The organism is Paraburkholderia sp. SECH2 (assembly GCF_030464795.1).
Classification (GTDB): domain Bacteria; phylum Pseudomonadota; class Gammaproteobacteria; order Burkholderiales; family Burkholderiaceae; genus Paraburkholderia; species Paraburkholderia aspalathi.
Window position 1 is genome coordinate 55,916 of sequence record NZ_JALPRH010000002.1, and the last position, 112,707, is coordinate 168,622.

The window sequence follows — 112,707 nt, forward strand, 5'->3', positions numbered from 1 at the left end:
AGGTCATTTGCGCATTTATTCATTTGATAAATGAATTTGTTTTTTGTGCCGGATCGCGCTGCAATCCAAGGCTCCGCGTTTTACTCCGCGTGCTACCCGAGTTTTACCTGAGCCTTACCCGTTTCCCATGGTTTCCGGCGTTATAGAACACGCCGGACCGCGCTTTCGAGAGTGTTCGACATGACTGGCTTCAACTGGCAAAACCCCTATCCGACGCCGCGTCTGCCTGTATTCGCGCGCAACATCGTTTCGACTTCGCATCCGCTCGCCGCGCAAGCCGGTCTGCGGATGCTGTGGAAAGGCGGCAATGCCGTCGACGCGGCGATCGCCGCCGCCGCCGCCATCACGGTGGTCGAGCCGGTCTCGTGCGGCCTCGGCGGCGACGCCTTCGCGCTGGTGTGGGACGGCAAGAAGCTGCATGGCCTGAACGCGTCGGGTGTGTCGCCGGCGGCCTGGAACGTTGATTACTTCAAGCGCAAGTACGGCGAGGAAAACGGTCTTGCGAAACAACCCAAGCGCGGTTGGGACGCTGTGACGGTGCCGGGCGTGATCGCCGGCTGGGAAGCGCTGCATCAGAAATTCGGCTCGCTGCCGTTCGCCGATCTGATGGAACCGGCGATCGAGATCGCCGAGCGCGGCCATGCGGTGGCAAGCATCGTCGCCTACAAATGGGCGGCAGCCGTCCCCGAATTGAAGGACCTGCCAGGCTTCGCGCAAACCTTCATGCCGCGCGGCCGCGCGCCGGAAGTCAGCGAACTGGTGCGCTTTCCTGGCCACGCGAAGACGTTGCGCAAGCTCGCCGAACAAGGTCCGCGTGCGTACTACGAAGGCGAGATCGCCGAACAGATCGCGGCGTTTGCGCGTGAAGGCGGCGGCGCGTTGACCCTCGACGATCTGCGCAACTACAAAGCGGACTGGGTCGAGCCGATCGGCAAGGACTATCGCGGCTACACCGTGCATGAAATTCCGCCGAACGGCCAGGGCATCGCGGCGCTTATCGCGCTGGGCATCCTCGAAAAATTCGACGTGAAAGAACTCGCCATCGACAATGTCGAGTCGCAGCATTTGCAGATCGAAGCGATGAAGCTGGCATTTGCCGACGTCTACCGCTACGTCGCCGATCCGCGCTCGATGGACGTCACGCCCGAGCAGATGCTCGACGACGCGTATCTCACGTCGCGCGCCAAGCTGATCGACCACAAGCGCGCCACGCAATTCGACTTCGGCATGCCGAAGGCCGGTGGCACGATCTACATGTCGGTGGCGGACGAGCGCGGCATGATGGTCAGCTTCATCCAGTCGAACTATATGGGCTTCGGCTCGGGCATCGTGGTGCCCAATAGCGGCATTGCGATGCAGAACCGCGGCTGTGGCTTCTCGATGGACCCGAAGTCGCCGAACGTGGTGGAAGGCGGCAAGCGGCCGTTCCATACCATCATCCCGTCGTTCCTGACGCAGCAGGTGGACGGCAAGCAGGAAGCGGTGATGAGCTTTGGTGTGATGGGCGGCGATATGCAGCCGCAAGGCCACCTGCAATCGATCGTGCGGATGCTCGACTACGGTCAGCAACCGCAGGCCGCCTGCGACGCCCCGCGCTGGAAGGTTAACCGCGACTTCACCATCGACATCGAATCGACGCTCGATCCGAAGACTGCCGAGGCATTGCAGAAGCTGGGTCACACGATCAAATCGGTCGACGATCCGTACATGGACTTCGGCTCCGGCCAGTACATCTGGAAGCTCGATCGCAACGATCCGGACCGCGGCTATGTAGCGGCAAGCGACAGCCGTCGCGATGGCCTGGCAGCGGGGTTCTAAATGAACATCCCCGCGTCGCAATCCGCGACTGCATCCCCGCGCTCCACGTCCGCACCGCTTTCCAAAGCGATGGTGCGGCGTATCGTGTTTTCGTCGTCGGTCGGCAACGCGCTCGAGTGGTTCGATTTTCTGGTCTATGGCTACTTCGCGACCATCATCGCGAAAGAGTTCTTCCCGATGCAGGACGAGTGGCTCTCGACGCTGCTCGCCATTGCCACCTTCGGCATCTCGTTCCTGATGCGGCCGCTGGGCGCCATCGTGCTGGGCGTCTACGGCGACCGCAAGGGCCGCAAGGCGGCGCTCACGCTCGCCATCGCGTTGATGATGGTCGGCACCTTCACGATGGCGGTGATGCCGCCGTATGCGTCGATCGGTCTTGCGGCGCCCGTGTTGATCCTGCTCGCACGACTCGTGCAAGGCTTCGCGGTGGGCGGCGAGTTCGGCAGCGCGACGGCCTTCATGGTTGAACACAGCGCTTCACGGCGCGGCTACTACGCGAGTTGGCAGTTCGCGAGCCAGGGTCTGGCCGCGATCACCGCGGCGGCCTTCGGTTCGCTCCTGACCGCGTGGATGCCGCCCGAGCAACTCAATAGTTGGGGCTGGCGCCTTCCGTTCATCTTTGGTCTGCTGGTCGGGCCGGTGGGCTATTACATCCGTTCGCATCTCGACGAGACGCCGGAGTTTCTCGCCTTGCGTAAAGCGCGTGAGTCCGCGAGCAAGCATCAGATTGCATCTGACGCGAAGGACGCGTCGTTCAGCAGCCAGTGGGTGAATCTGCTGCTGGCCGTGGGCATCGTCGCGCAATCCACGGTCGGCGTGTATGTGTTGCAGCTCTACATGCCGATGTACGCGGTCAAGCAGTTGCACATGCCGGCTGCGGCGTCGTTCGGCGTGGTGGTGCTCAATGGCGGCTTGCAGTTCCTGCTGTCGCCCGTGATGGGCGCATTGTCGGACCGCATCGGCCGGATTCGCATCATGCTGACGACGTCGATACTGATGGGCTTGCTGATCTATCCGATGTTCGCTTTGCTGCAGTCGCATCCGACGATTGGCTGGCTGCTGCTGTTGCAAGGCACCGCTGGAATTTTCAAGGCGGCTTATTCCGGACCGATGCCCGCACTGATGTCCGAGATCTTTCCAACGCAGGTGCGCTCGACGGGTCTTTCGATTGGTTACAGCATCGGCGTAACGATTTTCGGTGGCTTTGCACCGACGATTGTTGAGACCTTCATCCACTTGACCGGCGACAAGCTGGCGCCAAGTTACTACGTTCTGGTTGCGGCCGTGCTATCAGGCTTGTCGCTTGTCGTGGTCGCGTGGCGTATGCGGCGCGTCCGGCGTCTGGACGGCGTTCAGCCCGCATGAAGGCGTGACCGACGGCCGTTGTGCTTCGCAGCGAGCCTGCCGCAGTTGACGTGAAACGTCTTTGCAAGTCAAAGCCAGCTCGTCGAGCTGGCTTTTTTTGTGCCTTGCGTGTGCCGTTTGTAATCAACTGAAGCATTCGACTACCGTGAAATTTGAACTGCGGCGGTTCGGCATGGTCTGTGCTGGGTTATCTGCAGAATTGTGAAACACCGGCTAAGATGCAGGATACAAGGGGTTAACTCTAATCAAGGCGCTGTATCTGACCCGGCGGACCGCCCTTGCGATAGTGGGCGGTTTCGAGCGCGCTCCACGAGTCGATACAGTTTTCGGAGCAAAGACACAATGCACACTGAGCTGAACCATGTGATGCCCTGGCGGATCGAGGATATCGACCTTACCCGCATAGATCGTCAGAAGGCCGTCGCTAATGAGGACCTGCTGCTTCTGCTGTGCGCCGCTTCGTTCATCGAAAGCGGTACCGATCTTTACACCAGCAATCTGAGCACGTTCTTCGACGGCGACCCCGAGGTCTCGGCCTGGCTCAACCAGGAATGGGAGCCGGAAGAGATGCAGCACGGCCGGGCGCTCAAGACGTATATCGCCTACGTCTGGCCTGAGTTCGATTGGGACACCGCCTTCCGCAATTTCATGGAGGAGTACTCGCTGACCTGCTCGGTCGAAGACTTCGAAAAGACCCGTGCGCTCGAGATGGTTGCGCGCTGTGTGGTGGAAACGGGTACCGCAACGCTGTATCGCGCGATTGGCGAATGTTCGGACGAGCCCGTGCTCAAGCAGATCACCGACAACATTCGCACTGACGAAGTCCGGCACTACAAGCACTTTTTCAAGTTCTTCAAGAAGTACAACAAGATCGAAGGCAATGGCCGTCTTGCGGTTCTCGGCGCGTTGATGCGGCGTGTGATGGAGATCAAGAACGAGGACTCGGAGATCGCCTTGCGCCATGTCTTCGCGATTCGTTATCCGGAACGCGTGCACGATTCGGCCTATAACCGCGAACGGGCCGCACGCATCAATGCGCTGGTTCGGCGCAATCTGTCGGCGGACATGTGCGTGAAGATGCTGCTTAAGCCGCTCGATCTGCCGGCCAAGATTCAGCCGGGCGTGCATTATCCGCTCGCCAAGATCACGCAGCACGTGTTCTTCCGCTGATGTTTTTCTGCTGAGTGCACGGTGCATGGATGGAGATGAATGGCCCGCTTGTGCGGGCCATTTGCTTTTCGAGGCATGATTGATCCTCGGCAGCCTTCGCGACCTCGGCAATCCGCCACTGACTGGATCGATACCATGAGCGCCTCTCCTTCACCCGACCGTCCGCTCGAACAGAACGTGTTCGACGAATGGCCCGACGCCGTTCGCACGCTGTTCGACGGGTCGTCGCTGGCGAGCAAGACGGGGTTCACCGCGTCGCTGCTCACCGTCGATGCAAACGGCCATGTGCGCACGTCGCTGCTTGGCGTCGGCGAGTTGTACGCGCCGGATTCGCGCTCGCTGTGCATCGCATTGTGGCCGCAGGCTCGGGCGGCACGCGTGATCGCGCAAAACGGCCGGGCCGCGCTTACGTTTGTCTGCGACGAGGCGTTCTATCAGGTGCAGTTGCGTTTGACGCCGTTAGCGGGCGTGACAGGCGACGACAGCGGCCTCGTGTACCTCATCGGCTCGATCGACACAGCGGAGGCGCAGAGCGTGCGTTATGCGCGCCTGACGAGCGGCATCACGTTTGAACTGGAAGGGGAAGGGAAGGCGGTGCTCGATCGATGGGAACGGCAGATCGAGCACCTGAAGCAGGCTGCCGCTGCGGCTAGCCGATAGTCTGCGACTACGGCGAGCGAGCGGCAGTGCTTGAAACTTAACGGCCGCGCTGACCGCTGCGCGTCGGCTGGCCGCCACGCGGCGCGTCGTTGCGCGGCTTTGCGCCACCCAGCAACGCACCCGGATTGCCGCCTTGCGGCTTTGCAGCCTGCGGTTTGCGCGGTGCATGTTGTGCGGCGCTGCCTTCGTGCGCCGCGGCACGCGGCTGACCATCATGGCGCTGACCGTCGCGGCGCGGCTGGCCGCCGTTACCGGCCGGCTTCGCCCCTTGCGGCTTCGGCTGTTGCTGACCATTCGCCGGACGCTGACCCGAACGTTGTGCGGGCTTGGCCGACGACGCGCCATCGCGGCGGCCGCCGTCACGCTGGCCACCGTCGCGTTTCGGCGCACCCTGGCTCTGGCGCGGCTGACGATTGCCACCGCCGCCACCACCACCCTGGCCACGGCGCAGAATCGGCTCCGGCTTCGCAGTCGGATCCGGCTCAAAACCGGCGATCACTTCCTGCGGCACCTGACGCTTGATCAGCTTTTCGATGTCCTTCAGCAGTTGCAGTTCGTCGACGCACACCAGCGAAATCGCTTCGCCCGATGCGCCTGCACGACCCGTTCGGCCGATGCGGTGCACGTAGTCTTCCGGCACGTTCGGCAAATCGTAGTTAACCACGTGCGGCAGCTGATCGATATCGATGCCGCGTGCGGCGATGTCGGTTGCGACCAGTACTTGCAGCGTGGCGTCCTTGAACTCGGCGAGCGCGCGCGTGCGGGCCGACTGGCTCTTGTTGCCGTGAATCGCCAGTGCGCTGATGCCGTCTTTCGTCAGCTGTTCGGCAAGGCGGTTCGCGCCGTGCTTGGTGCGCGCGAACACCAGCACCTGGAACCAGTTGTGTTGCTTGATGAGGTGCGTGAGCAGCTCACGCTTCTTATCGCGGTCGACCGGGTGAATCTTTTGTGCGACGAGTTCAGCCGTCGTATTGCGACGGGCGACTTCGATCAGCGCCGGCGAGTCGAGCAGATTGTCGGCGAGCGTCTTGATCTCGTCCGAGAACGTAGCCGAGAACAGCAGGTTCTGACGCTTCGGCGGCAACTTCGCGAGCACGCGCTTGATGTCATGGATGAAGCCCATGTCCAGCATGCGGTCCGCTTCGTCGAGCACGAGAATCTCGAGATGCGACAGGTCGATGGTCTTCTGCTGCATGTGGTCGAGCAAACGGCCCGGCGTCGCGACGACGATGTCCACGCCGCTGCGCAGCGCGCCGATTTGCGGATTGATGCCGACGCCGCCGAACATCACGGTCGACTTCAGCTTCAGATACTTGCCGTAGGCGCGCACGCTTTCTTCGACTTGTGCGGCCAGCTCACGCGTCGGCGTGAGGATCAGTGCGCGGACAACGCGCTTGCCCGACGCCGTGGTGACAGCGGGCATGGTGTTCAGACGCTGCAGGATCGGCAGCGTGAAGCCGGCGGTCTTGCCGGTGCCGGTCTGCGCGCCAGCCAGCAGGTCGCCGCCGTTGAGCACGGCGGGGATTGCTTGTGTCTGGATCGGAGTCGGGGTGGTGTAGCCGAGTTCGTGTACAGCGCGGACCAGCGGTTCGGACAAGCCGAGGGAATCAAAAGACATAAATGCTCTTTGCAATGCAGTTTCGCGAACGGCACCAGACGGCACCCAATGGACCCAGGCGGGTACCAGCGGTACAGGCACGGCATGAACACGCCTCTATGGCGCGTTCGAGGCCAAAGCCCAGTTCCGGTCGCAGAGAAATCGGCGGCACGCTCACAAGCGTGCCGAATGCTTCAACGCGCTATGAAGACACGTTGACTGGCCTTAAGTTGCATTTCGCCGCCGTGGGATGTCACGCGACGTAGCGCGCAACACTGACGAATTGACACAGACTGCCCGCCAGTACGAACAGGTGCCAGATACCATGTCCGTGCCGGATGCGCTCGTCGTTGATGAAGAAGTAGATGCCGGCGCTATAGATGACCCCGCCGGCCACGAGCCAGGCGGTACCCGCTGCCGGTAAGGCTTGAACCAGCGGGCGGACGGCAACGAGCGCGAGCCATCCCATCAAGACATACAACACCATCGAAACGCTGCGGGTGCGTCGCCCGAGCGTCAGTTCCTGCACGATGCCGAGAGCGGCAAGCCCCCAGCTTACGCCGAATAGCGACCAGCCCCACGGTCCGCGCAAAGTGACCAGCGTGAACGGGGTGTAGCTGCCGGCGATCAACAGATAGATCGCCGAATGGTCGCATTTTTGCAGAACCGCTTTGACACGCGGGTTGCGCACGCTGTGGTAGAGCGTGGAGATAGCATACAGCACGAACAGCATCGCACCGTAGACGCTGAAACTCACCACCTTGTACGCGTCGCCGTCGAGCGCGCCCATTGTCACGAGCGTAGCCAGCCCCGCCACCGACAGCACGGCGCCGACGAGATGGGTAATGCTGTTGAAACGCTCACCGACATGCACGGCTCTTTCCTCCTGCGCGGTTTCATAAGGGTTTATACCCACATGATACCGGTCCTGCAAAAACGAAGGGCGCGGCCGCGTGATTCGCAGGCCGCGCCCCAGGTGCATCTGACGCTGCTTAGTCGAGCGGCGCCGAGCGAAGATCGGACACTTGCTGCGGCGACACAGCCGTACCGTGGTTGCCCCAGGACATACGAATGTACGTCACAACGGCGGCCACTTCCGTGTTCGACAGTGCCTGGGCGAACGGCGGCATGCCATACGGATGCGGGTTGGCGTCCGTGCTCGGCGGATAACCACCGTTCAGCACCATACGGATCGGGTTGACCGCCGACGGCATCTGGATCGACTGGTTGTTCGCGAGCGGCGGGAAGGCCGGCGGCATACCAAGACCGTTTTCCGCGTGGCACTTCGCGCAGTTGTCAGCGTAGATCTTCTGACCTTGCTTCAACAGTTCGCCACCGAACTTTTCCGAGGTTTCGAGCTGCAGCGGTTCCGGTGCTTCGCTCTTCTGCGGAATCGTCTTCAGGTACGTGGCCATCGCGTTGATGTCTTCGTCCGACATGTACTGCAGGCTGTTGTGAACCACTTCAGCCATCGGACCGAACACCGCGCCGCGGTTCGACACACCGGTCTTCAGCAGATCGGCGATGTCTTTGGTCTCCCAGTCGCCGAGGCCGGCTTCCTTGTTCGACGTCAACGACGGTGCATACCAGTTCTGCAGCGGGATCAGGCCGCCGGCAAACGCAGCCGAGCTGACCGGGCCGCCCATGGCGTTGATCGACGTGTGGCACATGCCGCAGTGGCCGAGGCCTTCGATCAGGTACGCACCACGGTTCCATTCGACCGACTTGGTCGGATCAGCCTTGTACTCGCCTTCGCGGAAGAACAGCGTGCGCCAGCCGATCAGCATGTTGCGCTGGTTGAACGGGAATTTCAGTTCGTGCGGACGGCTCGCCACATTGACCGGCGTAACCGAGCGCAGGTACGCGTAGATCGCGTCCGAGTCGGCGCGCGTGACCTTCGTGTAGCTCGTGAACGGGAAGCCCGGGTAAAGCAGGCTGCCGTCTTTCGAGCGGCCCGTGTGCATGGCGCGGTAGAAGTCGTCCTGCGTCCACTTGCCGATACCGTACTGGTCGTCAGGCGTGATGTTCGGCGTGAACATCGTGCCGAACGGCGTCAGCATGGGAAGGCCGCCGGCGAACTGCTTGCCGCCGCGCACCGTGTGGCAGGCGATACAGTCGCCGGCGCGGGCGAGGTACTCGCCCTTCTTGATCAGCGCGGCCTGGTCGGCGGGCGTTGCCGCCATGGCCGTGCCGTTATGCAGGTTGTCGCCGCCCGACCACAGGACGGGAACGAGTGCGGCAGCCGCAACGACGACGACTGCCGAGAGGGCGAACAAAGACTTGCGTTTCATTTGAGTGTCTCTCCCGGTGCCTTATTGCGGTTCGCTGCCGCAGGCAAGCGGAGTCTTCAACGAGCGGGCCGGAGCCGGCACGGGGTTTTGTGGAGCCTTTTGCGTGGAAAGCCAGGCAGCAACGGCGTTCACGTCTTCATCAGTCAGGCGGGTGGCGATGGTGTGCATGCAATCCGGTGCGATGGCGTGGCGCGAGCCCGAACGCCATGCGCCCAATTGCGCGCTGATGTAGTCAGCATGCAGGCCGACCAGACCCGGGATAGCGGGTTCCATGCCGGTCAGCGCCTTGCCGTGGCAAGCCGCGCACGCCGGAATCTGTTTGGATGCGTCGCCGTTCAGGACGATCTGCTGGCCGCGCGCAACGATGCTAGCCGACACGGTCGGCTTGGCCGGTGTGGGGTACGGCGGGCGTTGCTGCGAGAAGTACGTGGCGATTTGATGAAGGTAGTCGTCAGAAAGATACGTGACGAGGTAGTTCATGGGCGGGTACTTGCGGCGCCCTTCGCGGAAGTTCTGCAACTGGTTGTACAGATAGTCGGCCGGCTTGCCCGCCAGACGCGGGAAGTAGTCGTTGTCGGTACCTTGGCCGTGCGAACCGTGGCAAGCCGTGCAGCCTTGCACGCGCGCTTCCATCGTATCGGGGGCCTTCGGTTGAGTCTGCGCTTTCGCAGCGCTATAGACACCCGCGGAGCCGATCAGCAGAAGGGCAAGCAACGGGCGGAAAATGCGTCTTGAAGACACGCGTAACTCCATCAAAATCGGGGACCTGACCGAACTTCGAGCGGCTCGGTGTGAAGGGCAGCCGGCGCTGCGGCGACGCAGCATTCTATCATCGAAGGGTGATGGTGACTATTTGCCACATTAGAGAAGGTTCCGGGTGTCACGGCGATGCGACAGTTTGACGCGCGTCGTTGGCTGGCAAGCGGAGCGGGCGTCCCGATTCTATCCCCGGGATCGCTGACGCATGTTGCGTTCATGCCGGCTTGCATGACAAAGCAGGTTGAACCGACGCGCGCGCCGGCCATCGAAGCGTACACTTCCGGGCGCGCCGGCGTCCGTCCGACGCGGACGACCTTCGGCTCACCGTCTACCGTTTTACTTTCCACGAGCTATCTGCCTTACATGAAGCTATTCAATTTTTCCCGTCCGGCGCTCCATGCGTTGACGTTCGGCGCCGCGGCGCTGGCCATGACGTCCACGGCTTTCGCGCATGCGCATCTGGTGTCGAGCGAGCCTGCGGCAAACGCCGAAGTGGCCGCTGCCACTGAAGTGACGATCCATTTCACCGAGCCGCTCGAACCGGCGTTCAGCCGGATCGAACTGAGCGACGCGAGCGGCAAGCCCGCCGCACCGGCTGCGTCGCAAGTCGACCAAAGTGACGCAAAGGTTATGCACCTGGCGCTGCCGCAACTGACGGCCGGCCGCTACGCGGTGCATTGGATCGCGGTAGCCACGGACGGCCACCGTACGCAAGGCAACTTCGCGTTCATCGTCAAATGAGCATGGACGGACTGTGGATCGGGCAGGTCGCGATGGCCGCGCTCATGAATGTCGCGTTTGCGTTTGCCGTCGGTTCGGCGCTGCTCAGCGCCTGGCTCGCCAACGACGCGCAGAGCAAGATCAACCCCGCACGGCCCGCCTGGTTGCGCGCGCAACGGTCGATGCTGACGGCATCCGTCGTGCTGGTGCTCGCGGACCTGGGCTGGCTGCTGTATCAGGCGGCGTCGATGAGCGGCGTCGCGTTGCCGGCGGCGATTGGCGTGGTGCCGACTGTCTTGACGCAAACCCATGTCGGTTACGGCTGGAGCGTGGCGTTCGCCGGCGCGCTGGTGCTGCTGGGCACGGCCATGGCCAGTCATACGGGTATGCTGCGCAATGCGCTGCTGTGGCTCGCGGTGATCGCGATCGCGGCAGGCAAGGCGTCGCTCGGACATGCGGCCGATGCCGGTCCGGCTTCGGCGGCGATCGGCATGCAGACGCTGCATGTGCTGGTGACGAGCGTCTGGGGCGGACTGGCGATGGCGGCGGGGCTGGCGGTATTGCCCGCGCTCGGCACGTCGACCGCACGCGGGATGCTGATCCGCACGGCGACCCAGGTGTCGAGCGTATCTGTGGTGGCGGTCGGGCTGGTGCTGCTCACCGGGATCTTCAACGCCGTGCGTGGCTCGGGCGGCTCGTTCGAAGCCATCGAGATGAGCACATGGGGCCATGTGCTGACGCTGAAGCTTGCGTTAGTCGCGCTCGCGCTGGTGCTCGGCGGGCTCAATCGTTTCTCGGCGCTGCCGCGCCTGCGCCGCACGGCCTCGACGATGGACGCGCATACCTTCGTCAACGTGCTGTATCTCGAAGCGCTGGCGATGATCGGCGTGTTTGTCGCGGCGGCGGTCTTGTCGCACAGCGTGCCGGCATTTGCCGCGTTGGGCAGTTAAGGCCAAAAAAAGCGCCGCACAGCAAAGGCGTGCGGCGCAATACACACGGTCGCCCGGCGGTGGCCGGCTGATCCGTTACTGCCCTCTAGGCGGTGAACGCGTTGTGCGCCCGTTCCAGCGTCTCTTCCGGAAACATTTCCTGCTGCAGTTCGCCGTCGTTGCCGAACCACTGGCAGATCAACCAGTTGCCCGGCGCGAACAGCACCGGTCCGCTCCAGGTGGCGGTCATCGGACGTCCACCGGATTTGAGCGTCAGGACGTCGCCGGCCCGGTAGGCAGGCTTCGCGGGGCTCGCAGGTTTCTTTCGCAGTCGCATGATGAGCGTCCGTTCGACGAACCCAATCATTCGAGGCCGAGCCGGTGTCCGAGAATCGGCGCGCAGAAGAGCGCGATCGCGCAGCCCGCGGCTTTGCCTTCCAGTTCCGCGCCGGCGGCACGCGAGCCATACATGTGGGTGAGCAGGTCGAAGAGTTGCGGCAGGCAGTACAGCACCGCGGCCGCGATAAAGCATTTTTCGACTACCGAGATGCGCCAGCCGCGTTCATACGCGAGCATCGCGCCGAAGATGCGAAGCACGCCGAACACCACCAGTGCGCCGACGGCGGCCTGTTCGCGGATCAGATAGTCTGGAAGGAATTCGCCCATGAAGTTCCCCGATGCATTTGTCGTTCTGAATGCATTTGAGCAAGGAGCGGGCCATGCGTATGTCTGATGCCGAACAAACGGCTTGAAAGCCTTTGTGGATAAGGCTTTGCGGATAGTGCGGCGGCGCCGGGAAAGTGCCGGAAAGGGCGTATTCAGGCGGCTTCGGTCCGTGGTGTTACGTAACTGAGACGGCGCACGCTACGTCTGCCGTAACGTGCGCGCCGGCCATTACCATTCCGCGACGCTGCCATCCTCATGGCGCCACACCGGATTGCGCCAGCGGTGGCCGACCTTCGCCATCTCGCGCACCTTCTCTTCGTTCACTTCGATGCCGAGGCCCGGGCCTTGCGGGATCGACACAAAGCCGTCTTCGTATTTGAAGACTTCGGGGTTCCTGATGTAGTCGAGCAGGTCGTTGCCCTGGTTGTAGTGAATGCCCAGGCTCTGTTCCTGGATGAACGCGTTGTAGCTCACCGCGTCGATCTGCAGGCAGGTGGCCAAAGCGATCGGGCCGAGCGGGCAGTGCAGCGCGAGCGCGACGTCGTACGCCTCGGCCATCGAGGCGATCTTGCGACATTCGGTAATCCCGCCCGCGTGCGACGCGTCCGGCTGGATGATGTCGACGTAGCCGCCCGACAGGATGTGCTTGAAGTCCCAGCGCGAATACAGACGTTCACCCAAAGCGATCGGCGTGTTGGTCTGGTTGACGATGTCGCGCAAGGCTTCCGCGTTTTCCGACAGCACCGGCTCTTCGATGAAGAGCAGCTTGTACGGGTCGAGTTCTTTGGCCAGCACCTTCGCCATCGGCTTATGCACGCGGCCGTGGAAGTCCACGCCGATGCCGATGTTCGGTCCCACCGCTTCGCGCACGGCGGCGACGTTGTTGATGACGCCTTGCACCTTGTCGAAGGTGTCGATGATCTGCAACTCTTCGGAGCCGTTCATCTTCACGGCCTTGAAGCCGCGTTCGACCACGGCGCGAGCATTGTTTGCGACGTCGCTCGGACGGTCGCCGCCGATCCACGAATACACCTTGATCTTGTCGCGAACCTGGCCGCCGAGCAGCGCGTGAATCGGCACGCCATGATGCTTGCCCTTGATGTCCCACAGCGCCTGGTCGACGCCGGCGATCGCGCTCATGGTGATCGGGCCGCCGCGGTAGAAGCCCGAGCGATACATCACCTGCCAGTGATCTTCGATCAGCAGCGGGTCTTTGCCGATCAGATAGTCGGACAGTTCCTCGACGGCGGCGGCCACCGTATGCGCGCGGCCTTCGACCACCGGCTCGCCCCAGCCGACGATGCCTTCATCCGTCTCGATCTTCAGGAAGCACCAACGCGGCGGGACGATAAAGGTTTCGAGCTTGGTGATTTTCATGATGTGTGTCTCCTTGCGGCTTGGGTGCCTGCGTGTGCGGGCAATTTCGAGGATTCACATGCTACAACAAAAGTGCGATTAAGTACTATTAATAGTACTATTAGCCAAATAGTGGCTGGCGACGACGAGGTCGCAACTGAACGCCGCCGAGCATGCCAACCCGGCAACGGCGCTGCATTCAGAAGTTGGCAAGTGGAGATACCGGATAATCGCGGTCGTTCCGGGCTCAGGTCCAATATCAATAGCGCCGAGAGGCCGCTGGGAGAAAGCTATTCAGCACGATCTGCATGGGCGCGTCGCCCATCTGCTGGCGACCGCGATTCTGCGCGGCGACTACGCGCCCGATTCGATCCTGCCGCGCGAGGCGGAGTTGATGGACACCTTCGGCGTGAGCCGGACAGTGTTGCGCGAAGCGCTGCGTACGCTGACGTCGAAAGGGCTGATCGAATCGCGGCCACGGGTGGGCACGCGGGTGCGGCCGAAACATGCGTGGAATCTGCTCGATGTCGATGTGCTCGACTGGTATTCCCGCGTCGCCGAGCCGATGGCCTTCGCGCTCAAGCTGCAGGAAATGCGCGAGATGATCGAGCCATACGCGGCGGGGCTGGCGGCGGCCTCGCATACGGACGACACCTTCAATGCGCTCGCGGCAGCGCATGCGTCGATGGTCGGGGCGCGTAACGTCGATGAATGGGTGCGCGCCGATCTGCAGTTTCATCTAAGCGTGCTGACGGCCTGCAGCAACGAATTGCTGATTCCGCTCGGCACACTGATCGAGCGCACATTGGAAGCGCAGCTACGCCTGAACGCGAAACGCGCCGACGTGTTCAACGCGTCGCTGGCCGAACACACGGCCGTGTTCGAAGCGATCCGCAACCGTGACGCAACGGCGGCGCGAGAAGCAATGGCAGGATTGCTGGGCGTGACGCGCGGAAGAATCGAAGCGTGAGCTTGACGCGAAAACTCTGCCGCTCCCGCTTGACGCCATCATCATTCTCAATCCATCGCCGCGTGCGCCACTGATGCATCCGGCGCCTGGCGCGCTGGTCGGATCAACAGCAGCAGTGGAATGACCAGTAGCGTCGCCACGAACATCAGCTTGAAGTCATTCAGATACGCGATCATCGACGCCTGCTGCGTAATCGACGCATTCAGCACCGCCAGGTCGTAATTCGAGCCGCTACCGAGCATCGGCTGGATTGCCGGATTGAACGGCGTGACATTCGCTGCGAGGTCGGCATGCGAGACCTGCGTGTTGCGGGTCATCAGCGTCTGCACGATCGAAATGCCAATACTGCTGCCGATATTGCGCATCAGGCTGTACGTCGCCGTGCCGTCCGCGCGCAGTTCGGGCGTGAGCGTGGAGAAGGTCAGCGCGCTCAACGGCACGAACACGAGGCCGAGACCAAAGCCCTGAACCACGCCAGGCCAGACGATGTCCGACTCCGACAGCACGATCGTGTAATGCATCATCTGCCACAGTGCGAACGCGGAGATCAGGAAGCCGGCGAGCAGGAGAAGCCGCGCGTCGATCCGCTTCAATAGCCGTCCGGCGAACAGCATCGCCACCATGGTTCCCGCGCCGCTCGGCGCTGTGACGAGACCCGTGGTCGCCACGGGATAGTTCATCAGGTTTTGCAGCATCGGCGGCAGCAACGCACGCGTCGCATACATCACCGCGCCGATCACGAAGATGAAGAACGTGCCGGTGGCGAAGTTCGGGTCCTTCAGCAATTCGTATTTGAAGAACGATTTCTTGCCGACCGTGGCCGTATGCACGAGGAAGAACGCGAAGCTGATCGCCGCGACCAGCGCCTCGATGACGATCTCATTCGAGCCGAACCAGTCGAGTTGCTCGCCGCGGTCGAGCATCGCCTGCAGCGCGCCGATTGCGAGACCCAGGGTGGCAAAGCCGAACGCGTCGAACTTCGCATCGTGCTTCGGTTCACGCGCGGGCAGGAAGGTCGCCACGCCGAACAGCGCGAACGCACCGATCGGCACGTTGATGAAAAACACCCAGCGCCAGTTGTAGCTATCGGTGAGCCAGCCGCCGAGCGTCGGCCCGAGAATCGGCCCGACCATCACGCCCATGCCCCACACCGCCATCGCCTGGCCCTGCTTTTCGCGCGGATTGATGTCGAGCAGGATCGACTGCGACAGTGGCACCAGCGAGGCCCCGAAAATCCCCTGCAGCAAACGCGATGCGACGATCTGCGTCAGCGTTTCCGACAAGCCGCATAACGCCGAGGCCACCGTAAAGCCGCCGATCGCGAAGATCAGCAGCCGCTTGACGCTCAACCGGTCGGATAGCCAGCCGGTCAGCGGCGTGGCGATCGCGGCCGCGACGATGTACGAAGTCAGCACCCACGTGATCTCATCCTGCGACGCCGACAGCGCGCCTTGCATGTGCGGCAGTGCGACGTTGGCGATGGTGCTGTCGAGCGTCTGGATCAGCGTCGCGAGCATGATCGAGACGGTGATCATCGGCCGATTGAGCGGGGCGGCGCTCGTCGACGCGGAGTCGGTTGACATGGGAGAGCAGGACCTTCGATATAGTAAGCATGCTTATTATATTGGCTGCAAATGCATCCGCCCACCAGGATTTATGCGGAGCCTGAATTACGCCCGCTGCGCTGGTTTTGCGCCCATTCCGACGATGACAAACGAAACCCTTTCGTATAATCGGCGCATGACTACCCAACTCGAAGAGCGCTTCGGCTTTCTGATTTCCGACGTCGGCCGCCTGACAGGCAAGCGTTTCGACGATCTCGCGAAGTCATCGGTCGATCTGACGCGCGCGCAGTGCCGCGTGCTGGCCAATCTCGCCCATTACGGCGACGTCAATCAGGCGCGGCTCGCGGACCTGCTCGAAGTCGCGCCGATTTCGGCGGGGCGTCTGCTGGACCGGATGGAAGAGGGCGGCTGGATCGAGCGCACGGCCAATCCGGAGGATCGCCGCGAACGTCAGGTGCGCATGACACCGAAGGCCGAGCGCACGCTCGGCAAGGCCCGCAAAGTGGGCGATGAAGTTGCGCTCGAAGCGCTGAACGGTTTTACCGACGAAGAAGCGAAGCAGCTTATCGCGCTGCTGCAACGGGTGCGCGGGAATCTCAGCCGACTGGTGGATCGGTGAGCGTGGGGCTTGGCCGTTTTAGTTAGAGCAGGACCGGGCTAAGACATTGCAAAGGAGCTGGCGCAAGCCAGCTCCTTTTTTAGTTGCGGGCGTTAAAGCCGACGACGCGATTGTGCAAAGTCATCCGCCTATTTGGATTCGGGGGCGGCACCTGACGGCTGAACCAGTTCGAAGCATGCAGCCTTCGATTTCGCATCGGGCGACGACGGGTCGAGACATTTGAAGGCGCTCTGATCGCGCTGAACGAAGATCGTATCGGTTGGGCCGGCGTTGCCACGCACGCCGTTCACAACAGCGACGATTTTGTAGCCGTCCTGCAGCAAGGTCGAGAGCGTGAGCGAACTGGCGCGCCACTGACTGTCGGGCGGCGTTTGGGCGTTGGCGGAGAGCGGCGATGCGGCGGCGAGAAGCGTGCTGGATGCGGTGGCCACGGCAAGCGCGGCGGTACGGAACGTCATCAAGAAACCTCCTTGAAGTTGCTGTTTGGGAAAGCCAAAACAAAAAAGCCGCTGACCTTGTGGATCAGCGGCTTCTTCTTGCAACTGGTGGCGAATCAGGGACTCGAACCCCGGACCTGCGGATTATGATTCCGTCGCTCTAACCAACTGAGCTAATTCGCCGAAAGAAGCGAGATTATGAGGATAGGGCCGGAGGCTGTCAACCCCCGGCCCGCAACTTTTTTAAATTGCCCGGGCTGTCCGGCGTTTCAGTCCTTCGCGTAGATGTCCGAGTCCTTGGTTTCCCTCACGAACAGCACGCCGATCACGAGCGTGATGAGCGCGACCACAATCGGATACCACAGCCCCGAGTAGATGTTGCCCTTGGCCGCCACGATCGCGAAGGCGGTCGCCGGCAAGAAGCCGCCGAACCAGCCATTGCCGATGTGATACGGCAGCGACATCGAGGTATAGCGGATGCGCGTCGGGAACATCTCCACCAGCATCGCCGCAATCGGCCCGTAGACCATCGTCACGTAGATCATCATGATCGTCAGGATCACCACGCTCATCGGCCAGTTGATCTGCGATGGATCGGCCTTCGGCGGATAGCCGGCGGTCTTCAGCGTGGTCGCAAGAGTCTTGTCGAACACCTTGCCCTGGTCCTTGGCGTCGGCGGCCTTGCCGTCATACGTGTTGATCACCGTATCGCCGACCTTGATCTCCGCCAGCGAGCCGGCAGGCGCGGCGACGTTCTCGTAGTTCAAGCCGGCTTTCGAGAGCGCGCTCTTGGCGATATCGCAGGAGCTCGTGAACTTCGCCGTGCCGACCGGATTGAACTGGAACGAACACTCATCCGGGTTCGCGATCACGACAATCGGGGACTTCGCCGTGGCCGCTTCCAGCGCCGGGTTCGTGTAGTGACTCAGCGCCTTGAACAGCGGGAAGTACGTGCAGGCAGCAATCAGCAGGCCGGCCATGATGATCGGCTTGCGGCCGATGCGGTCCGACAGCGAGCCGAAGAACAGGAAGAACGGCGTGCCGATCAGGAGCGCGATCGCGATCAGGATGTTGGCCGTCGCGCCGTCGACCTTCAGCGTCTGCGTCAGGAAGAACAGCGTGTAGAACTGACCCGTGTACCAGACCACGGCCTGGCCGGCGGTCAGGCCGATCAGCGCGAGAATCACGATCTTCAGGTTCTTCCATTGACCGAACGCTTCGGACAGTGGCGCCTTCGAGGTTTTGCCTTCGGCCTTGATGCGCTCGAACACCGGCGATTCATGCAGTTGCAGACGAATCCACACCGACACGCCGAGCAGGATGATCGACGCGATGAACGGAATGCGCCAGCCCCATGCGCCGAACGCGTCTTCGCCCATGGCCGTGCGCACGCCGAGAATTACCAGCAGCGAGAGGAACAGGCCGAGCGTGGCGGTCGTCTGGATCCATGCGGTGTAGAAGCCTCGGCGTCCCGCCGGCGCATGTTCCGCGACGTAGGTGGCCGCACCGCCGTACTCGCCGCCGAGTGCGAGGCCTTGCAGCATCCGCATCGCGATGAAGATCACTGGCGACACAATGCCGATCGACGCATAGCCGGGAAGGAAGCCGACCAGGAAGGTCGACAGACCCATGATCACGATCGTGATGAGGAACGTGTATTTGCGCCCGACCATATCGCCGAGGCGGCCGAATACGATCGCGCCGAACGGCCGAACTGCGAAACCTGCGGCGAAGCTGAGGAGCGTGAAGATGAAAGCGGCAGTCGGATTGACGCCGGAGAAGAAGCTCTTGCTGATGAAGATGGCGAGTGAGCCGGCCAGATAGAAGTCGTACCACTCGAAAACCGTACCCAGCGACGACGCGAAGATCACCCGCTTCTCTTCTTTCGTCATTGGCACGTGCGAGATTTGCCCGCCAACGGTAGCCATATGTTGTCTCCAATATTGATATGTGCACGCGGTCCGCCGGCAAAGGCGTTCCCGTGAAACCGATTATTGGAGTGGAAACTTACGGCGTACTGACGTGGAGGGGTGAAATGGCAGTTTCCGGTGTGCGGAGGGAAATCCCATCAAAATTCAGCAACTGGCGGTTAAGTTCTTATAATTTTTGACAAACGTCTCTCAATATGGCGCCGGATCAGCGTGGGTTTTTGCGCTCTTAGGGTAAGTCCCGTGCCCGTTCGAGCACGTGCAAGCTGACACGCACGAGGGTTCCGGCAAGCCGCGGGGAGGTTTGATAGACGTTATCGTCAATGCTCATCTCCCCGCCGTGCATCGTCGTGATCTCGCGGACGATCGCAAGCCCAAGGCCGCTGCCGTCGCCTTCGCGGCCGAGAATCCGATAAAAACGCTCGACTACCCGCGAGCGCTCGGCCACCGGAATGCCGAGCCCGGTGTCTTCTACTTCCAGATGCACGAGTCGCGCGGACGCGTCGTGCCGCACCCGCACGGTGATCCGCCCGCCAGGCGGTGTGTAGCGGATTGCGTTGTCGATCAGATTCGACAGCATTTCCCGCAGCATGACCGGATTGCCGTCGACTTCAACCGGTTTTTCGGGCGCTTCATAACCGAGGTCCATCTGCTTGGCAAGCGCGGCCTGAACCCAGTCGCGCACCGCGCTGCGCGCTACTTCGGTCACCTCGACCGGCGTGAAAATCTGGCCCGACATCCGGTTCTCCGCGCGCGCCAGCGCCAGCAACTGGGTGACGAGGCGCGCCGCGTGCTCGGAGCTGGTGGCGATCTGTTCGAGCGAGCGGTGGACTTCCTCGGAGGCATCCTGGCGCAGCGCAAGCTCGGCCTGGGTGCGCAGACCGGCAAGCGGTGTTTTCATCTGATGCGCGGCGTCGGCGATAAACCGCTTCTGCAATTCCATGTTCTGTTCGAGGCGCGTCAGCAGGTCGTTGAACGACGTCACCAGCGGCTCGATTTCCGGCGGCGCGCGGCGGGCTTCGAGCGGCGACAGATCGTCTGGGCGGCGCGCGCGAATATGCGCCTGCAGGGCGTGCAGCGGCGCGAGTCCACGCGACAGGCCGAACCACACCAGCAGGATCGCCAGCGGCAGGATCACGAACTGCGGCAGGATCACGCCTTTGATGATGTCGTTGGCAAGCTGGCTGCGCTTGTCGAGCGTCTCGGCGACCTGCACCAGCACCGGCTGGGCGCCGGGCGTCTGCGGAAACTCGACGGTCGTATAGGCGACACGGATATCGTTGCCGCGCAGCACGTCGTCGCGGAATTCGACGAGGCCCGGCGGCGGCCGGTCTTCCTCATGCGGCAACGGCATGTCGCGCTCGCCGCCCACCAGTTCGCCGCGCGTGCCGAGCACCTGATAGAACACGCTGTCGACATTGTCGGCGCGCAGAAAGTCGCGGGTGGAGTCGGGCAGCGACAGCTCCGCCACACCGTTGATCGGATGGATCTGGCGGGCGAGCACGTAGGCGTCGGTTTCGAGCGCGCGGTCGAACGGGCCGTTGGCGATCGACTTGGCGACCAGGTAGGTGACCGCGAGGCTCATCGGCCATAGCAACAGGAGCGGCGCCAGCATCCAGTCGAGAATCTCGCCAAACAGCGAGCGTGGGCGCGCTTCGGCGGCGGCTTCGGTCTCGTCGGGCGGGGCGAACGGATTGGCGTAGCGCTCGTCGCGCACCTCGTCGAGGTCCGCCGCGTGCGCCGTGGCGCGATCTGCGCGTGCGGACATGGAGGCCCTCTATTTGAAGTGGTGGCTCGCGGGCATCGCGGCCGAGGAGGGCGAAGCGGGCGGCTCGGATTCGGCGGGCGGATTGGCGCTTGAGCTTACGTTCGCGTTCACGTTCGACGGCAGGGCGGCTTTCTCGAGGCAGTATCCGAGGCCCCGCACAGTAATGATGCGTACGCCGCTCGGCTCGATCTTCTTACGCAGCCGGTGCACGTAGACTTCGATCGCGTTATTGCTGACTTCTTCGCCCCATTCGCACAGATGGTCGACGAGCTGTTCCTTCGACACCAGCCGGCCGATCCGCTGCAGCAGCACTTCGAGCAAACCGAGTTCGCGTGCCGACAGGTCGATCACCTGCTCGTTGACATAGGCGATCCGGCCAACCTGGTCGAACGACAGCGAGCCGTGCCGCACCACCGTCGGGCCGCCGCCCGCGCCGCGCCGGGTCAGGGCGCGCACGCGCGCCTCGAGTTCGTTCAGCGCGAAGGGTTTGGCCATGTAGTCGTCGGCGCCGAGATCGAGGCCTTTGACGCGCTCGTCGACGCTGTCCGCCGCCGTGAGGATGAGCACAGGCACGGTCGAGTTGCGGGCGCGCAGGCGGCGCAGCACCTCGAGCCCGGACATGCGCGGCAGGCCCAGATCGAGGATCAGCAGGTCGAAAGTTTGCATCGACAGGGCGGTGTCGGCCTCGACGCCGTTCTTCACATGATCAACGGCATAGGCCGATTGGCGGAGTGATCGAACCAGACCGTCCGCGAGTATGCTGTCGTCTTCGGCAATCAGAATTCGCATGGTGCGCAAGCCTGGCCTTGCCGGCACCTTGGGGTGTCCCCCCGGCGCACAGCGGTCTCCGAAAATTATTGTGGGTAGTTGGGCAGCGCGACAGTAAAAATGCGCGTTCGCATGAGAATCGCGCTTGCCAAAACTACTGTTTTTTTATACAGTGTCTGAGTTTCGTGTGCTGTCCGTGAAAACTGGGCTGCACATCTGCCTCAGACGCCGTTCATCATAGCAAAGGACGATTCATGGAAGAAAGCAAGAAAGGCTCGGCTGGACTGACTGCTGAAAAGAGCAAGGCACTCGCTGCCGCGCTTGCGCAGATCGAAAAGCAGTTCGGCAAAGGGTCGGTCATGCGGCTCGGCGCAGGTGAGGCGGTCGAAGATATCCAGGTGGTCTCAACGGGATCACTCGGCCTCGATATCGCGCTGGGCGTCGGCGGTTTGCCGCGTGGCCGGGTGGTCGAAATTTATGGTCCGGAGTCGTCCGGTAAAACCACGCTGACGCTGCAAGTCGTCGCCGAAATGCAGAAGCTTGGCGGCACGGCAGCGTTTATCGACGCGGAGCACGCGCTGGATATCCAGTACGCGGGCAAGCTCGGCGTGAACGTCAACGACCTGCTGGTTTCGCAGCCGGACACCGGTGAACAGGCGCTCGAAATCGCTGACGCACTCGTGCGCTCGGGCTCGATCGACATGATCGTGATCGACTCGGTCGCGGCACTCGTGCCGAAGGCCGAAATCGAAGGCGAAATGGGCGACTCGCTGCCGGGTCTGCAAGCGCGTCTGATGTCGCAAGCGCTGCGCAAGCTCACCGGTACGATCAAGCGCACCAACTGCCTCGTGATCTTCATCAACCAGATCCGTATGAAGATCGGTGTGATGTTCGGCAACCCGGAAACCACCACGGGTGGTAACGCGCTGAAGTTTTACGCGTCGGTGCGTCTGGACATTCGCCGGATCGGTTCGATCAAGAAGAACGACGAAGTGATCGGTAACGAAACGCGCGTGAAGGTGGTGAAGAACAAGGTTGCGCCGCCGTTCCGCGAAGCGATTTTCGACATTCTGTATGGCGAGGGCATCTCCCGTCAGGGCGAAGTCATCGACCTCGGCGTGCAGGCCAAGATCGTCGACAAGGCCGGCGCCTGGTACAGCTACAACGGCGAACGTATTGGTCAGGGTAAGGACAACGCGCGTGAATTCCTGCGCGAAAATCCGGACATCGCTCGTGAAATCGAAAACCGCATCCGCGAATCGCTGGGCGTGAACGCCATGGCGGAAGTGGCGACCGGTGCGGCCGCTGAAGTCGCGGGCGAAGAAGAGTAACCAGCACGTGATACGCAAGGGCCGGACGCCGTCCAACGCTGGACACAACGCGGACGGCCCGCGTGACGGTGGCGACGATTCGTTCGAGTCGTCGTCCTCTTCATCGACTTCCCGGTCTACGCGGTCGTTTGGGCGGTCGTCGGGAAAGTCGTCTAGCAATTCCAGCAGTTCGTTCAGTCGTTCATCCGGTTCATCGGTCGGCAAGTCTTCTGGAAGCTCTTTCGGGCGTTCCACCTCACGTTCGCCGCGTGATCCTGCCGGCAACGCTGCCCCCAGACGCTCATACACATCAGATCCCGATCCCTTTGCCGCAGCCGGCGAAGCCGATCCCTTCGAATCATTCGACGCGCACGATCGCGCCGCAGGTCGCCAGCCGCAATCTGATCCATCCGCGCAGGCTGACGCGGACCCGTCCGAAACCACCTATACCCGCTCGCGCCGCACGCTTGGCGAGGCGAAGCCGGAACAGGACGAGGCAAAAAAATCCCAACGTCCGGCCCGTTCGCTAAAAGGACGTGCGCTCGGCTATTTGTCCCGGCGTGAATACAGCCGCTCCGAACTGGCACGCAAGCTGAAGCCGTTCGTCGAGGAAACCGATTCGCTCGATACCTTGCTCGATGCGCTGGAAGCCGAAAACTGGCTGTCCGACTCGCGTTTTGCCGAAAGCCTGATCCATCGGCGCTCGTCGCGCTTGGGCGCGAGCCGGATCGTGGGCGAATTGAAGCAGCATGCGGTCGACCAAACACTGGTCGAAGAAGCCAGTGCGCAACTGCGCGAGACCGAACTGGCGCGCGCCCAAGCCGTTTGGCGGAAAAAATTCGACCGGCTTCCAGAAACTGCCGCCGAGCGGGCCAAGCAGGCGCGCTTTCTGGCATCGCGCGGTTTCTCGGGCGCGACGATTGGCAAAATTCTCAAAGGGTTCGACGAGGAGTGATGCGGCGGCTAGCTGCGTCATCCCGGTTGGCGCACAGCGCGTGCCGCATACCTGTGCGCTTCCCACTTTGAGATAGCGTCTGCCGCGCTCTCCGGCCTGCTGGGCGGCCCTGCGCATTCCGGCCTGTCTCAAATACCCAGTATGCTAAAATTCGTGGGTTTTCCAATCCGGCCTTTCCTTCCCGCATGCCGCTCTCCCCGCCAGTATCCCGTCAGTTGCGCCATCGTCGCGCAATCAGAGCGGAAGCCTATGAGCGAGCCGATGGCCTGTGGGATGTGGAAGCGTGCTTGACCGACGAAAAACCGCGCGATGTGGTGCTTGCGTCGGGCGTCCGGCCCAATGGTCAGCCGATCCATGAACTCTGGCTTCGCATCACCATCGATCGCAAGCTCAACGTCGTCGACGCCGAAGCGTCGTCCGACTGGGTGCCCTATCCAGGGTTGTGCCAGGCCAGCAATCCCGCCTACCGTGCCCTCATCGGGCTCAATCTGTTCCACAACTTCCGTCGCGATGCTGCCCGTTTGCTGGCCGGCACGGCTGGCTGCACGCATCTCACCGAGTTGTGCGCGCTTTTGCCAACCGCCGCAATCCAGGCGTTCGCCGGCGACGTGTGGAACACCAATGAAGACACGCCGGGCGAAGCGGCGAGTTCCGGGACCGAGCAGTCCAGAAGCAAAGACAGCACAGACGAGCATTCCAAAAACAAACCGCCATTCCAGTTGGGACGCTGCCACGCGCTGCGTTTCGACGGCGAGGCGGTGCAACAGTTTTATCCGCGCTGGTATGGCCGCGCTCCGTATACAGCGGATCGCGCGGCTTCGTCAGGCGACGGGGCAGCCCGCCAGACAGGTGAGGGCGGCAACGCGTCCGGCATGAACGACGGCAGCGGAAACGAAGTTCAATCCAACTCTCAGACTGAAGGGAATCACGCATGAAGATTCACGAGTACCAGGGTAAGGAAATCCTGCGGAAATTCGGCGTCGCGGTACCGCGCGGCAAGCCGGTCTTCTCGGTGGATGATGCGGTCAAGGCCGCGGAAGAGCTCGGCGGCCCGGTATGGGTCGTGAAGGCTCAGATCCACGCGGGTGGCCGTGGCAAGGGCGGCGGCGTGAAAGTCGCCAAGTCGCTGGAACAGGTTCGTGAATTCTCGAACCAGATCCTCGGCATGCAGCTCGTCACGCACCAGACCGGTCCGGAAGGCCAGAAGGTGAATCGTCTGCTGATCGAAGAAGGCGCTGACATCAAGAAGGAACTGTATGTCGGCCTCGTGATCGATCGCGTTTCGCAGAAGATCGTCGTGATGGCATCGAGCGAAGGCGGCATGGACGTCGAAGAAGTCGCGGAAAAGACGCCTGAGCTGATCCACAAGATCGCCGTCGATCCGTCGACCGGTCTGAAAGACGCCGAAGCCGACGAGCTCGCAACGAAGATCGGCGTGCCCGCCGCTTCGCTGCCGCAAGCGCGCGCGATCCTGCAAGGCCTGTACAAGGCATTCTGGGAAACCGACGCATCGCTGGCCGAAATCAACCCGCTGATCCTGACCGGCGACGGCAAGGTCATCGCGTTGGACGCGAAATTCAACTTCGATTCGAACGCACTGTTCCGTCATCCGGAAATCGTCGCGTATCGCGATCTGGATGAAGAAGATCCGGCTGAAGTCGAAGCGTCGAAGTTCGACCTCGCCTACATCTCGCTCGACGGCAACATCGGCTGCCTCGTGAACGGCGCTGGCCTCGCAATGGCAACGATGGACACCATCAAGCTGTTCGGCGGCGAACCGGCGAACTTCCTGGACGTGGGCGGTGGCGCCACGACCGAGAAGGTCACGGAAGCGTTCAAGATCATGCTGAAGAACCCGAACCTGACCGCGATTCTGGTCAACATTTTCGGCGGCATCATGCGCTGCGACGTGATCGCGGAAGGCGTGATCGCGGCGTCGAAGGCCGTGTCGCTGAAGGTGCCGCTCGTCGTCCGCATGAAGGGCACGAACGAAGACCTCGGCAAGAAGATGCTCGCTGAATCCGGTCTGCCGATCATCGCGGCTGACAGCATGGAAGAAGCGGCTCAGAAGGTCGTCGCGGCTGCTGCGGGCAAGGCGTAAGCCAAACCCCAAGCGCGTTTACCAGGATTACGAATGGCGGCGCGTGAGTGGCGCAACAGCGACGCGGGCGAGAACATTCCGCTTCGCGGCGCCACCGCATGACGCCAAACGAACAGAGGTCAATACATGTCGATTCTGATTAACAAAGACACCAAGGTCATCACGCAGGGCATTACCGGCAAGACCGGTCAGTTCCATACGCGTGCTTGCCGTGAATATGCAAACGGCCGCGAAGCGTACGTTGCAGGCGTGAACCCGAAGAAGGCCGGCGAAGATTTCGAAGGCATTCCTATCTACGCGAGCGTCGCTGAAGCCAAGGCTGAAACGGGCGCGACCGTGTCGGTGATTTACGTTCCGCCGGCAGGCGCTGCTGCTGCCATCTGGGAAGCCGTCGAAGCCGACCTGGATCTCGCAATCTGTATCACGGAAGGCATTCCTGTCCGTGACATGATCGAGCTCAAGGCACGCATGCGCGCAAAGAACAGCAAGACGCTGCTGCTCGGACCGAACTGCCCGGGCACGATCACACCGGACGAACTGAAGATCGGCATCATGCCGGGTCACATCCACCGCAAGGGCCGCATCGGCGTCGTGTCGCGTTCGGGCACGCTGACGTATGAAGCAGTTGGCCAATTGACGGCAATCGGCCTTGGCCAATCGTCGGCAGTCGGTATCGGCGGCGACCCGATCAACGGTCTGAAGCACATCGACGTGATGAAGATGTTCAACGACGATCCGGAAACGGACGCCGTCATCATGATCGGCGAGATCGGTGGTCCGGACGAAGCGAATGCTGCTGAGTGGATCAAGGACAACATGAAGAAGCCGGTGGTTGGCTTTATCGCTGGTGTTACGGCGCCTCCGGGCAAGCGCATGGGCCACGCCGGCGCGCTGATCTCGGGCGGTGCGGACACGGCCGAAGCCAAGCTGGAAATCATGGACGCATGCGGTATCAAGGTCACGAAGAACCCGTCGGAAATGGCGCGTCTTCTGAAGGCGATGCTGTAAAAACGAAATTTGCGGCTCGTACAGCGCATTTTTTGATACGCTTACGAGATCCTTTCGTAAGCGTGCGATTCTAAAAAGCGGGGGAGTCTAGACTCCTCCGCTTTTTTATTGCCCGCGCGTCCGATTCCTTCTCATTCTTTCACTCATGCTCGAGTTCTTCGCCACGCTCCATTGGGGCGCAGTCATTCAGATCATCGTCATCGACATCCTGCTGGGTGGTGATAATGCCGTCGTGATCGCGCTTGCCTGCCGCAACCTGCCGCCTGCGCAGCGTACGAAAGGCGTGCTGTGGGGCACGGCCGGCGCCATCGTGCTGCGCGTCGCGCTGATTGCGTTTGCCGTGGCGCTGCTCGACGTGCCGTTGCTGAAATTCGCTGGTGGCCTGTTGCTGCTGTGGATCGGCGTGCGTCTGATGGCGCCCGCGCATGATGCCCACGAGAACGTCAAGCCGGCCGACAAGCTGATGTCGGCGATCAAGACCATCATCATCGCGGATGCCGTGATGAGTCTCGACAATGTGATCGCGATTGCCGGCGCGGCCGAGGCGGCCGACCCCGAGCATCGCCTTGCGCTGGTGATTTTCGGGCTGGTGGTGAGTATTCCGCTGATCGTGTGGGGCAGTCAGCTGGTGTTGAAGCTGCTCGACCGGTTTCCGATCGTCATCACGCTCGGCGCCGCGCTTCTCGGCTGGATTGCTGGTGGCCTGATCATCAACGATCCGGCAGGCGACCGTTGGCCGATCCTCGATACGCCGCTGGCCGAGTACGGCATGAGCATCGCCGGTGCGCTGTTCGTCGTGATCCTCGGGTATCTGCTCAAGCGCCGCAACGCGAGTCGCGCGGCGGCTTGACGCTGCTGGGCGAGCTGACCTGAACACCGCGGCGTGAGCGCAGCGTTAGCCATTCGGCTGACTGTGTCGAACGCGCGCTGCTGGCTACGATTGAAACGCCTGTCCCCGATTCGAGGGGCAGGCGTTTTTCGTTTCAGGAGCCTGCCGATGACCGTTACTTTGCCGTATTCCCCTTTTTCCCAGTCCACGCCTTCGTCCCGGAACGCGTTCGAACGAGCGCGCTGGACGGTGCCCCTCGCACGTGCCTGCCGCCGCCTCGGTTCCGGCTTCAGTTTCGGCTTTACGCTGATCGAGCTGATGATCGTGCTGGCAATCGTCGGCGTGATCGCGGCCTACGCGATTCCGGCGTATCAGGACTATCTGGCCCGCAGCCGCGTCGGTGAGGGTCTCTCGCTGGCAGCATCCGCGCGGCTTGCGGTGTCCGAAAACGCTGCGAGCGGCAATGCGTTCGGCGGCGGGTATGCGTCGCCGCCTGCCACCCGCAACGTCGAATCCGTTCACGTCGACGACGATACCGGGCAGATCACCGTCGCCTTCACGACGCGCGTCGCGCCTGCCGGGTCGAACACGCTGACGCTGGTGCCCTCGGTGCCGGACAACGCCGACGCACCCACTGCGCGAATCGCCTTGAGCAAGGGCGCGGTGCAGTCGGGGGCGGTCACCTGGGAATGTTTCGCCGGTGGCAAAACAGCCTCCTCGTTGCCTGCGCCAGGCGCCGGGCCCGCACCAGCCGATACGCCTTCCCTGCCGTCGAATCTTGCACCGCCGGAGTGCCGCGCGTAAGCAATGGGGAGAAAGTTCGGGTGAGTTGTTATCCGAACGTAAAACACTGATTTTCGGGATATTTCAGCCCAGCCGGCGCACAGCAGGAGAATTTTTTTGTATAGTGCGCCGGTTGCTGACGCCCTCCCGGTTACTCGATGCCCACCCCATTTGCGCGCTACCTGTCTCTCATTCTGTTGGCTCTTGCGTTGGTGCTGCCTTATGCAGTCGCCAACCACACGTATCCGATTCCGACCTTCTACGCTGAGTTCACGGCGCTCGCGCTGCATCTGCTGACGGGCGCAGGCGTCGTGCTGCTGGTGTGGACGGCGAGGCCGCGCGTGACGTTTGCGTCGCCGGTGGTCGCGCTGGTGCCGTTGCTGTTCGGATTGGTGCTGGTGGCGCAGTCGGTGCTGTTGCCGGTCTCGCAGCCGTCAATGAACTGGCTCGGCGGCGGTTACCTGCTCGCCGCATTCATGGCGACGCACGCGGGCTACGGTTTCACACGCGTCAAGCTGAACGAAACAGCACTGCGCTGGGCAGCAGGGGCGTTGATCGTCGGTGGTCTGTTTGCGGTGTTTTGCCAGGTGATCCAGCTGTTTCACCTCGAAGTGCGCGTGTCGCCGCTGGTCGTCGCCTACAACGTGACCGTCGAGCGTCGGCCGTTCGGCAATATGGCGCAGGCGAACCACCTTGCCACCTATATCGCATTCGCGATGGCCGGTGCGCTGTTCCTCGTGCAGACGCGCCGCATTGCGGTCAGCATCTGGCTGCTCGTGTCGACGATTTTTGCCATTGGACTCGCGCTGACCGTGTCGCGCGGCCCCTGGCTGCAGATGGGCGTGATCGTGGTGGCGGGTTTCTGGATGGCCTTCGCGCAGATGCGTAACCAGCCGCAGCTCCGCCGTAGCAATCGCGAATGGCTGATCCCGATCGGCTTGGCGGTGCTGTTCTTCGTCATCAATGCCTTGATCCGCTGGGCCAATGTGCACTATCACCTGGAGCTTGGGCAGTCGGCGGCCGAACGTTTCAAGGACGCCGGCCAGATCGCCCCGCGCCTCGCGCTGTGGAAGTACGGCTGGACGATGTTCAAGGCGCATCCGCTGCTGGGCGTCGGCTGGGGCGAGTTTCCGAGCTACCAGTTCGAGTATGTGAAGTCGCTTGGCGGCGTCGAGATCGCCAATAACTCGCACGACATTTTCATCGACCTGCTCGCGAAGACGGGTTTGATCGGTCTTGCGATCGTTCTGTTCGGCCTGATTACGTGGCTGATTCGCGTGGTCCGCGCGCCGCAGAGCGCCGCGCGTGTGTTCGGCGTCGCGCTGATCGGCGTGCTGGTCATGCATGCGCTGGTCGAATATCCACAGCAGTACATGTTCTTCCTGCTGCCGGCGATGTTCGTGTTCGGTTTGCTCGAGACGCGGTCGCTGCGGCTCGTGCCTGGCCGCCTGTCGTTCGGCGCGTTTGCCGTGATCGTGTTCGGCGGGATCGCCGCGCTGTATCCGGTGTATCGCGACTACACGCGTGCCGAGGTGCTGTATTACGGTTCGCGGCCCGCCGAGCAGTATCGTGCGGATCCGTCGTTCCTGTTTCAGGCGTGGGGCGAGTATGGCCTTGCGACGTTGGAGCCGATGAATTCGATGAACCTGCAACACAAGCTCGATATGCACAAGCAGGCGATTGCGCTGCTGCCGGGAGAAACCGTGCTGCGCCGGTATGCGGTGCTGCAGGCACTGAGCGGCGATACGGCGGGGGCGTTCGATACCGTCGAGCGTCTGAAGATTTTTGCTCAGGAGTTGAAGGACTGGCCGTCGCAGTTGGCCTACGTGTATGAGCTGTGCGACGAACAGAAGACGCTGACCGGCTTCAAGGCGGAACTGGTCAAGCGCTATGGCATGCCGGCGGGCGACGTCAATCAGGACGACGACAGCGAGGACGATTGACGTCGCGCTGTCGTTCTGTAGCTTAGTAGCAGTAGAGCGGCGCGATGACGTTGCCCGTCATCAACCCGCCACCCAATCCCCCGATTTCCCGCCGTGCTTTTCCAGCACTTTCACATCGGTGATCGTCATGCCGCGATCCACCGCCTTGCACATGTCGTACACCGTCAGCAGTCCGACCTGCACGGCGGTCAGCGCTTCCATCTCCACACCCGTGCGTCCCAGTGTTTCCACTTGCACCGTGCAATGCACGCCGGGCAACGTTTCATCGAGCTCGAAGTCCACTTTCACGCGGGTCAGCGCGAGCGGGTGACAGAGCGGGATCAGATCGGCGGTGCGCTTCGAGCCTTGAATCGCCGCGATGCGTGCGATCCCGATCACGTCGCCTTTCTTGGCGTTGCCGTCGCGGATCAGCGCGAACGTCTCAGGCAGCATGCGAATCGAGCCGCGCGCAATCGCGATGCGCTTGGTCTCCTGCTTGCCGCCGACGTCCACCATGTGCGCCTGGCCGGCAGCGTCGAAATGAGTGAGTTCAGGCATGGTTGGGCTCCTTCAGAGGGCGCTTATCATAGCAGCGTGATTGGGCGGGGCGAGATGATTACAATCACCGTATGCCCGCTATCTTAGTCCGAGCGGCGGGCGCCGCTTTTCGACTTCGTCATATCGACCTCGCGATGCGCTCGAAACGGTTTCTTGCTGCGTTGTTGTCTGTCGCGCTCGCGGCGCCGCCGGGCGTGTACCCGCAATCGCGCGGCGCATCGAACGCAAACACCAACACGGGCACGACCCTCGCGCTCAACATGCAGTCCGCGGAACCGCCGTTGGAAAGCGGCCCGGTCGAAACTTTCGCCGACCCCATCGTGCCGCCGGACATCGCCCAAGGCGTGTTCGGCGTCTATGGCGGCGCGCAGAGCCGCTTCTCCGGCAACTCAGGCGCGACCACCAACTGGCGCACCCCGATCGTCACCCAGCAATTGCCCGACCTCGGCAACGGCGGCTCCGGCTCGCTGACGCCGCAAGCCGAGCGCAAGCTCGGCGAACGCGTGATGCGCGAGTTGCGCCGCGACCCCGACTATCTCGACGACTGGCTCGTGCGCGACTATCTGAACTCGGTCGCCGCGAAACTCTCGGCGGCGGCGAGCGCGCTCTACATCGGCGGCTATCGTCCGGACTTCGAGCTGTTCGCGGTCCGCGACACGCAAATCAACGCCTTCTCGCTGCCGGGCGGTTTTATCGGCGTGAACACCGGTTTGATCGTCGCGACGCAAACCGAGTCCGAACTCGCCTCCGTGCTCGGCCACGAGATGGGGCACGTCTTGCAGCGGCACATTTCGCGGATGATCACCACCGGCGAGCGCAGCGGCTATGCTGCGCTCGCCGGCCTGTTGTTCGGCATTCTGGCGGGCGTGCTCGCGCACAGCGGCGATCTTGGCAGCGCGATTGCGATCGGCGGCCAGGCCTATGCGGTCGACAACCAATTGCGTTTCTCGCGCTCCGCCGAGCATGAAGCGGACCGCGTCGGCTTTCTGCTGCTGGCCGGCGCCGGCTACGATCCCTATGCGATGACGACGTTTTTCGGTCGCCTCGATCGTGCGGCGATGAGCGACACCGGCATACCGGCTTACGCGCGCACCCACCCGCTGACTGGCGAACGGATCGCCGACATGGAAGACCGTGCACGCCGCGCGCCTTACCGGCAACCGCATCAGACCTCCGAATACGGTTTCGTGCGGGCGCGGGCGCGCTTGCTGCAGGACCGCTCGCGCAGTGAATACGCGGATGAGATTTCGCGCCTGCGCTCCGAAATCGAGGACCGCACCGCGGTGAACGTCGCTGCGAACTGGTACGGGATTGCCTATGGGCAGATGCTGCTCGAGCGTTACGACGACGCGGTGGCGTCGCTGGCTTCGTCGCGGGCAGCATTTGCCGCGGGCGAACGTGGCGAAGGCGAGCCCATGCGCAGTTCGCCGAGCCTCGACGTGCTGACGGCCGACATCGCGCGCCGCGCCGGGCGTAATGACGAGGCGGCACGTCTCGCCGAGTTTGCGCAGAAGCGCTGGCCGCAGTCGAACGCTGCAATCGACATGCATATCCAGACCTTGCTGACCTTGAAGCGATTCGCCGACGCGCAGTCTTTGGCGCTGAAGGAAACGCGAGTACAACCCGATCAGCCTGCCTGGTGGATGTATCTCGCGCAGGCAAGCGCCGGCAGCGGCGATGCGTTGACGCAGCATCGGGCGCTCGCCGAAAAATTCGCGCTCGAGGGGGCGTGGCCGTCGGCCATCCGGCAATTGAAGGAAGCTCGGGATCTGAAGACGATCGGCTACTACGATCTCGCGACCGTCGACGCCCGCTTACATGAAATGGAGAGCCGCTATAAAGAGGAGCGGCTTGACGAGAAGAGTTAGGGGTTGCGGGCTTGTGCTATTTGAGCCGCCGGACTTTCGACAAATCCGAACCGCCCGGCAACCTCACTTCGCTGCACGCCCTGCAAGGGCAACACAAGCCCATTGTTCCAGTGAAACGCGCCGCTCATCGAGTCATCGCCCAAGGCTGCGTGGTCGGAAAAAACCTCGAGGTCATGATCGTGCAAAACCGCGACTCTCGGTGGCGTCGAGCCGTCAACGAACAGAATCCCACCTTCATCGTCCACAAACACGGCCGTCGGCTCGAAAGCCCCGCCGGCCTGGTCCGTCAAGGAGAGCATGCCGGCGGCATCAGCTGACAACCTCACCACCCACGGCGTATAGCCCAACTCGATATACACGCGCTGCGGGCCGTTCTGGAAAAACCACTGCCCGCGTTCGTCGGCGTCGTAATTCCGGTTGATAAACCCGAGCAACGCCTCATGCCGGATCGCCGTGCCTGGCGTACCGCTGGCCTGAGCGGCTTCATCCCGCATGCGCCAGTTGCCGCGTCGGTCCAACATCAACCATCCCGTGCAACTCGGCACGTTCGGCCATTTGGCCAAGGCCTGTTTGACGATGTCATCCATGATCGACGTACTGCTCCAGATAGCCGAGCACGCGCCGCGACAACCAGTCGATGCGGCCCGGGAACGGCCCAGTCATAAAACCCGCGTGGCCGCCATGTTCGGGTTGATCGAGTTCCACCGACGCCGACACCTCATGCTTTGCCGGTAACGCTTCAGCCGGCAAGAACGGGTCATTGCGCGCATTCAGCACCAGAGTCGGCACGGTGATCCCGGACAGCAACGGCCGCGTGGTCGCGCGGCTCCAGTAGTCGTTAGTGTCGCGAAAGCCGTGCAGCGGCGCTGTCACCACGTTGTCGAAGTCGTACATCGTGCGGCTCGCCAGCATCGCATCGCGGTCGAATAGCCCCGGAAACTGCGTCAGCTTCTGCTCGGCCTTCTGCTTCAGCGTCTTCAGGAAGCTGCGCGTGTAGATCATGCCGAAGCCCTGCGACAACGCGCGGCCGCCGGCGTGCACGTCGATCGGAGTCGAAATTGCCGCGGCGGCCGAGAGCACCGGCGACGCGTCTTCACGCCGCTCGCCGAGCCAGCGCAGCAGCACATTGCCGCCGAGCGACACGCCCGCCGCCACGATCGGCCCGCGATGCGTGGCGCGTAAGCGGCGCAGGATCCAGTCGACTTCGTTGCTGTCGGCGAGATGATAGAAGCGCGGCAACCGGTTCAGCGGCCCGCTGCAACTGCGAAAGTGCGGCACCACGCCGTGCCAGCCGTACTCGCGCGCGGCCGCCATCAACGTGGTGGCGTAGTGCGACGTGGAGCTGCCTTCGAGGCCGTGAAACAGCACGAACAACGGCGCGTCGTCTGCGGGAATTCTGGCGGGCGTGGCAGGGGTGAGCGCTGAGGCAGGCTTGCCGTCATGCACGACCCAATCGAGATCGATGAAATCGCCATCCGGCGTGTCCCAGCGTTCGCGCCGGAACGCGATGGCCGGGCGGCGCGCAAACAGCGCCGGGACGATGGTCTGCACATGCCGGTTCGGCAGCCAGAGCGGCGCGCGGTAGAGCAGTTCGACGGTGGCCTCGACAGCCGCCGCCGCGGCGCGTGCTGCGCCGGTAGAGGCGGATTGATCGTGCGCCGTCTCCCAATCCCCTATCGGGGATTCGTTCTGGACGGGTGACTTCCTGCGGGGCGTGCTCATGCCAGCGTCAAAGCAAAAAAGGTAGAACCGGCGAAACAGGCCGAACGAGCGAAATGCGCACGTCAGGCGTCAGTGCAACGACCCTTGGCCATGCCGCATCTTGGTCGCGAACTGACTGGCGGCTTCGTTCGGCATCGGACTCGCGTGAATATGCGCAATTTTCCATTCGCCGCGTTCGTGGACCATCACGTATGTGGTGAACACCATCGCGGGCGCCGCCTTCGGATCGGCCGGGCGGTGTGCTTCGGCAATGGCGTAGACGACGGTGCCGAGACTGTCGTAGACGCGAATATCGAGCGGTTCAATCGAAACGGGCGCGGTTTCGAGCTGGATTTGCAAGCCGGCGCGAATGCTGTCGAGGCCGTGCAGATGGGAGCCGTCGGCGCAGATGCAGCTGACGAATTCCTCATCGATCCACAGGCCCATCAAGCTGTCGATATTCACCTCGGCGATGGCCTGGTAATAGGCGTTCAGCGTATCGGCGGCGGCTTCGAAGATATGGGCAAAACGTGGCATGGCTCGTCAGTCTCTTGTGCGCGGCGCGCGGTTGCGGGGCAGCGGTCAGCGGGACAGTCCGGAGCACCGGACAATCGCTCCTAAGCGCGAGGATGCCCGCGCCGCAAGGCGCGAACATGACGCGACGCGCTCAAGGCGTGCGGTGTTGCGTGCAAGTATCAGCCGAATCAGCCAGGTTCAACGTTGCGCAAGCAACATGCCGCGCAAATCGCCGAACACCTGCTCGGCACTCAACTGCTTCAGGCAGTTCAGATGCCCGAGCGGACACTCGCGCTGAAAACAGGGGCTGCATTCGAGATGAAGCCATTGTACCTTCGCGAGCTCGGACAAGGGCGGCGTGTGGCGCGGATCGGTCGAACCGTACACGGCCACCAGCGGCCGGCGCAGCGCGGCGGCCACGTGCATCAGGCCGGAATCGTTGGTGACGACCGCGTTGGCCCGCGAGATCAGCGCGCAAGCTTCGCTCAGCGCGGTCTGGCCGCACAGGTTGCGCACGTTCGGCGCCTTCTCGGCGATGGCCTGGGCAAGCGGCGCGTCTTTCGGCGAGCCGAGCGCGATGATCTGCGTGTAGGGGAACGACTGGCCGACGATCTGCGCGAGCGCGGCGAAATGCTCGGGCGGCCAGCGCTTGGCCGGACCGTACTCGGCACCCGGGCAGAACACCAGCAGCGGCACGCGGGTATCCAGATTGAAGCGCGCCGAGACCCGTGACGCTTCGTTCAGATCCGCGTCGAGTCGCGGCATCGGCAGGTCGTCGGGGACCTTGGCGCCTTGCGCGTAGGCGAGGGCGGCGTAATGACCGACCATCGGCGGGCGCTCGTCTTTGCGCGGATTCGAGTGACGCACGTTCAGCAGGCCGTAGCGGCTCTCGCCGGTGTAGCCGATGCGCAGCGGAATGCCCGCCATCCACGGAATCAGCGCCGACTTGAGCGAATTCGGCAGCACGTAGGCCGCATCATAGCCGACATCGCGCAAGTCGCTCGCCAGCTGCCAGCGGCGCAGCATCTGCAGCTTGCCGTGCGCGAGGTCGGTTGCGTAGACGTCGCGAATCTCGGGCATGCGTTCGAGCACGGGCGCGACCCACGAGGGCGCGACCGCGTCGATCACGATGCGCGGATGCAATTTCACGAGGCGCGCAAACAGCGGCTGCGCCATCAATGCGTCACCGATCCAGTTCGGTGCGATAACCAACGCGCGACGCATCAGAGTGGGTGTCCGGTGTCGAAACGAAGCGCCGCGCGAACCATGCGCGTGGCGTTCGATTGGGTAAAAAGGGAAAAGCCGCGAGCCTTGCGGCGCGGATCCGGCATGACCGGTCCCGCCGCGGCTGCGGCCTTACTGCGAAGCGCTTGCGTTCAGTGACCCTTGACCACTTCGCCGTCGCGCAGCTTGTAACGCGTGCTGCAGTACGGGCATTTCGCTTCGCCGTGCGTGACGTCGATAAAGACGCGCGGGTGCGCGCTCCAGCGCAGCATGGCCGGATTCGGGCAGTACGCCGGCAGATCTTTTGCGGTCAATTCGACCAGCGGCATTTCTTTGATTTCGCTCATGAGGAGTTTCTCGTTGTATGCAGGGTGCGTGCGTTGCGCTGGTAAAGGCCAGGGGCCTTGGGCCGGCACAGCGTGCGTTAGATTTTGGTGAGCCAGTGCGCGTACTTGTCGCTCTTGCCGTTCACGATATCGAAGAAGCCGGATTGCAGCTTCTCGGTGATCGGACCGCGTGCGCCGGAGCCGATCGTGCGGTTGTCGAGTTCGCGGATCGGCGTGACTTCCGCGGCGGTGCCGGTGAAGAACGCTTCGTCGCAGGTATAGACCTCGTCACGCGTGATGCGCTTTTCGATCACCTGGATGCCCGCGTCGCGCGCCAGCGTGATGATCGTGTCGCGCGTGATGCCGTCGAGGCACGACGACAAATCCGGCGTGTACAGCTTGCCGTTGTTCACGAGGAAGAAGTTCTCGCCGGAGCCTTCCGACACGTAGCCGTCCACGTCCAGCAGCAGCGCTTCGTCGTAACCGTCGGCAATCGCTTCCTGGTTGGCGAGGATCGAGTTCACGTACCAGCCCGAGGCCTTGGCACGGACCATCGACACGTTCACGTGATGGCGCGTGAACGACGAGGTCTTCACGCGGATGCCCTTGGCGATACCGTCTTCGCCGAGGTAAGCGCCCCACGGCCAGGCGGCGATCGCCACGTGGATCGTGTTGCCCTTGGCCGACACGCCGAGCTTTTCCGAGCCGACCCAGATGATCGGGCGCAGGTAGCAGGATTCGAGTTTGTTTTCACGGACCACTTCGCACTGTGCCGCGGCCAGCGTTTCGTGACCGAACGGCACGTCCATCTGGAAGATCTTGGCCGAATTCAGGAGACGCTTGGTATGTTCCTGGAGGCGAAAAATCGCCGTGCCGCCGTCAGCCGTCTTGTAGGCGCGTACGCCTTCGAAAACGCCCATGCCGTAATGCAACGTGTGCGTCAGCACGTGGATCTTGGCGTCGCGCCAATCGATGAGCTTGCCATCCATCCAGATCTTGCCGTCGCGATCGGCCATTGACATGCGATTCTCCAGCGGTGCGGTGAAAGAGCGTTATTTTAGCGTCTTTTGCACAAGGAACGGGCATTTGGCCGCATGCCGGGCGCTATAATTCGGCGCACGCATAATTCATCCGGATGCGCCAGCGGGTGCTTGACGACCTGGCGCCGACCTCCCTTCGTTGCGCCGCCGCCTGGCGCCCGCGTTTCGCCCCATGCTCGCTCGCTTGTCAGATACCGATCGCCGTTCCTTTCGTCAGGGCGCGCGCGACTATTCGCCCACGCTGATGGCGATCTTCTCCTGGGGTCTCGTCACCGGCATCGCCATGAGCAAGTCCGTGCTCACGCTGCCGCAGGCGCTCACCATGTCGCTGCTCTGCTACGCCGGATCGTCGCAACTGGCCGTGCTGCCGTTGCTGGCCGCCAAGCTGCCGATCTGGACCGTGCTGCTCACCGCCGCGATGGTCAATACGCGTTTCGTGATCTTCAGCGCCGGTCTCGCACCGCATTTTTCCTATCTGCCGATGTGGCGCCGCATCGTGCTCGGCTACTTCAACGGCGACGTGATCTATCTGCTGTTCCAGAAGAAGAGCTTCCAGACCGGTTACGTGCCGGGCAAAGAGGCGTACTTCTGGGGCATGGCGGTGTGCAGCTGGTTGTCGTGGCAGGTCTCGTCGATCGTCGGCATTCTGCTGGCGAGCCTGATTCCGGATAACTGGGGCCTCGCGCTGGCAGGCACGCTGGCGCTGCTGCCCATCATGGTGTCGGCGATCGCCACGCGCTCCACGCTGGTCGCGGTCAGCATCGCCGGCCTGGTGTCGCTGCTCGCTTTCGACCTGCCGTACCGGCTCGCGCTGCCGCTCGCGGTGATTGCGGCGATTATCGCGGGCAGCGCCGCCGACCTGATGGTCGAGCGCGCCGACTTGCGCCGCATCCGCAACAGCGCCGGAGATTCCCAATGACATCCTTACAGATCTGGCTGTCCATTATCGGCATGACCTTCGTCACCGCGGTGACACGCGCGATGTTTCTAATCGGCGGCGAGCGCACGGTTTTGCCGGCGCGTGTCCAGCGGATGCTGCGTTATGCGCCGGCCGCGGCGCTTGCCGCCGTCGTGCTGCCCGATGTGCTGGCGACGCCGGAGGGGCTCTCGTTCGCACCCTCGAATCACGAGTTTTACGCGACACTGTCCGGTCTGGCGTGGTTTATGTGGCGGCGCACCATGCTCGGCACGATTGTGGTGGGAATGGCCGTGTTCACGCTCTTGCGCCTCTTCATGTAATTGATTGGAACGAAAATGCTGCGCTGCGACATGTGCGGCGCATTCTTCAAATACGGGACATTCGCCTGGTTGCGGGTCAGAAGGCCGTGTGGATAAGTTAAAATGGGTGTTTCCGGGATAAGCGCGCCGCTGCATGGCGCGACAGCCGCGGCTTTGCCGCCGGCGCCCGACTCAGTGGAGCCGCTGCCGTGCCGAAGCGCTGGAGTTTGCCGCGCTTAAGGTCCAGCGCGTCGTCCGCCACCGCCTTCCCATCAACTCGCACATACACGCCCATGAACAAGGTATTGCGTCTCTCCGATCTGATCGCCGAAGGCAAGCTGTCCGGCAAACGCGTGTTCATCCGCGCCGATCTGAACGTGCCGCAGGACGATCAAGGCAACATCACCGAAGACACCCGCATCCGCGCCTCCGTGCCGGCGATCAAGGCCGCGCTGGACGCAGGCGCCGCCGTTATGGTCACGTCGCACCTGGGCCGCCCGACCGAAGGCGAGTTCAAGCCGGAAGATTCGCTCGCGCCGGTCGCGAAGCGCCTCGCCGAGCTGCTTGGCCGTGACGTGCCGCTGGTCGCCAACTGGGTCGAAAACGGCGTGAACGTCGCGCCGGGCCAGCTCGTGCTGCTGGAAAATTGCCGCGTCAACAAGGGCGAAAAGAAGGATTCCGACGAGCTCGCGCAGAAAATGGCGAAGCTCTGCGACGTCTACGTGAATGACGCATTCGGCACTGCGCACCGCGCCGAAGCCACCACGCACGGCATCGCCAAATACGCGCCGATCGCTTGCGCCGGCCCGCTGCTGGCCGCCGAGCTTGAAGCGCTCGGTAAGGCGCTGGGCGCGCCGAAGCGTCCGCTGGTGGCGATCGTCGCCGGCTCGAAGGTGTCCACCAAGCTGACCATTCTGAAGTCGCTGGCCGACAAGGTCGATCAGTTGATTGTGGGCGGCGGCATCGCCAATACGTTCATGCTGGCGGCGGGCCTCAAGATCGGTAAGTCGCTTGCCGAAGCCGATCTGGTCGCTGAAGCCAAGACGATCATCGACGCAGCGAAAGCCCGCGGCGCCTCGGTGCCGATCCCGACCGACGTGGTGACGGCTAAAGAGTTTTCTCCGACCGCCAAGGCTGAAGTCAAGGCCGTCGCGGACGTGCAAGACGACGACATGATCCTCGACATCGGACCGGAAACCGCCAAGGTGCTCGCCGCACAACTGGAAAAAGCCGGCACGATCGTGTGGAATGGTCCGGTCGGCGTGTTCGAATTCGATCAGTTCGGCAACGGTACGAAGACGCTGGCTGACGCGATCGCCAAATCGTCGGCGTTCTCGATTGCAGGCGGCGGCGATACGCTCGCGGCGATTGCCAAGTACGGCATCCACGACAAGGTCAGCTACATCTCGACGGGCGGCGGCGCCTTCCTCGAGTTCCTCGAGGGCAAGACACTCCCCGCTGTCGCAGTTCTGGAATCGCGGGCTTAACGTGGTGACGCGCTCCCCCTCAGCGAAGTCTGCAAAAGCGCGCGGCGGCAAGCCGCGCAACACCGCAGCAGCAACGGCAGGGGAGCGCGGAGCGCGCTCCGCCGCCACAGCGGCCGTGGCTGAAGCCGCCGCCCCGCAGCAGCAGGAATCCGAGTTGTCCCTCGCGCTCGCGGAGTTGACCACTGCGGGCGAGGCAGCGGAATTGTCCACCGGACAAGCCGCCCACTCGCCCGCAGAACTCCCGGACGACGAGACGACGCTCGCCCCCTCACCGGCGCGCCCCCTGCCGGTATCGAACACCGCTTCACCCCATAAAGCGACGCTGGTTTCAACCGGCGCGCAGCCCCCAGCAGCACCCTTCGGTGCGCAGCCTCCGCATCCGACTCGCAGCGCTCATTCCAGCGATCCCACCCAGACGAGGAGACTCATGCATCGCGCCACCAAGATTGTCGCTACCATCGGACCGGCTTCCAGTACGCCGGAAATCCTGCTGCAAATGATTCAGGCAGGCGCCGACGTGGTGCGGCTCAATTTCTCGCACGGCACGGCCGACGACCACCGCCAGCGCGCCGATTTCGTGCGCGAGGCGGCCCGCCAGGCCGGCCGTGAAGTTGCCATCATGGCTGACCTGCAAGGCCCGAAGATTCGGGTCGGCAAATTCGAAAACGGCAAGACCACGCTGGTTGCCGGCAGCCCGTTCATCCTCGACGCCGAGTGTGAACTCGGCAACGACGATCGCGTCGGCCTCGACTACAAAGACCTGCCGCGCGACCTGAAACCGGGCGACGTGCTGTTGCTCAACGACGGCCTGATCGTGCTCGACGTCGTGCGCGTGCTCGGCAGCGAGATCCACACCACCGTGAAGATCGGCGGCGATCTGTCGAACAACAAGGGCATCAACCGCCAGGGCGGCGGACTGACGGCGCCGGCCCTGACGGCCAAGGACATGGAAGACATCCGCACGGCGATGTCGATCGGTGTGGATTTCGTCGCGGTATCGTTCCCCAAGAACGCCACCGACATGGAAATGGCCCGCCAGCTCGCGAACATCGCGGGTGCGCCCTACGGCATCAAGCCGAAGATGATCGCGAAGATCGAGCGGGCGGAAGCGATTCCGGCACTGCAAGGCATCCTCGACGCGTCGGACGGCATCATGGTTGCGCGCGGCGACTTGGCCGTGGAAGTGGGCAATGCCGCAGTTCCTGCGCTGCAAAAGCGCATGATTCGTATGGCCCGCGAATCGAACAAGTTCGTGATCACCGCGACCCAGATGATGGAATCGATGATCTACGCGCCGGTGCCGACCCGCGCCGAAGTGTCGGACGTCGCCAACGCGGTGCTGGACGGTACGGACGCGGTGATGTTGTCGGCCGAATCCGCAGCGGGCAAGTACCCGGTGCAGACCATCGAGACGATGGCCGCGATCTGCCTTGAAGCCGAAAAGTCGGAGCAGTCGGAGCTGGACAAGGATTTCCTCGACCGCACGTTTACGCGAATCGACCAGTCCATCGCCATGGGTGCGCTGTTCACGGCGTTCCACCTGGGCGCGAAGGCGATTGTCGCGTTGACCGAATCGGGTTCGACCGCGCTATGGATGTCGCGTCACTGGACGCACGTGCCGATTTTCGCGCTCACGCCGCGCGTCGGCAGCGAACGGGCGATGGCGATCTACCGCAACGTTACGTCGCTGCATCTGGACACCAGCACCGACCGCGACACCGCGTTGCAGCAGGCGCTGGAAACAGTGGTCGGCAAGGGCTACGCATCGCGCGGCGACATGGTGGTGCTGACCGTCGGCGAGCCGATGGGTCAGGCAGGCGGTACGAATACGCTGAAGATCGTGCGCGTTGGTGAACCGTATTGATTTGACGCACTGTGTGTATAGCGGAAGTAACTGCTAAAGCACTTACTTCTGCCCTACACAGCAGACTGCTCGATCGGCACAGGCTTGATTGAGCGAAGCAGGCTGTCATGCCCCGCGAGAGGCGGCGCACAGACTTCAATTGCGCGTGCGGTAAAGGTCCGCGGGTGAAGCGCTTTAGGGAATGTGTGAACGGGTATGCAGCTTGCTTCGCGATAAAATCGCCCCAAAAGATGCCGACGGCACAGAATTCGTTTCAATCTAAGGAGTTAAGCATGCCTCTCGTATCAATGCGTCAACTGCTGGACCATGCCGCTGAAAACGGTTATGGCATTCCGGCATTCAACGTGAACAACCTGGAGCAGGTGCAGGCGATCATGTTCGCAGCGGATAAGGTCAACGCCCCGGTCATCATGCAGGCGTCGGCCGGCGCGCGTAAGTACGCGGGCGAGCCGTTCCTGCGCCACCTGATCGAAGCCGCGGTCGAGTCGTATCCGCATATTCCGGTCGTGATGCACCAGGATCACGGCCAGTCGCCGGCGGTCTGTATGGCGGCGATCCGCAGCGGTTTCACCAGCGTGATGATGGACGGTTCGCTCGAAGCCGACGGCAAGACGGTCGCTTCGTACGAATACAATGTCGAAGTCTCGCGCAAGGTGGTTGAAGCGGCGCATTCGATCGGCATCACGGTGGAAGCGGAACTGGGCGTGCTCGGTTCGCTGGAAACCATGAAGGGCGACAAGGAAGACGGCCACGGCGCGGAAGGCACGATGACCCGCGAGCAACTGCTGACCGATCCGGAGCAGGCTGCCGACTTCGTCAAGCTGACGCAATGCGACGCGCTGGCAATCGCGATCGGTACGTCGCACGGCGCGTACAAGTTCAGCAAGAAGCCCACGGGCGACATCCTGTCGATCCAGCGCATCAAGGAAATTCACCAGCGCATTCCGAATACCCACCTGGTGATGCACGGTTCGTCGTCGGTACCGCAGGAGCTGCTCGCGGAAATCCGCGAATTCGGCGGCGACATGAAGGAAACCTACGGCGTGCCGGTCGAAGAAATTCAGGAAGGCATCAAGAACGGCGTGCGCAAGGTCAATATCGACACCGACCTGCGTCTGGCGATCACCGGTGCGATCCGCCGCTACATGGCGACCAATCCGGGCAAGTTCGATCCGCGCGACTACCTGAAGCCGGCGCGTGAAGCCGCGATGAAGATCTGTCTTGAGCGTTTCACGCAATTCGGCTGCGAAGGCCAGGCTGGCAAGATCAAGCCGGTTTCGCTTGATAAAATCGCGGAGAAGTACAAATCGGGCGAGCTCGCGCAAGTCGTCCGCTAAGCTATAAGCAGGCTCTACATCTGGCCGATTGGCCAGGTTGTCGTCCGATCGCCGTTCCCGCATCATCCGGGGAACGGCGTTTCCCTTTTGTTCCGGTCATACTTTTTGCCCCACTTTTAGCGAACCACGACGATGTCTACCCTTTACGAATCCACGCTCCACTCGCTGCCGCTGCTCGGCCGCGGTAAAGTCCGCGACAACTATGCGGTGGGCAACGACCAGTTGCTGATTGTCACGACCGACCGGCTGTCGGCGTTCGACGTCATCATGGGCGAGCCGATTCCGAATAAGGGCCGCGTGCTCAACGAAATGGCGAACTTCTGGTTCGAGAAGCTCAAGCATGTGGTGCCGAATCACCTTACGGGCGTGGCGCCCGAATCCGTGGTGGCGGCTGACGAAGTCGAGCAGGTGAAGGGCCGCGCGGTAGTGGTGAAGCGCCTCGAGCCGATCCTCGTCGAAGCGGTGGTGCGCGGGTATCTGGCCGGCAGCGGCTGGAAAGACTACCAGGCAACCGGATCGGTGTGCGGCGTGGAACTGCCGCCAGGCCTGCAAAACGCACAAAAACTGCCCGAGCCGATTTTCACGCCGGCAGCCAAGGCAGAAATGGGCCACCACGACGAGAACATCACGTACAACGAGATGGAACGCCGCATCGGCACCGAACTGTCGGCCACGATCCGCGACATCTCGATCAAGCTGTACAAGGAAGCCGCTGACTATGCTGCAACGCGCGGCATCATCATCGCGGATACGAAGTTCGAATTCGGTCTGGATAACCACGGCCAGCTGTATCTGATGGACGAGGCGCTGACCGCCGACTCGTCGCGCTTCTGGCCGGCTGACCAGTACCAGGTCGGCACCAACCCGCCGTCGTTCGACAAGCAATTCGTGCGCGACTGGCTCGAAACCCAGCCGTGGAAGAAAGAGCCGCCCGCACCGAAGCTGCCGGACGATGTGGTCACGAAGACAGGCGAGAAGTATCAGGAAGCGCTCGAACGCCTGACCGGACACAAGCTCGCTTAAGTACGCTTACCTGGTTATATCTGCAGTGCTCAAGAAACAAGGAAGCCGTACCATGAGTGAAGCACAAACTGCCCATACGCATGGCGCGCCGGTTGTCGGCGTGCTGATGGGTTCCAGTTCCGACTGGGAAGTGATGAAGAACGCCGTCGCGATTCTGCAAGAATTCGGCGTGCCGTATGAGGCCAAGGTCGTGTCCGCGCACCGCATGCCCGACGAGATGTTTGCGTATGCCGAGAGCGCGCGTGAGCGCGGCATTCGCGCGATCATCGCGGGTGCGGGCGGCGCGGCGCATCTGCCGGGCATGCTGGCCGCCAAGACCACGGTGCCGGTGCTCGGTGTACCGGTGGCGAGCAAGTATCTGAAGGGCGTCGATTCATTGCACTCCATCGTGCAGATGCCCAAAGGCGTGCCGGTCGCCACGTTTGCAATCGGCGAAGCGGGTGCGGCGAATGCGGCGTTGTTTGCGGTGTCGATTCTGAGCGGCACGAGCGCCGAGTATGCGGAAAAGCTGGCTGCGTTCCGCGTGCGCCAGAACGAAGCGGCCCACGCAATGGTGCTGCCGGCGCTGTAAGCGCCAAGGCTGATTGCTTTTAGACGTCCCCCCTGTCTGACCCCCGGCCGGGTGCTGCTATTGCATGAATGCAGCACCGGCCGCGACCGACCACTAAGATGAACCCAGACAACACACCGGTTTCACCGATTCTGCCCGGCGCATGGCTTGGCATGGTCGGTGGCGGCCAGCTCGGCCGCATGTTCTGTTTTGCCGCTCAGGCAATGGGCTATCGCGTTGCCGTGCTCGACCCGGACGAAACCAGTCCTGCGGGCACGGTTGCCGACCGCCATATCCGTGCGGCTTACGACGACGAAGCGTCGCTCACCGAACTCGCGCGGCTGTGCGCGGCGGTGTCGACCGAATTCGAGAACGTGCCGGCGGCGAGCCTCGATTTCATGGCGAAAACCACCTTCGTGAGCCCGGCCGGCCGTTGCGTCGCCGTCGCCCAGGACCGGATCGCCGAGAAGCGTTTTATCGCGTCGTCAGGCGTGACCGTGGCGCCGCACGTGGTGATCGAATCGTCGGACGCGCTGGCCGCGCTCGACGACGCGAAGCTGGAAGCCGTGCTGCCCGGCATTCTGAAGACTGCACGCATGGGCTACGACGGCAAAGGTCAAATCCGTGTGCGCAACGCCGAGGAAGTACGCGAGGCGCATGCGTCGCTCGCAGGCGTTCCGTGTGTGCTCGAAAAGCGCTTGCCGCTGAAGTTCGAAGTGTCCGCGCTGATCGCGCGCGCGGCGAGCGGCGCGTCGGTGGTGTATCCGCTGGCGCAGAATACGCATCGCGACGGCGTGCTGTCGCACACCATCGTGCCCGCGCCGGATGCAAGCCCGACGCTGGTCCAGCAAGCACAGCAGGCCGCGCTGCAAATCGCGGACAAGCTCGGCTATGTCGGCGTGCTGTGCGTCGAGTTCTTCATTCTCGAAGACGGATCGCTGGTCGCCAACGAAATGGCGCCGCGTCCGCATAACTCCGGCCATTACACCGTCGACGCCTGCGCGACCAGCCAGTTCGAACAGCAGGTTCGCGCCATGACCGGCATGCCGCTTGGCGACACGCGCCAGCATTCGCCGGCGGTGATGCTGAACATTCTCGGCGACGTCTGGTTCCCAGGCGGCCCGAAGGGCGCGGCGGTCACCCCGCCGTGGCACGAAGTCGCTGCGATGCCGGCGGCGCGTTTGCATCTGTACGGCAAGGAAGAAGCGCGTTGCGGCCGCAAGATGGGCCACGTGAACTTCACGGCCGCGACACTTGAAGAAGCCCGCACGTCGGCGCGCGATTGCGCGCGGCTCCTGCATATCATCACGGGCTGACGCGAGCACCATGCCGGATCAAAGCAAACCTGCCGATGGGGGCGCCGCAAGCGCCTTGCCTGTGAGCGCCGAGCAGATCGAACACGCTGCCGCGCTGCTCGACGCGGGCGGCCTCGTCGCGTTCCCCACGGAGACGGTCTACGGACTCGGCGGCGACGCCGAAAGTCCGGACGCGGTCGCGCGTATTTACGCGGCGAAGGGCAGGCCGGCGAATCATCCGGTGATCGTGCATCTGGCGCCGCAGGGCGATCCGAACTACTGGGTCGAGCATTTGCCGGCGGAAGCGCAGCGTTTGATCGATGCGTTCTGGCCGGGGCCGCTCACGTTGATCCTGAAGCGTGCCGAGCGGATCAATGCAGCCGTGAGCGGCGGCCAGGATTCAGTGGGTTTGCGCTGCCCGTCGCATCCGGTTGCGCAGGCTTTGCTCGAAGCGTTCAGTGCGTTGCGCGGCGGACATGGCGGCGTGGCGGCGCCCTCGGCGAATCGATTTGGTCACGTGAGCCCAACTACGGCGCAGCACGTGCGCGACGAGTTCGGCAGCGCGATTCACGTGCTGGACGGTGGCGCATCTGACGTCGGAATCGAATCGACGATTCTGGATTTGTCGCGCGGATTTCCGGCGCTGTTGAGACCTGGTCGCGTAACGCCGCAGGATATCGCCGACGTGCTCGGCGAGGCGCCACGCCTGCCCGACGGTTCGGATGCCACGACACCGCGCGCTTCGGGGACGTTGAAGGCGCACTATGCGCCGCGCACGCCGTTGGCCTTGCTGCCTTTTGATGCGTTGCAGATGTTGCTCGCGGCGCGTCAGAGCGACGAACGCGTGGCCTTGGTAGCGCGTGCTTCCCGCGCAGGAGAGTGGGCTCATGCCGAGGGCGTGCATTTCATTGCCGCGCCTGAAGATCCGCACGTCTATGCGCGCGAGTTGTATGGCCTGCTAAGGGCGCTCGATCGCGCGGACGTGAGCCGGATTCTCATCGAGAAGTTGCCGGACACGATCGAGTGGATCGCTGTGAACGATCGGCTCGGCCGGGCCGCGGCTGCATTCGAAGCGCAAGGGTAGGGACTGCCTGATTGGTACGGCTTGCTCACCGGCGCCGCCACAATCCGTTGTAGCAACCCGTCGTCTCAACCGCTGTGCCGCGCGCAACAAACATAAATAAAAAACGCCCGGCTTGACCAGCAAGCCGGGCGTTTGCAGAACTCGCATCCTGCTGCCGCTATGCGGCAACCCTCAACTTATTTCCCCAAGCCGGTGGCCGCGATCTGCTGCTGAACGAACTGCGCGAACAAGGCGTGCAAGTGCGTGCTCGGATGGACCAGGTCAGCGAACATGTAGGTCTGGTCAGCGCCAGCCACCGTGTAAGTCTGCGGCGAGCAGAACAGCGACGAGCCGAACTGGGCGCCATACTGTGCCGGGGTCAGCCCGTTCGTTGCGCTCGGATTGGCGGTGGCGTACGCGGTTGCGTTGGTCACCATCGACGTCAGGTTACACGCCGTACCGGTGTTGGACACCGTGAAGCCCAGCGCCTGGTAGTTCGGCAACTGCTGATCAATCCACGTGAACGCGTCGGCCACGATGACCTTGCCCGTGCCCAGCAGGCCGAGCGACGTCATGGTTTGGACCAGGATGCCGTTATACGCCGCGGTAATCCCCGACAGGAGTGCAGCCGCACCAGGCGAGGCTGCGTTGGCCTGAACGCCTTGCGGCGTATTGCCGATGTCCGGCACCGTCGACACCACCACGTGGGTCGCACCCGAGTTGACGATGGTCTGGATTTGCGCGGCGAGCTGCGTGGCGGCCGTCGCGATCTGGGGGTTGGCCAGCTGCTGCAGGTAGCCGGCGATGAACTGTACCTGGCCTGCCTGAGTGTTCGGCAGTTTGCCGGCCTGCACGAGCAGCGGATATTGCGTCTGCAGCGCGGTGGCGAGCGCCGTCAGGTTGGCGGTGGTCCCCGCGAACTGGAAGATGTCGTTCGCACCGCCGTTCACTAGCACGAGCTGGTTCGCGTTGAAGCTCGTATGCGCGCCCAGGTAGTTCGCCACCTGAGTCACCACAGGCACGGTCGTAGCCGCCGCGTTGTTCGGTGCCCAACCTTCGCCCTGGGCGTTCACGACATCCGAGCCGCCTTGCGCGTAGCCGAACCCGCCCGTCGCAACCAGCGGTTGACCGAAGCCGCCCACATACGCGGCAGTCAACGTGCCGCCGTAGTACTCCGCGACCTTCTGGGTCCACACTTCACCCGGGTTCGTCGTGAAGCGGCCGCCGCCGAAGCTCGACTGAATCACCGGCGCGTACGTGCCGACATCCGACAAGCTGTCGCCAAACGAAACGACCTGCAATTTCACGCCGCCTGCCGGCGTGCTGCTGCTCGAACTGTTGTTGTTATCGCTGCCGCCGCCACAAGCCGCGAGCAGTGCAAACGCCGCACTGGCGATGGCGATCTGCGTGACGCGGACGAAATTGCGTTTCCTCGATGCTGTTTGTTTCATGTTGACTACATCTCCTCGTATGTGTGGCCCTTATGCCATGTGTTGCAGGCAGCGCCCACCGCGTCGGCGGCATGACGACAGCTTACAGAATCTTCTACGGCCTGCGCGGTGTTTGAAACGCGGCCGTATGGTTACCTTCAATGCTTGTAGCGCCGCTGGAAGCAGCGGCAGCGGCAGCGGCACCCGCACCCGCACCCGCAGCGCGGCCCGCGTGATAAGCCGCGGCCCATGCGGGCGGTGCGAACAGCGCGCGCAACTTGTTGCGCCAGCCTTGCACGCTCACGAAATCGGCGGCCATCGACGCCCATTCATGAAACGTCGCCTTCAGCGGGTTATAGGTATGAAGCGGTTCGACGATGCCGTACACCGGCGCATCGCGCGGATCTTCCTCGACATAGCTGCCGAACAGGCGATCCCAGATCACCAGCACGCCGGCATAGTTGCGGTCGATATAGCGGTCGTTGCGTGCGTGATGCACGCGGTGAATCGACGGCGTGTTGAGCACGTATTCGAGCCAGCCGAGTTTGCCGATCGCCTGGGTGTGCACGAAAAACTGGAAGCCGAGATTGATCAGCACGATCGCGACGATCTGCTTCGGCGGAAAGCCGAACACGGCGAGCGGAATCCAGAACAGCCACATGCCGGCAATCGGATACATCAGGCTCTGGCGGAAGGCGGTCGAAAAATTCATCCGCTCCGACGAGTGATGCACGACATGCGCGGCCCACAGCCAGCGCACGCGGTGGCTGCACCGGTGAAACCAGTAATAGAGCAGATCCTGAGCGACGAACAGCACGACGAACGACACCCAGCTCGCCTGCCACGTATAGACGCGATAGTGATCGTAGAAAAATGCATAGACGGGGATGATCACGAGCCACGCGAGCTTGTCGGCGGCTTGCTGCATCAGCGCGAGCGCGGCGTTGCAGAACGTGTCGCGCCAGCTATAGAGCTGCGCGCCGGGGCGCGTACGCCGCAGGTGCCACGCCTCCCAGCCAATGCATGCGAGAAAGACTGGCGCCATGGCGAGCAGCAGCAATTCGGCATCGAATTGCATTGTGTCTTCCTCCGCGGTCCCTTGCCGCTGCGCTTGCCGCAGCGGACGTTGTCGTTATCGTTTGATTGGGCCACGCTTTCGTAACGGCTGCGTGGCTCGTGCGCTACGCATAATGTTTTACGCGCGCCTCAAACACTGCCCGACAGCGTACACGCTTGGGCGCATTGCCGCGCGTGGGTTCTATAGAAGGAATCCTCAATGGGTGCCGCGCTTGTGCGGGTTTTTCCTGGGCTTGCTGACGCGCGGTTCGGCGACGGGGTCGGAGACCTTCGTGAATCCCTGGGACGGTCCCTGATAGACCCATTCGAGCAAGGCGTCGTGCGCGGCGCGAGCGGCCTCCGAATGCGGGTCGTTGATCAGGCTCACCACCACGTAGCTGTTGCCGTCCGCCGAGGCCACGTAACCGGCGATCGCACGCACGTCGCGCAGGGTGCCGGTCTTGATGTGCGCGTTGCCGCCCGCGCCCTGGTTGGTCAAGCGGTTGCGCATGGTGCCGTCGACGCCCGCAATCGGCAGCGATTCCACGAACACCTGGGCGACCGGGCTCGCATTGGCCCGCTGCAGCAGATCGGCGAGCGAGAGCGCGGTAACATGCTCGTCGCGCGACAGGCCCGAGCCGTTGTCGAGCGTCAGGTATTGCATGTCGACGCTGTCGCGGCGCAGAAAGTCCTCGATGGCGCGCGCCGATTTCGCGGGCGTGGCGGGCCCTTTTTCTTCCGTGGCGCCGATCGTCAGGAACAGGTTGCGCGCCATCGTGTTGTTACTGAACTTGTTGATGTCGCGCACGATGTCGGAGAGCATCGGCCCCTGGTGCGTGGCGACGAGGCGCGCGCCGACCGGCACGGGGCCTTCGCGGGTCGCGCCGCTGAACGTGCCGCCGGTTTGCTGCCACAGGGCGAGGAAACCACCCGCGAAGAACGCGGAGTGATCGAGCACCGCGACGTTGATCGTGCGCGGGCCGCAGCGCACCGAGTAGTCGCCGTCGAACGAGGCCACCACTGTGCCGTTCGGCTGCGGCGTGACGGTGGGCGAGACTGCGGCGGCGTCGCCGCGGCACGGGCCGTTGACGGCGTGCATCTGATTGTCGATCTGTAGCTGCGAGAGTGCGGGCAGCACGTCGATGGCGACGCTGCCGTCCGGCGAAGGCGTCAGCGTGAACGACAGCGATTTGAAGGCGTACAGCAGCGGATCGGGGCCGACGTTGTACGGCGCGGTGGCGTCGTCGTCGAACGGCGGCAGATCGCGCGTGGAGGCGTCGAAATAGCGCTTGTCGAGCACCAGTGCACCGTCGATGCCGGTGATCCCCGCCTTGTGGATCTTCTGCACGAGGTCGATCAGTTCTTCGGCCACGAGTTTCGGATCGCCCGTGCCCTGAATGGTCAGATTGCCGTGCAGTACGCCGTTGGCGTCGAGCGTGCCGTCCGCGTAGGCGCTCGTGCGCCAGCGATATTCCGGGCCGAGGATCGACAGGCCGGAGTAGGTCGTGACGAGTTTCATCGTCGAGGCGGGCATCATCGGCTTGCCGGCGTTCAAGGCGAGGATCGGCGTGCGGTCGCCCACTTTCTCGACCACCACGCTGATCGACGACAAAGGCACATGCGCGCGCTGCAGGCCGACCATGACCGATTGCGGCAACACCGTGGTGACGTTGACGCTCGGATGGGTTGCCTTGATGCGCGCCTGCGCGGCAAGCGGCAGCGCCGCGCCGCCGCTGCCAAGCGCGGCGCAGGCAAGCAGCAACGCCGCCGAGCGCGGTGCGAATCGGCGAGGCAGAGAGTCGGCAACAGAAGAAGGCAGCGGACGCAGCGCTACACGGCGTGCGAGAGAGTGCAAAAAAGCGGACAAAAAAGCGTGCGTCATGGACAGGCGAAGAAGCAAGATTTCGGGGCGCGGTGGCGCGCGGCAATCCAGAGTGTGTCGAAGCGTCGCGTAGCGCGCGAAAAACCGCGGCGCGACGCAAAGCGCCCATTGTAGAGACATGCCGCCACGCTGCGGTGAAAAAGCGTCGCGTGGCGCGCACGCCAGGGCTGGGCGCTAGAATGCGGCATCATCAAATGTTTCGGGACCGTACCAACCATGCGCATATTGCTTGTCGAAGACGACCGGATGATCGCCGAAGGCGTACGCAAGGCGCTACGCGGTGAAGGCTTCGCGGTCGACTGGGTGGAAGACGGCGAAGCGGCGCTCAGCGCGGCGGCCAGCCAACCTTACGATCTGGTGCTGCTCGATCTCGGCCTGCCTAAACGCGACGGTCTCGACGTGCTGCGCACGCTGCGCGCCAAGGGCCAGGCCATTCCGGTGCTGATCGTCACCGCGCGCGACGCGGTTGCCGATCGCGTCAAAGGCCTCGACGCCGGCGCGGACGACTACCTCGTCAAACCTTTCGATCTCGACGAACTCGGCGCCCGCATGCGCGCGCTGATCCGCCGTCAATCGGGCCGCAGCGATTCGACGATTCGCCACGGCAATCTGACGCTCGATCCGGCCTCGCATCAGGTCACGCTCGACGGCGCGCCGGTCGCGTTGTCTGCGCGTGAATTCGCGCTGCTCGAAGCGTTGATCGCGCGGCCCGGCGCAGTGCTTTCCAAGAGCCAGCTCGAAGAAAAAATGTACGGCTGGGGCGAGGAAATCGGCAGCAATACGGTCGAGGTCTACATCCACGCGCTGCGCAAGAAGCTCGGCGCGGATCTGATCCGCAATGTGCGCGGTCTTGGTTACATGATCGCCAAGGACGCCTGAGCCGATGCGTTCGATTCGTCGTCAATTGTTGTTCTGGCTGCTGGCGTTGGTGTTGCTCGGCGTCGGCATTGCGGGTTGGCTGATTTACCGGCAAGCGCTTGCTGAAGCCAACGAACTGTTCGATTACCAGTTGGAGCAGATCGCCGCGGCGCTGCCGTCGGAACCGTTCTCCCAGGTGCTCGGTTCGCGCGACACCGGCGACGAAGGCATCGTGCTGCAGATCTGGAATCGCAACGGCGTGTTGATGTACTACTCGCGCCCGCGTGCGCCCCTCGCGCCGCGCGCCGAACTCGGCTTTTCAACCGAGCACACGGAACGTGGAGATTGGCGTGTGTACGGCGCGATCGTCGGCGATAACGTCGTGCAACTGGCGCAGCCAGTTTCGGTGCGCAACCGGCTGGCGGCGAATGTGGCGTTGCGGACTTTGTGGCCCTTGATCGTGCTGCTGCCGCTATTGGGCGTGGCGGTGTGGGTCGTCGTCGGGCGCGGGCTGAGGCCGTTGCGGCGCGTGACCAGCGCGCTCGACGCGCGTCACCCCGAGGCGCTCGATCCCTTACCCGATCAGCGTCTGCCGCTCGAAGTGCAGCCGCTCGTGCGCGCGTTGAACGGCCTGCTTGAACGGCTCGCCACTGCGCTCGATATTCAGAAAGCATTCGTCGCCGATGCCGCGCACGAATTGCGCACGCCGCTTGCCGCCGTGCAGATCCAGTCGCAACTGGTGGCTCGCGCGAAAGACGACACCACGCGCAGCGAAGCGCTGGCCGATCTGCAGGCGGGTGTCACGCGCGCCACACGTCTTGCCGAGCAATTGCTGGCGCTCGCGCGTTCGGAGCCGGACGGCGTCGCCGCGACGAACGCGATCGATTTGCGCGCGCTGCTGCAGGACTGTGTGGTGGCGTACGCGCCGCTTGCGCAGAACCGCGGTGTCGATCTCGGCATCGAGGCGAGCGAACCCGCCACGGTGATCGGCGACGCCGACGCGCTGCGGGTCATGTTCAACAACCTCGTTGATAACGCAACCAAATACACGCCGCGAGGCGGCCGTGTCGACGTGAGTCTGCATGTGGAGGAGGGACATCCGGTGGTGCGGATTGCCGATAGCGGGCCGGGCATCGAGCCGGCCGAACGCGAGCGCGTGTTCGATCGTTTCTACCGGGCCGGCGCCAGCGCGAACCGGGTGCGCACCGATGTGGCGGGCAGCGGCCTGGGCCTTGCGATCGTGCGCCGCATCGCCACGCAACATCATGCGGCGGTGAAGCTCGACGAATCGGCCACAGGTGGTTTGCAGGTTGACGTGCGCTTCTGAGGGTGAGGCTTTCTGTTCGTAAAGTGACTCGAACGTGGATCGAACGTGGCTTAAGCGAGGCTTAAACAAGCCTCAACAATGGGCTTGAAGCGATCTGGCGCTGCTTAAGACTCTTTTAAGCGATGCCACGTACGCTTCATCTCATTCCAAAGCCTCTTTCTCCCAGTCAGGAGTACACGATGAACGCGAAAACCTTGTCCCGCAGCGCTGTTGCAGTGGCTGTCGCCGTGGCGCTCTCCGCCGGCTATGTGGCGGGGCATCGCGACGTGCCCGCGCCGCAGGTGATCACGCCGGCGCAGGCCGCGATGATGCCTGCCGAAGCCGCGGCGAAAACCGGCATTCCCGACTTCTCGGGTCTGGTCGAAACCTACGGCCCGGCCGTGGTCAACATCAGCGCGAAGCATGTGGTCAAGCAAACGGCATTGCGCGGTAACGGCGGTAATGGCGCCAACGGCGGCAACCAGTTGCCGATCGATCCGAGCGATCCCTTCTATCAGTTCTACAAGCACTTCTTCGGCGGCATGCCGGGCATGCAAGGCGGCGACGGCGGCGATGCGCCCGATCAGCCGAGCGCGAGCCTCGGCTCGGGATTCATCGTCAGCAGTGACGGCTACATCCTGACCAACGCCCACGTGGTGGACGGCGCGAACGTCGTCACCGTGAAGCTCACCGACAAGCGTGAATTCAAGGCCAAAGTGGTCGGCGCCGACAAGCAGTCCGACGTCGCCGTGCTGAAGATCGACGCGAGCAGTCTGCCGACCGTGAAGATCGGCGATCCGCGTCAGAGCAAGGTCGGCCAGTGGGTAGTCGCGATCGGCTCGCCTTACGGTTTCGACAACACGGTGACCTCGGGCATCATCAGCGCGAAGTCGCGCTCGCTGCCGAACGAGAACTACACGCCGTTTATCCAGACCGACGTGCCGGTGAACCCGGGTAACTCGGGCGGCCCGCTGTTCAATCTGCAAGGCGAAGTGATCGGCATCAACTCGATGATCTATTCGCAGACGGGTGGCTTCCAGGGCCTTTCGTTCGCGATCCCGATTAACGAAGCGATCAAGGTCAAGGACGACATCGTCAAGACCGGCCATGTGAGCCGTGGACGTCTCGGCGTCGCGGTGCAGGGCATGAACCAGACGCTGGCCGATTCGTTCGGCATGCAGAAGCCGCAAGGCGCGCTCGTCAGCTCGGTCGATCCGGGCGGCCCGGCCGCCAAGGGTGGTCTGCAACCGGGCGACGTGATTCTGTCGGTGAATGGCGAGCCGGTCGGCGACTCGTCGGATCTGCCGTCGCAGGTTGCGGGTCTGGCGCCGGGTAGTTCGGCCACCGTGCAGGTGTGGCGTGACAAGGCGACCAAAGACCTGAAGGTGACGATCGGTTCGTTGTCGGATGCCAAGGTAGCCTCGGATAAGGCCGATCAGCCGACCCAGTTGCAAGGCCGTCTCGGCGTAGCGGTGCGGCCGCTGACGCCGGAAGAGAAGAGCGGCGCGTCCGTGTCGCATGGTTTGCTGGTGCAGCAATCGGGCGGCGCGGCTGAAAGTGCCGGCATCCAGCCGGGCGACGTGATTCTGGCGGTCAATGGCCGGCCGGTGACGAGCGTCGATCAGTTGAAGCAGATGATTGCCGGCGCGGGCAACAGCATCGCGTTGCTGATCCAGCGCGATAACGCACAGATCTTCGTGCCGGTCGATCTCGGCTAAACGGTCATTGATCGCATTGAAGTAATGCTTGCCGGTCCTTGCACTTACTGCGTACGGACCGGCATTTTTTCACCTGTTTCAAAGCTTGACTCAAAGCCGTAACGCAGGTCGCTCTGCGCCGCATGGCGTGGCGCAGCAACGGTTTCCATACGACGCGAACTGATGGCGGGCACGCAGCTTGCGTCTGCCTTGATCTGGACCCTCCGAGGGATTCCGGATGACAAGGACCTTAAGAAGGAGCGAACCGATGAAAACCCAACGCAATCAGCGAAGGATCGTAGCCGCTGCGGTCTGCGCAGCGCTCACGCTCGGTCTGGCGGGCGGCGCTTATGCGCAGGCGAGTGACGTAACGGGTGGCACGACCACCGACGAAAGCAGCGCGGGCAACGCCAACGGTGGCGGCCTGCCGCAAATCCAGCACCAGGGCGACGTCTCGTTCGTGTCGGGCGGCGTCGGTCTCGACGAATCGAAAGCACTGCAGCAGGCGCAAAGCCAGTGGCCGCTGTCGATGCGCTTCACTGGCCCCGGCTCCGATTTTCTCGCCGACGTCCACGTGCGGATCGTCGACGCGCACGACGGCAATGTGCTGACCGCCACGTCGCGTGGGCCGTATATGCTGGTCAGGCTGCGCCCGGGCCGCTACACCGTGCACGCGCAATACAAGGATAACGACCAGACCAAGGCGGTGACGATTCCGGCCAAGGGCACCGCCAAGGCCGCGTTCTACTGGAATACCCAGTAAACGGCCCGTCTCTCTGAGCGGCGCCGGGCGAGAAGCCCCGGCGGCATTCAGGAAGGCCGCGCAATCGGCTGAACTTTGGCCGATAATGAAGCCACGGGTGCACCCCGTGGCTTTTTTGTTGCACGGCCGCATACCGGGGTGCATCCCGGGTTATATCCCATCACGGAGCCGAGACATGAGCGATGCCTTGACGCCTCACGGAAGCCCCGGACCCGGCGCGAGCGCGGGCGGGCACACCATCGCCATCAGCGGCAACAACCATCGGGTGCGGGTGATTCACGGCGGCGTGACGATGGCCGACACCCAGGCCGGCCTGACACTCACCGAAACCGGCCTGCCGGACGTGTTCTATTTTCCGCGCGGCGACGTCAACATGGCGCGCCTCGAACGCTCCACGCATACTTCGCACTGCCCGTTCAAGGGCCATGCTTCGTACTATCATCTGCGCACCGAAGACGGTCTGATCGAAAACGCCGTCTGGAGCTATGAGACGCCGCTTGAACCGGCGCTACAAATAAAAGGGTATCTCGCGTTTTACGCATCGCGCGTCGACCGTATCGATCAGACGTCCTGACCGGCTGTCGCGCGTTCATCGGGGAGGCTGCCATGGAACTGAACGACGCGTTACGGATTCCGCTTGCGCCGTCCGACGTTTGGGACGCGTTGCAGGACCTCGCCTTGTTGCGTGCCAGCCTCGACAACTGCGAGTCGTTCACGCGGCTTGGCCACGGCGAATACGCGCTCACCATGACCGTGCCGCTCGGGCCGTTGCGCGCGCGTTACGAAGCGCGCGCCCATGTAGCGGGCCAGGATTCCGGACCGGCGGATGCCCAGCGCCGCACCATCAACTTCAAGGCGAGAGCCGAGGGCATCGGCTCGTTGCGCGGACAGATCGAAGTGAGATTGCGCGCCGACGATAGCTCGCATGGCGTCGGCAGGGAGCGCGGCACGCGGATCGATTACACGATCTGGGCGACCTCGTCCGGGCCGCTTGCTGAGCTGCCTACGCGCCAACTCGAAAACGCGCTGCATCAACTGGCGGACGATTTTTTCGACGAGTTTGGCGCTGTTGTTCGCGCCAAGCATGGGCAAGGGCCGAATCGTGCACGCGGGTCGGCGGCGCGTCGGCAGCACGTGTTTCTGCGGCCGATTAACCTCGGAGGGATTGCCCGGCGCACGCGCGTGGATCATGGCAATGCGCTGACCGGGCGGGCAGCGAGCGCATCGCATGGGGCGGCCCATGGTGTGTCGCATGGGGTTTCGCACCGCGAGCCCAATCCGCACGTGGTGCCGAACTGGGCGTGGGCGGTGATGATTTTTCTGGTGGCGCTGCTTTTGTATGTGGCGCGCTGGATCAGCGAACAATAAGCGCGTCCACCACGCTCACACGCCGCGGAATTCCCGCCGCCACGCGGATGGCGAGGTGCGGAACGCCTCCGCGAAATGTTGCCGTAGCGAGGCAGTCGAGCCGAATCCCGCAATCCCCGCGATCGCTTCCACGGACTCATCCGTGCTTTCCAGCAGTTGCTGCGCGCGGCTCAGCCGCTGCGCCAGCAGCCACGCGCCGACGGTCGTGCCGGTGGCGAGCCGGAAGCGCCGCGTAAACGTGCGGCGGCTCATCAACGCGCGTTCGGCTAGCGTGTCGAGCGTATGCGGCGCATCCAGATTTCCGCTTACCCAATCGAGCAGACAGGACAGGCGGTCGCCGCGGACGTTCGGCGCTACCGGTTGCTGGATGAATTGCGCCTGGCCACCCTGCCGATGCGGCGGCACCACCAGGCGGCGCGCGACATAGTTCGCCGCCTGCGCGCCGCACATCTTGCGCAGGACATGCAGGCAGCAGTCGAGGCCGGCAGCGGTGCCTGCCGAGGTCAGCACGTTGCCGTCGTCGACATAGAGCACGTCGGGATCGAGCCGCACGCGCGGAAAGCGGTGTGCGAAATCGTCCGCCCACGCCCAGTGGGTCGACGCCGGCCGGCCGTCGAGAATACCGGCGGCGGCCAGCACGAACGCGCCCAGGCACAGCCCGACCAGTTGGGCACCGCGTGCATGGGCGGCGCGCAGTGCGTCGAGCAGGGCGGCGGGCGGCGTCTCGTCCGGATCGCGCCAGCTCGGCACGATGATCGTATCCGCGTCGGCGAGCGCTTCGAGCCCATGTGTGACCGCGATCGAGAAGCCGGCGGTGGTGGTCAGCGTGCCGGCTTCGCTGGCGCAGACGCGAAAGTCGAAATCGGGCAAGCCGCCGTTGCTGCGGTCCTCGCCGAACACCACGCACGGTACCGAAAGATGGAACGGGCTGATGCCGTCGAAAGCGACAACCGCGACGACGTGGCGGGGCGCGTCGTCGCGCCGGGCGGCAGAGGAGGTGGATGTAGCCGTCATTCGCAATCGCCCCGTGACATTTAACGATGATCCAACGATGGCCCGATTCTAGCGAAGATTGTCATTCGGGTCGCTATCGGCGAAATGGCGGCTGACGAACAATGCTTCATCGCCGCTGCCTGCAGAACGCCCGTCCCGCGCCGTGCAGCGCGAGCCCTAACTGCTCAACCGACAGGAGTCTTGCCATGACCGCACCCCGCCGCGCGCTGATCGTCATCGATGCGCAGAACGAATACGTTACCGGCGATCTGCCGATCGAATACCCGGATGTGCAAACTTCGCTCGCCAACATCGGCCGGGCGATGGATGCGGCCCGTGCCGCCGGCGTGCCGGTGGTGGTCGTGCAACATCTCGCGCCGGCCGGCTCGCCGGTGTTCGCGCGCGGCAGCGAACGCGCCGAACTGCATCCGGTGGTGGGTGGGCGGGCGCATGATCACTATATTGAGAAGTCGCGGGCGAGCGCCTTTGCCGGTACCGATCTCGCCGACTGGCTGGCCGCGCAGCGGGTCGACACGGTGACAGTTGTCGGTTACATGACGCACAACTGCGACGCGTCGACCATCAACCACGCATACCACTCGGGGTTTGCCGTCGAATTTCTGCACGACGCAACCGGCTCACTGCCCTATGAGAACAGTGCGGGCTTTGTGAGCGCAGAGGAGATTCATCGGGTCTTCAGCGTGGTCCTGCAGTCGAACTTCGCAGCGGTGGCGAGTACGGAGCAGTGGATCGCCACGGTGCAGGGTGGGGCGCCCCTCGAACGCGGCAATATCTACACGTCGAATCAGACGGCGCGGGCGCGCCGGGTCGCCGCGTAAGTAGCTAGCTAGTCTGACCGGGTAGCTGGGCGGCGGCCGGCGCCGTCCGATTCCCGATGCGCAGCGCCGGACTCAGCCGTAGCGCATCGAACATCCCGGCGACCATCTGCTCCGCGTGCTTGCTGAAATTGGTCGTCTCCGGCAAAAACAGCATGTCGCGCAGCGAGCCGCTGATGAACGCATGCACCATCGCCGCCGCGATTCTGGTGTCGAGATCGACCGGCAATTGCCCTTTGGAGATCGCATTGCGCAGACCGCCCTCGATCTTCAACAGCCCTTCGCGCATATTGGTCTGATAGCGGATCATCACCGGACCCATCTCTTCGACGAACTCGCACTTTAGAAAGAGAATGTCGAACACCCGCCGGCGACGCGGGTCGTTGGCAGTGTCACGCAGGCAGACTGTACAGATTTCCGTAAGGCGCCCGAGCGGGTCGGGTTCATTGGGATCTTGCGAGGCGGCCTTGAGTTCGTCCAGCGGCAGCAGCACGCGGTCGAACATTTCGGTAAACAGATCGCCCTTGTGCGCGAAATGCCAGTAGATTGCGCCGCGCGTGACGCCGGCGGCCTGTGCGATGTCGGCGAGCGACGTGCGCGATACACCCTTCTCGAAGAAAACCCGTTCGGCCGCGTCGAGAATGCTGTTGCGCGTCTCCTGTGCCTCTTCCTTGGTTCTTCTGACCATATTGTCGTGACCTGCCCTGATTGTGGGGTTTCCCCGGGCGCTTTTAAGTACGCTCGATGACAATCTGTCTTCTGTTAAGCAATTTGCGAAGCGATCTTGCAGGTCCCCCGCCTGCAAAGAACTAAACGCACTTTTACATGCATTCGTGGATGTATATATAATAGCATCCCACGATCGGATAGCCCAAGCCGTGACGACCGGTTAATATCCGTCACTGTTGCCTTTCAAAACGCTCTTGCGCCGTGCCCCGACGGGCGGCGCCGTGCGGCATTTCCCCGGTATGGCGCATTTTGCTCAGGATGCCCCTGCAGGTGCGGTTTGCATCCACGGGCTTCCGGTCACGCGTCGCAAGACGCATGTGTGCGCTGTCGTCCCCGGGGTAGGGATGCGCGCACTTTTTCATTCTCAGTCTTTGACAGAGGTCGCTCCATGCGCGTCGAACGGGTTCCATTCCGCTTAATCAGTGCCGCGACGGCTGCCGTATTGCTGGCAGCGTGCGGACCAAAACAATCTGCCCCGCCGCAACAAACGCCCGAAGTGGGTGTCGTCACCGTCCAGCCGACGGCTGTGCCCGTCGTCACCGAATTGCCCGGCCGCACCAGTGCCTTCCTCGTCGCGCAAGTGCGTGCACGGGTCGACGGCATCGTGCTGCGCCGCGAATTCACGGAAGGCGGCGAGGTCAAGGCCGGTCAGCGTCTGTACAAGATCGATCCGGCGCCCTACATCGCGACGTTGAACAACGCGAAGGCAACGCTGGCGAAGGCCCAGGCCAACCTCGTGTCGACCACCGCGCAAGCCAACCGCTTCAAGGTACTGGTGGCCGCCAATGCGGTCAGCAAGCAGGACTACGACAACGCGGTGGCCTCTGCAGGCCAGGCCGCGGCTGACGTGGCCGCCGGCAAGGCAGCGGTCGACACGGCGCAGATCAACCTCGGCTACACCGACGTGACCTCGCCGGTGACCGGCCAGATCGGCGTGTCGCAAGTTACGCCGGGCGCGTATGTACAGGCGAGCGCCGCCACGTTGCTGGCAACGGTCCAGCAACTCGACCCGGTCTACGTGGATCTGACGCAATCCAGCCTCGACGGTCTGAAGCTCCGCCGCGAAGTGCAGGAAGGGCGCCTGAAGACGAGCGGTCCGGACGCTGCCAAGGTCTCGCTGATTCTCGAAGACGGCCGCACCTATTCGGAAAAGGGCAAGCTGCAGTTCACCGACGTGACGGTCGATCAGACCACCGGCTCGGTGACGGTGCGCGCGATCTTCAAGAACACGGACAAGGTGCTGCTGCCGGGTATGTTCGTGCGCGCGAGGATCGAGGAAGGCATCAACGACAACGCGCTCGTCGTGCCGCAAGTCGGCATCACGCATGACCAGAAGGGCCAGCCGACCGCGCTCGTCGTGAACGCCGCGAACAAGGTCGAGTTGCGCCAGCTCGTTACGTCGGGCACGTACGGTTCGAACTGGGTGGTGGAAAGCGGCCTGAAGGCCGGCGACCGCGTGATTGTCCAGGGCACCGACAAGGCGCGTCCGGGGCAGGAGGTCAAGGCCGTTGCCGCGCAACTTCCCGCCACACCCGCTTCCGACGCATCCGCTCAGGGTGCGCCGGCCGCCAGCGGTGCGCAGACGGCTCAACCCGCTTCTGCTGCATCGGGCGCGTAATAACAGGGAGCCCGCTTCATGGCAAAGTTCTTTATTGATCGCCCGATTTTTGCATGGGTGATCGCCATTATTCTGATGCTCGCGGGTATCGCGTCGGTGTTCACGTTGCCGATCGCGCAATATCCGACCATCGCGCCGCCGGCCGTGCAGATCAGCGCAACGTATCCGGGTGCATCGGCGAAGACGGTGGAAAACACTGTCACGCAGGTGATCGAGCAGCAGATGAGTGGTCTCGACCACTTGCTGTATCTGTCGTCCACATCGGACGACTCGGGTACGGCAACCATCACGCTGACGTTCGCAGCCGGCACCAATCCTGACATCGCGCAGGTGCAGGTGCAGAACAAGCTGCAACTCGCCACGCCGCTGTTGCCGCAAGCCGTGCAGCAGTTGGGCACCAAGGTCACGAAGTCGAGCAGCAGCTTCTTGCTGGTGATGGCGTTCGTGTCCGAAGACGGCAGCATGAACAAGTACGACCTGGCGAACTACGTCGCGTCGAACGTCGAAGACCCGGTCAGCCGGATCGACGGCGTGGGTACGGTGACGCTGTTCGGCTCGCAGTACGCAATGCGGATCTGGCTGGACGCGAACAAGCTGACCAACTTCGGTTTGACGCCGGTAGATGTGCAGACGGCGTTGACGGCGCAGAACGTGCAGGTCGCGGGCGGTTCGCTCGGCGGCACGCCGTCGGTGCCGGGTCAGGTGCTGCAGGCAACCATCACGGAAGCCACGCTGCTCAATACGCCTGAACAGTTCGGCAACGTGCTGCTGAAGGTGAATACGGACGGTTCGCAAGTCCGTATCAAGGACGTGGCCCGTATCGAGCTCGGTGGCGAAAACTACAACTTCGACACCAAGTACAACGGTCAGCCGACGGCAGGCTTCGGTATTCAGCTCGCCACCGGCGCGAACGCGCTGGCTACGGCCAAGGCAGTCCGCGCGAAGGTCGCCGAACTGTCGAAGTACTTCCCGCACGGCCTCGTCGTGCAGTATCCGTACGACACCACGCCGTTCGTGCGCCTGTCGATCGAAGAAGTGGTCAAGACGCTGCTCGAAGGTATCGTGCTGGTGTTCCTGGTCATGTACCTGTTCCTGCAGAACCTGCGCGCCACGCTGATCCCGACGATCGCCGTGCCGGTGGTGCTGTTGGGCACGTTCGCGATCATGGGTATCGTGGGCTTCTCGATCAACACGCTGTCCATGTTCGGGCTCGTGCTGGCGATCGGCTTGCTGGTGGACGATGCGATCGTGGTGGTGGAAAACGTCGAGCGGGTGATGCAGGAGGAGGGCTTATCGCCTCGAGATGCGACCCGCAAGGCGATGGACCAGATTACCGGCGCGCTGGTCGGCGTGGCGCTCGTGCTGTCGGCGGTGTTCGTGCCGGTGGCGTTCTCGGGCGGTTCGGTCGGGGCTATTTACCGGCAGTTCTCGCTGACGATCGTGGCGGCGATGGTGCTGTCCGTGCTGGTCGCGTTGATTCTGACGCCGGCGCTGTGCGCGACGATCCTGAAGCCGATCGAAAAGGGCCATCAGGAAAAAACCACCGGTTTCTTCGGGTGGTTCAACCGCACGTTCAACAAGAGCCGCGACAAGTATCACTCGGGTGTTCACCACGTGATCAAGCGCTCGGGCCGTTGGCTGATCATCTACATGGTGGTGATCTTCGCGGTCGGCCTGCTGTTCGTGAAGTTGCCGAAGTCGTTCCTGCCTGATGAAGACCAGGGCACGATGTTCGTGCTGGTGCAAACGCCGTCCGGCTCAACGCAGGAAACCACGGCGCATGCGCTGAAGGACGTGTCCGACTACCTGCTCAACAGCGAGAAGAGCATTGTCGAATCGACCTTCACGGTGAACGGCTTCAGCTTCGCCGGTCGCGGTCAGAACGCGGGTCTCGTGTTCGTGCGGATGAAGGACTACGCGGTGCGTCAGCACTCGGATCAGAAGGTGCAGGCGCTGGTTGGCCGCCTCTTCATGCATTTCTCGAGCTACAAGAACGCGCTGGTGTATCCGGTGAATCCGCCGTCGATTCCTGAACTCGGCACGGCAGCCGGCTTCGACTTCGAGTTGCAGGATCGCGCCGGTATCGGCCACGAGAAGCTGATGCAGGCTCGCAACATGCTGTTGGGCATGGCTGCGAAAGATCCGACGCTGGCTCAGGTGCGTCCGAACGGCCTGAACGATACGCCGCAGTTCACGGTGAACATCGACCACGAGAAGGCTTCCGCGCTCGGCGTGTCGCTGTCGGTGATCGACCAGACGTTCTCGATCGCATGGGCGTCGCAGTACGTGAACAACTTCCTCGATACCGATGGCCGGATCAAGAAGGTGTATCTGCAAGGCGACGCGCCGTTCCGGATGAAACCGGAAGACCTGAACGCCTGGTACGTGCGCAATACGGCCGGCAGCATGGTGCCGTTCTCCTCGTTCGCGAGCGGTACATGGTCCTACGGTTCGCCGAAGCTCGAGCGCTACAACGGTATTTCGGCGGTGGAAATCCAGGGCGCGGCTGCACCGGGCAAGTCGACCGGTCAGGCCATGACGGCCATGGAAGCACTCGTGGCGAAGCTGCCGGCGGGTATCGGCTACGAATGGACGGGCCTGTCGTTGCAGGAACGCCAGTCCGGTTCGCAGGCGCCGATTCTCTACGGCATCTCGATCCTGGTTGTGTTCCTGTGTCTCGCGGCGCTGTATGAAAGCTGGTCGATCCCGTTCTCGGTGATCATGGTGGTGCCGCTCGGCGTGATCGGCGCACTGCTGGCCGCTACGCTGCGTGGGCTCGAGAACGACGTGTTCTTCCAGGTGGGTCTGTTGACCACGGTGGGACTGTCGGCGAAGAACGCGATTCTGATCGTGGAATTCGCCCGCGAGTTGCAGCAGGGTGAAGGGATGGGGCCGATCGAGGCCGCGCTGGAAGCAGCGCGTCTGCGGTTGCGACCGATTCTGATGACCTCGCTCGCGTTCATTCTCGGCGTGATGCCGCTCGCGATCAGTAACGGCGCAGGCTCGGCCAGCCAGCACGCAATCGGTACTGGCGTGATCGGCGGGATGTTGACGGCGACCTTCCTCGCGATTTTCATGATCCCGATGTTCTTCGTCGTGATCCGCGCGAAGTTCGGCGGCGAGAAGGAAGACCCGGATGAGGCGCTCGCACACTACAACCAGCACCATCCGCATGATCCGCAAGGTGGCGGGTCGGCTGGCGGCTCGGCTGATCAAGGCTCGGGCAAGGACGGACATTGAGATGCAAAAACACTCTTTGATTGCAGTGGCGGTTGCGCTGTTCGCCGCGGGTTGCACGATGGCGCCGAAGTACCATCGCCCGGATGAGCCCGTGACGGCGACCTTCCCGACCGGCGGCGTGTACGACACGCAGCCGGGCGCGGCTGGCGCCTCGCGGACCGCGAACGGCCAGGCGGCCACCGATATCGGCTGGCGTGATTTCTTCGCCGACGCGCGTCTGCAGCGGCTGATCGAAATCGCGCTGAAGAACAACCGCGATCTGCGCGTGTCGGTGCTGAATATCCAGGCATCGCAGGCGCAGTACCAGATCGCTCGCGCGGCGCTGTTCCCGACGCTGGACGCTGCTGCTTCACAAAGCAAGCAGCGCACGCCGAAAGACCTGACGTCCACGGGTCTCACGATCAGCAACACGTACTCGGTGGGTCTGAACGCTTCCTGGGAAATCGACTTCTTCGGGCGGATTCAAAGCCTGAAGGATCAGGCGTTGGCTCAGTACCTGGCTACCGCTCAGGCGCGCAAGGCCGCGGAAATCGCGCTGGTCTCGCAGGTGGCGAATCAGTACATGACGGTACTCGAACTCGACGATCTGCTGAAGGTGACGCAGAACACGTTGAAGACCGCGGAGGAGTCGTACCGCATCACCAAGCTGCAGTTCGACAACGGCACGGGTTCGGAACTGGACCTGCGGCAGTCGCAGACCGTAGTCGAGCAGGCGAACGCCAACCTGCAGTCGCAGGCGCGTCTGCGGGCTCAGGCGGATAACGCGCTCGTGCTGCTGCTCGGCGAGCCGTTGCCGGACGATCTGCCGCCGGGCATGACGTTGGACAATCAGAACCTGCTGACGGATGTGCCGGCGGGCCTGCCGTCCGATCTGCTGACACGTCGTCCGGACATCATGGAGGCCGAGGAGAATCTGCTCGCGGCCAACGCGAACATCGGCGCGGCGCGTGCAGCGTTCTTCCCGAAGGTCTCGCTGACCGGCAGTTTCGGTACGCTGAGCCCGACGCTCGGCGGTCTGTTCAAGCCGGGTTCGGCGGCATGGAGCTTCGCGCCGTCGATCACGTTGCCGATCTTCGAAGGCGGCCAGAACAAGGCCAATCTCGACCTCGCCACCGTGCAGAAGAACATCCAGATCGCCACGTATGAGAAGGCGATCCAGACGGCCTTCCGCGAAGTGGCGGACGCACTGGCGGCACGCGGCACGTACGATCAGCAGATTCAGGCGCTCGAGCGCAATACCTTTGCCGAACAGCGCCGGCTGGATCTGTCGGACCTGCGTTATAAGAACGGTGTCGACAGCTATCTGTCGGTGCTGACCGCGCAGACCGATTTGTACACGGCGCAGCAGTTGCTGGTGACCGCGCGCATGCAGCGTCTGCAGAACCTGGTCACGCTGTACCAGGCACTCGGCGGCGGCTGGATCGAACGGGCCGGCGAGCAGCCGCGTCCGGCCGATGCACCGGTCGATTACGGTGCGGCGAGTGCGCCGGTGGCGGCTTCGGCGGCGACTGCGGGTTGAGTCTTGTAGTAGCAGGCGCGTAGGGCGGTTTTCGGTTTTAGGGAAGACGTCCTGCGCAGCCGGCAATAAAAAAACGCCACGGCATGCCGTGGCGTTTTTGTTTGTGCGCAGATCAAATTCGCGCAGCGTTACCCGCACCCCGACGCTTAATGCGCATCCACCGCACGCAACATTTCGTCGCGTGGCGGCTCATTCCCGCCGCGTCCGTCGAAATCATGTCCGGCCTGGCGAATTTCGCACTGCGCCTTCTTCTCGCTCTTCACGCCGTTGAAGATCAGATTCAGCACGACCGCCGATACAGAAGCCAGCAAGATTCCGCTATGCAACAGCGGCGACAGCGCCGGCGGCAGCTTCGAGAAAAATTGCGGCGACACCACCGGCACCAGACCCATGCCGATGCTCACTGCAACGATGAACAGGTTGTGATGGTTCTTCACGAAGTCGACCTTGGCCAGCACCTTGATGCCGTTCGCCGCGACCATGCCGAACATCACGATGCCCGCACCGCCGAGCACGAATGCCGGCACCGAAGCCACCACTTGCGCCATCTTCGGGAACAGGCCCAGCAGCACCAGGATCACGCCGCCCATCGCGCAAACAAAGCGGCTTTTCACGCCCGTCACGCCGATCAGGCCGACGTTCTGCGAGAACGAGGTATGCGGGAACGAGTTGAAGATGCCGCCGATCAACGTACCCAGACCGTCGACACGCAGACCGCGCACCAGCGTCTTCTGATCCACTGGACGATCGACCATGTCGCCGACGGCGAGGAACATGCCAGTCGATTCGATGAAGGTGACGAACATCACGGTGACCATCGTCGCGATCGCGAGCGGATCGAAATGCGGCAGGCCGAAGTGGAACGGCATCACGATGCCGACCCACGGTGCGTGCGTGACGCCGTCCATGTTCACGCGGCCGAGCGCCAGCGCGATGATGAAACCCGCAACGATGCCGAGCAGCACCGAGATATTGGCGAGGAAGCCCTTGGCGAATTTGTTGATCAGCAGGATCAACATCAACACGAGGAGCGACAGGCCGAGATAGACCGGATTGCCGTAGTCAGGGTTGCCCACACCGCCGGCCGCCCAGTTGATGCCCACTTCCATCAGCGAGAGGCCGATCACCGAGATCACTACGCCGATCACCACCGGTGGGAAAAAGCGCAGCAGCTTGCCGACCGCCGGCGCGAGCAGGATGCCGATGACACCGGCCGCGATCGTCGAGCCGAAGATGTCGAGAATGCCGAGCGAAGGATTGGTGCCGATCGCGACCATCGGACCGACAGCCGCGAACGTGCAGCCCATGATGACCGGCAGACGGATGCCGAAGATCCACAGACCGAGGGTCTGAATCAGCGTGGCGATGCCGCAGGAAAACAGGTCGGCGCTAATCAGGAACGCGATCTGGTCTTTCGGCAATTTCAGCGCCGCGCCGATGATCAGCGGCACCGCAACTGCGCCTGCGTACATCACCAAAACGTGCTGAATGCCGAGCGTCAGCAACTGGCCCGCGGGTAGTCGCTCGTCGCACGGGTGAACCGTGTTCGATTGCATTTTGTCTCTCTCCACCATCTCGTTTTGGGATGGCTCCAAGGTATGCGGAACGAAAAACTGCAACAAGACCACTGGGGCCTATTCCGGCATTCCCGGTGACGATATGGATGAGACCTGTTTGAAAGGAAAAAGAAATGCGTGCGCCGCACAAATCGGCCGTTAGCCCCTTGCAGCGGCGATGGGCGCTTACGCGCCGCGCGCGCCCGTCCTAACGGGATATGTGTGAGAATCAATGAGGTGTATCTCGCTCGACGCATAGTGCTGTTTTTGTGCGGCTCGCGGCGTGGCGGGGTTAACCCGCGATTCCGGGTTTTCAGCGCGCATTCGGGCGAGTTTCCGAAACCGTGCAGCGGTGATGGAAAATACGCCGTTCCAGGCACCTTTCGCGTGCTTGTCCCTAAGCTCAAATTGACGTTCTATCGCCCATGAGTTTTCTTGGCATCGACCTCGGCACCGGCTCTCTCAAAGTTGCAATCGTCGACGAAAACGGCCACGAGCAGGCCGCGGCGAGTGTCGCGTATGCATTCGAAACACCGCATTCCGGATGGGCCGAAATCTCGGTGCAAACCTGGTGGCGCGCGCTATGCGAAGCGGCAGGGCGTTTGCCTGCCGGGTTACGTCGTGACGTGCAAGCAATCGGTTTCTCCGGACAGATGCACGGTGTCGTATTGATCGACGCCGATGGCGAAGCCGTGCGCCCGGCGATGCTCTGGCCCGACACGCGTGCGTTGAGTCTGCTCGATCAGTGGCCCGAGCCGCAGCCGAATCCTGTTGCTCCCGGCATGGCCGGTCCTCTGCTGCGCTGGATCGTGCAGAACGAACCGCAGTCCGCGCGTAAGACGCGCTGGGCGCTGCAACCGAAGGATTGGTTGCGCGTCGCGTTGGGCGGCGCGGTCGCAACTGATCCCTCCGACGCCTGCGCGACTGCGCTTGCCGATCCCGCGGGTGTGTGGGATCAGGCGCTGCTCGAGCGGCTCGAATTGCCGCATGAATGGTTTGCGCCGCTTGCGCCTTCCTACGCGGCGGGCGGCATTTTGTCGACGGAAGCCGCGCAGGAACTGGGTCTGCGTGCCGGCATAGTGCTCGCGATCGGTGCCGCCGATACGCCATGCGCGGCGCTTGGCAGTGGTCTCTCGAGCGACTGCGACGCATTGCTCACCACCGGCACGGGTGGACAAATCGTCGTGCTCGCCGAGCACGCACCGCAAGCGGTAAAAGGCCTGCATCGCTATCGGGCCGCGAGCGATCACTGGTATCGCATGGCGGCGATGCAAAACGTCGGCGTTGCGCTTGAACGTGTGCGGGGTTGGTTGTCGTATGAATGGGTCGATGCTTATCGTGATGCGTTCGGCGATGCATCGGATCGTGCCCCTGGCGATACAACAGCCGCGATCTCCAGCGCCGCAGCAGGCCTGACTTTTCTGCCCTACCTCACCGGCGAGCGCACTCCGTGGCTCAACCCTGCCGCGCGTGGCGGCTGGCTTGGCCTCGCGCTCGATCACACGCGCGGCACGATGATGCGCGCCGCGTTCGAAGGCGTCGCGTTCTCGCTGCGTGCCGGTCTCGACGCAATCCGCGCGAGCGGCGCGACGGTGACGACCTTGAAGCTCGCTGGCGGCGGTTCAGTCGATGCGCGCTGGCGGCAGTTGCTCGCCGACGCGTTAAACGTCGAACTCCATGCCGTCGACTGCCCCAACGCGGCGCCGCGAGGCGCGGCTATCCTCGGTGGATTGGCGAGTGGGCATTGGCACGCGAGCGACCTCGCCGCGCTTGCGCCGGGCGCGACGCGCGTTGCCGGACCGCAAGGCGATGCCGCGCTCGCCGAACGATATGCGCGCTTTCTCGATCTGTATGGCCGCGTCGAGTCATGGTTCGGCGAGACTCCGCTTCGCTGAGTAACGCGATGTCAGCTACAGACAATGCCGCGACGTACTTTGCAATACCATGACGGCTTTCGCACGCTAAGGTATAGGCCGGCGAACGATGCCGGGCGGCAACGACACTGACCGTCCCCAGTCCGGCACACGAATTAACCGCGAACCGCAAGGTGCGGAACCGCGAACCGCGACACCGGCACGCCGCGCGATATCTCACCGCGACGCGCCAGGCATTCACCGACTCACAGGAGCATTCACGATGAAAACCAAAGCAGCAATCGCATGGAAAGCCGGCGCCCCGTTGACGATCGAAGAAGTGGATCTGGAAGGTCCGCGCGCCGGTGAAGTCCTGATTGAAGTGAAAGCGACGGGTATCTGCCACACCGACTACTACACGCTCTCGGGCGCCGATCCGGAGGGCATCTTCCCGGCGATTCTCGGCCACGAAGGCGCTGGCGTGATCGTCGATGTGGGCCCGGGTGTCGGCACGTTGAAGAAGGGCGACCACGTCATTCCGCTGTACACGCCGGAATGCCGTCAGTGCAAATTCTGTCTGTCGCGCAAGACTAATCTTTGCCAGGCGATCCGTTCGACGCAAGGCAAGGGCCTGATGCCCGACGCCACGTCGCGTTTCTCGCTGGATGGCAAGCCGCTGTTTCACTACATGGGCACGTCCACGTTCTCGAACTATATCGTCGTGCCGGAAATCGCGGTCGCGAAGGTGCGTGAAGACGCGCCGTTCGACAAGATCTGCTACATCGGCTGCGGCGTGACGACGGGCGTCGGCGCTGTCGTGTATTCGGCGAAAGTCGAAGCAGGCGCGAACGTGGTGGTGTTTGGTCTCGGCGGCATCGGGTTGAATGTGATCCAGGGCGCGAAGATGGTTGGCGCGGACAAGATCATCGGCGTCGATATCAACCCGGGCCGCATTGAACTCGCAAAGAAATTCGGCATGACCCACTTCATCAACCCGAATGAAGTCGAGAACGTGGTCGACCATATCGTGCAACTCACCGATGGCGGCGCGGACTATTCGTTCGAATGCATCGGCAATACCAAGGTGATGCGTCAGGCGCTGGAGTGCACGCACAAGGGTTGGGGTCAGTCGTTCATCATCGGCGTGGCGGCTGCGGGGGAAGAGATCAGCACGCGTCCGTTCCAGTTGGTGACGGGCCGCGAGTGGAAGGGTTCGGCATTCGGCGGCGCGCGCGGCCGCACGGATGTGCCGAAGATCGTCGACTGGTACATGGAAGGCAAGATCAATATCGACGACCTGATCACACATCGTCTGCCGCTCGAGCGCATCAACGAAGGCTTCGATCTGATGAAGAAGGGTGAGTCGATCCGCTCGGTCGTGCTGTACTAATGCGGCGTTGATACGTCATTAATACGTCACCGACCCGGCACAGAAAGGAGCATCTCGATGCTTGAACTATTGTCGTCGCATGCCTGCCATGGCGGCGAGCAGCGGATCTACCGGCACGACTCGCAGACCGTCGGTCTGCCGATGCGCTTCTCGGTGTATCTGCCGCCGCAGGCTTTGCAGGCCAACGCGAACGTGCCTGCGCTGTTCTATCTCGCCGGGCTGACCTGCACGGAAGAAACCTTTCCGGTCAAGGCGGGCGCGCAGCGCTTCGCTGCGCAGCACGGCATCGCGTTGATCGCGCCGGACACCAGTCCGCGCGGTGCGGGCGTGCCGGGCGAAAGCGCGGCGTGGGACTTCGGCGTGGGCGCGGGCTTTTACGTCAACGCGACGCAGCAGCCGTGGGCGAAGCACTATCGGATGTACTCGTATGTGCGCGACGAACTGCGCGAAACAGTGCTCGCGAATCTGCCGGTGGACGGTGGACGTCTGGGCATCTTCGGGCATTCGATGGGTGGCCATGGCGCGTTGATGCTGGCGCTGCGCAATCCGGAGATCTATCGGTCGGTGTCGGCATTCGCGCCGCTCGCCGCGCCTTCACAGTGCCCGTGGGGCGTGAAGGCGTTCAGCGGGTATCTGGGCGAAGACCGTGAAGCGTGGAGGCAGTACGACTCGAGCGAGCTGGTTGCCCACGCGAAGCGCAAGTTCGCTGAGGGGATTCTGATCGATCAGGGGCTGGCGGATCAGTTTCTCGCCGAGCAATTGAACCCGGATGTGTTTGAAGCCGCCTGCAAGGCTGCGGGACAACCGCTGACCTTGCGTCGTCATGCCGGCTACGACCACGGGTATTACTTCATCACGACGTTCATCGAGGATCACATCGCGCATCACGCGAAGGTGCTGCTCGGTTGAAATTCGCAGGGCGATGGCGGCGGCACGCAAAGTGTTGCCGCCAGCCGCCGCTTCAATGCCGCTTCAACGCCGCCTTAGCAAACTCCCGCCATACACCACCGCCGACAGCACGGTGATCCAGAAGCTCGTCGGCCAGTCGGTATAGAACGCCAGTGTGAGACCGAGCCACGCCTGCACCAGCGCGAACACGGCGGCGAGCACGAGACCGGTCGAGAGCCGCGTCGTCACGTTTTGCGCGGCGGCGGCCGGCCCGACCATCAGCGTGAACACCAGCAGCACGCCGACAATCTGCGTGCACGCCGCCACGGCGAGCGCGGCAATCGACAGAAACAGCACCGACACCTTGCGCAACGAAACGCCCTTGGCTTCAGCCAATTCCGGCTGCAACGAAGCAAACAGCAAGGGCCGCATGATCGCCGCGAGCGCCAGCAAACTGACGACGCCCAACCCCGCCAGCACGCCGAGTGTCGACGCATTCACGCCGAGCACGTTGCCGAACAGCAGCGCGGTGACCTGGGTCGCGTATGCGGTGAAGAAGTGCAGGAACAACAAGCCGAAGCCGAGCGACAGCGACAGGATCACGCCGATCGCCACATCGCGGCCGGCCAGTTTCTCGCCGAGCGCGCCCATCCCGACGCCTGCCGCGAGCGTGAAGCCGATCATCCCCCAGATCGGCGAGATGCCGATCAGCACAGCCCCGGTCGCGCCGGTGAAGCCGACGTGCGAGAGCGCGTGACCGGCGAAAGTCTGTCCACGCATCACCAGAAAATAGCCCACCACGCCTGCCAGCACCGCGACGATCCCCGACGCCGCGAACGCGTTCACCATGAAATCGTATTCAAACATCGTGCTTGTGTCCGTCGCGTGAGTCGTGCTGGTGTGAGTGGCTGTGTGCGCCACCGTGGTCGTGCGAATGCGAATGTCCGTGCGAGTGCGAGTGGCTATGGCCGCCGTTCTCGTCGTGTTCGTGCTCGTGATCGTGTTTTTCGACTTCCACGTCGCCTGACATCACGAAGATGCGGCCATTCACGCGCATCACGTCGATCGGCGAGCCATAGAGGCGCGACAGCACCGGCCGCGTAATGACTTCATCGACGGTGCCGAGCGCGGCGACACCGCTGCCGAGATACAGCACGCGGTCGAGCGCGTGCAGAAGCGGATTCAGTTCATGCGCCGAGAACAGCACGGCAATGCCGAGCTCCTGCTGCACGCGCCGCACCAATTCCACCACGCTCTTCTGATGATGCGGATCGAGGCTGATCAGCGGTTCGTCGAGTAGCAGCAGCTTGGGGTCGCCGAGCAGGCATTGCGCGAGCAGCAGACGCTGACGTTCGCCGCCTGACAGTTCCGATAAGGGCCGCTCGGCCAACTGACGGCCGCCCACCAGATCGAGCACCCGCTCGACATCCGCGCGGGTTTTGCTGTCCGCATGGGGCAGGCCCCAGCGATGTCCATCGGCGGCCATGGCGACGAAGTCGCGGCCGCGCACGCGGCGCCCGGCGAGCGCACTGCGCGTCTGCGGCATATAGCCGATCGACGAGTTACCCCGCTCGACCGGTTGCCCTAACACGCGGATCGCGCCGCTCGCCGCCGGCACGAGACCGAGCACGGCGCGCATCAGCGTGGTCTTGCCCGCGCCGTTCGGCCCGAGCACGCCGATGAATTCGCCCTGATTCACCACGAAGCCGGCCTCGCGCAGAATCGTGCGGCCGCCGAGTTCAAGCGTGACGCGCTCGAGTTCAAGCACGGGCACGTTGCTGCGTGCGCCCGTCGATACATTAGCTGGCGTGCTGCGGCCAGTTTCGTTCATTGGGTTTTTCCTTTGGCGGTGCTCGCCGCCGCATTCGCTCCGCCCGCATCGCCCGCAGCCAGCGCCGTGCCCAGCGCGTCGAGCTGCATCAGCATCCACGTCTGATAGGTCTTACCGGCCGGTTCGGTTTCGGTGACGCTCATGGTCGGCACCTTCGATTGCTGCGCGAGCTTCAACATGCGTTTGGTCAGGGCCTCGGTTGCCTGGCTGTTGTAGATCAGAACGCGGACGCGCTTTTCGCGCAGATCGCGTTCGAACGCGGCGATATCGGCCGCGCTTGCTTCAGTGTCGTTCATCGTCGCCAACTGGAAGCGCAGATTGCGCATCGAGAGGCCGACTGCGTCCGACATATAGCCGAACACCGGCTCGGTTGCCGTCACCGGCACGCCGGCGTAGCGGCCGTGCAGATCGGCGACTTTGGCGTCGATGGGCTTCAGCGAATCGAGAAACTTCGCGAGGTTCGCATCGTACGCCGACTTGTGCGCCGGGTCAGCCGCGACGAGCGCCGCGCTTACCGCGCGCGCCACTTTCGGCATGGTGGCCGGGTCGTACCAGAGGTGAGGATTATCGCCGCTCTTCTTGCCTGTCAGCTCGGCGGCAACAATCGTCGCGCGATTCGAGCCCTTGGACGCGGCCAGCAGTTTCGCCATCCACGGATCGTAGTCGGCGCCGTTGTAGACCACAAGGCTCGCATGCTGCAAAGCGCGCGCCGTCTTCGGGCTGGCTTCGAACAGGTGCGGGTCCTGATCCGGATTGCTGAGGATGCTGGTCACGTCGACACGATCGCCACCTAGTTGCTGCACGACGTCGCCGTAAAAGTTTTCCGCCGCCACCACCGGGATTTTCGCATCCGCGGCAAATGCACCGTGGCTGAGCGTGAAGGCAGCGGTGGCCGCCGCGCCCATGGCCACGGTCTTCGATAGCTTCAGCGCATGGCGCGCCCCGTTCAACATCGAGCCGAATTTCTTCATCGTTGTTTCCTGCTGCGTGAGAGTTGAATGAACTACAAATCTTGGGAGCGGTGTGCTTTCATAAGGACGCCCCGGCGGGCCGCGCCGCGCGGGCGCAGCGCGCGCACAGACCGCTTAGCTCGACCACCTGGCGGTGCACCTCGAAACCGTGCGCCGGCGCGCTATGTGACAGTTGGTGGGCAAGATCGCCGCCGGGAATCTCGACAGTCGCGCCGCAGCCGTCACACATCAGAAACTGGCTGCGATGCGGCACGCCGACCTCGCAGCAGGCAAAAAACGCGTTCTTCGATTCGATCCGATGGACGAAGCCGTGTGCGAGCAGAAAGTCCAGCGCCCGGTAGATCGTGGTGGGCGGCACGCGCCCGCGTTGCGGTTCGAGCGCGTCCAGCAACTCGTAAGCGCCGATCGGCCGGTCGCTGGCGACGATCGCCGCATACACCTGACGCCGCAGCGGCGTGAGCGCGAGCCCATGCAAGGCGGCGTGCGCCTCGGCATGGGCGAGCCGTACGGCATGGTGTTCTGCAATCGATGTAGCCATCAGCGGACTCCCTGACGAACCTGCAAAGCTTCGGAGCGAAGCGAGGCCGCAATGATATAACGTATCTCGAATTTTTGTCAGCGGCTTGCGCAGAAAGCAGCTTGGCGGTCTGCGATTTCTCGTATTTGTATCGGTCGAAACCGGAAGAGGGTGTGCACTGGTCCTGCCGCGCTGCACCATCGAAATCTGGTCGAGCGCCTTGACATGACCCGGTCCGTATCCGATCATTCGATCACTAACAGAGCAATTGTTCGCGCAACGAGCGTTCGCTCACCGCGCCTCAAGAAGCGAAACGAACCGGAGACAGGCAGTGGCGGCACGATTGCAAGACAAGGTGGCCATTCTGACGGGCGCGGCAAGCGGAATCGGTGAAGCCGTGGCCCGGCGCTATCTGGACGAAGGCGCACGCTGCGTGCTGGTCGACGTGAAGCCGGCCGACAGTTTCGGCGACGCGTTGCGCGCTGCCTACGGCGACCGCGTGCTGACCGTCAGCGCCGATGTAACGCGCCGCGAGGATATCGAACGCATCCTGGCGAGCACGTTGGAGCGCTTCGGCCAGGTCGACATCCTGTTCAACAACGCGGCGCTCTTCGATATGCGCCCGATCCTCGATGAATCCTGGGACGTGTTCGACCGCCTCTTCTCGGTCAACGTGAAGGGCATGTTCTTCCTGATGCAAACCGTCGCCCGGAAAATGGTCGAGCAGGGTCGCGGTGGCAAGATCATCAATATGTCGTCGCAAGCTGGGCGCCGCGGCGAGGCGCTGGTGTCGCACTACTGCGCAACCAAAGCCGCCGTACTCAGCTACACGCAATCCGCAGCGCTCGCCCTCGCGCCGCATAAGATCAATGTGAACGGCATCGCGCCGGGCGTCGTCGATACGCCGATGTGGAACGAGGTCGACGCGCTCTTCGCCCGCTATGAAAACCGGCCGCTCGGCGAGAAGAAGCGCCTCGTCGGTGAAGCGGTGCCGCTCGGCCGTATGGGTGTGCCGGACGATCTGACCGGCGCGGCCCTGTTTCTCGCGTCGGCCGATGCCGACTACATCACCGCGCAAACCCTGAACGTCGACGGTGGCAACTGGATGAGCTGAGCGAATTGCAGAGTGGATGAGCCGAACCTGTTTCACCCTTCGTCATTTTCGTAGAACAAACGCAGCATCACATAACGTACGAGAAAGGAGACAACACATGAAACCAGCTACAAAATCCGTGCTGAAGGCGGTCAGTGCCGGCGCTGTCGCATGCTTTGCGTTGCACGCTCAGGCGGCCACGGTGACCATTGCCACGTTGAACAATCCGGACATGATCGAGCTGAAGAAGCTCTCGCCCGCTTTCGAGCAGGCGAATCCGGATATCAAGCTCAACTGGGTGATTCTCGAAGAAAACGTGCTGCGTCAGCGTGCTACCACCGACATCACGACCGGCAGCGGCCAGTTCGACGTGATGACGATCGGTGCGTACGAAACGCCGCAATGGGGCAAGCGCGGCTGGCTCACGCCGCTCACCAATCTGCCCGCTGATTACGATCTGAACGACGTCGTGAAGACGGCCCGCGACGGCCTCTCGAGTGGCGGCCAGTTGTACGCACTGCCGTTCTACGTCGAAAGCTCGATGACGTATTACCGCAAGGATCTGTTCGCGGCCAAGGGCCTGAAAATGCCCGATCAGCCGACCTACGACCAGATCGCTCAGTTCGCCGACAAGCTCACGGACAAAGCCAACGGCATGTACGGTATCTGCCTGCGCGGCAAGGCCGGCTGGGGCGAGAACATGGCGTATGGCACGACGGTGGTGAACACCTTCGGCGGCCGCTGGTTCGACGAGAAGTGGCAGGCGCAGCTGACGTCGCCGGAATGGAAGAAGGCGATGACGTTCTACGTCGATCTGCTGAAGAAAGACGGCCCTCCGGGAGCCAGTTCGAACGGTTTCAACGAAAACCTGACGCTGATGTCCTCGGGCAAGTGCGCGATGTGGATCGATGCAACGGTGGCGGCCGGCATGCTCTACAACAAGCAGCAGTCGCAGATCGCCGACAAGGTGGGCTTTGCGGCAGCGCCGATTGCCGTCACGCCGAAGGGCTCGCATTGGCTGTGGGCGTGGGCGTTGGCCATTCCGAAGTCGTCGAAGCAGGCTGACTCGGCGAAGAAGTTCATCGCGTGGGCCACGTCGAAGCAGTACATCGAACTGGTCGCGAAGGATGAGGGCTGGGCCTCGGTGCCGCCGGGAACGCGCCACTCTACCTACGCACGTCCTGAATACAAACAGGCAGCACCGTTCGGCGACTTCGTGCTGAAGGCAATCGAAACGGCTGACCCGGATCATCCGACTCTGAAGCCGGTGCCGTACACCGGTGTGCAGTTCGTCGGCATTCCTGAGTTCCAGTCGTTCGGCACCGTGGTCGGTCAGAGCATCTCCGGCGCGATTGCCGGTCAGATGACGGTCGATCAGGCGCTGGCAGCCGGCCAGGCAACGGCGAATCGCGCCGTGCAACAGGCCGGGTATCAGAAGTAAAGCGGAAGTCAGCCACATGATTCATGTGGCACGCGCCGGCTGACGCCCGTCAGCCGGCCCACGTAGCACAGTGGGCCGTCCCCGCCGCGTGGGCACCGCGACACCGCATTGCGTCGCGGTAGCCAGGCGGTTCAAGCGATCACGGCGGAGAAAGCGCCGGCCCGCGCATTACCGAACAGGTGGTCAATCATGCGTCCTTTACGCCTGCCTCTTATGCATGCCCATCCCCAAACAGAAAAAGAACGCGAAACCCGCAAAGCCAATTCGGCCCGCTGGCTCGTGACGCCCTCAGTCGCAGTGCTCGTGCTGTGGATGGCGATTCCGCTGGCGATGACGATCTGGTTTTCGTTCTCGCGCTATAACCTGTTGAATCCGGATCTGAAAGGCTTCGCCGGTTTCGACAACTACAAGTACCTCGCCAGCGATCCGTCGTTCGGACCGTCGATCGGGCACACGCTCGAGTTGATCATCTCGGTGCTGGTGATCACGGTGGTCGGCGGTGTGCTGATGGCGATTCTTTTCGACCGTAAGTTCTACGGCCAGGGCATTGCGCGGCTACTGGCGATCGCACCATTCTTCGTGATGCCGACGGTCAGCGCGCTGATCTGGAAGAACATGATCTTGCATCCGGTGTATGGCCTGATCGCACAGGGCATGCGCGCAATCGGGCTGCAGCCGATCGACTGGTTCGCCGAGTATCCACTCACGGCCGTGATCATGATCGTCGCGTGGCAGTGGTTACCGTTCGCGTTCCTGATTCTGTTCACCGCGATCCAGTCGCTCGATCAGGAGCAGAAGGAAGCGGCGCGTATCGACGGCGCGGGTCCGTTCTCGATGTTCTTCTACATCACGCTGCCTCACCTGAAACGAGCGATCGCGGTGGTGGTGATGATGGAGACGATTTTCCTGCTGTCGATCTTCGCCGAAATCTATACGACCACGGGCGGCGGTCCGGGCACCGCGACCACCAATCTGTCGTACCTGATCTATTCGCTGGGCCTGCAACAGTTCGACGTCGGTCTCGCTTCGGCGGGCGGCATTCTGGCTGTCGTGCTGGCTAACATCGTGTCGTTCTTCCTTGTGCGGATGCTCGCGAAGAACCTGAAAGGGGAGTACGAAAAATGAGCCACGTTGCCTCTACCTCTGCGTCGGGCACGGCGCCCATGACCGTGCCGGCCAAGTCGCCGTTCGCCGCAATTCGCCGCGGCATCCCTGGTGTGATCGCCTGGCTCGTCGCGTTGCTGCTGTTCTTTCCGATCTTCTGGATGACGATCACCGCGTTCAAGACGGAGCAGCAGGCCTATTCGTCGTCGCTGTTTTTCATCCCGACGCTCGATAGTTTCCGCGAGGTGTTCGCGCGCAGCAATTACTTTTCGTTCGCGTGGAATTCGATCCTGATCTCGGCGGGCGTCACGCTGCTGTGCCTGATTCTCGCCGTGCCGGCCGCGTACGCGATGGCCTTCTTTCCGACGCGCCGCACGCAGAAAGTCCTGCTGTGGATGCTGTCGACCAAGATGATGCCGTCGGTCGGCGTGCTGGTGCCGATCTATCTGTTGTGGAAGAACAGTGGTCTGCTCGATTCGGTGTCCGGTCTGGTGATCGTCTACACGCTGATCAATCTGCCGATTGCGGTGTGGATGTCGTTCACGTACTTCGCGGAAATTCCGCGCGACATTCTCGAAGCAGGCCGGATCGACGGTGCGGCGACGTGGCAGGAAATCGTCTATCTGCTGATGCCGATGTCGCTGCCGGGGCTTGCCTCCACCGCGCTGCTGCTGGTGATCCTGTCGTGGAACGAAGCGTTCTGGAGCATCAACCTGTCGAGTTCGAACGCGGCGCCGCTGACTGTGTTCATTGCGTCGTACTCGAGTCCTGAAGGTTTGTTCTGGGCCAAGCTCTCCGCTGCTTCATTGCTTGCAGTTGCGCCGATCCTGATTGTCGGCTGGCTGTCGCAGAAGCAACTGGTGCGTGGTCTTACCTTTGGGGCGGTCAAATGACCGCAGGTACGACGGTAGGTCATTTCGCGCTGATCTGCGATTGCGACGGCGTGCTGATCGACAGCGAAGCCGTGGCGGCGAGCATGCTGGTGCACGAACTCGAGGCGCGTTGGCCCGATGCCGATGTCGCGCCGGTGGTGCTGCCGCTACTCGGCTTGCGCATTGAAACGGTGTTGCAGGGCACGGCGGCGAAACTGGGCAGGAGCCTCGGCGGCGAGGATATCGAGGCGATCCGCCGGGCGGTGGAAGCAGCGGCGATGCAGGCGCCGGCGGTCGTTGGCATCGAGGTTGCGCTCGCGCAGGTGCCGCTCACCAAGGCATGCGCGAGCAATAGTTTCCGGCCGTATGTGGAGAACGTGCTGGCGCGCACGGGCCTCGTGAAGTTCTTCGGCAACCGGCTTTTTTGCGCCGATGCGGTGCCGAATCCGAAACCCGCGCCCGATGTCTATCTCGCTGCAGCGCTTGGTCTCGGCCTCGCGCCGTCCGCCTGCCTCGTGGTGGAAGACAGCGTGACGGGCGTGACGGCGGCAACCGCGGCGGGCATGACGGTGCTGGGCTTTATCGGCGGCGGTCATGCGAGTGACGCGCAGATCGATGCGTTGCATGCGGCGGGTGCGCGGACTGTGTTTGACGACATGCTGCAGTTGCCGGACCTGGTTGCGCAATGGACGCTGAGCGCGACGGCGGCGACGCCGTAAGCGCGGCCGCGTTGGCGCAGCACCTGGATAAATGAATTGACGTAGCAAGAGCAACATACGGAGACACATCATGGCAAGCGTAACTCTGCGCAACATCCGAAAAGCCTACGACGACAACGAAGTGATGCGTGACATCAACCTCGACATTCTGGACGGCGAATTCGTCGTCTTCGTGGGTCCGAGCGGTTGCGGTAAATCGACGCTGATGCGGATGATCGCTGGCCTCGAAGACATCACCAGCGGCGATCTGACCATCGACAACGCGCGCGTGAACGACGTGCCGCCCGCCAAGCGCGGCATCGCGATGGTGTTCCAGTCGTACGCGCTGTATCCGCACATGACGCTGTACGACAACATGGCGTTCGGCCTCAAACTCGCCGGCACCAAGAAGCCGGAAATCGACGCCGCCGTGCGCAACGCGGCGAAGATCCTGCACATCGACCATCTGCTCGACCGCAAGCCGAAGCAGCTTTCAGGCGGTCAGCGTCAGCGCGTTGCAATCGGCCGCGCAATTACGCGCAAGCCGAAAGTGTTCCTGTTCGACGAACCGTTGTCGAATCTCGACGCCGCGCTGCGCGTGAAGATGCGCCTCGAATTCGCGCGTCTGCATGACGAGCTGAAGACCACGATGATCTACGTAACGCACGATCAGGTCGAGGCCATGACGCTGGCCGACAAGATCGTCGTGCTGTCGGCGGGCAATGTGGAGCAGGTCGGCAGCCCGACCATGCTGTATCACGCGCCGGCCAATCGCTTCGTCGCCGGCTTCATCGGTTCGCCGAAGATGAACTTTATGGAAGGCGTCGTGCAGTCGGTCACGCACGACGGCGTCACGGTGCGCTACGAATCCGGCGAGACTCAGCGTGTTGCGGTGGAGCCCGGCGCGGTGAAACAGGGCGACAAGGTGACCGTTGGCATTCGCCCGGAGCATCTGCATGTGGGCATGACCGACGACGGCGTGTCGGCGAAAACCATGGCGGTCGAATCGCTCGGCGATGCCGCGTATCTGTATGCGGAATCGAGCGTCGCTCCGGATGGGATCATCGCGCGCATTCCGCCGCTCGAGCGGCACAGCAAGGGCGAAGTGCAAAAGCTCGGCGCCACGCCTGAGCACTGCCATTTATTCGACAGCGAAGGGAAAGCCTTCCAGCGTAAGATCGTAGAAGTGCTGGCCGCGTGAGTATGTGATTGGGAAAGCGGCGGGCGCGCCGCTTTCCGTCCGGTCACGTTTATTCACGCTCAGGAAACACTCATGCCCGCCTACGTCGTCATCACGCGCGAGAAAACGCTCGACCCCGCCAAACTGGAAGCATACAAACAGGACGCGCCCGCAGTCTTCGAGAAGCACGCGGTCATGGTGCTCGCGAGCCACGGGCGGAAAGAAGTGGTGGAGGGTCCGCCGATCGACGAAATCCTGATCCTCGAGTTCCCCAGTTACGACGAAGCGATCGCGTGGTATCGCAGCCCGGCGTATCAGGCGGTCAGCGAGACGCGCCTGCAGGGCGGCGAGTACCGCATCATCATCACGGAAGGGCTGCCGGTGTTGTAGCGCGGCGGTGGGCCGCTTCTAAGCCTTGCCTGTAAGCTGGTTAAGCCGCCGCTTCGAGCGCGGCCCGCGCACACAACTCGTCAGTCACCAGTCCCGACAGCCAGCCGCCTTTAAGCACCGCAATCAGCGCCTCGCGCTTGCGTTCACCGCCGGCAAAGCCGATGGTAGGACGCCGCGGCGGCGAGTCGAGCGCAATGCTGGTGACGCGCCGGCCGGTCGGCGATTCGACGTGCGCGCCGGCGGCATCGATCGGCAAGCCGAGCATTTCGGCCACTGCACGGTTCTGCATCAACTCCTTCACCTCCGCGGAGGTGATGAAGCCGTCTTCGTGCAACGGGCATTTCGGCCCGATATTGCCGACCCCGACGAACGCGACATCCGCCTTGGCCAATAGCGATTCGACGATCCGGTAGAGCCGGTGATTGCACCACTGCGCGCGTTCGGTCTCGCTATCGGCGAGCAGCGGGGCGGGCAGCAGAAAATGCTTGCCGCCGGTCTTCTCCGAAATGTGCAGCGCGACGTCGTAGCGGTTCGAGGAGCCGTCCTGGGCGATCGCCCCGACCATCGATACCAAACGGTGCTGCGGACGCTCCAGCTGCGCGATCTGATCGACCGCGGCCTTCAGCGTACGGCCGCTGCCCACGGCGACCACCATCGGTTTTTCTTCGACCAGATAGCGTTCCATGACCTGCGCGCCGGCTACTGCCAGCTTGCGGTCGACTTCTTCCGAGGTATCGCTGTCGATTGGTACGACTTCGCACATGCTCAGGCCGTAGCGCTTCGAGAGTTGATCGGCGAGCGCGAGGCAATCGGCCAGTTTGTGATCGACGCGCACGCGGATCAGGTTCTTTTCGACCGCGAAGGCCACCAGCCGCTGTGCGACCGGGCGCGACACCTGGAGTTTTTCGGCGATCTCGTTCTGGGTGTTGCCTGCGACGTAGTAGAGCCACGCGGCGCGGGTAGCAAGGTCTAATTTTTCTGTGGACTTGGGCACGGTGACGGTTCGCTTGAAGTGCGCCGATGATAGCAGCCGGTTCCCGCGTCTCAACGGGAACCGGCTGTGCTTTGCCGGTCAGGCGAGCGGTTGTCGCGCGGGGTCGAACAGCGGCCGCACGTGGCGGTAGAGCGCGCGATACGCTTCGAGCCGGGTGCGCAGTTCGGCGTGCCGGCGCGGGTTCGGCGTGAACTCCTTTTCGATCGGCGGCTTGCTCAGCACCTTGGCCGGATCGCCGCCTGCGGCCAGCCAGCCGAGGCGGGCCGCGCCGAGCGCCGCGCCGGTTTCGCCGCCGCCGTGCTTGCGGGTGGCGGTGTCGAGCGCATCGGCGAGCAGTTGTGCCCAGTAGTCGCTGCGCGCACCGCCGCCGAGCAGGGACAGCGCCTTCGCTTCGGTGCCGGCCGCGCGCAACGCATCGAGGCCGTCGGTGAGCGCGAGCGTCACGCCTTCGAGCACGGCGTAGCCGAGCAAGGCGCGGTCGGTCGCGTGATTCATGCCGAAGAACACGCCCTGCGCATACGGGTCGTTGTGCGGCGTGCGTTCACCGGACAGATAAGGCAGAAAGAGTGGGGCAGTGGTCAACGCTTCCGCTGGCAGCGCTTCGATTTCGGCGAGCAGCGTCGGCTCGTCGGTGGAAGTGAGCTTGCAGACCCAGCGCAAACAGCTTGCTGCCGACAGCACCACGCTCATCTGATGCCAGCGATCCGGGATCGCGTGACAGAACGCGTGCACGGCCGAAGCGGGATTCGGCCGGAAGCTGTCGCCGACCACGCACAGCACACCCGAGGTGCCGAGCGAAACGAAGCCGTCGCCCGGTTGCGTCGCGCCGATGCCGATTGCGCTGGTGGCATTGTCGCCACCGCCGGCCGCGACGATCACTCCGTCGCTCAAACCGAACTCGCGCGCCACCGCGGGAAGCAGGGTGCCGGATGGCTCGCTGCCTTCGCACAAGGCCGGCATCTGCGCGCGTGTCATGTTGCAGGCGGCGAGCAGCGAATCGGACCAGTCGCGTTTGGCGACGTCGAGCCACAACGTGCCGGCTGCATCCGATGGATCGGACACCTTGCCGCCGGTCAGTTGCAGACGCAGGTAGTCCTTCGGCAGCAGCACGCAGGCGGTTTGCGCGAAGATTTCCGGTTCGTGGTGCGCCACCCAAAGCAGCTTCGGTGCGGTGAATCCGGGCATCGCGAGATTGCCGGCCACGGTGTGCAAGTCCGGCGCGCGCTCGGTCAGCTCCGCGCACTCCTTGTCGCTGCGCATGTCGTTCCACAGGATCGCGGGCCGCAATACGCGGTCCTGCGCATCCAGCAGCACGGCGCCGTGCATCTGCCCCGAGAGGCCGATGCCGCGAATCTGCGCGAACTCGTCCGGATGTTTGGCGCGCAACGCGGCCAGCGCCGTGCGCGTGCCGGCCCACCAATCTTCGGGATTCTGTTCGGCCCAGCGCTGATGCGGACGCGAAACGGTAAAGGGTGAGCCTGCGGTGCCGATCACGCGTCCATCGGAGGCGAGCAGCAGGACTTTCACTTCGGACGTGCCGAGGTCGATGCCGAGATACATGGGCGCGAAACCTTCGTCGTTAGGGATGCGCTACTTTAGCCGCACATGGCGCGCGGTGCCATGCGCATTAAGCCTGGCACCGGCGTGTTTCGCGTGATTTGATACAGCGCGGGTCAGGCCGCGCCGCGTTTGGCCAGCCATACGTCGACACGCGCCAACGCGCCCGCCAACGCCGATTCCAATTCCGATGTCTGCGCCATGCTGCCCCAGAGCAGGCGGTCAGCGGCGAACGCCTGCAACGGATCAGGCGCGCTAAAGAAGCCGCGCGCAACTTTTTCATCCATCACGCCGTCCTGATACGCATACGGCAGTGTGCCGGCGTTCCAGCGTTCGAGGAAGCGGAAGAACAGCGCCGGCAACATCGCCGTCGCCGAAGGCGTGACGCCACGTTCGAAGCATTCGGCGAGCGTCGGCGCGATAAAGCCGGGCAGCTTCGAAAAGCCGTCGGCCGCGACGCGCTGGTTGGTGTCCTGGATGTAGGGATTGCCGAAGCGTTCGAGCACCACGTCGCGATAGCGTTCGAGATCGAGTGGACTCGGTGTGAGGCACGGAATCACGTCTTCGGTCACGTAGTCGAAGGCGAATTTGTTGATGTCCGGATCGAGCGTGCCTTCGTGGATGTAGGTCAGTCCGACCAGCGTGCCTGCCCACGCAATGCAGCTATGCGTGGCGTTGAGGATGCGGATCTTCGCTTCCTCGTACGGCAGCACCGAGTCGACCAGTTCCGCGCCGACCTTTTCCCACGCGGGGCGTCCGGCGATGAAGCGATCTTCGATTACCCATTGGATGAAGGATTCGCCCATCACCGGGCAAGCGTCGTCGACACCGGTGGCGGCTTTGACCCGTTCGCGCACGTCGGGCGTCGGACGCGGCGTAATGCGGTCGACCATCGAACTCGGGCACGCGGTGTTGTCGTCGAACCATTGCGCCAGATCGTCCGCGCCGCGCCGTTCGAGAAACTCGCTCATGCCCGCATGAAAACGCTCGCCGTTACTACGCAGGTTATCGCAGGTCTGCAGCGTGACTGGGCCGGCGCCGCGCTTCATGCGTGCGTCGAGAATCGCCGCGAGCGCGCCGTAGATTGTGGTGTGACCGCCTTTCAGATCAGCCGCGAGATCGGCATTGGCTGTGTCGAGTTCGTCGTGTTCGTCGAGGTAATAGCCGCCTTCGGTCACGGTGAACGCAATGATCTTGCAGGCCGGATCGGCGCCCGCGTCGATCAGCGCATCGAGACTCTCGGTCCACGGCACCACGCGCTCGATCGAACGAATCGTCTCGTACGCGCGCTCGCCCTGCGGCGTGACGGTCTCGAGTGTATAGACGCCGTTTTGCGCGGCGAGCGCGTCGAGCACGGCGTTCATGTCGCTGCGGATATTGCCCACCGTCAGCGACCAGTGCGGTTCGCCCGCCACCTTCGCCTCGTTCAACCGATGGAGATACCACGCCTGATGCGCGCGATGAAACGATCCCGCGCCGATGTGCAGGATCACGTGTGCGGCCGCGCCGCTGCCTTGCCCGCTGTTCATGTGCGTCTCCTGAGTGTCCTTGATCGCACGGCTCGGCGCGTGCGTTTTTTCTTGGGGTGGAGCATTTGCTCTATCTGTGAGCGAATGATCGTACCCGGCGGAACGAATGTCAAGGCGACGTAGCGGGCTTTTCGTGGCGCAGCGCGGCGTGGCGGGACTTCCGGCGTGACTCGTGTGACGCCGGGGCGTTATGGGACGTGTCTCGCGGTGCGTATTGCATTGCATCAAATTTGACTTTCACCGCGCCAGGACTAACCCGAATGCAAAAAAGTATCGGTCTGCGGTTTGATTTTTAGTGGTGGATCAGCCGCTAGAGGGCTACTTTTCGCTATACAAGATGAAGTTCAGCGGCACCCGCAGCACGCCGCTTCATGGAGGAAGACGCGAATGCAACCCGATCTGGAAGTCGTCGCCGTACGGCGCGACGAATCCTTCAAAGTGTGGTCGCACGGCTATCCGTATCGCACGGTGCGTTGGCACTTTCACCCGGAATACGAAATTCACTTGATCGTGGCGACGACCGGCAAGATGTTCGTCGGCGATCACATCAGCAGCTTTACGCCTGGCAACCTCGTGTTGATGGGGCCGAACCTGCCGCACAACTGGGTTAGCGACGTGCCGGAGGGCGAGACGATTGCGCAGCGCAATCTGGTCGTTCAGTTCGGGCAGGAGTTCGTGTCGAGTTGCATGGGCAGTTTTCCTGAGTGGCGCCAGGTCGAAGCATTGCTCGCCGATTCGCGCCGTGGCGTGTCGTTCGGTGCGGAAACGAGTGCAGCGATCCAGCCGTTGTTCCTCGAATTGTTGGCGGCGCGCGGACTGCGCCGTCTCGTGCTGTTCATGTCGATGCTCGAGATCCTGATGAACGCCGAGGACCGCGAGACGCTCGCGAGTCCCGCCTATCAGGCCGACCCGACCGGTTTCGCGTCGACGCGCATCAATCACGCGCTCTCGTATATCGGCAAGAACCTGTCCAACGATCTGCGCGAATCGGACTTGGCGCAACTCGCTGGCCAAAGCGTGAGTGCGTTCTCGCGTTACTTCCGCCGTCATACAGGGCTGCCGTTCGTGCAGTACGTGAACCGCATGCGTATCAACCTCGCATGCCAACTGCTCACGGACGAAGAACTGAGCGTCACCGATATCTGCTTCAAGGCGGGCTTTAACAACCTGTCGAATTTCAACCGGCAGTTCCTCGCGGTCAAAGGCATGGCGCCTTCGAAATTCCGTCGCTATCAGCAACTGAACGACGCAAGCCGCGACGCTTCCGAAGAAGCCGCCGCGCGCGGCGCCGGCATCGACAATGCGCCTGCGATCGTGCTTGCGCCAGGTTTGCCACGCAGCGCCGCGGCTGCTTATCCACCGACGTAGTTCTCCACCAGGCTTCTTGCCGAAGCGTTTTACTTCACCCGCGTTTTAACGCCTATCGCGCTGTCCACAGACAGCGTGAGGGACGTGCTCATCTCATCGAACAGTTTTAATAACGGAGACAACCATGACGCAATCCACTTCGAAGCAGACATCGTTGAAGACCTTCGCGCGCAGCACGGCTGCGTTGGCGACGCTTGCATTCGGTCTTTCGTTTATCGCCGCGCCGGCTGCACTTGCCGCGCCGCTAAAGATCGGCATGACATTTCAGGAGTTGAACAACCCGTACTTCGTAACGATGCAAAAGGCGCTGAACGATGCGGCGGCGTCGATCGGCGCGACGGTGGTCGTGACCGACGCGCATCATGACGTCAGCAAGCAGGTCAGCGACGTCGAAGATATGTTGCAAAAGAAGATCGACATCCTGCTCGTGAATCCGACCGATTCGACCGGCATTCAATCGGCGGTGACGTCGGCGAAGAAGGCGGGCGTGGTGGTGGTTGCTGTTGATGCGAACGCGAACGGTCCGGTTGATTCGTTCGTCGGGTCGAAGAATTACGATGCGGGTGAGATGGCCTGTGAGTATCTGGCGAAGTCGATTGGCGGCAGCGGCGAGGTGGCGATCCTCGATGGCATTCCGGTGGTGCCGATTCTCGAGCGTGTGCGGGGCTGCAAGGCGGCGCTCGCGAAAGTGCCGGGCATCAAACTCGTGGATACGCAGAACGGTAAGCAGGAACGCGCGACTGCGTTGTCCGTCACCGAGAACATGATTCAGGCGCATCCGAATCTGAAGGGCGTGTTCAGCGTGAACGACGGTGGCTCGATGGGCGCGCTCTCGGCGATCGAATCGTCGGGCAAGGATATCAAGCTGACCAGCGTCGACGGTGCGCCGGAAGCGATTGCCGCGATCCAGAAGCCGAATTCGAAGTTCATCGAAACGTCCGCGCAGTTCCCGGCCGACCAGGTGCGTATCGCGCTCGGCATTGCGCTCGCGAAGAAGTGGGGCGCCAATGTGCCGAAGGCGATTCCGGTCGACGTGAAGATAATCGACAAGAGCAATGCCAAGGGCTTCAGCTGGTAAGCCGAATGCTCGTTGCCATGTGCATGTGCTTCTTCGATGAACATGGCGACGAGCAGCAGAGGAGGACCCGATGGACACGATACTCAAGCTCGACAACATCACCAAAAGCTTTCCCGGTGTGAAGGCGTTGCAAGGCATTCACCTGGAAATCGCACGCGGTGAGATTCACGCGTTGCTCGGCGAAAACGGCGCGGGTAAATCCACGTTGATGAAAATTCTGTGCGGCATCTATCAGCCGGATGAAGGCACGATCACGATCGCGGGCGAAGTGCGGCACTTCACGAACTACCACGATGCGGTCGCCGCGGGCGTGGGTATCGTGTTTCAGGAGTTCAGCCTGATTCCGTATCTGAACGCGGTTGAGAACATGTTTCTCGGCCGTGAATTGAAGAACGGTTTGGGTTTGCTTGAACGCGGCAAGATGCGGCGCGTAGCTGCGGCGATTTTTCAACGGCTGGGCGTGGCGATCGACTTGTCGGTGCCGATTCGGGAGTTGTCGGTCGCGCAGCAGCAGTTCGTTGAAATAGGCAAGGCGTTGTCTTTAGAGGCACGCATTCTGATTCTGGATGAGCCGACTGCGACGCTCACACCTGCCGAAGCGGAACACCTGTTTGCGATCATGCGTGACCTGAAGACGCAGGGCGTCGCGATGATCTTTATCTCGCATCACCTGGAAGAGATCTTCGAGGTTTGCGATCGCATTACCGTATTGCGCGACGGTCAGTACGTCGGCATGACGGAGGTCGCGCAATCCGATGTGAGCCGTCTCGTCGAAATGATGGTGGGGCGTCGCATCGAAAACAGCTTTCCGCCGAAGCCTCCACTGCGTACCGATGCGAAGATCGTGCTCGACGTCGAAAAGCTGCAGTTGCTGAAAGATAGTCCGGTGCTGAGCTTCAATTTGCGTGAAGGCGAGATTCTCGGCTTCGCGGGACTGGTCGGTTCGGGCCGCACGGAGACAGCGCTGGCAGTGATCGGCGCTGACCCGGCTTATGTGAAAGAAATCCGCATCAACGGCACAGCCGAAAAACTATCCGATCCCGCCGATGCCCTGCGCGCAGGCGTCGGCATTCTTCCCGAGAGCCGCAAGACCGAAGGTCTGATCACCGATTTCTCGATCAAGCAGAACATCTCGATCAACAACCTCGGCAAATACCGCTCGCTACGTTTCTTCATCGATCAGCGGAGCGAAGCGCGCGCGACTGCGGACATCATGAAGCGCGTCGGCGTCAAAGCTCCGACGATGCACACCGAAGTCGCGACGCTCTCAGGCGGCAATCAGCAAAAGGTGGTGATCGCGCGTTGGCTGAATCACCACACCAACATTCTCATCTTCGACGAACCGACGCGCGGCATCGACGTCGGCGCCAAAGCCGAAATCTATCTGCTGATGCGCGAACTCACCGCGCGCGGCTACTCGATCATCATGATCTCGTCCGAATTGCCGGAGATCGTCGGCATGTGCGACCGCGTCGCCGTGTTCCGGCAGGGCCGCATCGAAGCGATGCTCGAAGGCGGCGAGATCGACTCGAACGCCGTGATGACCTATGCAACAGCCGGCACCCGTGGAGCAGCTCATGAACACGCCTAATCCTTCTTCATCGCCGAAAACGTCGACTGTCAGTAGTGACACGCCGGGCGCACCGGTGCGCTTTACGTGGGCCGCGTTGAAACGCTCGACGCTGTTCTATCCGTTCATCGGCCTGCTGGTGGTGTGCATCGTGATGGTATTCGCGAGCGACAGTTTTCTCTCCGCTGCGAATCTGGAGAACGTGCTGCGCCAGGTGTCGATCAACGCGATCATTGCTGTCGGGATGACGTGCGTGATTCTGACTGGAGGTATCGATCTGTCGGTTGGCTCCGTGATGGCTTTGGCGGGCACGCTTGCCGCGGGCTTGATGGTAGCCGGGATGAACGCAGTGGCTGCGTTGGCGGTCGGCATCGCGGTCGGTTTGGGCTTCGGTGCTGCGAACGGATTCTTCGTCGCGTTCGCCGGTATGCCGCCGATCATCGTCACGCTCGCGACGATGGGGATCGCTCGTGGTCTCGCGTTGATCTACACGGGCGGTTATCCGATCGACGGCCTGCCTGAGTGGGTCAGTTTCTTCGGCAGCGGCAAGATCCTCGGTATTCAGGCGCCGGTTGTGATCATGGTGGTGATCTATGCGATCGCCTGGGTATTGCTCGAACGGATGCCGTTCGGCCGCTATGTGTATGCGATTGGCGGCAACGAACAGGCGACGCGTCTGTCCGGTGTGCGTGTGGCTCGCGTGAAGTTGATCGTCTACTCGATTGCTGGTTTGACGTCCTCCTTCGCCGCCATCGTGTTGACTGCACGCTTGATGAGCGGCCAGCCGAACGCAGGCGTCGGTTTCGAACTCGATGCCATCGCCGCCGTGGTGATGGGTGGTACCTCGATTTCCGGTGGACGCGGCTCGATCATCGGCACTCTGATCGGCGCGTTGCTACTGGGTGTGTTGAACAACGGCCTCAACATGGTCGGCGTGAATCCTTATGTGCAGAACGTGATCAAGGGTGGAATTATTTTGCTGGCGATCTACATCAGCCGCGACCGTAGAAAGTAACTCTCAAACGACCTCCTTTTAGCAGGACCATGCAATGACTCAATCCACGCAATCCGATAAGCAGGAAATGACGGCGATCGTCTGCCACGCACCGAAAGACTATCGCGTCGAACAGGTGTCCAAGCCCAAGGCCCGCGCGCATGAGCTGGTGATCCGAATCGCCGCGTGCGGTATCTGCGCGAGCGACTGTAAGTGTCATTCTGGCGCGAAGATGTTTTGGGGCGGCCCGAGCCCATGGGTCAAAGCGCCGGTGATTCCGGGCCACGAGTTCTTCGGTTTCGTCGAAGAAATCGGCGAGGGTGCGGCCGATCACTTCGGCGTAAAGATCGGCGACCGCGTGATCGCCGAACAGATTGTGCCGTGTGGCAAATGCCGTTATTGCAAATCCGGCCAGTACTGGATGTGTGAGGTGCACAACATTTTCGGTTTCCAGCGCGAAGTCGCGGACGGCGGTATGGCCGAATATATGCGCATTCCGCCGACCGCAATCGTCCACAAGATTCCCGACGGCATCTCGCTCGAAGACGCGGCGATCATTGAACCGCTTGCTTGCGCGATCCACACGGTGAACCGCGGTGATTTGCAACTCGACGATGTGGTAGTGATCGCCGGAGCGGGGCCGCTTGGCCTGATGATGACGCAGGTCGCGCATCTGAAAACGCCGAAGAAACTCGTAGTGATTGATCTGGTTGAAGAGCGTCTGGCACTCGCGCGTGAATACGGCGCGGATGTGACGATCAATCCGAAACAGGAAGACGCATTGGCGATCGTTCATTCGCTGACCGATGGCTATGGTTGCGACGTCTACATCGAAACCACCGGCGCGCCGATCGGCGTCAATCAGGGCATGGAGATGATCCGCAAGCTTGGGCGCTTCGTCGAGTTTTCCGTGTTCGGTTCGGATACGACGCTGGACTGGTCGGTGATCGGCGACCGCAAGGAACTCGATGTGCGCGGCGCGCATCTGGGTCCATACTGTTATCCGATTGCGATCGATTTGCTGGCGCGCGGGCTCGTGACGTCGAAGGGTATTGTCACGCACGGCTTTTCGCTGGAAGAATGGGACGAAGCGATCAAGGTCGCTAACTCGCTCGATTCGATCAAGGTATTGATGAAGCCGCGTGCCTGAGCGCTTGGCGCGGCGCGAGGCAAGGACGAGCGGCATATAAACGGAGACTGTATGGACTACGTCATCGGCGTCGATATCGGCACGCAGAGCACCAAGGCTTTGCTGGTCGATCAGCACGGCGCGATCGTCGCGCAGCATGCGTCGAGCTATCAGCCGGACACGCCCAAGCCGCTATGGGCCGAGCAATGGCCGGCAGTGTGGTTGAAGGCTGTGGTGGAGTGTATTGCGGCTTGCGTGCGTAAGGCGAAGGAGGCGGGTGTCGCGGCGAAGTCGATCAAGGCGGTGTGCGTGAGCAGTCTGTATGGCGGCTCGGGAATTCCCGTCGATAGCGATATGCGACCGCTTTATCCGTGCCTGATCTGGATGGACCGGCGTGCGACCGATCAGGTCGAGTGGGTGCGTAAAAACATCGACCTCGAGCGCTTGTATGCGATCACGGGCAACGGTGTGGACAGCTACTACGGTTACACGAAGATGCTGTGGCTGCGCGATCACGAGCCGGAAATCTGGGCGCATACGCGTTACTTCCTGCCGCCGAACGCTTACGTGATTTATATGCTGTCCGGTGAAGTCGCCGTCGATCATAGTTCGGCGGGCAATATCGGCGGCATCTACGATATCGCGAAACGCGACTGGTCGGACGAAGCGCTCGACATGCTCGGCATTCCCGCAACGATGATGCCGGAGCGGTTGGTGGAATCGTCGGACGTGGTGGGCGGGTTGTTGTCGCAATGGACCGAGCAGCTTGGATTGGAGGCGGGCACGGCGATCGTTGCGGGCGGTGTGGATGCAGCGGTGGCGACGTTTGCCGCGGGCGTCACGCGTGCTGGGCAGCACGTTGCGATGATCGGTACGAGTATGTGCTGGGGGTATATCAATCAGACCGTCGATGCGCGGCATGGGTTGATCAGCATGCCGCATGTGTTCAACGGTCAACGCGATATTTATGTCTTCGGTGGTGCGATTACGGCGGGCGCTTCGGTGACGTGGTATCGGGAGCAGTTCTGTCATGCGGAGACCGAGGCGGCGCGTGCGATGCCGAATGGAGATCCGCATCGCTTGCTTGAAGAAAGTGCTTCTCAGATTCCCGCAGGCTCTGATGGTGTGATGTTCTTGCCGTATTTGATGGGAGAACGAAGCCCCGTGTGGGATGCGAAGGCGAGTGGGGCGTTTGTCGGCCTGAGCCTGTATCACACGCGGGCACATCTGTATCGCGCGGTGCTGGAGGGCGTGTCGTTCGCGTTGAAGCACAACATCGAAGCGGGACGTAAAGGCGCGCAATCGTTGGATGACAAGTTGATCGTCGTGGGCGGCGCCGCGCATTCGGATTTGTGGATGCAGATCATTGCGGACATTACCGGCTATCCGGTCTATACGATCGAGCAGGACGTGGAGGCAGCGATGGGGGCGGCGTTGCTGGCGGGTGTCGGTGTCGGTCTGGTATCGCGTGAAGAAGCGCAGAACGGATGGGTCACGCTGATTGAACGTGCAGAGCCGAACGCGCAACGGATGGCGCTGTATGAGCAACGGTTCGGCGTTTATACGGATTTGTATCCGGCGTTGAAGCCGGTCATGCATCGGTTGCAGACATCATGAATGCTACTTTTGATTTTTCTGGTCACTCGATTCTTGTGACGGGTGCGTCGAGTGGAATTGGGCGCGCGACGGTGGAAGCGTTGTGTGCTTCCGGCGCGAGTGTGGTCGCTGCGGCGCGGAATGTGAATGAGCTTGCTCGTCTGGCAGAAGAAACGGGCTGCGAACCGATGATGCTCGATGTGAGCGATGAGTCCGCTATTGATGACGCATTGGGCTCGCTTGAGGCGTTTGATGGGCTTGTGAACTGCGCGGGGATTGCTTTGCTTGAGCGTGCGGTGGATACGACCGGCGCGAGTTTCGATCGTGTGATGGGGGTGAATGCGCGCGGAGCGGTACTGGTTGCCAAACACGTGGCTCGCGGGATGATCGATGCGAAGCGCGCTGGCAGCATCGTGAACGTTTCCAGTCAGGCTGCGCTCGTGGCGCTGGATGACCATTTGAGTTACTCGGCTTCCAAGGCGGCGCTCGATGCTGTTACGCGGGCTTTGTGTATCGAGTTGGGGCCATACGGTATCCGGGTGAATAGCGTCAATCCTACGGTGACGTTGACGCCAATGGCCGTGCAGGCGTGGAGTGATCCTGCGAAACGCGATCCTGCGTTGAAGGCGATTCCGCTGCACCGCTTCGCGGAGTCCGCTGAGGTTGCTGCGCCGATTATGTTCTTGTTGAGCGATGCGGCTTCGATGATTAGCGGGGTTTGTTTGCCGATTGATGGGGGGTATACCGCTAGGTGATTGGTCTATCTGCTCGGCGCTGGTGGTTCGTGCGTTTGCATAAAAAAGGCGCGGACAATTCGCGCCTTTTGCTTTGCTGCGGCATCGTAGCCGCCACTTCACCCTAGTGCTTCACTGCCGTCTGCTGTGCATCAGCCCGCGCGCACGCAGCAGTCCTTACGCGCTCCCGCTTACGCGTCACCGCTTTGTCTGATGCAGCTTCAGCTTCGGCCGCAGCTGAAGCTGCTTCCCGTCCCGCCTCCGCAGCATCCGAGAGAAGCTTCGTCGCAAGCTTGGCGGTGATGCGACTATGAGCAACCCCCTTAGCATCCAGCGCAATCACCTGGTACAGGTCGCGGTCGCATTCAACTTCCTGCTGGTATTGCTCGACGGTATAGAGCAGGTGTTCCAGCAGGTTGCGCTCACTGCGTCTTTCTTCAACCGTCGTAGCTGGGCATCGGGTGATGCTCGCCGCGAGATCGATCAGTGTTCGAAGCTGTCGGATTTGTCGATCGCATGCTCCAAAAGCCGACAGTGCGAGCTTTTCGTACTGGAGCGCATCAACGGGCGGTCGTGATGCCGTTTGAGTCTTCTTGGTGGTTTTGGTCATGGTGCGATTTCCGATGTGTTCCTGAAACGCCCGACACTCTCTAACAGATGGGGTGAGCGGGCACGTAGCGAGTTTGAGAGACCGGGCAACAAAACGAAACCGGCGAGCCTTGCGACCCACTCACCACGACCCGCCCATAGGAACGGCGTGCGTGATTGAACACTACCTACTTTCAGAAGTAGTGCGTTTCGTTGCTTCGGGCTCTCACACCCAGCCGTCTTGTCCGACGGCACATAGAAATCTAACCCAACCGTTTTTTAAGACGATCAACCACACAGGCTAAAAACACAAACTGTGACCAATCTTTACATTGCGACCTGTGCGTCTGCGCGTGCACCGCGCATTGCATGAACACGCTCAATGCATCGAGCATTGGCAACGAAACGAAGACGCTTAAAGCATCGTCCTCACATGCCAAAGCTCAGGAAACAAAACCACATCGAGCATCTTCCGGAGATAAGGCGCGCCACTCGTACCACCCGTGCCTTGCTTGAACCCAATAATCCGTTCAACCGTAGTCACATGCCTGAACCGCCACTGTCGAAACGCATCCTCGAGATCGACAAGTTCCTCCGCCATTTCATACAACTCCCAATGCTGCGACGGATTCCGATAAACCTCCAACCACGCCGCCTCAACGGAAGCATCATGCGTAGTCGGCTGCGTCCAATCCCGATCCAATCTGGAAGGTGAAATCGCAAACCCACGCCGCGCCAGCAGTCGAACAACTTCATCGTAAAACGAAGGCGCTTCCAGCGAAGCCGTCACCTCAGCAAGAACATCTGCCCGATGTGCATGCGGCTTCAGCATCTGCTCATTTTTATTGCCGAGCAAAAACTCAATCTGCCGATACTGATAAGACTGGAACCCGGAAGAGCTACCCAGATAAGGCCGCATCGCGGTGTACTCGGACGGCGTCATCGTCGCGAGAACGCTCCATGCCTGCACGAGCTGCTCCATGATCCGCGACACACGAGCGAGCATCTTGAACGCCGGCGGCAACTCGTCGCGATGCACCGCCTTCAGCGCCGCGCGCAATTCATACAGCGCGAGCTTCATCCACAACTCACTCGTCTGATGCTGGATGATGAACAGCATCTCGTTGTGATCCGGCGACAACGGATGCTGCGCATCCAGCACCGTCCCCAGCGAAAGATAGTCGCCGTAACTCATCGACTCCGAAAAATCGAGCTGCGCGTCATGCCAGCCGTCGCCGGAATCGGCGGCAGCAGTGGCCGTAGCAGACGCCGAAGGAGCAACCCCACTGCCATGCCCAAACGGACACCCTTGCGCCGGTTTTTCTTCCGGCAATCCCGGCGTTTGCATATGATCGGTCATCGCGCGCTCCTTAGGTCACAGCGCCGCGAGCGGCAAATTCAGGTGCCCGCCAGGTCTCTTGCGTAAGCACCTCGCGCAACGTCTCGACCGCATCCCACACATCGACAAAGCGCGTGTACAGCGGCGTAAAGCCAAACCGCAACACATGCGGCTCGCGATAGTCGCCGATGACGCCGCGCGCGATCAACGCTTGCATCACCTCATAACCATGTGGATGCTCGAAGCTCGCATGCGAACCACGCTGCGCATGCTCACGCGGCGTTACAAGCTTCAAAGGAAATTCGCTGCAACGCGCTTCGACCAGTTCGATAAACAAATCGGTCAACGCGAGCGACTTCGCGCGGATCGTCTGCATATCCGTTTGCAGGAACACATCGAGACCGCATTCGACCAGCGACATCGACACCATCGGTTGTGTGCCGCACAGGAAGCGGCCGATGCCATCGTCAGGTTGATACGCCGGGTCCATCTTGAACGGCGCACGATGACCCCACCAGCCGGACAGCGGCTGCGAGAAATCGTTTTGATGCCGCTTCGGCACCCACACGAACGCCGGCGAACCCGGGCCACCATTCAGATACTTATACGTGCAGCCCACCGCGTAGTCAGCCCCAACGCCATTCAGGTCGACCGGCACTGCACCCGCCGAATGCGCGAGGTCCCACAGCGCGAGCGCGCCCTTGTCGTGGATCAGTTTGGTCAGCGCGGCCATGTCGTGCATATAGCCGGTGCGGTAATTCACATGAGTGATCATCGCGATCGCGGTGTCGTCGCCAATCGCGGTGGGCAACTCGGACGGATCGTCAACGAGGCGCAGCTCATAACCGCGGTCGAGCTGTTCGATCAGCCCTTGCGCGATATACAGATCGGTCGGGAAATTCGAGCGCTCAGAAACGATCACGCGACGCTTCGGATCGCGCGCATTCGCCACCCGCAGGGCAGCCGACAAAAGTTTGAACAGATTGATCGAAATCGTATCCGTGACAACGACTTCGTTGTCAGCCGCACCGATCAACGGCGCGAGTTTGTTGCCAAGACGGCGCGGCAATTCGAACCATCCGGCGGTGTTCCAGCTGCGGATGAGACCTTCGCCCCATTCGGCGCCGATCACGGTCTGCGCGCGCTGCGCGGCAGCGGCCGGCGGCACGCCGAGCGAGTTGCCGTCGAGATAGATGGTCGTCGATGACAGCGCGAACTGGTCGCGCAGCGTTGCGAGCGGGTCGGCGCTATCCAGCGCCAATGCTTCTTCACGAGTGTTCATGGTGGTCCAGTCAGTCAGATCAGGGAATTCGGTGGATGCGATGAGTGCAGTGATTCAGTTTGCAGAGCGTCGCCGATCAGCGAGACTCGGGCAGCGCGCGCAACACGGCGCGCACGGGGCTCGCATCGAGCGTGGTCAGCTTCAGCGGCAGCGCGATCAGTTCGTAGTCGCCCGGCGCGACGGCATCCAGCACGATGCCTTCGAGAATCGCCATACGATGCGCGCGAATGCGATGGTGCGCGTCCATCGTCTTCGATTCCTGCGGATCGAGCGACGGCGTGTCGATGCCGATCAGCTTCACCCCTTTCGCTGCCAGCAGGTCGATCGTTTCCGGCGCAACCGCGCAGAACGCGCTATCCCAGACCGTAGTCGGCGCGTTTTTGTAAGTGCGTAGTAAGACTCGCGGCGGCAGGTCGTCGAGCGAGCCGCTCAGGTGTTGTGGCGTGACAACAGGCGAAGCGCCGATGCAATGAATTACGCGGCAGCGTCCAAGGTACGCATCGAGCGCAACCTGGCCGATCGCCGCGCCTTCGGCGTCGTAGTGAAGCGGGGCGTCGGTGTGGGCGCCGGTATGCGGCGACAAGGTCAGCCGCGCGACGTTGACGGGCGAGCCCGCCTCCATGCGCCACACGCGTTCGATGCCGACCGGCGTATCGCCGGGCCAGACGGGCGTCGCGGTATCGACGGCGGGGGTGATGTCCCAGAGTGTGTCCATGTCTCCATCTGCGGATTGTGTCTATCCGGGAATGATAGGTGGCTTGGCGCGAAATGTGATTGCGAAAAAATCTCCTTCTGAGCCGTGTCTTGGAACATAATTTGAGTCAAATGGGAAAGGGAGACCGAATATGAACGCGATCTCGCTCGACGCCACCGATTGCCGTATCTTGACGGTGCTTCAGCAAGAAGGACGGATCAGCAATCTCGACTTGGCGGAGCGCATTTCGCTTTCGCCATCGGCCTGTCTACGACGCCTGCGCCTGCTGGAAGAGCAGGGCGTCATCGAACATTACCGTGCGTGTCTGAATCGCGAAGTGCTGGGTTTTGAACTGGAAGCGTTCGTGCAGGTGTCGATGCGCAACGACCAGGAGAACTGGCACGAGCGTTTTGCGGAGGCGGTGCGGGACTGGCCGGAAGTGGTCGGTGCGTTTGTCGTGACCGGCGAAACCCATTATCTGCTGCGGGTGCTCGCCCACAATCTCAAACACTATTCGGATTTCGTGCTGCAACGCCTCTATAAGGCGCCGGGCGTGATGGATATTCGTTCGAATATCGTGCTGCAGACGTTGAAAGAAGATTCGGGCGTACCGGTGTCGCTGGTGCCGAAAACTACCGGACATAGCGCGCCACACAGCTGAGTGCGAGTTGCTGGTCAGCTTGCTTCGGTTGGCCGTGTAGCCGGTTTTACCCGCTTGCGGGCCGCTGTTAAAACACAGCGGCGCCGCGTTCAGAGCGGCTTGAGTCCGTGGAATTGACCGCTGTGGAAGACGAGCGGCGCAATCTCCGCGGCACTCTCGTGGACGCCGCAGCGCTCCACTTCGCCGACGAAAATCACGTGGTCGCCTTCTTCGTAGCGGCTGCGGTTATGGCATTCGAACCAGGCGAGCGCGCCGTCGAGCACCGGCATGCCGGTGTCGCCTTCGGCGTGCGAGACACCTTCGAAACGATCGCCCTTCACGGTCGCAAAGCGCTTGCACAGATCGAGCTGCGACGCGGCCAGCACGTTGACCACGTAGTGACTGTTCGCCCGGAACACCTGCATCGACGCCGAGCGCGTGGCGAGGCTCCACAGCACCAGCGGCGGATTGAGCGAAACCGAATTGAACGAGCTGGCCGTGATGCCGATCAATTGGCCGGACGCCGCACGCGTGGTGATGACGGTGACGCCGGTGGCGAATTGGCTGAGCGCCTGTTTAAAGGCGGGCTGGTCGAAGTTGGGCGGGCTGGCGCGCTTCATCGGGCGGAAGCCTTCGGCGCAAACCGGGTGAACCCCGGAGTGAACCCATCGCGCGTGCGGCCGGAAACAAATGATTCAAAAGTCATAGTGAAAATCGTCGATTTGCCCCAATTTTAACTGCAATCGCGGTGGACTGGCCGCGACACCTGCCGGTTAATGGAAAAACCGCTAAGCTGGAAAGTCTTGGTGGTGGCATGAGCGTTGCGGTTAACTGGGACCGGCATCGGCCGACTATGAGTATCAAGGAGCAAGCAGCATGAGTCAGACAGGCGAAGTCGCCACCCTCGGTGGCGGGTGTTTCTGGTGCCTCGAAGCGGTGTATCTGGGCGTCGAAGGCGTGAACTCGGTGGAGTCGGGCTACGCGGGCGGCCAGACCCAGCGGCCGACCTATGAACAGGTGTGCGACGGCGTGACGGGCCACGCGGAAGTCGTGAACGTCGACTTCGATCCGGCGAAGATCAGCTATCGCGAGATTCTCGATATTTTTTTTGCGATCCACGATCCGACCCAGTTGAACCGGCAGGGCAACGATGTCGGCACGCAGTACCGCTCGGTGATTTTTACCCACTCCGACGCGCAGCGTGAAACGGCGCTGCAAGCGATTCGCGAGATCGGTGAACAGGGTATCTACGACGGCCAGATCGTCACCCAGGTGCTACCGCTCGACGGTAATTACTGGGCGGCTGAGGCGTATCACCAGAACTACTTCGCGCAGCATCCGAATCAGGGGTACTGCTCGTTTGTCGTGGCGCCGAAGGTCGCGAAGTTTCGTCAGAAGTTCGCGCATCGGATCAAGGCGAGCTGAGTCGGCGCGGCGGTGGAGGTCTGATCGCGGGACGGGCGGCGGTTCAGGTTTCGACTTGGGCCGCCGGCGTTTAAGTGGCGGCTCGGCGAGCCACGTGACCTCAGATGGCTCGCCACGCGTGGGCGTTGCGCCGCCGCTCAGCCTTCCTCGTCGCCTTCTTGCCGCCCATTCTCGTTCGAATCGGGCTCTGACTCCGGGCGCGTTTGCACCTGGTCATGGTCATGCTCATGTTCGTGCTCGTGAGCAAGCCGTGCATACGCTTCAATAATCTCCCGCGCCAGTTCCACGCAACTCAACGGCGCCGACCCCTCCGCCTTATTGTTGATCGCGATCACCACCGGCTGGCCGGCCAGCGCATAGCGCGCGGCCAGCTCGGCGAGCGCCGCGCGGGTCGACGGGTCCTGATCGACCAGCTGGTTGAACGGTTCGTACTTGGCTTTCGCCTGTTCGTATTTGAAGCCGCCGTGCAAACTCCAGCGCACGATCAGCGGGCCGGCCGGCTCGCCGTCCAGTAGCGCGAGCGCCGCCGCCTGGCGCAGCGGATCCGGCATCCGTGCATGAATCCCCACGCAATACCGCACGCCCGCCGCCTTTAGCGTGCGGATAAAGCGCGGCGTGAGCAAACTCCCATCGCGGATTTCGATCGCATAGCACGTGCCCTCGGGCAGCTTCGGCAACGCCGTCAGGAACTCGGCGAGTCGCTCGATGAACACCGCCGGTTGCGCGAGCATCTGGTCTGGCAGCGGCGAGAGCTGGAACACCAGCGCACCGGCTTTCGTACCGAGGCCTTCGAGACATGGTGCGACGAATTCGTCGATTGCCATTTGCGCGTTCAGGAAGCACGGGTTCAACGAAACCGGCTCGCCGCGTTCGGCGCGCACGGTGGCGTCGGTGATCGTCATCGGCGCTTTGACGATGAAGCGGAAGTGCTCCGGCACTTGCTGCGCGTAGCGCAAGTATTCGGTAACGGTGAGCGCCTGATAAAACGACCGGTCGATGCTGACAGTCTTTAGCAGCGGATGCGCGCCGTAGGCCGTCAGACCTTCGCGCGAGAGTTTGCTGTTGCTGTACTCGTCGCCGTAGACAATGCCGTTCCAGCCCGGAAACGACCATGTCGACGTACCGAGGTGGATCTGCGCCGGCAGTTCGGCGGCGAGCGCCAGGAGTTCAGCAGAGGGCGGAGCGGCGAGCACGTCGCGGGTACGGCGTTTCTTCGGCGTATCCGGGGCAGACGGTGTTGAGCTGGAGTCGGCGTCGGCGATGGGCGCCGATGGCGCGTCATCTTCATGCCAGAGGGTGGTGGCGCTCTTCTTTGCGCGCGGCTGCCGCCGCCGCTCGAGCTGTGCCGTTTCGTCGACCTTTGCCGGGGTGGCAGCGGCGGGCGCCGCCGATGCCGGTACCTGCTCGACCGGCATCCCGAACAGATCGAACTGCGGTGCATCGGCCTGTGTGTCCTGCTCGCCGCTCACCGGCTGTTCAACTTCACTTGTCCCGCTCTGGTCCATCGATGTTCGACCTGCTGTTTAAGGTTTGCGCCGTGTCGGGCCGCCTACGCAATGCACGTAGACCCGGCACGCAGCCACGGCACATCGCCGTGGCGCAACCGTATCACAGTGATTTGTCGTACATATAGCGACGCGACCACGGCAAGGTTTTCGCGCTGCGGCCGGCTTTGCGGCACACCACCTGGTAGATCGAGACGTCGTCGGTTTCGAATGCGTACGCACAACCGGCGAGGTACACGCGCCAGATGCGGAATTTTTCGTCGTCGACCAGCGTGCGGGCTTCGTCCGCATGCGCCTCGAAGTTTTCCGCCCAGATGTCCAGCGTGTGCGCATAGTGACGGCGGAGGCTTTCGACGTCAACCGCTTCGAGTCCACCGCGCTGCATTGCTTCGAGCGCAAGGCCGATATGCGGCAGCTCGCCGTCCGGGAACACGTAACGGTCGATGAATTCGCCGCCGCCTAGCGCGGTTTCGCCGCTGTCCGAATCGCTCGACGTGATGCCGTGATTCATGGCGACGCCGTCGTCGACGAGCAGATCGTGGATCTTCTTGAAGTAGCCCGGCAGATTTTTGCGGCCGACGTGCTCGAACATGCCGACGCTGGTGATGCGATCGAATTGCCCTTCGACGTCGCGGTAATCCTGCAGACGAATCTCGATCTGGTTTTCCAGACCCGCGGCTTCCACGCGTGCGGTGGCGAGATCGAACTGGTTCTGCGACAGCGTCACACCCACGCACTTCGCGCCGAACTTCTGAGCCGCGCGCAGCACGAGCGCACCCCAGCCGCAGCCGATATCGAGCAGGCGCTGCCCCGGTTGCAACTGGATCTTGGTGAGGATGTGATCGATCTTCTTGATCTGCGCGGTGGCGAGATCTTCGTCGCCATTCTCGAAGTACGCACACGAGTACACCATGTTCTCGTCGAGCCACAGCTTGTAGAACTCGTTCGAGACGTCGTAGTGATACTGAATGGCCTTCTTGTCCGACGACTTCGAGTGCTGGAAGTAGCGCCGCACGCGCGCCAGCTTGCTCGCGCTGGTGACGGTGTTGCGCGCCAGCTGGTAGCTGACGTTGATGATGTCCGACAGCTTGCCTTCGATGTCGATCTTGCCCTTCACGTACGCCTCGCCGAGATTGTCGAGGCTCGGTTCGAGCAGATAGGGCAGCGCCGTGGCGCTTTTGACATGTAGCGTGACCTGAGGCGCGGCGAACTGCCCGAAGTCATGTTGCTGACCGTCCCACAACACAAGGCGTGCTGGCAGGTTAGCCTTGGTTTTTACGTCTTCCACCCACTGCGCCAGCTTTTTCTCCCAGAACATGTGATTTCTCCGTGTCCGTTGAACTAAAGCAAAGCCTGTGTGGATCGCAGCTCACTGCGGTGCAACTCCCATACCGCGAGGCGCAATCCGGCCGTCGCGCGTTGCTGCGTTGGCAACGCGCATACGTGTTGTATTCCGATTCAAGGCGATAGGCGGGAGATTTGCCAGTCGCTGCTTTCGCTTGAACGCGTGAAGAGCAGACGGTCGTGCAGACGCGACGGTCGGCCCTGCCAGAATTCGATTGCTTCGGGTACCAAACGATAACCGCCCCAGTGTGGTGGGCGCGGTGGCTGGTCGCCGTATTGCAGGCTGATTTCGCGTTCGCGTGTTTCGAGCTGCGAGCGGCTTTCAATTACCTGACTTTGATTGGATGCCCACGCGCCGATGCGTGAACCAAGCGGACGCGACGCGTAATACGTATCGCTTTCTTCCGGGCTGGTTTTGACGATGCGGCCTTCAACGCGCACCTGGCGTTCGAGTTCGATCCAGTAGAACAGCAGGCTCGCGTAGGGATTGGCGGCCAGTTCGCGGCCCTTGCGGCTTTCGTAGTTGGTGAAGAACACAAAGCCGCGCTCGTCCACACCTTTGATCAACACGATGCGCGCCGACGGCCGGCCACGCGAGTCGACGGTGGCCAGCGTCATCGTATTCGGTTCGGGCAGTTGGGCGTCTACCGCTTGCTGAAACCACGCGTCGAATTGACGAAACGGGTTGCGGTTGATATTGGCAACGTCCAAAGAACCCAGCGAATAGTTTTTTCGAAGTTCGGCGAGTGAGGTCATGTTCTTATGCGAACGCTTCAGTCTAACCAGTATAGCCAGGGCTTGAATTTTTTGCGCGCGACCAGGTCAAGCCCCGCTGGGCTGTGTGGACATCCACACCACAATGTTTTGCGGCCGTTTGTGCCTGAGTGGGTGCAGCCATGTGGATCGTCGCGATCAGGCAAAATACGGGCTGCGAACGCTCGAGTGTGCCTGAGCGTTTTTTGCCACTCTATGTTTTGCCTGCTTTGAACGAGCCTTCCACCATGTCCAGCCCCACCGCGCAGTCCGATCTTACTACCAGCCTCGACGGGAGTGAAACCGCCGATCGCGCGCGGCGCTTCGGCGGCATTGCCCGCCTGTACGGCGCGCCGGCGCTCGCTGCGTTCGAAGGGGCCCATGTCGCTGTGATCGGCATTGGCGGGGTTGGCTCGTGGGTGGCCGAGGCGTTGGCGCGCAGCGCGGTCGGCACGCTGACCTTGATCGACCTCGACAATGTTGCCGAGAGCAACACTAACCGCCAGATCCATGCGCTGGACGGCAACTACGGAAAACCGAAGGTCGAGGCGATGGCCGAACGCATCGCGGCAATCAATCCGTTCTGCGACGTGCGGCTGATTGAAGACTTTGTCGAGCCGGACAATTTTGCGGCGACGCTCGGCGGTGGTTTCGATTACGTGATCGATGCGATCGACAGTGTGCGCACCAAGACCGCGTTGATCGCGTGGTGTGTCGAGAAGAAGCAGCCGTTGATTACGGTGGGCGGCGCGGGCGGCCAACTGGACCCGACGCGTATCCGGATCGACGATCTCGCGTTGACCATCCAGGACCCGTTGCTGTCAAAAGTGCGCGGGCAGTTGCGCAAACAGCATGGTTTTCCGCGTGGCCCGAAGGCGAAGTTTAAGGTGAGCGCAGTGTATTCCGACGAGCCGCTAATCTATCCGGAAGCCGCTGTTTGCGATATCGATGAGGAAGCGGAGCACGTCACGACGTCGCCGGGACATACGGGACCAGTGGGTTTGAACTGTGCGGGATTTGGGTCGAGCGTATGCGTGACCGCGAGCTTCGGCTTTGCTGCTGCCGCGCATGTGTTGCGGGCGTTGGCGGAGCAGGCGCGGCTCGTTCGCCGCGCCTGAACGGACAGCCAGTTAATACAGCAAAGCGCTTAGCTTGCGCCGCCATTGCGACACCAGCTCCGGCTGATGCGCGGCGAGATCGAACACCGACAGCATCGTCTTGCGGCCGATGTCGTCGCGGAATGTGCGGTCGCGCTGCACGATGGCTAGCAAATGCTCGAGCGCGCCTTCATATTTGCGGCGGGCGATAAGCGCGCTAGCCAGATCGAAGCGTGCTTCGAGATCGTCCGGATTTGCTGCGACTTTGGCTTCGAGTGCATCCGTAGGCGGCAGGTCAGCCGCCGCGTCTACCGCATCAAGCCGTGTCTTGATCGCGTTGAAGCGGGCGTCGATCCCTTGCGTGGTTTTCGGCGACAGCAGGTCGACTTCATTGCGCGCTTCGTCGATGCGATTATCTTCGAGCAGCATTTCGATGCGATCCATGCGCGCTTCGTCGAAGCCTGGGTCGTAGGCGAGGGCAGCTTGCAGTGCGTCATACGCATCCTCACGACGCCCTTCGGCCAACGCGGCTTGCGCTTCAAGACGTGCCGCGTCCGCGCCTTGCGGCACGAGGCGCTCGATAAATTCGCGCAACTGGCCTTCCGGCAGCACGCCGACGAATTGATCGACCGGCTGGCCATCGGCAAAGGCCATGACGTGCGGAATGCTGCGCACCTGGAAGTGCGCGGCCAGTTCCTGGTTCTCGTCGACGTTCACCTTCACCAGCTTCCATTTGCCGGCGGCTTCGGCTTCGAGCTTCTCGAGCATCGGGCCGAGCGTCTTGCAGGGGCCGCACCACGGCGCCCAGAAATCGACCAGCACAGGGGCCAGTGTCGACGCCGTGATGACGTCCTGTTCGAAAGTGGCCAGAGTGGTGTCCATTGCGTCCTCGTCGATAAAAACGGTTTGTCGGCTAGATGGGGCCGTATGCCGCGAATTCAATGGTTCAACGCGCCGGATGCAGCCCACCGCGGCCACACATGCTCGCGCAAGCGGCGGGCTTGCCGGCGGCGACCGAATGAGCGCCGCCTTGCTCGCTCATTTTCTTGTCGGCAGCGGAATCCATTCGGTTTCGCCGGGCACCTTGCCCATCTCCTGATTGGTCCACGCCAGCTTCGCGGCTTCGATCTTCTCGCGCGAACTGGCGACGAAATTCCATTCGATAAAGCGCTCGCCATCCAGTTTCTCGCCGCCGAGCAGCATCACGCGCGCGCCGTGGGTGCTGGCCAGCGTGACAGTTTCGTCGAGTGCGAGCACGGCCATCTGGCCGACTTCGAGCGGCGTGCCGTCGATCTCCAGATCGCCGTCCACCAGATAGACACCGCGTTCCTCGTGTTCCGGTTCAAGCGCGAAGGCGCCGCCCGGGGCGAACTCGGCGGCCACGTAGAGCGTGCCGGAAAAAGTCGCGACCGGCGAGGTTTCGCCGAACGCCGTGCCCGCGATCACGCGCAGCGTGACGCCGTTGCGCTCGACCACCGGCAGCGTGTCCGCCGCATGATGAGCGAAGGACGGTTCGATGTCTTCGTCGTCGAGCGGCAGCGCGACCCAGGTCTGGATGCCGTGCATGGCGAGACCGCTTGCGCGGTCTTCAGCCGGCGTGCGCTCGGAATGGACGATGCCACGTCCGGCAGTCATCCAGTTGACGTCGCCCGGGACGATCTTCTGCTCGGAGCCGAGGCTGTCGCGATGCATGATCGAGCCTTCGAACAGATACGTGACGGTGGCGAGGCCGATATGCGGGTGCGGACGCACGTCCAGCCCAACGCCGGGGTCGAGCGTGGCGGGGCCCATGTGGTCGAAAAAGATGAACGGGCCGATCAGGCGCGCAGCCATGGCCGGCAGCACACGCCGCACGGTGAGGCTGCCGACGTCGCGCAGATGAGGTTTGAGAACTGCTTTGATCGAGGAAGACATGGGCAGGCTCGGCTGGAAGGGTGGGTTGGATTTTGTTTAATGGATGATTCTACTGCGGTTGAGGCCGCGGCCGCATTCTGCGCTGCCAATGTACACACATGTATTTACATTGGCGGCGCGGAGAACTATAGTATTAGCTCGTACATACAGCGTACATCCGCAGCAGGAGTTCAGCATGCTCACCAAAGTCTTTCGCAACGGCAATTCGCAAGCCGTGCGTATTCCAGCCGAATTGGCCTTCGACCGGGCCGACGTCGAGGTTGAAATCGAACGGGTCGGCGAAGAATTGCGGATCCGTCCAACGCGGCGTCCGCTGACTGGCGTGCTCAAGAAATTCGCGAAATTTGGGCCCGACTTCATGGCGGAAGGTCGTGGTGATCACGAGCAGGCCGAGCGCGAGGATTTGTAATGCCGCGCTACATGCTCGACACCAATATCTGCATCTACCTGATGAAGAACCAGCCGGAACAGGTCGCGAAGCGCTTTGCACAATGTCTGGTTGGCGACGTGGTGATGTCGGCCATCACCTTTGCGGAACTCGAATATGGCGTGGCGGTATCGGCGAACCGCGCGCGCGATCGCCGCAGTCTGGCGGCGCTTGCCGAAGACATTCTGGTCATGCCGTTCGACAGTGCGGCAGCAAGCGCGTACGGTCCGATTCGCGAAGCGACGCGCGAGCGTAAGAAGGATCAACTCGACAAGCTGATCGCGGCACATGCCGTGGGGCTTGACGTGGTGCTGGTGACCAACAACGAACGCGACTTCGCCGCCTATCCGGGGTTACGCGTGGAAAACTGGCTGAACGGCTAACTACGTTTTAACGCACTGCCGAGTGAGGCGGCGTCCGCTAAACTGCCGGATCCAACAACGAAATGGAGACGGGGATGTCACCCAGGGATTTACTGCTCGCGCTGGTCGTCGTGATTGCGTGGGGCGTCAATTTCGTCGTGATCAAGGTGGGTCTGCACGGTGTGCCGCCAATGCTGCTCGGCGCGTTGCGTTTCGCGCTTGCCGCCGTGCCCGCGGTGTTTTTCGTCAAGCGGCCGCAGATGCCGTGGCGCTGGCTGCTCGCTTACGGCGCGACGATTTCGTTCGGGCAATTCGCTTTCCTGTTCTCGGCGATGTACGTCGGCATGCCCGCGGGGCTCGCGTCGCTCGTCTTGCAGGCGCAGGCATTTTTCACGCTGATCTTCGCGGCGCTGTTTCTGCATGAGCGTTTCCGCGTGCCAAACATCGTCGGTTTGCTGATCGCTGCGGGCGGCCTCGCGGTCATCGGCATGCAAGGCGGCCATGCGATGACGCTCGCAGGCTTCGTCCTCACGCTGTGCGCCGCGTGTTCGTGGGCGCTCGGCAACATCGTCACGAAGAAGGTCGGCAAGGTCGATCTGGTCGGGCTGGTGGTGTGGGGCAGCCTGATTCCGCCGTTGCCGTTTTTCGCACTGTCGTACGCGTTCGAGGGGCCGCAGCGGATCGTCGCGGCGCTGTCTGGGATCAGTGCGATGTCGATTTTCGCCATCGTGTATCTCGCGTTTATCGCGACGCTGATCGGCTACGGGTTGTGGAGCCGGCTTCTGTCGCGCTATCCGGCGAGCCAGGTGGCGCCGTTCTCGCTGCTGGTGCCGATTGTCGGGCTGGCGTCGGCGTCCCTGTTTCTCGACGAGCAGTTGTCCGAGGCGCAGATCGTGGGCGCGTTGCTGGTGATGGCGGGGTTGGCGGTGAATGTGTTCGGCGGTTGGGTCGTGCAGCGGTTTTCACCGGCGCGTTGACGGCCTCTTAAGCGTGACGCAGAAAAAAACGGCCGCATCGAGCGGCCGTTTTTTTATCGCTTGCGTGACGCGGTGTCACGCCGGCTAGCGTCAGGTCATGCGGTTCTTCGCCAACGGCGGATTCGCCGCGAAATAGCGCTTGATGCCGGTCATGATCGCGTCGGCCATTTTCTCCCGATACGCGTCGTCGTTCAGGCGGCGCTCTTCATCCGGGTTGCTGATGAAGGCGGTCTCCACGAGGATCGACGGAATATCCGGCGCCTTCAGCACCGCAAAGCCGGCCTGTTCGACCGAGCCTTTGTGCAGTTTGTTGATCCCGCCGATCTCCTTCAGCACGAAGTTGCCGTAGCGCATCGAATCGCGAATCTGCGCGGTGGTCGACATATCGAACAGCGCACGATTGACCGTGGCATCCGCGGACTTGATGTTGATCCCGCCGATCTGATCCGACGAGTTCTCCTTGTTCGCCATCCAGCGCGCCGCGGCGCTCGACGCGCCGTGCTCCGACAAGGCGAACACCGACGAGCCCTTCGCGTCGGGCGTGGTGAACGCGTCCGCGTGGATCGACACGAACAGGTCCGCGCCGACGCGCCGCGCCTTCTGCACGCGCACATTGAGCGGCACGAAGAAATCGGCGTCGCGCGTCATCATGGCGCGCATATTCGGCTGCGCGTCGATCTTCGCGCGCAGCTTCTTCGCGATGTCGAGTGCGACGTGTTTCTCGTACGTGCCCGAACCGCCGATTGCGCCCGGGTCTTCGCCACCGTGACCCGGATCGACCGCGACGGTGAGCAGACGCACCGTGTTGCTCTTGCCGGTTTTCGGGTTGGTGAAGGCGTAGTTATCGTCGCCGTCGTTGTCGTCGCCACCGAGGTTGCTGCCACTCGTGCCGCCTTTGTTGCGGGCGATGGCTGTGGGCGGCGCGACGGGCGGCGTCGGGGTAGAAGGCTTGCCGAGGATGGGCGGAGCCGGTGTCGGCACAACGTGCACCGGCGGACGCGGTAGGTTCGGCGCCGTCCCGCCACCGCCGTTCTGCGCATAGCGCTCGAAAAAGGCTTCGCTGTTGTCGGCGGTGGGCGGCGTGGTGCCGGGGCCGCTCAGTGTGGCGGGCGGGGCGTTGTTTTCGTCCAGCGTTTGCTGCTTGCGCTCGGTCTGCGCGAGCAGATCCATCAACGGATCGGGTGCGACGGCGGGGTACAGGTCGAACACCAGCCGATATTTGTACGCGCCGACCGGCGGCAGCGTGAACACCTGCGGCTTCACCGAGCCCTTCAGATCGAAGACCATACGCACGACGTGCGGCTGATATTGCCCGACACGCACCGACTGGATCTGCGGATCGTTCGGCGTGATCTTCGATACCAGATCCTTCAGCGCCTGATCCAGATCGAGGCCGCTCAGATCGACCACCAGCCGGTCAGGACCCTGCAGCAACTGCTGCGCGTTCTGCAATGGCTGGTCCGATTCGATCGTTACGCGCGTGTAATCGCGCGCCGGCCAGACCCGCACGCCCAGCACCGAGCTCGCCCACGCGAGACGCGGGGCAACAAGGCCGAGCACCAGCGTGGACGCACCCGCGCGCAGAATCTGCCGGCGCCGCCAGTTATGCGTTGCGGTAGCCGCCGATTCGATCGAGCGGAACGGTTTGATTAACATCTTTCGAGACATGCCTTTCCTGATTCGCTGTATGCCCGTGCGACGAGTATCCGGCCGTCGCCCCCGTGGTCCAGGTCGAGCGCGAAGACGAGATCCGGCACGCCAAGGAGACGCCCGGCACGCTGCGGCCATTCGACGAGGCAGATGGCGCCGCTGTCGAAGTACTCGCGAAAGCCCGCGTCGGCCCATTCGGCCGGGTCCGTGAATCTATACAGATCGAAGTGATAGAGCGCGAGTTCCCCAGCGGGCCGCTCGAGCACGTAGGGTTCGACGAGTGTGTAGGTGGGACTGCGTACGCGGCCGACGTGGCCGAGGCCGCGCAAGGTCGCGCGCACGAGTGTGGTTTTGCCGGCGCCGAGGTCGCCGACGAGTTGGACTTGCAGTCCGTGGAATGCCTGATGACCCGCGACGCCTGGCGTGTGTTGTTGCCCAGTTTGTTGCAACTCGCGCACGCTTTCGATCGCCTGCGCGAAGCGCTTGCCGAATGCGTTGGTGGCGGCCTCGTCCGCGAGCGCGAAGGAGCGTTCGAGCAGGATATCGGCGGGCGGTTGGATCGCGAGATCGGGATTGACGGGCATTCTCGTAAAATGGCGTGATGAACCGAAGTCCGGAGTCCCCTGTTCCCTGCACGCCTGCGTCAAACGACGATGTGCGTGCCGAGCGTCATTTCGATGAAGCGGCGCTGAGTGCGCTCGCGCTCAACATCAAAACGTGGGGCCGTGAACTGGGTTTTGGGGCGATCGGCATCAGCGACACCGATCTCTCCGCTGCCGAAGCGCCGCTTGCAGCATGGCTGGAAGCGGGGTGCCACGGCGAGATGGATTATATGGCGAAACACGGTATGAAACGCGCGCGCCCCGCCGAGCTTGTGGCCGGCACGCGACGTGTGATTACCGCGCGCATCGCCTATTTGCCTGCGGAAACATTGAGCGGAAAGGCGCACGAAAGCGCTTTGCAGGACGTACCGCCGGCGCCGCCAGACTGGCGCGCAGCGGAGCATGCGCGGCTTGCGGACCCGTCGGCCGCAGTGGTGTCGATCTATGCGCGGGGCCGCGATTATCACAAGGTAATGCGTAACCGTTTGCAACATCTGGCCGAGAAAATCGAGGCGGAGATTGGCGCGTTCGGCTACCGCGTATTTACCGATTCGGCGCCGGTGCTCGAAGTGGAACTTGCCCAGAAGGCCGGAATCGGCTGGCGTGGCAAACACACGCTGCTGCTGCAGCGCGACGCGGGTTCGCTGTTTTTCCTGGGCGAAATCTACGTCGATGTGCCCTTGCCGACAGATGCCGAGACGTCGCCCGACGACGCGCCCGAAACGCCGGGCTCGCATTGCGGCAGTTGCACGCGCTGCATCGATGCCTGTCCGACGGGGGCGATCGTGGCGCCCTATAAGGTCGATGCACGCCTCTGTATTTCGTATCTGACGATCGAATTGAAGGGCAATATTCCCCTGGAAATGCGGCCGCTGATCGGTAATCGTGTGTATGGCTGCGACGATTGCCAGCTCGTGTGTCCTTGGAACAAGTTTGCGCAGGCCGCGCCGGCCGCCGATTTCGATGTGCGGCATGGACTCGATCGCGCGACGCTGGTCGAACTGTTTGCATGGTCCGCCGACGAGTTCGATACGCGCATGCAGGGCAGTGCGATTCGTCGCATCGGCTATGAGAGTTGGTTGCGCAATCTGGCTGTGGGGATGGGTAATGCGCTGC

General features: G+C 62.5%; 104 protein-coding genes and 1 tRNA gene (1 of these 105 running past the window's edge). 60 read left to right on the forward strand and 45 right to left on the reverse strand.

What is annotated here, in order from left to right; all coding sequences use genetic code 11:
* The first annotated feature begins 180 nt into the window (after positions 1-180).
* The 4 genes from ggt (at position 181) to M0D66_RS04615 (ending at position 5,013) form a co-directional block, all read left to right on the forward strand.
* Complete coding sequence (gene ggt, locus M0D66_RS04600; protein ID WP_266209172.1) at positions 181-1,818, forward strand: gamma-glutamyltransferase; 1,638 nt, start codon at positions 181-183, stop codon at positions 1,816-1,818.
* The gene (locus M0D66_RS04605; RefSeq protein WP_266209173.1) at positions 1,819-3,183 is read left to right on the forward strand and encodes an MFS transporter; all 1,365 of its coding nucleotides are present in this window, start codon (positions 1,819-1,821) and stop codon (positions 3,181-3,183) included.
* Between the two features lie 342 nt (positions 3,184-3,525).
* A complete protein-coding gene (locus M0D66_RS04610) occupies positions 3,526-4,353 on the forward strand; it encodes a ferritin-like domain-containing protein (RefSeq protein ID WP_093635532.1) in 828 nt (275 codons plus the stop codon).
* Between the two features lie 135 nt (positions 4,354-4,488).
* Positions 4,489-5,013, forward strand: a complete 525-nt coding sequence (locus tag M0D66_RS04615; protein WP_266209174.1) for a pyridoxamine 5'-phosphate oxidase family protein — start codon at positions 4,489-4,491, stop codon at positions 5,011-5,013.
* Between the two features lie 37 nt (positions 5,014-5,050).
* Here M0D66_RS04615 and M0D66_RS04620 read toward each other — a convergent pair whose 3' ends face one another.
* The 4 genes from M0D66_RS04620 to M0D66_RS04635 all read right to left on the reverse strand — a co-directional run bounded on the left by M0D66_RS04620 (position 5,051) and on the right by M0D66_RS04635 (position 9,654).
* Positions 5,051-6,631, reverse strand: coding sequence for a DEAD/DEAH box helicase (locus M0D66_RS04620; protein ID WP_266209175.1), 1,581 nt, complete (start codon positions 6,629-6,631; stop codon positions 5,051-5,053).
* 232 nt (positions 6,632-6,863) lie between these two features.
* Positions 6,864-7,484, reverse strand: a complete 621-nt coding sequence (locus M0D66_RS04625; RefSeq protein WP_093635539.1) for a hemolysin III family protein — start codon at positions 7,482-7,484, stop codon at positions 6,864-6,866.
* A gap of 118 nt (positions 7,485-7,602) precedes the next feature.
* Complete coding sequence (locus tag M0D66_RS04630) at positions 7,603-8,901, reverse strand: cytochrome c (RefSeq protein ID WP_200650528.1); 1,299 nt, start codon at positions 8,899-8,901, stop codon at positions 7,603-7,605.
* A gap of 21 nt (positions 8,902-8,922) precedes the next feature.
* Positions 8,923-9,654 carry a cytochrome c gene (locus M0D66_RS04635; RefSeq protein ID WP_093635543.1) on the reverse strand — a complete coding sequence of 244 codons (732 nt, stop codon included), beginning with the start codon at positions 9,652-9,654 and terminating at the stop codon, positions 8,923-8,925.
* A gap of 369 nt (positions 9,655-10,023) precedes the next feature.
* Here M0D66_RS04635 and copC point away from each other — a divergent pair, with 369 nt between their 5' ends.
* Both copC and M0D66_RS04645 read left to right on the forward strand, forming a co-directional pair.
* Complete coding sequence (copC, locus tag M0D66_RS04640) at positions 10,024-10,401, forward strand: copper homeostasis periplasmic binding protein CopC (protein WP_093635545.1); 378 nt, start codon at positions 10,024-10,026, stop codon at positions 10,399-10,401.
* Positions 10,398-11,330, forward strand: a complete 933-nt coding sequence (locus M0D66_RS04645; RefSeq protein ID WP_266209177.1) for a CopD family protein — start codon at positions 10,398-10,400, stop codon at positions 11,328-11,330. The genes copC and M0D66_RS04645 overlap by 4 nt, the downstream gene beginning before the upstream one ends.
* A gap of 85 nt (positions 11,331-11,415) precedes the next feature.
* On the opposite strand, the gene M0D66_RS04650 is transcribed toward M0D66_RS04645, so the two are convergent.
* The 3 genes from M0D66_RS04650 to dgoD all read right to left on the reverse strand — a co-directional run bounded on the left by M0D66_RS04650 (position 11,416) and on the right by dgoD (position 13,352).
* Positions 11,416-11,646, reverse strand: coding sequence for a YodC family protein (locus tag M0D66_RS04650; RefSeq protein ID WP_093635754.1), 231 nt, complete (start codon positions 11,644-11,646; stop codon positions 11,416-11,418).
* Positions 11,647-11,672: 26 nt separating this feature from the next.
* Positions 11,673-11,975, reverse strand: a complete 303-nt coding sequence (locus M0D66_RS04655) for a hypothetical protein (protein ID WP_093635549.1) — start codon at positions 11,973-11,975, stop codon at positions 11,673-11,675.
* A gap of 228 nt (positions 11,976-12,203) precedes the next feature.
* The gene (gene dgoD / locus M0D66_RS04660; RefSeq protein WP_093635551.1) at positions 12,204-13,352 is read right to left on the reverse strand and encodes a galactonate dehydratase; all 1,149 of its coding nucleotides are present in this window, start codon (positions 13,350-13,352) and stop codon (positions 12,204-12,206) included.
* A gap of 241 nt (positions 13,353-13,593) precedes the next feature.
* Between dgoD and M0D66_RS04665 the strand changes: the two genes are divergently transcribed.
* The gene (locus M0D66_RS04665) at positions 13,594-14,301 is read left to right on the forward strand and encodes a FadR/GntR family transcriptional regulator (protein WP_367619538.1); all 708 of its coding nucleotides are present in this window, start codon (positions 13,594-13,596) and stop codon (positions 14,299-14,301) included.
* Between the two features lie 47 nt (positions 14,302-14,348).
* Here M0D66_RS04665 and M0D66_RS04670 read toward each other — a convergent pair whose 3' ends face one another.
* Positions 14,349-15,884: a DHA2 family efflux MFS transporter permease subunit gene (locus tag M0D66_RS04670; protein ID WP_266209178.1), complete on the reverse strand. Its 1,536-nt coding sequence runs from the start codon at positions 15,882-15,884 to the stop codon at positions 14,349-14,351.
* 157 nt (positions 15,885-16,041) lie between these two features.
* On the opposite strand from M0D66_RS04670, the gene M0D66_RS04675 reads away from it, so the two are divergent.
* A complete protein-coding gene (locus M0D66_RS04675) occupies positions 16,042-16,485 on the forward strand; it encodes a MarR family winged helix-turn-helix transcriptional regulator (RefSeq protein WP_054034675.1) in 444 nt (147 codons plus the stop codon).
* A 128-nt stretch (positions 16,486-16,613) separates the two neighbouring features.
* On the opposite strand, the gene M0D66_RS04680 is transcribed toward M0D66_RS04675, so the two are convergent.
* The 5 genes from M0D66_RS04680 to M0D66_RS04700 form a co-directional block, all read right to left on the reverse strand.
* Entirely contained in the window at positions 16,614-16,943 is a 330-nt protein-coding gene (locus M0D66_RS04680) for a hypothetical protein (protein ID WP_256455529.1), read from the reverse strand.
* Positions 16,944-17,028: 85 nt separating this feature from the next.
* A tRNA-Met gene (locus M0D66_RS04685) sits at positions 17,029-17,105 on the reverse strand.
* A gap of 86 nt (positions 17,106-17,191) precedes the next feature.
* Positions 17,192-18,850 carry an MFS transporter gene (locus M0D66_RS04690; RefSeq protein ID WP_093635559.1) on the reverse strand — a complete coding sequence of 553 codons (1,659 nt, stop codon included), beginning with the start codon at positions 18,848-18,850 and terminating at the stop codon, positions 17,192-17,194.
* A 229-nt stretch (positions 18,851-19,079) separates the two neighbouring features.
* Positions 19,080-20,618, reverse strand: coding sequence for a sensor histidine kinase (locus tag M0D66_RS04695; protein ID WP_266209179.1), 1,539 nt, complete (start codon positions 20,616-20,618; stop codon positions 19,080-19,082).
* A 9-nt stretch (positions 20,619-20,627) separates the two neighbouring features.
* Entirely contained in the window at positions 20,628-21,407 is a 780-nt protein-coding gene (locus M0D66_RS04700; protein ID WP_093635563.1) for a response regulator transcription factor, read from the reverse strand.
* 233 nt (positions 21,408-21,640) lie between these two features.
* On the opposite strand from M0D66_RS04700, the gene recA reads away from it, so the two are divergent.
* From recA to M0D66_RS04740, 8 genes are all read left to right on the forward strand, one after another.
* Positions 21,641-22,717 (forward strand): recombinase RecA, encoded by a 1,077-nt coding sequence (recA, locus tag M0D66_RS04705; protein WP_054034441.1) that lies wholly within the window; start codon positions 21,641-21,643, stop codon positions 22,715-22,717.
* A gap of 10 nt (positions 22,718-22,727) precedes the next feature.
* Complete coding sequence (recX, locus tag M0D66_RS04710) at positions 22,728-23,651, forward strand: recombination regulator RecX (RefSeq protein ID WP_211702408.1); 924 nt, start codon at positions 22,728-22,730, stop codon at positions 23,649-23,651.
* Between the two features lie 185 nt (positions 23,652-23,836).
* Positions 23,837-24,586, forward strand: coding sequence for a DUF2889 domain-containing protein (locus tag M0D66_RS04715; RefSeq protein WP_093635565.1), 750 nt, complete (start codon positions 23,837-23,839; stop codon positions 24,584-24,586).
* Complete coding sequence (gene sucC / locus M0D66_RS04720) at positions 24,583-25,752, forward strand: ADP-forming succinate--CoA ligase subunit beta (protein ID WP_120303042.1); 1,170 nt, start codon at positions 24,583-24,585, stop codon at positions 25,750-25,752. The genes M0D66_RS04715 and sucC overlap by 4 nt, the downstream gene beginning before the upstream one ends.
* A gap of 126 nt (positions 25,753-25,878) precedes the next feature.
* The gene (gene sucD, locus M0D66_RS04725; protein ID WP_030101039.1) at positions 25,879-26,760 is read left to right on the forward strand and encodes a succinate--CoA ligase subunit alpha; all 882 of its coding nucleotides are present in this window, start codon (positions 25,879-25,881) and stop codon (positions 26,758-26,760) included.
* A gap of 145 nt (positions 26,761-26,905) precedes the next feature.
* Positions 26,906-27,610 carry a TerC family protein gene (locus M0D66_RS04730; RefSeq protein ID WP_093635567.1) on the forward strand — a complete coding sequence of 235 codons (705 nt, stop codon included), beginning with the start codon at positions 26,906-26,908 and terminating at the stop codon, positions 27,608-27,610.
* Positions 27,611-27,757: 147 nt separating this feature from the next.
* Positions 27,758-28,393, forward strand: coding sequence for a pilin (locus M0D66_RS04735; protein WP_211705828.1), 636 nt, complete (start codon positions 27,758-27,760; stop codon positions 28,391-28,393).
* Positions 28,394-28,530: 137 nt separating this feature from the next.
* Positions 28,531-30,315: a Wzy polymerase domain-containing protein gene (locus M0D66_RS04740; RefSeq protein WP_256455526.1), complete on the forward strand. Its 1,785-nt coding sequence runs from the start codon at positions 28,531-28,533 to the stop codon at positions 30,313-30,315.
* A gap of 60 nt (positions 30,316-30,375) precedes the next feature.
* Here the strand turns inward: M0D66_RS04740 and moaC are convergent, their stop codons facing one another.
* Positions 30,376-30,852: a cyclic pyranopterin monophosphate synthase MoaC gene (moaC, locus tag M0D66_RS04745; RefSeq protein WP_200618205.1), complete on the reverse strand. Its 477-nt coding sequence runs from the start codon at positions 30,850-30,852 to the stop codon at positions 30,376-30,378.
* Positions 30,853-30,986: 134 nt separating this feature from the next.
* Here moaC and M0D66_RS04750 point away from each other — a divergent pair, with 134 nt between their 5' ends.
* Positions 30,987-32,720 carry a M48 family metalloprotease gene (locus tag M0D66_RS04750; protein ID WP_211705830.1) on the forward strand — a complete coding sequence of 578 codons (1,734 nt, stop codon included), beginning with the start codon at positions 30,987-30,989 and terminating at the stop codon, positions 32,718-32,720.
* Here M0D66_RS04750 and M0D66_RS04755 read toward each other — a convergent pair.
* From M0D66_RS04755 to M0D66_RS04780, 6 genes are all read right to left on the reverse strand, one after another.
* Positions 32,717-33,307 carry a DUF2946 family protein gene (locus M0D66_RS04755; protein WP_266209181.1) on the reverse strand — a complete coding sequence of 197 codons (591 nt, stop codon included), beginning with the start codon at positions 33,305-33,307 and terminating at the stop codon, positions 32,717-32,719. The two genes, M0D66_RS04750 and M0D66_RS04755, sit on opposite strands and share 4 nt — an antisense overlap.
* Positions 33,300-34,442, reverse strand: coding sequence for a hydrolase (locus M0D66_RS04760; protein ID WP_211705832.1), 1,143 nt, complete (start codon positions 34,440-34,442; stop codon positions 33,300-33,302). The genes M0D66_RS04755 and M0D66_RS04760 overlap by 8 nt, the downstream gene beginning before the upstream one ends.
* Before the next feature lie 69 nt (positions 34,443-34,511).
* Complete coding sequence (locus M0D66_RS04765; RefSeq protein ID WP_054034426.1) at positions 34,512-34,958, reverse strand: nuclear transport factor 2 family protein; 447 nt, start codon at positions 34,956-34,958, stop codon at positions 34,512-34,514.
* Positions 34,959-35,135: 177 nt separating this feature from the next.
* Positions 35,136-36,161: a lipopolysaccharide heptosyltransferase II gene (gene waaF / locus M0D66_RS04770; protein ID WP_093635581.1), complete on the reverse strand. Its 1,026-nt coding sequence runs from the start codon at positions 36,159-36,161 to the stop codon at positions 35,136-35,138.
* Positions 36,162-36,313: 152 nt separating this feature from the next.
* Positions 36,314-36,508 carry a zinc-finger domain-containing protein gene (locus M0D66_RS04775; RefSeq protein ID WP_266209182.1) on the reverse strand — a complete coding sequence of 65 codons (195 nt, stop codon included), beginning with the start codon at positions 36,506-36,508 and terminating at the stop codon, positions 36,314-36,316.
* A 77-nt stretch (positions 36,509-36,585) separates the two neighbouring features.
* Positions 36,586-37,509: a branched-chain amino acid transaminase gene (locus M0D66_RS04780; RefSeq protein ID WP_054034420.1), complete on the reverse strand. Its 924-nt coding sequence runs from the start codon at positions 37,507-37,509 to the stop codon at positions 36,586-36,588.
* Between the two features lie 190 nt (positions 37,510-37,699).
* Between M0D66_RS04780 and M0D66_RS04785 the strand changes: the two genes are divergently transcribed.
* From M0D66_RS04785 to M0D66_RS04825, 9 genes are all read left to right on the forward strand, one after another.
* The gene (locus tag M0D66_RS04785) at positions 37,700-38,446 is read left to right on the forward strand and encodes an AzlC family ABC transporter permease (RefSeq protein ID WP_054034673.1); all 747 of its coding nucleotides are present in this window, start codon (positions 37,700-37,702) and stop codon (positions 38,444-38,446) included.
* Complete coding sequence (locus M0D66_RS04790) at positions 38,443-38,766, forward strand: AzlD domain-containing protein (RefSeq protein ID WP_054034418.1); 324 nt, start codon at positions 38,443-38,445, stop codon at positions 38,764-38,766. Before M0D66_RS04785 ends, M0D66_RS04790 begins: the two co-directional genes overlap by 4 nt.
* A 272-nt stretch (positions 38,767-39,038) precedes the next feature.
* Entirely contained in the window at positions 39,039-40,232 is a 1,194-nt protein-coding gene (locus M0D66_RS04795; RefSeq protein ID WP_093635585.1) for a phosphoglycerate kinase, read from the forward strand.
* 427 nt (positions 40,233-40,659) lie between these two features.
* A complete protein-coding gene (pyk, locus tag M0D66_RS04800) occupies positions 40,660-42,096 on the forward strand; it encodes a pyruvate kinase (RefSeq protein ID WP_093635756.1) in 1,437 nt (478 codons plus the stop codon).
* A 272-nt stretch (positions 42,097-42,368) separates the two neighbouring features.
* The gene (fba, locus tag M0D66_RS04805; protein ID WP_054034414.1) at positions 42,369-43,433 is read left to right on the forward strand and encodes a class II fructose-bisphosphate aldolase; all 1,065 of its coding nucleotides are present in this window, start codon (positions 42,369-42,371) and stop codon (positions 43,431-43,433) included.
* 132 nt (positions 43,434-43,565) lie between these two features.
* Positions 43,566-44,456, forward strand: a complete 891-nt coding sequence (locus tag M0D66_RS04810; RefSeq protein ID WP_028196245.1) for a phosphoribosylaminoimidazolesuccinocarboxamide synthase — start codon at positions 43,566-43,568, stop codon at positions 44,454-44,456.
* A 52-nt stretch (positions 44,457-44,508) separates the two neighbouring features.
* Positions 44,509-45,027, forward strand: a complete 519-nt coding sequence (gene purE, locus M0D66_RS04815) for a 5-(carboxyamino)imidazole ribonucleotide mutase (protein WP_029968172.1) — start codon at positions 44,509-44,511, stop codon at positions 45,025-45,027.
* 98 nt (positions 45,028-45,125) lie between these two features.
* Positions 45,126-46,322 carry a 5-(carboxyamino)imidazole ribonucleotide synthase gene (locus M0D66_RS04820; RefSeq protein WP_200565157.1) on the forward strand — a complete coding sequence of 399 codons (1,197 nt, stop codon included), beginning with the start codon at positions 45,126-45,128 and terminating at the stop codon, positions 46,320-46,322.
* A 10-nt stretch (positions 46,323-46,332) separates the two neighbouring features.
* Positions 46,333-47,385: an L-threonylcarbamoyladenylate synthase gene (locus M0D66_RS04825; RefSeq protein WP_266209183.1), complete on the forward strand. Its 1,053-nt coding sequence runs from the start codon at positions 46,333-46,335 to the stop codon at positions 47,383-47,385.
* A gap of 176 nt (positions 47,386-47,561) precedes the next feature.
* Here M0D66_RS04825 and M0D66_RS04830 read toward each other — a convergent pair whose 3' ends face one another.
* The 3 genes from M0D66_RS04830 to dacB form a co-directional block, all read right to left on the reverse strand.
* Entirely contained in the window at positions 47,562-48,815 is a 1,254-nt protein-coding gene (locus M0D66_RS04830) for an SGNH/GDSL hydrolase family protein (RefSeq protein ID WP_200618209.1), read from the reverse strand.
* A gap of 94 nt (positions 48,816-48,909) precedes the next feature.
* Complete coding sequence (locus tag M0D66_RS04835) at positions 48,910-49,872, reverse strand: sterol desaturase family protein (protein WP_266209184.1); 963 nt, start codon at positions 49,870-49,872, stop codon at positions 48,910-48,912.
* A gap of 195 nt (positions 49,873-50,067) precedes the next feature.
* On the reverse strand, positions 50,068-51,732 hold the full coding sequence (dacB, locus tag M0D66_RS04840; RefSeq protein ID WP_266209185.1) for a D-alanyl-D-alanine carboxypeptidase/D-alanyl-D-alanine-endopeptidase: 1,665 nt from the start codon (positions 51,730-51,732) through the stop codon (positions 50,068-50,070).
* Between the two features lie 216 nt (positions 51,733-51,948).
* Between dacB and M0D66_RS04845 the strand changes: the two genes are divergently transcribed.
* The 6 genes from M0D66_RS04845 to M0D66_RS04870 all read left to right on the forward strand — a co-directional run bounded on the left by M0D66_RS04845 (position 51,949) and on the right by M0D66_RS04870 (position 57,724).
* Positions 51,949-52,611, forward strand: coding sequence for a response regulator (locus M0D66_RS04845; protein ID WP_054034404.1), 663 nt, complete (start codon positions 51,949-51,951; stop codon positions 52,609-52,611).
* 4 nt (positions 52,612-52,615) lie between these two features.
* Complete coding sequence (locus M0D66_RS04850; protein ID WP_093635597.1) at positions 52,616-53,917, forward strand: ATP-binding protein; 1,302 nt, start codon at positions 52,616-52,618, stop codon at positions 53,915-53,917.
* A gap of 179 nt (positions 53,918-54,096) precedes the next feature.
* Positions 54,097-55,614, forward strand: a complete 1,518-nt coding sequence (locus M0D66_RS04855) for a DegQ family serine endoprotease (RefSeq protein ID WP_200618212.1) — start codon at positions 54,097-54,099, stop codon at positions 55,612-55,614.
* Positions 55,615-55,861: 247 nt separating this feature from the next.
* Positions 55,862-56,356: a hypothetical protein gene (locus M0D66_RS04860; protein ID WP_093635601.1), complete on the forward strand. Its 495-nt coding sequence runs from the start codon at positions 55,862-55,864 to the stop codon at positions 56,354-56,356.
* A gap of 175 nt (positions 56,357-56,531) precedes the next feature.
* The gene (locus M0D66_RS04865) at positions 56,532-56,930 is read left to right on the forward strand and encodes a DUF427 domain-containing protein (protein ID WP_093635603.1); all 399 of its coding nucleotides are present in this window, start codon (positions 56,532-56,534) and stop codon (positions 56,928-56,930) included.
* Between the two features lie 32 nt (positions 56,931-56,962).
* Positions 56,963-57,724 carry a CoxG family protein gene (locus tag M0D66_RS04870; RefSeq protein WP_093635605.1) on the forward strand — a complete coding sequence of 254 codons (762 nt, stop codon included), beginning with the start codon at positions 56,963-56,965 and terminating at the stop codon, positions 57,722-57,724.
* Positions 57,725-57,739: 15 nt separating this feature from the next.
* Here M0D66_RS04870 and M0D66_RS04875 read toward each other — a convergent pair whose 3' ends face one another.
* On the reverse strand, positions 57,740-58,738 hold the full coding sequence (locus M0D66_RS04875) for a helix-turn-helix domain-containing protein (RefSeq protein WP_266209186.1): 999 nt from the start codon (positions 58,736-58,738) through the stop codon (positions 57,740-57,742).
* 185 nt (positions 58,739-58,923) lie between these two features.
* Here M0D66_RS04875 and M0D66_RS04880 point away from each other — a divergent pair, with 185 nt between their 5' ends.
* A complete protein-coding gene (locus tag M0D66_RS04880; protein ID WP_266209188.1) occupies positions 58,924-59,556 on the forward strand; it encodes a cysteine hydrolase family protein in 633 nt (210 codons plus the stop codon).
* 4 nt (positions 59,557-59,560) lie between these two features.
* Here the strand turns inward: M0D66_RS04880 and M0D66_RS04885 are convergent, their stop codons facing one another.
* Positions 59,561-60,241, reverse strand: a complete 681-nt coding sequence (locus M0D66_RS04885; RefSeq protein ID WP_266209189.1) for a TetR family transcriptional regulator — start codon at positions 60,239-60,241, stop codon at positions 59,561-59,563.
* 429 nt (positions 60,242-60,670) lie between these two features.
* On the opposite strand from M0D66_RS04885, the gene M0D66_RS04890 reads away from it, so the two are divergent.
* Genes M0D66_RS04890 through M0D66_RS04900 form a run of 3 tightly spaced genes read left to right on the forward strand, consistent with a single transcriptional unit; the run spans position 60,671 to position 66,659 of the window.
* Positions 60,671-61,900 carry an efflux RND transporter periplasmic adaptor subunit gene (locus M0D66_RS04890; RefSeq protein ID WP_266209190.1) on the forward strand — a complete coding sequence of 410 codons (1,230 nt, stop codon included), beginning with the start codon at positions 60,671-60,673 and terminating at the stop codon, positions 61,898-61,900.
* A gap of 18 nt (positions 61,901-61,918) precedes the next feature.
* Complete coding sequence (locus M0D66_RS04895) at positions 61,919-65,140, forward strand: efflux RND transporter permease subunit (protein ID WP_093635619.1); 3,222 nt, start codon at positions 61,919-61,921, stop codon at positions 65,138-65,140.
* 1 nt (position 65,141) lies between these two features.
* Complete coding sequence (locus tag M0D66_RS04900; RefSeq protein WP_211705842.1) at positions 65,142-66,659, forward strand: efflux transporter outer membrane subunit; 1,518 nt, start codon at positions 65,142-65,144, stop codon at positions 66,657-66,659.
* A 146-nt stretch (positions 66,660-66,805) separates the two neighbouring features.
* Here the strand turns inward: M0D66_RS04900 and M0D66_RS04905 are convergent, their stop codons facing one another.
* On the reverse strand, positions 66,806-68,215 hold the full coding sequence (locus tag M0D66_RS04905) for a nucleobase:cation symporter-2 family protein (protein ID WP_093635623.1): 1,410 nt from the start codon (positions 68,213-68,215) through the stop codon (positions 66,806-66,808).
* Between the two features lie 425 nt (positions 68,216-68,640).
* On the opposite strand from M0D66_RS04905, the gene M0D66_RS04910 reads away from it, so the two are divergent.
* The 3 genes from M0D66_RS04910 (at position 68,641) to fghA (ending at position 72,367) form a co-directional block, all read left to right on the forward strand.
* Positions 68,641-70,110 (forward strand): xylulokinase, encoded by a 1,470-nt coding sequence (locus M0D66_RS04910; protein ID WP_266209192.1) that lies wholly within the window; start codon positions 68,641-68,643, stop codon positions 70,108-70,110.
* Between the two features lie 241 nt (positions 70,111-70,351).
* Complete coding sequence (locus M0D66_RS04915; RefSeq protein WP_093635627.1) at positions 70,352-71,458, forward strand: S-(hydroxymethyl)glutathione dehydrogenase/class III alcohol dehydrogenase; 1,107 nt, start codon at positions 70,352-70,354, stop codon at positions 71,456-71,458.
* A 57-nt stretch (positions 71,459-71,515) separates the two neighbouring features.
* Positions 71,516-72,367, forward strand: a complete 852-nt coding sequence (gene fghA / locus M0D66_RS04920) for an S-formylglutathione hydrolase (protein ID WP_211701950.1) — start codon at positions 71,516-71,518, stop codon at positions 72,365-72,367.
* Positions 72,368-72,430: 63 nt separating this feature from the next.
* Here fghA and M0D66_RS04925 read toward each other — a convergent pair whose 3' ends face one another.
* Genes M0D66_RS04925 through M0D66_RS04940 form a run of 4 tightly spaced genes read right to left on the reverse strand, consistent with a single transcriptional unit; the run spans position 72,431 to position 75,686 of the window.
* Positions 72,431-73,213 carry a metal ABC transporter permease gene (locus M0D66_RS04925; protein ID WP_200618221.1) on the reverse strand — a complete coding sequence of 261 codons (783 nt, stop codon included), beginning with the start codon at positions 73,211-73,213 and terminating at the stop codon, positions 72,431-72,433.
* The gene (locus M0D66_RS04930; RefSeq protein ID WP_266209194.1) at positions 73,206-74,177 is read right to left on the reverse strand and encodes an ABC transporter ATP-binding protein; all 972 of its coding nucleotides are present in this window, start codon (positions 74,175-74,177) and stop codon (positions 73,206-73,208) included. The genes M0D66_RS04925 and M0D66_RS04930 overlap by 8 nt, the downstream gene beginning before the upstream one ends.
* The gene (locus tag M0D66_RS04935; RefSeq protein WP_266209196.1) at positions 74,174-75,148 is read right to left on the reverse strand and encodes a metal ABC transporter solute-binding protein; all 975 of its coding nucleotides are present in this window, start codon (positions 75,146-75,148) and stop codon (positions 74,174-74,176) included. Before M0D66_RS04935 ends, M0D66_RS04930 begins: the two co-directional genes overlap by 4 nt.
* 58 nt (positions 75,149-75,206) lie before the next feature.
* Complete coding sequence (locus tag M0D66_RS04940; RefSeq protein WP_211701956.1) at positions 75,207-75,686, reverse strand: Fur family transcriptional regulator; 480 nt, start codon at positions 75,684-75,686, stop codon at positions 75,207-75,209.
* A gap of 310 nt (positions 75,687-75,996) precedes the next feature.
* On the opposite strand from M0D66_RS04940, the gene M0D66_RS04945 reads away from it, so the two are divergent.
* The 7 genes from M0D66_RS04945 (at position 75,997) to M0D66_RS04975 (ending at position 82,443) form a co-directional block, all read left to right on the forward strand.
* Positions 75,997-76,779, forward strand: coding sequence for an L-iditol 2-dehydrogenase (locus M0D66_RS04945; RefSeq protein WP_211701958.1), 783 nt, complete (start codon positions 75,997-75,999; stop codon positions 76,777-76,779).
* Between the two features lie 97 nt (positions 76,780-76,876).
* The gene (locus M0D66_RS04950; RefSeq protein ID WP_200618225.1) at positions 76,877-78,199 is read left to right on the forward strand and encodes a sugar ABC transporter substrate-binding protein; all 1,323 of its coding nucleotides are present in this window, start codon (positions 76,877-76,879) and stop codon (positions 78,197-78,199) included.
* 189 nt (positions 78,200-78,388) lie between these two features.
* Positions 78,389-79,324 (forward strand): carbohydrate ABC transporter permease, encoded by a 936-nt coding sequence (locus M0D66_RS04955; protein ID WP_093635644.1) that lies wholly within the window; start codon positions 78,389-78,391, stop codon positions 79,322-79,324.
* A 38-nt stretch (positions 79,325-79,362) separates the two neighbouring features.
* The gene (locus M0D66_RS04960) at positions 79,363-80,196 is read left to right on the forward strand and encodes a carbohydrate ABC transporter permease (protein WP_234487518.1); all 834 of its coding nucleotides are present in this window, start codon (positions 79,363-79,365) and stop codon (positions 80,194-80,196) included.
* Positions 80,193-80,894, forward strand: coding sequence for an HAD family phosphatase (locus tag M0D66_RS04965; RefSeq protein ID WP_266209197.1), 702 nt, complete (start codon positions 80,193-80,195; stop codon positions 80,892-80,894). The genes M0D66_RS04960 and M0D66_RS04965 overlap by 4 nt, the downstream gene beginning before the upstream one ends.
* 70 nt (positions 80,895-80,964) lie before the next feature.
* Positions 80,965-82,074: an ABC transporter ATP-binding protein gene (locus M0D66_RS04970; RefSeq protein WP_054034358.1), complete on the forward strand. Its 1,110-nt coding sequence runs from the start codon at positions 80,965-80,967 to the stop codon at positions 82,072-82,074.
* Positions 82,075-82,146: 72 nt separating this feature from the next.
* Entirely contained in the window at positions 82,147-82,443 is a 297-nt protein-coding gene (locus tag M0D66_RS04975) for a DUF1330 domain-containing protein (RefSeq protein WP_054034356.1), read from the forward strand.
* A gap of 40 nt (positions 82,444-82,483) precedes the next feature.
* On the opposite strand, the gene M0D66_RS04980 is transcribed toward M0D66_RS04975, so the two are convergent.
* From M0D66_RS04980 to dalD, 3 genes are all read right to left on the reverse strand, one after another.
* Positions 82,484-83,437, reverse strand: coding sequence for a sugar-binding transcriptional regulator (locus M0D66_RS04980; protein WP_093635650.1), 954 nt, complete (start codon positions 83,435-83,437; stop codon positions 82,484-82,486).
* A gap of 78 nt (positions 83,438-83,515) precedes the next feature.
* On the reverse strand, positions 83,516-84,997 hold the full coding sequence (gene xylB, locus M0D66_RS04985; RefSeq protein WP_200618228.1) for a xylulokinase: 1,482 nt from the start codon (positions 84,995-84,997) through the stop codon (positions 83,516-83,518).
* Positions 84,998-85,110: 113 nt separating this feature from the next.
* Positions 85,111-86,523 carry a D-arabinitol 4-dehydrogenase gene (dalD, locus tag M0D66_RS04990; RefSeq protein ID WP_266209199.1) on the reverse strand — a complete coding sequence of 471 codons (1,413 nt, stop codon included), beginning with the start codon at positions 86,521-86,523 and terminating at the stop codon, positions 85,111-85,113.
* Positions 86,524-86,910: 387 nt separating this feature from the next.
* Between dalD and M0D66_RS04995 the strand changes: the two genes are divergently transcribed.
* The 7 genes from M0D66_RS04995 to M0D66_RS05025 all read left to right on the forward strand — a co-directional run bounded on the left by M0D66_RS04995 (position 86,911) and on the right by M0D66_RS05025 (position 95,013).
* Positions 86,911-87,891 carry an AraC family transcriptional regulator gene (locus M0D66_RS04995; RefSeq protein WP_093635656.1) on the forward strand — a complete coding sequence of 327 codons (981 nt, stop codon included), beginning with the start codon at positions 86,911-86,913 and terminating at the stop codon, positions 87,889-87,891.
* A gap of 124 nt (positions 87,892-88,015) precedes the next feature.
* A complete protein-coding gene (locus M0D66_RS05000; RefSeq protein WP_266209200.1) occupies positions 88,016-88,969 on the forward strand; it encodes an ABC transporter substrate-binding protein in 954 nt (317 codons plus the stop codon).
* 70 nt (positions 88,970-89,039) lie between these two features.
* The gene (locus tag M0D66_RS05005; RefSeq protein ID WP_211701964.1) at positions 89,040-90,560 is read left to right on the forward strand and encodes a sugar ABC transporter ATP-binding protein; all 1,521 of its coding nucleotides are present in this window, start codon (positions 89,040-89,042) and stop codon (positions 90,558-90,560) included.
* Complete coding sequence (locus M0D66_RS05010; RefSeq protein ID WP_054034672.1) at positions 90,547-91,554, forward strand: ABC transporter permease; 1,008 nt, start codon at positions 90,547-90,549, stop codon at positions 91,552-91,554. The genes M0D66_RS05005 and M0D66_RS05010 overlap by 14 nt, the downstream gene beginning before the upstream one ends.
* Before the next feature lie 34 nt (positions 91,555-91,588).
* Entirely contained in the window at positions 91,589-92,683 is a 1,095-nt protein-coding gene (locus tag M0D66_RS05015) for an alcohol dehydrogenase catalytic domain-containing protein (protein WP_266209201.1), read from the forward strand.
* 51 nt (positions 92,684-92,734) lie between these two features.
* Positions 92,735-94,279, forward strand: a complete 1,545-nt coding sequence (locus M0D66_RS05020; protein WP_266209202.1) for an FGGY-family carbohydrate kinase — start codon at positions 92,735-92,737, stop codon at positions 94,277-94,279.
* Positions 94,276-95,013, forward strand: coding sequence for an SDR family oxidoreductase (locus tag M0D66_RS05025; RefSeq protein WP_266209203.1), 738 nt, complete (start codon positions 94,276-94,278; stop codon positions 95,011-95,013). Before M0D66_RS05020 ends, M0D66_RS05025 begins: the two co-directional genes overlap by 4 nt.
* A 103-nt stretch (positions 95,014-95,116) precedes the next feature.
* Here the strand turns inward: M0D66_RS05025 and M0D66_RS05030 are convergent, their stop codons facing one another.
* From M0D66_RS05030 to kynB, 4 genes are all read right to left on the reverse strand, one after another.
* Positions 95,117-95,602 carry a hypothetical protein gene (locus M0D66_RS05030; RefSeq protein WP_211701974.1) on the reverse strand — a complete coding sequence of 162 codons (486 nt, stop codon included), beginning with the start codon at positions 95,600-95,602 and terminating at the stop codon, positions 95,117-95,119.
* A gap of 393 nt (positions 95,603-95,995) precedes the next feature.
* Positions 95,996-96,940, reverse strand: coding sequence for a tryptophan 2,3-dioxygenase (kynA, locus tag M0D66_RS05035; RefSeq protein WP_211701975.1), 945 nt, complete (start codon positions 96,938-96,940; stop codon positions 95,996-95,998).
* A 10-nt stretch (positions 96,941-96,950) separates the two neighbouring features.
* A complete protein-coding gene (gene kynU / locus M0D66_RS05040; RefSeq protein WP_266209204.1) occupies positions 96,951-98,201 on the reverse strand; it encodes a kynureninase in 1,251 nt (416 codons plus the stop codon).
* 76 nt (positions 98,202-98,277) lie between these two features.
* Entirely contained in the window at positions 98,278-98,916 is a 639-nt protein-coding gene (gene kynB / locus M0D66_RS05045) for an arylformamidase (protein ID WP_093635676.1), read from the reverse strand.
* Between the two features lie 130 nt (positions 98,917-99,046).
* Between kynB and M0D66_RS05050 the strand changes: the two genes are divergently transcribed.
* On the forward strand, positions 99,047-99,556 hold the full coding sequence (locus tag M0D66_RS05050; RefSeq protein ID WP_054034335.1) for an Lrp/AsnC family transcriptional regulator: 510 nt from the start codon (positions 99,047-99,049) through the stop codon (positions 99,554-99,556).
* Between the two features lie 89 nt (positions 99,557-99,645).
* Here the strand turns inward: M0D66_RS05050 and M0D66_RS05055 are convergent, their stop codons facing one another.
* Complete coding sequence (locus M0D66_RS05055; RefSeq protein WP_093635678.1) at positions 99,646-100,155, reverse strand: flavin reductase family protein; 510 nt, start codon at positions 100,153-100,155, stop codon at positions 99,646-99,648.
* 256 nt (positions 100,156-100,411) lie between these two features.
* On the opposite strand from M0D66_RS05055, the gene msrA reads away from it, so the two are divergent.
* On the forward strand, positions 100,412-100,960 hold the full coding sequence (gene msrA / locus M0D66_RS05060) for a peptide-methionine (S)-S-oxide reductase MsrA (RefSeq protein ID WP_093635680.1): 549 nt from the start codon (positions 100,412-100,414) through the stop codon (positions 100,958-100,960).
* A gap of 137 nt (positions 100,961-101,097) precedes the next feature.
* On the opposite strand, the gene M0D66_RS05065 is transcribed toward msrA, so the two are convergent.
* The 3 genes from M0D66_RS05065 to pdxH form a co-directional block, all read right to left on the reverse strand.
* Positions 101,098-102,465 (reverse strand): DUF72 domain-containing protein, encoded by a 1,368-nt coding sequence (locus tag M0D66_RS05065; protein ID WP_266209205.1) that lies wholly within the window; start codon positions 102,463-102,465, stop codon positions 101,098-101,100.
* 103 nt (positions 102,466-102,568) lie between these two features.
* Positions 102,569-103,783 carry a cyclopropane-fatty-acyl-phospholipid synthase family protein gene (locus tag M0D66_RS05070; RefSeq protein WP_266209207.1) on the reverse strand — a complete coding sequence of 405 codons (1,215 nt, stop codon included), beginning with the start codon at positions 103,781-103,783 and terminating at the stop codon, positions 102,569-102,571.
* A gap of 140 nt (positions 103,784-103,923) precedes the next feature.
* Positions 103,924-104,565 (reverse strand): pyridoxamine 5'-phosphate oxidase, encoded by a 642-nt coding sequence (gene pdxH, locus M0D66_RS05075; RefSeq protein ID WP_093635686.1) that lies wholly within the window; start codon positions 104,563-104,565, stop codon positions 103,924-103,926.
* A 245-nt stretch (positions 104,566-104,810) separates the two neighbouring features.
* Here pdxH and tcdA point away from each other — a divergent pair, with 245 nt between their 5' ends.
* Entirely contained in the window at positions 104,811-105,680 is an 870-nt protein-coding gene (tcdA, locus tag M0D66_RS05080; protein WP_200618239.1) for a tRNA cyclic N6-threonylcarbamoyladenosine(37) synthase TcdA, read from the forward strand.
* Positions 105,681-105,692: 12 nt separating this feature from the next.
* Here the strand turns inward: tcdA and trxA are convergent, their stop codons facing one another.
* Positions 105,693-106,541 (reverse strand): thioredoxin, encoded by an 849-nt coding sequence (gene trxA, locus M0D66_RS05085; RefSeq protein WP_200565133.1) that lies wholly within the window; start codon positions 106,539-106,541, stop codon positions 105,693-105,695.
* Positions 106,542-106,697: 156 nt separating this feature from the next.
* Positions 106,698-107,573 (reverse strand): pirin family protein, encoded by an 876-nt coding sequence (locus M0D66_RS05090; protein WP_093635690.1) that lies wholly within the window; start codon positions 107,571-107,573, stop codon positions 106,698-106,700.
* Positions 107,574-107,748: 175 nt separating this feature from the next.
* On the opposite strand from M0D66_RS05090, the gene vapB reads away from it, so the two are divergent.
* The 3 genes from vapB (at position 107,749) to M0D66_RS05105 (ending at position 109,339) form a co-directional block, all read left to right on the forward strand.
* A complete protein-coding gene (gene vapB, locus M0D66_RS05095; RefSeq protein ID WP_054034329.1) occupies positions 107,749-107,982 on the forward strand; it encodes a type II toxin-antitoxin system VapB family antitoxin in 234 nt (77 codons plus the stop codon).
* Positions 107,982-108,383, forward strand: coding sequence for a type II toxin-antitoxin system VapC family toxin (locus M0D66_RS05100; RefSeq protein ID WP_093635692.1), 402 nt, complete (start codon positions 107,982-107,984; stop codon positions 108,381-108,383). The genes vapB and M0D66_RS05100 overlap by 1 nt, the downstream gene beginning before the upstream one ends.
* A 74-nt stretch (positions 108,384-108,457) precedes the next feature.
* A complete protein-coding gene (locus M0D66_RS05105) occupies positions 108,458-109,339 on the forward strand; it encodes an EamA family transporter (RefSeq protein WP_054034327.1) in 882 nt (293 codons plus the stop codon).
* Positions 109,340-109,429: 90 nt separating this feature from the next.
* On the opposite strand, the gene M0D66_RS05110 is transcribed toward M0D66_RS05105, so the two are convergent.
* On the reverse strand, positions 109,430-111,007 hold the full coding sequence (locus M0D66_RS05110) for an N-acetylmuramoyl-L-alanine amidase (RefSeq protein ID WP_093635694.1): 1,578 nt from the start codon (positions 111,005-111,007) through the stop codon (positions 109,430-109,432).
* Positions 110,989-111,573: a tRNA (adenosine(37)-N6)-threonylcarbamoyltransferase complex ATPase subunit type 1 TsaE gene (gene tsaE / locus M0D66_RS05115; RefSeq protein ID WP_211705859.1), complete on the reverse strand. Its 585-nt coding sequence runs from the start codon at positions 111,571-111,573 to the stop codon at positions 110,989-110,991. Before tsaE ends, M0D66_RS05110 begins: the two co-directional genes overlap by 19 nt.
* A gap of 17 nt (positions 111,574-111,590) precedes the next feature.
* On the opposite strand from tsaE, the gene queG reads away from it, so the two are divergent.
* On the forward strand, positions 111,591-112,707 hold the 5' portion of the coding sequence (queG, locus tag M0D66_RS05120; RefSeq protein ID WP_266209209.1) for a tRNA epoxyqueuosine(34) reductase QueG. Its footprint extends 125 nt past the window's final position; 1,117 of the gene's 1,242 nt are visible here — the first part of the coding sequence; it begins with the start codon at positions 111,591-111,593; its stop codon lies off the right edge, out of view.

What these genes read in the sequence shown, in the direction of transcription:
- M0D66_RS04775 (WP_266209182.1), bottom strand. Translation starts at nt 36,508, where the DNA reads ATGAGCGAAATCAAAGAAATGCCGCTGGTCGAATTGACCGCAAAAGAT.
- M0D66_RS04835 (WP_266209184.1), bottom strand. Translation starts at nt 49,872, where the DNA reads ATGCAATTCGATGCCGAATTGCTGCTGCTCGCCATGGCGCCAGTCTTT.
- M0D66_RS04960 (WP_234487518.1), top strand. Translation starts at nt 79,363, where the DNA reads ATGACCGTGCCGGCCAAGTCGCCGTTCGCCGCAATTCGCCGCGGCATC.
- M0D66_RS05015 (WP_266209201.1), top strand. Translation starts at nt 91,589, where the DNA reads ATGACTCAATCCACGCAATCCGATAAGCAGGAAATGACGGCGATCGTC.
- M0D66_RS05090 (WP_093635690.1), bottom strand. Translation starts at nt 107,573, where the DNA reads ATGTCTTCCTCGATCAAAGCAGTTCTCAAACCTCATCTGCGCGACGTC.
- M0D66_RS04780 (WP_054034420.1), bottom strand. Translation starts at nt 37,509, where the DNA reads ATGTCAATGGCCGATCGCGACGGCAAGATCTGGATGGATGGCAAGCTC.
- M0D66_RS04755 (WP_266209181.1), bottom strand. Translation starts at nt 33,307, where the DNA reads ATGGATGACATCGTCAAACAGGCCTTGGCCAAATGGCCGAACGTGCCG.
- M0D66_RS04810 (WP_028196245.1), top strand. Translation starts at nt 43,566, where the DNA reads ATGTCTACCCTTTACGAATCCACGCTCCACTCGCTGCCGCTGCTCGGC.
- M0D66_RS04915 (WP_093635627.1), top strand. Translation starts at nt 70,352, where the DNA reads ATGAAAACCAAAGCAGCAATCGCATGGAAAGCCGGCGCCCCGTTGACG.
- M0D66_RS04750 (WP_211705830.1), top strand. Translation starts at nt 30,987, where the DNA reads ATGCGCTCGAAACGGTTTCTTGCTGCGTTGTTGTCTGTCGCGCTCGCG.
- M0D66_RS04820 (WP_200565157.1), top strand. Translation starts at nt 45,126, where the DNA reads ATGAACCCAGACAACACACCGGTTTCACCGATTCTGCCCGGCGCATGG.
- dalD (WP_266209199.1), bottom strand. Translation starts at nt 86,523, where the DNA reads ATGAACAGCGGGCAAGGCAGCGGCGCGGCCGCACACGTGATCCTGCAC.
- moaC (WP_200618205.1), bottom strand. Translation starts at nt 30,852, where the DNA reads ATGCCTGAACTCACTCATTTCGACGCTGCCGGCCAGGCGCACATGGTG.
- copC (WP_093635545.1), top strand. Translation starts at nt 10,024, where the DNA reads ATGAAGCTATTCAATTTTTCCCGTCCGGCGCTCCATGCGTTGACGTTC.
- M0D66_RS04995 (WP_093635656.1), top strand. Translation starts at nt 86,911, where the DNA reads ATGCAACCCGATCTGGAAGTCGTCGCCGTACGGCGCGACGAATCCTTC.
- dacB (WP_266209185.1), bottom strand. Translation starts at nt 51,732, where the DNA reads ATGACGCACGCTTTTTTGTCCGCTTTTTTGCACTCTCTCGCACGCCGT.
- M0D66_RS04890 (WP_266209190.1), top strand. Translation starts at nt 60,671, where the DNA reads ATGCGCGTCGAACGGGTTCCATTCCGCTTAATCAGTGCCGCGACGGCT.
- M0D66_RS04690 (WP_093635559.1), bottom strand. Translation starts at nt 18,850, where the DNA reads ATGGCTACCGTTGGCGGGCAAATCTCGCACGTGCCAATGACGAAAGAA.
- M0D66_RS04675 (WP_054034675.1), top strand. Translation starts at nt 16,042, where the DNA reads ATGACTACCCAACTCGAAGAGCGCTTCGGCTTTCTGATTTCCGACGTC.
- M0D66_RS05025 (WP_266209203.1), top strand. Translation starts at nt 94,276, where the DNA reads ATGAATGCTACTTTTGATTTTTCTGGTCACTCGATTCTTGTGACGGGT.
- M0D66_RS04865 (WP_093635603.1), top strand. Translation starts at nt 56,532, where the DNA reads ATGAGCGATGCCTTGACGCCTCACGGAAGCCCCGGACCCGGCGCGAGC.
- M0D66_RS04610 (WP_093635532.1), top strand. Translation starts at nt 3,526, where the DNA reads ATGCACACTGAGCTGAACCATGTGATGCCCTGGCGGATCGAGGATATC.
- M0D66_RS04895 (WP_093635619.1), top strand. Translation starts at nt 61,919, where the DNA reads ATGGCAAAGTTCTTTATTGATCGCCCGATTTTTGCATGGGTGATCGCC.
- M0D66_RS04630 (WP_200650528.1), bottom strand. Translation starts at nt 8,901, where the DNA reads ATGAAACGCAAGTCTTTGTTCGCCCTCTCGGCAGTCGTCGTCGTTGCG.
- M0D66_RS04950 (WP_200618225.1), top strand. Translation starts at nt 76,877, where the DNA reads ATGAAACCAGCTACAAAATCCGTGCTGAAGGCGGTCAGTGCCGGCGCT.
- fba (WP_054034414.1), top strand. Translation starts at nt 42,369, where the DNA reads ATGCCTCTCGTATCAATGCGTCAACTGCTGGACCATGCCGCTGAAAAC.
- M0D66_RS05050 (WP_054034335.1), top strand. Translation starts at nt 99,047, where the DNA reads ATGAACGCGATCTCGCTCGACGCCACCGATTGCCGTATCTTGACGGTG.
- M0D66_RS04645 (WP_266209177.1), top strand. Translation starts at nt 10,398, where the DNA reads ATGAGCATGGACGGACTGTGGATCGGGCAGGTCGCGATGGCCGCGCTC.
- M0D66_RS04900 (WP_211705842.1), top strand. Translation starts at nt 65,142, where the DNA reads ATGCAAAAACACTCTTTGATTGCAGTGGCGGTTGCGCTGTTCGCCGCG.
- M0D66_RS05105 (WP_054034327.1), top strand. Translation starts at nt 108,458, where the DNA reads ATGTCACCCAGGGATTTACTGCTCGCGCTGGTCGTCGTGATTGCGTGG.
- M0D66_RS05005 (WP_211701964.1), top strand. Translation starts at nt 89,040, where the DNA reads ATGGACACGATACTCAAGCTCGACAACATCACCAAAAGCTTTCCCGGT.
- M0D66_RS04765 (WP_054034426.1), bottom strand. Translation starts at nt 34,958, where the DNA reads ATGCCACGTTTTGCCCATATCTTCGAAGCCGCCGCCGATACGCTGAAC.
- M0D66_RS04655 (WP_093635549.1), bottom strand. Translation starts at nt 11,975, where the DNA reads ATGGGCGAATTCCTTCCAGACTATCTGATCCGCGAACAGGCCGCCGTC.
- M0D66_RS05110 (WP_093635694.1), bottom strand. Translation starts at nt 111,007, where the DNA reads ATGTCTCGAAAGATGTTAATCAAACCGTTCCGCTCGATCGAATCGGCG.
- trxA (WP_200565133.1), bottom strand. Translation starts at nt 106,541, where the DNA reads ATGGACACCACTCTGGCCACTTTCGAACAGGACGTCATCACGGCGTCG.
- pyk (WP_093635756.1), top strand. Translation starts at nt 40,660, where the DNA reads ATGCATCGCGCCACCAAGATTGTCGCTACCATCGGACCGGCTTCCAGT.
- M0D66_RS04715 (WP_093635565.1), top strand. Translation starts at nt 23,837, where the DNA reads ATGCCGCTCTCCCCGCCAGTATCCCGTCAGTTGCGCCATCGTCGCGCA.
- M0D66_RS04870 (WP_093635605.1), top strand. Translation starts at nt 56,963, where the DNA reads ATGGAACTGAACGACGCGTTACGGATTCCGCTTGCGCCGTCCGACGTT.
- M0D66_RS04615 (WP_266209174.1), top strand. Translation starts at nt 4,489, where the DNA reads ATGAGCGCCTCTCCTTCACCCGACCGTCCGCTCGAACAGAACGTGTTC.
- M0D66_RS04935 (WP_266209196.1), bottom strand. Translation starts at nt 75,148, where the DNA reads ATGAAGAAATTCGGCTCGATGTTGAACGGGGCGCGCCATGCGCTGAAG.
- msrA (WP_093635680.1), top strand. Translation starts at nt 100,412, where the DNA reads ATGAGTCAGACAGGCGAAGTCGCCACCCTCGGTGGCGGGTGTTTCTGG.
- M0D66_RS04760 (WP_211705832.1), bottom strand. Translation starts at nt 34,442, where the DNA reads ATGAGCACGCCCCGCAGGAAGTCACCCGTCCAGAACGAATCCCCGATA.
- dgoD (WP_093635551.1), bottom strand. Translation starts at nt 13,352, where the DNA reads ATGAAAATCACCAAGCTCGAAACCTTTATCGTCCCGCCGCGTTGGTGC.
- M0D66_RS04785 (WP_054034673.1), top strand. Translation starts at nt 37,700, where the DNA reads ATGCTCGCTCGCTTGTCAGATACCGATCGCCGTTCCTTTCGTCAGGGC.
- M0D66_RS04830 (WP_200618209.1), bottom strand. Translation starts at nt 48,815, where the DNA reads ATGAAACAAACAGCATCGAGGAAACGCAATTTCGTCCGCGTCACGCAG.
- M0D66_RS04730 (WP_093635567.1), top strand. Translation starts at nt 26,906, where the DNA reads ATGCTCGAGTTCTTCGCCACGCTCCATTGGGGCGCAGTCATTCAGATC.
- kynU (WP_266209204.1), bottom strand. Translation starts at nt 98,201, where the DNA reads ATGAACACTCGTGAAGAAGCATTGGCGCTGGATAGCGCCGACCCGCTC.
- vapB (WP_054034329.1), top strand. Translation starts at nt 107,749, where the DNA reads ATGCTCACCAAAGTCTTTCGCAACGGCAATTCGCAAGCCGTGCGTATT.
- ggt (WP_266209172.1), top strand. Translation starts at nt 181, where the DNA reads ATGACTGGCTTCAACTGGCAAAACCCCTATCCGACGCCGCGTCTGCCT.
- M0D66_RS04855 (WP_200618212.1), top strand. Translation starts at nt 54,097, where the DNA reads ATGAACGCGAAAACCTTGTCCCGCAGCGCTGTTGCAGTGGCTGTCGCC.
- M0D66_RS04910 (WP_266209192.1), top strand. Translation starts at nt 68,641, where the DNA reads ATGAGTTTTCTTGGCATCGACCTCGGCACCGGCTCTCTCAAAGTTGCA.
- M0D66_RS04970 (WP_054034358.1), top strand. Translation starts at nt 80,965, where the DNA reads ATGGCAAGCGTAACTCTGCGCAACATCCGAAAAGCCTACGACGACAAC.
- M0D66_RS05065 (WP_266209205.1), bottom strand. Translation starts at nt 102,465, where the DNA reads ATGGACCAGAGCGGGACAAGTGAAGTTGAACAGCCGGTGAGCGGCGAG.
- M0D66_RS04860 (WP_093635601.1), top strand. Translation starts at nt 55,862, where the DNA reads ATGAAAACCCAACGCAATCAGCGAAGGATCGTAGCCGCTGCGGTCTGC.
- sucC (WP_120303042.1), top strand. Translation starts at nt 24,583, where the DNA reads ATGAAGATTCACGAGTACCAGGGTAAGGAAATCCTGCGGAAATTCGGC.
- sucD (WP_030101039.1), top strand. Translation starts at nt 25,879, where the DNA reads ATGTCGATTCTGATTAACAAAGACACCAAGGTCATCACGCAGGGCATT.
- M0D66_RS05020 (WP_266209202.1), top strand. Translation starts at nt 92,735, where the DNA reads ATGGACTACGTCATCGGCGTCGATATCGGCACGCAGAGCACCAAGGCT.
- tsaE (WP_211705859.1), bottom strand. Translation starts at nt 111,573, where the DNA reads ATGCCCGTCAATCCCGATCTCGCGATCCAACCGCCCGCCGATATCCTG.
- M0D66_RS04965 (WP_266209197.1), top strand. Translation starts at nt 80,193, where the DNA reads ATGACCGCAGGTACGACGGTAGGTCATTTCGCGCTGATCTGCGATTGC.
- M0D66_RS05010 (WP_054034672.1), top strand. Translation starts at nt 90,547, where the DNA reads ATGAACACGCCTAATCCTTCTTCATCGCCGAAAACGTCGACTGTCAGT.
- tcdA (WP_200618239.1), top strand. Translation starts at nt 104,811, where the DNA reads ATGTCCAGCCCCACCGCGCAGTCCGATCTTACTACCAGCCTCGACGGG.
- M0D66_RS04925 (WP_200618221.1), bottom strand. Translation starts at nt 73,213, where the DNA reads ATGTTTGAATACGATTTCATGGTGAACGCGTTCGCGGCGTCGGGGATC.
- M0D66_RS04790 (WP_054034418.1), top strand. Translation starts at nt 38,443, where the DNA reads ATGACATCCTTACAGATCTGGCTGTCCATTATCGGCATGACCTTCGTC.
- M0D66_RS04850 (WP_093635597.1), top strand. Translation starts at nt 52,616, where the DNA reads ATGCGTTCGATTCGTCGTCAATTGTTGTTCTGGCTGCTGGCGTTGGTG.
- M0D66_RS04670 (WP_266209178.1), bottom strand. Translation starts at nt 15,884, where the DNA reads ATGTCAACCGACTCCGCGTCGACGAGCGCCGCCCCGCTCAATCGGCCG.
- M0D66_RS04620 (WP_266209175.1), bottom strand. Translation starts at nt 6,631, where the DNA reads ATGTCTTTTGATTCCCTCGGCTTGTCCGAACCGCTGGTCCGCGCTGTA.
- M0D66_RS04875 (WP_266209186.1), bottom strand. Translation starts at nt 58,738, where the DNA reads ATGACGGCTACATCCACCTCCTCTGCCGCCCGGCGCGACGACGCGCCC.
- M0D66_RS05030 (WP_211701974.1), bottom strand. Translation starts at nt 95,602, where the DNA reads ATGACCAAAACCACCAAGAAGACTCAAACGGCATCACGACCGCCCGTT.
- M0D66_RS05100 (WP_093635692.1), top strand. Translation starts at nt 107,982, where the DNA reads ATGCCGCGCTACATGCTCGACACCAATATCTGCATCTACCTGATGAAG.
- recA (WP_054034441.1), top strand. Translation starts at nt 21,641, where the DNA reads ATGGAAGAAAGCAAGAAAGGCTCGGCTGGACTGACTGCTGAAAAGAGC.
- M0D66_RS04825 (WP_266209183.1), top strand. Translation starts at nt 46,333, where the DNA reads ATGCCGGATCAAAGCAAACCTGCCGATGGGGGCGCCGCAAGCGCCTTG.
- M0D66_RS05070 (WP_266209207.1), bottom strand. Translation starts at nt 103,783, where the DNA reads ATGTTCTGGGAGAAAAAGCTGGCGCAGTGGGTGGAAGACGTAAAAACC.
- kynA (WP_211701975.1), bottom strand. Translation starts at nt 96,940, where the DNA reads ATGACCGATCATATGCAAACGCCGGGATTGCCGGAAGAAAAACCGGCG.
- M0D66_RS04735 (WP_211705828.1), top strand. Translation starts at nt 27,758, where the DNA reads ATGACCGTTACTTTGCCGTATTCCCCTTTTTCCCAGTCCACGCCTTCG.
- M0D66_RS05055 (WP_093635678.1), bottom strand. Translation starts at nt 100,155, where the DNA reads ATGAAGCGCGCCAGCCCGCCCAACTTCGACCAGCCCGCCTTTAAACAG.
- M0D66_RS04695 (WP_266209179.1), bottom strand. Translation starts at nt 20,618, where the DNA reads ATGTCCGCACGCGCAGATCGCGCCACGGCGCACGCGGCGGACCTCGAC.
- M0D66_RS05000 (WP_266209200.1), top strand. Translation starts at nt 88,016, where the DNA reads ATGACGCAATCCACTTCGAAGCAGACATCGTTGAAGACCTTCGCGCGC.
- M0D66_RS04680 (WP_256455529.1), bottom strand. Translation starts at nt 16,943, where the DNA reads ATGACGTTCCGTACCGCCGCGCTTGCCGTGGCCACCGCATCCAGCACG.
- M0D66_RS04955 (WP_093635644.1), top strand. Translation starts at nt 78,389, where the DNA reads ATGCGTCCTTTACGCCTGCCTCTTATGCATGCCCATCCCCAAACAGAA.
- M0D66_RS04635 (WP_093635543.1), bottom strand. Translation starts at nt 9,654, where the DNA reads ATGGAGTTACGCGTGTCTTCAAGACGCATTTTCCGCCCGTTGCTTGCC.
- M0D66_RS04650 (WP_093635754.1), bottom strand. Translation starts at nt 11,646, where the DNA reads ATGCGACTGCGAAAGAAACCTGCGAGCCCCGCGAAGCCTGCCTACCGG.
- M0D66_RS04880 (WP_266209188.1), top strand. Translation starts at nt 58,924, where the DNA reads ATGACCGCACCCCGCCGCGCGCTGATCGTCATCGATGCGCAGAACGAA.
- fghA (WP_211701950.1), top strand. Translation starts at nt 71,516, where the DNA reads ATGCTTGAACTATTGTCGTCGCATGCCTGCCATGGCGGCGAGCAGCGG.
- M0D66_RS04845 (WP_054034404.1), top strand. Translation starts at nt 51,949, where the DNA reads ATGCGCATATTGCTTGTCGAAGACGACCGGATGATCGCCGAAGGCGTA.
- M0D66_RS04905 (WP_093635623.1), bottom strand. Translation starts at nt 68,215, where the DNA reads ATGCAATCGAACACGGTTCACCCGTGCGACGAGCGACTACCCGCGGGC.
- M0D66_RS04795 (WP_093635585.1), top strand. Translation starts at nt 39,039, where the DNA reads ATGAACAAGGTATTGCGTCTCTCCGATCTGATCGCCGAAGGCAAGCTG.
- waaF (WP_093635581.1), bottom strand. Translation starts at nt 36,161, where the DNA reads ATGCGTCGCGCGTTGGTTATCGCACCGAACTGGATCGGTGACGCATTG.
- M0D66_RS04700 (WP_093635563.1), bottom strand. Translation starts at nt 21,407, where the DNA reads ATGCGAATTCTGATTGCCGAAGACGACAGCATACTCGCGGACGGTCTG.
- xylB (WP_200618228.1), bottom strand. Translation starts at nt 84,997, where the DNA reads ATGTATCTCGGCATCGACCTCGGCACGTCCGAAGTGAAAGTCCTGCTG.
- M0D66_RS04885 (WP_266209189.1), bottom strand. Translation starts at nt 60,241, where the DNA reads ATGGTCAGAAGAACCAAGGAAGAGGCACAGGAGACGCGCAACAGCATT.
- M0D66_RS04975 (WP_054034356.1), top strand. Translation starts at nt 82,147, where the DNA reads ATGCCCGCCTACGTCGTCATCACGCGCGAGAAAACGCTCGACCCCGCC.
- pdxH (WP_093635686.1), bottom strand. Translation starts at nt 104,565, where the DNA reads ATGACCTCACTCGCCGAACTTCGAAAAAACTATTCGCTGGGTTCTTTG.
- purE (WP_029968172.1), top strand. Translation starts at nt 44,509, where the DNA reads ATGAGTGAAGCACAAACTGCCCATACGCATGGCGCGCCGGTTGTCGGC.
- M0D66_RS04930 (WP_266209194.1), bottom strand. Translation starts at nt 74,177, where the DNA reads ATGAACGAAACTGGCCGCAGCACGCCAGCTAATGTATCGACGGGCGCA.
- M0D66_RS04605 (WP_266209173.1), top strand. Translation starts at nt 1,819, where the DNA reads ATGAACATCCCCGCGTCGCAATCCGCGACTGCATCCCCGCGCTCCACG.
- kynB (WP_093635676.1), bottom strand. Translation starts at nt 98,916, where the DNA reads ATGGACACACTCTGGGACATCACCCCCGCCGTCGATACCGCGACGCCC.
- M0D66_RS04940 (WP_211701956.1), bottom strand. Translation starts at nt 75,686, where the DNA reads ATGGCTACATCGATTGCAGAACACCATGCCGTACGGCTCGCCCATGCC.
- M0D66_RS04740 (WP_256455526.1), top strand. Translation starts at nt 28,531, where the DNA reads ATGCCCACCCCATTTGCGCGCTACCTGTCTCTCATTCTGTTGGCTCTT.